General features: G+C 45.7%; 110 protein-coding genes, 1 other RNA gene, 1 riboswitch and 1 other annotated feature (2 of these 113 only partly in view). Of the genes, 17 read left to right on the top strand and 94 right to left on the bottom strand.

From position 1 onward, the window contains the following. On the top strand, positions 1 to 196 hold the end of the coding sequence (gene ftsW / locus AC6RGY_RS02385) for a putative lipid II flippase FtsW (RefSeq protein WP_499859473.1). Its footprint begins 962 nt before the window's first position; only the last 196 of its 1158 coding nucleotides appear in the window; its start codon lies off the left edge, out of view; its stop codon occupies positions 194 to 196. A gap of 71 nt (positions 197 to 267) precedes the next feature. On the opposite strand, the gene AC6RGY_RS02380 is transcribed toward ftsW, so the two are convergent. The 17 genes from AC6RGY_RS02380 to AC6RGY_RS02300 form a co-directional block, all read right to left on the bottom strand. After that, the gene (locus tag AC6RGY_RS02380; RefSeq protein ID WP_499859472.1) at positions 268 to 936 is read right to left on the bottom strand and encodes a methyltransferase family protein; all 669 of its coding nucleotides are present in this window, start codon (positions 934 to 936) and stop codon (positions 268 to 270) included. Between the two features lie 129 nt (positions 937 to 1065). Next, the gene (locus tag AC6RGY_RS02375; protein WP_499859471.1) at positions 1066 to 1857 is read right to left on the bottom strand and encodes a class I SAM-dependent methyltransferase; all 792 of its coding nucleotides are present in this window, start codon (positions 1855 to 1857) and stop codon (positions 1066 to 1068) included. 313 nt (positions 1858 to 2170) lie between these two features. Beyond that, positions 2171 to 2932: a thiazole synthase gene (locus AC6RGY_RS02370; RefSeq protein WP_499859469.1), complete on the bottom strand. Its 762-nt coding sequence runs from the start codon at positions 2930 to 2932 to the stop codon at positions 2171 to 2173. Between the two features lie 2 nt (positions 2933 to 2934). Next, positions 2935 to 3138, bottom strand: coding sequence for a sulfur carrier protein ThiS (thiS, locus tag AC6RGY_RS02365; RefSeq protein WP_499859464.1), 204 nt, complete (start codon positions 3136 to 3138; stop codon positions 2935 to 2937). A gap of 5 nt (positions 3139 to 3143) precedes the next feature. Continuing rightward, a complete protein-coding gene (gene thiO / locus AC6RGY_RS02360; protein ID WP_499859458.1) occupies positions 3144 to 4268 on the bottom strand; it encodes a glycine oxidase ThiO in 1125 nt (374 codons plus the stop codon). Next, entirely contained in the window at positions 4265 to 4900 is a 636-nt protein-coding gene (locus AC6RGY_RS02355; protein WP_499859455.1) for a thiamine phosphate synthase, read from the bottom strand. The genes thiO and AC6RGY_RS02355 overlap by 4 nt, the downstream gene beginning before the upstream one ends. A 65-nt stretch (positions 4901 to 4965) precedes the next feature. Beyond that, positions 4966 to 5064, bottom strand: a riboswitch (TPP riboswitch). Between the two features lie 51 nt (positions 5065 to 5115). Further along, on the bottom strand, positions 5116 to 5418 hold the full coding sequence (locus AC6RGY_RS02350) for a 2Fe-2S iron-sulfur cluster-binding protein (RefSeq protein ID WP_499859454.1): 303 nt from the start codon (positions 5416 to 5418) through the stop codon (positions 5116 to 5118). Between the two features lie 102 nt (positions 5419 to 5520). Further along, a complete protein-coding gene (locus AC6RGY_RS02345; RefSeq protein ID WP_499859452.1) occupies positions 5521 to 6141 on the bottom strand; it encodes a DedA family protein in 621 nt (206 codons plus the stop codon). A 93-nt stretch (positions 6142 to 6234) separates the two neighbouring features. Continuing rightward, positions 6235 to 6972, bottom strand: coding sequence for an aspartate/glutamate racemase family protein (locus AC6RGY_RS02340; RefSeq protein ID WP_499859449.1), 738 nt, complete (start codon positions 6970 to 6972; stop codon positions 6235 to 6237). 70 nt (positions 6973 to 7042) lie between these two features. Continuing rightward, positions 7043 to 7834, bottom strand: a complete 792-nt coding sequence (locus AC6RGY_RS02335; protein WP_499859446.1) for a YheC/YheD family protein — start codon at positions 7832 to 7834, stop codon at positions 7043 to 7045. Positions 7835 to 8011: 177 nt separating this feature from the next. Then, positions 8012 to 9094 carry a M42 family metallopeptidase gene (locus tag AC6RGY_RS02330; RefSeq protein WP_499859442.1) on the bottom strand — a complete coding sequence of 361 codons (1083 nt, stop codon included), beginning with the start codon at positions 9092 to 9094 and terminating at the stop codon, positions 8012 to 8014. Positions 9095 to 9213: 119 nt separating this feature from the next. After that, positions 9214 to 9486, bottom strand: coding sequence for a hypothetical protein (locus AC6RGY_RS02325; RefSeq protein ID WP_499859439.1), 273 nt, complete (start codon positions 9484 to 9486; stop codon positions 9214 to 9216). A gap of 85 nt (positions 9487 to 9571) precedes the next feature. Then, on the bottom strand, positions 9572 to 9736 hold the full coding sequence (locus tag AC6RGY_RS02320; protein ID WP_499859437.1) for a DUF6143 family protein: 165 nt from the start codon (positions 9734 to 9736) through the stop codon (positions 9572 to 9574). Between the two features lie 77 nt (positions 9737 to 9813). Then, complete coding sequence (locus AC6RGY_RS02315) at positions 9814 to 10650, bottom strand: GDSL-type esterase/lipase family protein (protein WP_499859433.1); 837 nt, start codon at positions 10648 to 10650, stop codon at positions 9814 to 9816. Between the two features lie 177 nt (positions 10651 to 10827). Further along, an RNA gene (gene rnpB, locus AC6RGY_RS02310) (RNase P RNA component class A) lies at positions 10828 to 11240 on the bottom strand. A 115-nt stretch (positions 11241 to 11355) separates the two neighbouring features. Then, on the bottom strand, positions 11356 to 12471 hold the full coding sequence (locus AC6RGY_RS02305; RefSeq protein WP_499859430.1) for a Nif3-like dinuclear metal center hexameric protein: 1116 nt from the start codon (positions 12469 to 12471) through the stop codon (positions 11356 to 11358). Further along, the gene (locus tag AC6RGY_RS02300) at positions 12447 to 13190 is read right to left on the bottom strand and encodes a tRNA (adenine(22)-N(1))-methyltransferase (RefSeq protein ID WP_499859426.1); all 744 of its coding nucleotides are present in this window, start codon (positions 13188 to 13190) and stop codon (positions 12447 to 12449) included. Before AC6RGY_RS02300 ends, AC6RGY_RS02305 begins: the two co-directional genes overlap by 25 nt. 148 nt (positions 13191 to 13338) lie before the next feature. Here AC6RGY_RS02300 and AC6RGY_RS02295 point away from each other — a divergent pair, with 148 nt between their 5' ends. Then, positions 13339 to 13560, top strand: a complete 222-nt coding sequence (locus tag AC6RGY_RS02295; protein WP_499859424.1) for a spore germination protein — start codon at positions 13339 to 13341, stop codon at positions 13558 to 13560. Between the two features lie 89 nt (positions 13561 to 13649). On the opposite strand, the gene AC6RGY_RS02290 is transcribed toward AC6RGY_RS02295, so the two are convergent. Beyond that, the gene (locus tag AC6RGY_RS02290; protein WP_499859422.1) at positions 13650 to 15071 is read right to left on the bottom strand and encodes a M1 family metallopeptidase; all 1422 of its coding nucleotides are present in this window, start codon (positions 15069 to 15071) and stop codon (positions 13650 to 13652) included. A gap of 480 nt (positions 15072 to 15551) precedes the next feature. Here AC6RGY_RS02290 and AC6RGY_RS02285 point away from each other — a divergent pair, with 480 nt between their 5' ends. Continuing rightward, the gene (locus AC6RGY_RS02285) at positions 15552 to 16211 is read left to right on the top strand and encodes a pyridoxine/pyridoxamine 5'-phosphate oxidase (RefSeq protein ID WP_499859419.1); all 660 of its coding nucleotides are present in this window, start codon (positions 15552 to 15554) and stop codon (positions 16209 to 16211) included. 136 nt (positions 16212 to 16347) lie between these two features. Here the strand turns inward: AC6RGY_RS02285 and hppD are convergent, their stop codons facing one another. The 7 genes from hppD to ccpN form a co-directional block, all read right to left on the bottom strand. Continuing rightward, positions 16348 to 17472, bottom strand: a complete 1125-nt coding sequence (gene hppD, locus AC6RGY_RS02280; RefSeq protein WP_499859416.1) for a 4-hydroxyphenylpyruvate dioxygenase — start codon at positions 17470 to 17472, stop codon at positions 16348 to 16350. A 122-nt stretch (positions 17473 to 17594) separates the two neighbouring features. Next, entirely contained in the window at positions 17595 to 18734 is a 1140-nt protein-coding gene (locus AC6RGY_RS02275) for an acyl-CoA dehydrogenase family protein (protein WP_499859414.1), read from the bottom strand. 208 nt (positions 18735 to 18942) lie between these two features. Continuing rightward, positions 18943 to 20055, bottom strand: a complete 1113-nt coding sequence (gene rpoD / locus AC6RGY_RS02270; RefSeq protein ID WP_499859412.1) for an RNA polymerase sigma factor RpoD — start codon at positions 20053 to 20055, stop codon at positions 18943 to 18945. Positions 20056 to 20086: 31 nt separating this feature from the next. After that, positions 20087 to 21910: a DNA primase gene (dnaG, locus tag AC6RGY_RS02265; RefSeq protein ID WP_499859410.1), complete on the bottom strand. Its 1824-nt coding sequence runs from the start codon at positions 21908 to 21910 to the stop codon at positions 20087 to 20089. Positions 21911 to 22573: 663 nt separating this feature from the next. Further along, a complete protein-coding gene (gene ppdK / locus AC6RGY_RS02260) occupies positions 22574 to 25216 on the bottom strand; it encodes a pyruvate, phosphate dikinase (RefSeq protein WP_499861427.1) in 2643 nt (880 codons plus the stop codon). Continuing rightward, positions 25216 to 26046 carry a pyruvate, water dikinase regulatory protein gene (locus AC6RGY_RS02255; RefSeq protein ID WP_499861425.1) on the bottom strand — a complete coding sequence of 277 codons (831 nt, stop codon included), beginning with the start codon at positions 26044 to 26046 and terminating at the stop codon, positions 25216 to 25218. The genes ppdK and AC6RGY_RS02255 overlap by 1 nt, the downstream gene beginning before the upstream one ends. Before the next feature lie 15 nt (positions 26047 to 26061). After that, positions 26062 to 26697, bottom strand: a complete 636-nt coding sequence (gene ccpN, locus AC6RGY_RS02250) for a transcriptional regulator CcpN (RefSeq protein ID WP_499861423.1) — start codon at positions 26695 to 26697, stop codon at positions 26062 to 26064. Between the two features lie 232 nt (positions 26698 to 26929). On the opposite strand from ccpN, the gene AC6RGY_RS02245 reads away from it, so the two are divergent. Next, entirely contained in the window at positions 26930 to 27847 is a 918-nt protein-coding gene (locus AC6RGY_RS02245) for a hypothetical protein (protein ID WP_499859408.1), read from the top strand. A 179-nt stretch (positions 27848 to 28026) separates the two neighbouring features. Here AC6RGY_RS02245 and AC6RGY_RS02240 read toward each other — a convergent pair whose 3' ends face one another. From AC6RGY_RS02240 to AC6RGY_RS02230, 3 genes are all read right to left on the bottom strand, one after another. Further along, positions 28027 to 28503: an NUDIX hydrolase gene (locus AC6RGY_RS02240; RefSeq protein WP_499859407.1), complete on the bottom strand. Its 477-nt coding sequence runs from the start codon at positions 28501 to 28503 to the stop codon at positions 28027 to 28029. A 455-nt stretch (positions 28504 to 28958) separates the two neighbouring features. Next, on the bottom strand, positions 28959 to 29276 hold the full coding sequence (locus AC6RGY_RS02235) for an ArsR/SmtB family transcription factor (RefSeq protein WP_499859406.1): 318 nt from the start codon (positions 29274 to 29276) through the stop codon (positions 28959 to 28961). Positions 29277 to 29479: 203 nt separating this feature from the next. Continuing rightward, the gene (locus AC6RGY_RS02230; RefSeq protein ID WP_499859403.1) at positions 29480 to 29938 is read right to left on the bottom strand and encodes an ArsI/CadI family heavy metal resistance metalloenzyme; all 459 of its coding nucleotides are present in this window, start codon (positions 29936 to 29938) and stop codon (positions 29480 to 29482) included. A gap of 577 nt (positions 29939 to 30515) precedes the next feature. Between AC6RGY_RS02230 and AC6RGY_RS02225 the strand changes: the two genes are divergently transcribed. After that, positions 30516 to 31640, top strand: coding sequence for a beta-propeller fold lactonase family protein (locus AC6RGY_RS02225; protein ID WP_499859401.1), 1125 nt, complete (start codon positions 30516 to 30518; stop codon positions 31638 to 31640). Between the two features lie 75 nt (positions 31641 to 31715). On the opposite strand, the gene AC6RGY_RS02220 is transcribed toward AC6RGY_RS02225, so the two are convergent. The 7 genes from AC6RGY_RS02220 to AC6RGY_RS02190 form a co-directional block, all read right to left on the bottom strand. Next, a complete protein-coding gene (locus AC6RGY_RS02220; protein ID WP_499859399.1) occupies positions 31716 to 32246 on the bottom strand; it encodes a hypothetical protein in 531 nt (176 codons plus the stop codon). A 710-nt stretch (positions 32247 to 32956) separates the two neighbouring features. Next, positions 32957 to 34303, bottom strand: coding sequence for a F390 synthetase-related protein (locus AC6RGY_RS02215; RefSeq protein WP_499861421.1), 1347 nt, complete (start codon positions 34301 to 34303; stop codon positions 32957 to 32959). Between the two features lie 14 nt (positions 34304 to 34317). Continuing rightward, complete coding sequence (locus AC6RGY_RS02210) at positions 34318 to 35196, bottom strand: MBL fold metallo-hydrolase (protein WP_499859397.1); 879 nt, start codon at positions 35194 to 35196, stop codon at positions 34318 to 34320. Then, complete coding sequence (locus AC6RGY_RS02205; RefSeq protein WP_499859394.1) at positions 35166 to 36167, bottom strand: NAD-dependent epimerase/dehydratase family protein; 1002 nt, start codon at positions 36165 to 36167, stop codon at positions 35166 to 35168. The genes AC6RGY_RS02210 and AC6RGY_RS02205 overlap by 31 nt, the downstream gene beginning before the upstream one ends. Before the next feature lies 1 nt (position 36168). Continuing rightward, positions 36169 to 37356 carry an ATP-grasp domain-containing protein gene (locus AC6RGY_RS02200; protein ID WP_499859393.1) on the bottom strand — a complete coding sequence of 396 codons (1188 nt, stop codon included), beginning with the start codon at positions 37354 to 37356 and terminating at the stop codon, positions 36169 to 36171. Continuing rightward, positions 37346 to 38350: a beta-ketoacyl-ACP synthase III gene (locus AC6RGY_RS02195; protein WP_499859392.1), complete on the bottom strand. Its 1005-nt coding sequence runs from the start codon at positions 38348 to 38350 to the stop codon at positions 37346 to 37348. The genes AC6RGY_RS02200 and AC6RGY_RS02195 overlap by 11 nt, the downstream gene beginning before the upstream one ends. A 408-nt stretch (positions 38351 to 38758) precedes the next feature. Further along, on the bottom strand, positions 38759 to 41224 hold the full coding sequence (locus AC6RGY_RS02190) for an ankyrin repeat domain-containing protein (protein ID WP_499859389.1): 2466 nt from the start codon (positions 41222 to 41224) through the stop codon (positions 38759 to 38761). Positions 41225 to 41481: 257 nt separating this feature from the next. Between AC6RGY_RS02190 and AC6RGY_RS02185 the strand changes: the two genes are divergently transcribed. Next, positions 41482 to 41925 (top strand): universal stress protein, encoded by a 444-nt coding sequence (locus AC6RGY_RS02185; RefSeq protein WP_499859384.1) that lies wholly within the window; start codon positions 41482 to 41484, stop codon positions 41923 to 41925. A gap of 161 nt (positions 41926 to 42086) precedes the next feature. Here AC6RGY_RS02185 and AC6RGY_RS02180 read toward each other — a convergent pair whose 3' ends face one another. Both AC6RGY_RS02180 and AC6RGY_RS02175 read right to left on the bottom strand, forming a co-directional pair. Then, a complete protein-coding gene (locus AC6RGY_RS02180) occupies positions 42087 to 42965 on the bottom strand; it encodes an RNA polymerase sigma-70 factor (protein WP_499859383.1) in 879 nt (292 codons plus the stop codon). Continuing rightward, positions 42940 to 44262 (bottom strand): protoporphyrinogen/coproporphyrinogen oxidase, encoded by a 1323-nt coding sequence (locus tag AC6RGY_RS02175; protein WP_499859381.1) that lies wholly within the window; start codon positions 44260 to 44262, stop codon positions 42940 to 42942. Before AC6RGY_RS02175 ends, AC6RGY_RS02180 begins: the two co-directional genes overlap by 26 nt. Positions 44263 to 44511: 249 nt before the next feature. Between AC6RGY_RS02175 and AC6RGY_RS02170 the strand changes: the two genes are divergently transcribed. From AC6RGY_RS02170 to AC6RGY_RS02160, 3 genes are all read left to right on the top strand, one after another. After that, positions 44512 to 45117 carry a TetR/AcrR family transcriptional regulator gene (locus tag AC6RGY_RS02170; protein ID WP_499859379.1) on the top strand — a complete coding sequence of 202 codons (606 nt, stop codon included), beginning with the start codon at positions 44512 to 44514 and terminating at the stop codon, positions 45115 to 45117. 76 nt (positions 45118 to 45193) lie between these two features. Next, complete coding sequence (locus tag AC6RGY_RS02165; protein ID WP_499859377.1) at positions 45194 to 45652, top strand: DUF2269 family protein; 459 nt, start codon at positions 45194 to 45196, stop codon at positions 45650 to 45652. 21 nt (positions 45653 to 45673) lie between these two features. Continuing rightward, positions 45674 to 46114 (top strand): DoxX-related protein, encoded by a 441-nt coding sequence (locus AC6RGY_RS02160; RefSeq protein WP_499859373.1) that lies wholly within the window; start codon positions 45674 to 45676, stop codon positions 46112 to 46114. Positions 46115 to 46327: 213 nt separating this feature from the next. On the opposite strand, the gene glyS is transcribed toward AC6RGY_RS02160, so the two are convergent. Both glyS and glyQ read right to left on the bottom strand, forming a co-directional pair. Further along, positions 46328 to 48415, bottom strand: a complete 2088-nt coding sequence (glyS, locus tag AC6RGY_RS02155; RefSeq protein ID WP_499859372.1) for a glycine--tRNA ligase subunit beta — start codon at positions 48413 to 48415, stop codon at positions 46328 to 46330. After that, a complete protein-coding gene (gene glyQ, locus AC6RGY_RS02150) occupies positions 48408 to 49292 on the bottom strand; it encodes a glycine--tRNA ligase subunit alpha (protein WP_499859370.1) in 885 nt (294 codons plus the stop codon). The genes glyS and glyQ overlap by 8 nt, the downstream gene beginning before the upstream one ends. Before the next feature lie 601 nt (positions 49293 to 49893). Here glyQ and AC6RGY_RS02145 point away from each other — a divergent pair. Continuing rightward, positions 49894 to 50103: a tautomerase family protein gene (locus AC6RGY_RS02145; protein WP_499859368.1), complete on the top strand. Its 210-nt coding sequence runs from the start codon at positions 49894 to 49896 to the stop codon at positions 50101 to 50103. Between the two features lie 57 nt (positions 50104 to 50160). On the opposite strand, the gene recO is transcribed toward AC6RGY_RS02145, so the two are convergent. From recO to AC6RGY_RS02055, 18 genes are all read right to left on the bottom strand, one after another. After that, positions 50161 to 50910 carry a DNA repair protein RecO gene (gene recO / locus AC6RGY_RS02140; RefSeq protein ID WP_499859366.1) on the bottom strand — a complete coding sequence of 250 codons (750 nt, stop codon included), beginning with the start codon at positions 50908 to 50910 and terminating at the stop codon, positions 50161 to 50163. 15 nt (positions 50911 to 50925) lie between these two features. Beyond that, positions 50926 to 51072 carry a YqzL family protein gene (locus AC6RGY_RS02135; protein ID WP_499859365.1) on the bottom strand — a complete coding sequence of 49 codons (147 nt, stop codon included), beginning with the start codon at positions 51070 to 51072 and terminating at the stop codon, positions 50926 to 50928. A 182-nt stretch (positions 51073 to 51254) separates the two neighbouring features. Next, complete coding sequence (gene era, locus AC6RGY_RS02130) at positions 51255 to 52163, bottom strand: GTPase Era (protein ID WP_499859363.1); 909 nt, start codon at positions 52161 to 52163, stop codon at positions 51255 to 51257. Beyond that, positions 52141 to 52551: a cytidine deaminase gene (locus AC6RGY_RS02125; RefSeq protein WP_499859362.1), complete on the bottom strand. Its 411-nt coding sequence runs from the start codon at positions 52549 to 52551 to the stop codon at positions 52141 to 52143. Before AC6RGY_RS02125 ends, era begins: the two co-directional genes overlap by 23 nt. 91 nt (positions 52552 to 52642) lie before the next feature. Further along, on the bottom strand, positions 52643 to 53335 hold the full coding sequence (locus tag AC6RGY_RS02120; protein ID WP_499859360.1) for a diacylglycerol kinase: 693 nt from the start codon (positions 53333 to 53335) through the stop codon (positions 52643 to 52645). A 12-nt stretch (positions 53336 to 53347) separates the two neighbouring features. Continuing rightward, entirely contained in the window at positions 53348 to 53818 is a 471-nt protein-coding gene (ybeY, locus tag AC6RGY_RS02115) for an rRNA maturation RNase YbeY (protein ID WP_499859358.1), read from the bottom strand. A gap of 14 nt (positions 53819 to 53832) precedes the next feature. After that, positions 53833 to 55944: an HD family phosphohydrolase gene (locus AC6RGY_RS02110; RefSeq protein ID WP_499859357.1), complete on the bottom strand. Its 2112-nt coding sequence runs from the start codon at positions 55942 to 55944 to the stop codon at positions 53833 to 53835. 34 nt (positions 55945 to 55978) lie between these two features. Next, the gene (locus AC6RGY_RS02105) at positions 55979 to 56938 is read right to left on the bottom strand and encodes a PhoH family protein (protein ID WP_499859356.1); all 960 of its coding nucleotides are present in this window, start codon (positions 56936 to 56938) and stop codon (positions 55979 to 55981) included. A gap of 5 nt (positions 56939 to 56943) precedes the next feature. Further along, positions 56944 to 58140, bottom strand: coding sequence for a sporulation protein YqfD (gene yqfD / locus AC6RGY_RS02100; protein WP_499859354.1), 1197 nt, complete (start codon positions 58138 to 58140; stop codon positions 56944 to 56946). Between the two features lie 13 nt (positions 58141 to 58153). Further along, positions 58154 to 58432, bottom strand: a complete 279-nt coding sequence (locus AC6RGY_RS02095; protein WP_499859353.1) for a YabP/YqfC family sporulation protein — start codon at positions 58430 to 58432, stop codon at positions 58154 to 58156. Positions 58433 to 58626: 194 nt separating this feature from the next. Beyond that, on the bottom strand, positions 58627 to 58821 hold the full coding sequence (locus AC6RGY_RS02090; protein ID WP_499859351.1) for an alpha/beta-type small acid-soluble spore protein: 195 nt from the start codon (positions 58819 to 58821) through the stop codon (positions 58627 to 58629). Between the two features lie 76 nt (positions 58822 to 58897). Further along, entirely contained in the window at positions 58898 to 59362 is a 465-nt protein-coding gene (locus AC6RGY_RS02085; protein WP_499859349.1) for a hypothetical protein, read from the bottom strand. Beyond that, positions 59359 to 60336: a flotillin-like protein FloA gene (gene floA / locus AC6RGY_RS02080; RefSeq protein ID WP_499859346.1), complete on the bottom strand. Its 978-nt coding sequence runs from the start codon at positions 60334 to 60336 to the stop codon at positions 59359 to 59361. Before floA ends, AC6RGY_RS02085 begins: the two co-directional genes overlap by 4 nt. Before the next feature lie 70 nt (positions 60337 to 60406). Then, positions 60407 to 61756 (bottom strand): NfeD family protein, encoded by a 1350-nt coding sequence (locus AC6RGY_RS02075; protein WP_499859345.1) that lies wholly within the window; start codon positions 61754 to 61756, stop codon positions 60407 to 60409. A gap of 119 nt (positions 61757 to 61875) precedes the next feature. Beyond that, positions 61876 to 62319, bottom strand: coding sequence for a GatB/YqeY domain-containing protein (locus AC6RGY_RS02070; protein WP_499859342.1), 444 nt, complete (start codon positions 62317 to 62319; stop codon positions 61876 to 61878). Between the two features lie 108 nt (positions 62320 to 62427). Next, positions 62428 to 62613 (bottom strand): 30S ribosomal protein S21, encoded by a 186-nt coding sequence (rpsU, locus tag AC6RGY_RS02065; RefSeq protein WP_499859339.1) that lies wholly within the window; start codon positions 62611 to 62613, stop codon positions 62428 to 62430. A 254-nt stretch (positions 62614 to 62867) separates the two neighbouring features. Further along, a complete protein-coding gene (locus AC6RGY_RS02060) occupies positions 62868 to 63212 on the bottom strand; it encodes a histidine triad nucleotide-binding protein (protein ID WP_499859337.1) in 345 nt (114 codons plus the stop codon). A 113-nt stretch (positions 63213 to 63325) separates the two neighbouring features. After that, positions 63326 to 64906 (bottom strand): catalase, encoded by a 1581-nt coding sequence (locus tag AC6RGY_RS02055; RefSeq protein ID WP_499861420.1) that lies wholly within the window; start codon positions 64904 to 64906, stop codon positions 63326 to 63328. Positions 64907 to 65419: 513 nt separating this feature from the next. Here AC6RGY_RS02055 and AC6RGY_RS02050 point away from each other — a divergent pair. Next, positions 65420 to 66874: a catalase gene (locus AC6RGY_RS02050; RefSeq protein WP_499859336.1), complete on the top strand. Its 1455-nt coding sequence runs from the start codon at positions 65420 to 65422 to the stop codon at positions 66872 to 66874. A gap of 118 nt (positions 66875 to 66992) precedes the next feature. Here AC6RGY_RS02050 and AC6RGY_RS02045 read toward each other — a convergent pair whose 3' ends face one another. Beyond that, a complete protein-coding gene (locus AC6RGY_RS02045; protein ID WP_499859335.1) occupies positions 66993 to 67727 on the bottom strand; it encodes a DUF4386 domain-containing protein in 735 nt (244 codons plus the stop codon). A gap of 280 nt (positions 67728 to 68007) precedes the next feature. On the opposite strand from AC6RGY_RS02045, the gene AC6RGY_RS02040 reads away from it, so the two are divergent. Then, positions 68008 to 68835 carry an SPL family radical SAM protein gene (locus tag AC6RGY_RS02040; RefSeq protein WP_499859333.1) on the top strand — a complete coding sequence of 276 codons (828 nt, stop codon included), beginning with the start codon at positions 68008 to 68010 and terminating at the stop codon, positions 68833 to 68835. A gap of 64 nt (positions 68836 to 68899) precedes the next feature. On the opposite strand, the gene AC6RGY_RS02035 is transcribed toward AC6RGY_RS02040, so the two are convergent. The 3 genes from AC6RGY_RS02035 to AC6RGY_RS02025 all read right to left on the bottom strand — a co-directional run bounded on the left by AC6RGY_RS02035 (position 68900) and on the right by AC6RGY_RS02025 (position 73054). Beyond that, on the bottom strand, positions 68900 to 69487 hold the full coding sequence (locus AC6RGY_RS02035) for an LOG family protein (protein ID WP_499859331.1): 588 nt from the start codon (positions 69485 to 69487) through the stop codon (positions 68900 to 68902). Positions 69488 to 69563: 76 nt separating this feature from the next. Then, positions 69564 to 70427, bottom strand: coding sequence for a metallophosphoesterase (locus AC6RGY_RS02030; protein WP_499859329.1), 864 nt, complete (start codon positions 70425 to 70427; stop codon positions 69564 to 69566). A 188-nt stretch (positions 70428 to 70615) separates the two neighbouring features. After that, complete coding sequence (locus tag AC6RGY_RS02025; protein ID WP_499859328.1) at positions 70616 to 73054, bottom strand: DUF2339 domain-containing protein; 2439 nt, start codon at positions 73052 to 73054, stop codon at positions 70616 to 70618. A 181-nt stretch (positions 73055 to 73235) separates the two neighbouring features. On the opposite strand from AC6RGY_RS02025, the gene AC6RGY_RS02020 reads away from it, so the two are divergent. From AC6RGY_RS02020 to AC6RGY_RS02010, 3 genes are all read left to right on the top strand, one after another. Further along, positions 73236 to 73664: a hypothetical protein gene (locus AC6RGY_RS02020; RefSeq protein WP_499859326.1), complete on the top strand. Its 429-nt coding sequence runs from the start codon at positions 73236 to 73238 to the stop codon at positions 73662 to 73664. 332 nt (positions 73665 to 73996) lie between these two features. After that, complete coding sequence (locus AC6RGY_RS02015; RefSeq protein WP_499859324.1) at positions 73997 to 74659, top strand: hypothetical protein; 663 nt, start codon at positions 73997 to 73999, stop codon at positions 74657 to 74659. A gap of 109 nt (positions 74660 to 74768) precedes the next feature. Next, positions 74769 to 75749, top strand: coding sequence for a Na/Pi cotransporter family protein (locus AC6RGY_RS02010; RefSeq protein WP_499859323.1), 981 nt, complete (start codon positions 74769 to 74771; stop codon positions 75747 to 75749). On the opposite strand, the gene deoC is transcribed toward AC6RGY_RS02010, so the two are convergent. From deoC to gpr, 28 genes are all read right to left on the bottom strand, one after another. Continuing rightward, positions 75746 to 76417 carry a deoxyribose-phosphate aldolase gene (gene deoC / locus AC6RGY_RS02005; protein ID WP_499859321.1) on the bottom strand — a complete coding sequence of 224 codons (672 nt, stop codon included), beginning with the start codon at positions 76415 to 76417 and terminating at the stop codon, positions 75746 to 75748. The two genes, AC6RGY_RS02010 and deoC, sit on opposite strands and share 4 nt — an antisense overlap. 16 nt (positions 76418 to 76433) lie before the next feature. Next, positions 76434 to 76976 (bottom strand): NUDIX hydrolase, encoded by a 543-nt coding sequence (locus tag AC6RGY_RS02000; protein ID WP_499859320.1) that lies wholly within the window; start codon positions 76974 to 76976, stop codon positions 76434 to 76436. 21 nt (positions 76977 to 76997) lie between these two features. Next, the gene (gene mtaB, locus AC6RGY_RS01995) at positions 76998 to 78344 is read right to left on the bottom strand and encodes a tRNA (N(6)-L-threonylcarbamoyladenosine(37)-C(2))-methylthiotransferase MtaB (RefSeq protein ID WP_499861418.1); all 1347 of its coding nucleotides are present in this window, start codon (positions 78342 to 78344) and stop codon (positions 76998 to 77000) included. Between the two features lie 2 nt (positions 78345 to 78346). After that, positions 78347 to 79087: a 16S rRNA (uracil(1498)-N(3))-methyltransferase gene (locus AC6RGY_RS01990; RefSeq protein ID WP_499859319.1), complete on the bottom strand. Its 741-nt coding sequence runs from the start codon at positions 79085 to 79087 to the stop codon at positions 78347 to 78349. Positions 79088 to 79093: 6 nt separating this feature from the next. Further along, the gene (gene prmA / locus AC6RGY_RS01985; protein WP_499861415.1) at positions 79094 to 80047 is read right to left on the bottom strand and encodes a 50S ribosomal protein L11 methyltransferase; all 954 of its coding nucleotides are present in this window, start codon (positions 80045 to 80047) and stop codon (positions 79094 to 79096) included. Between the two features lie 54 nt (positions 80048 to 80101). Continuing rightward, positions 80102 to 81229 carry a molecular chaperone DnaJ gene (gene dnaJ / locus AC6RGY_RS01980; protein WP_499859316.1) on the bottom strand — a complete coding sequence of 376 codons (1128 nt, stop codon included), beginning with the start codon at positions 81227 to 81229 and terminating at the stop codon, positions 80102 to 80104. 93 nt (positions 81230 to 81322) lie between these two features. After that, positions 81323 to 83170 (bottom strand): molecular chaperone DnaK, encoded by a 1848-nt coding sequence (gene dnaK, locus AC6RGY_RS01975; RefSeq protein ID WP_499859315.1) that lies wholly within the window; start codon positions 83168 to 83170, stop codon positions 81323 to 81325. A 49-nt stretch (positions 83171 to 83219) separates the two neighbouring features. Beyond that, on the bottom strand, positions 83220 to 83774 hold the full coding sequence (gene grpE / locus AC6RGY_RS01970) for a nucleotide exchange factor GrpE (protein WP_499859314.1): 555 nt from the start codon (positions 83772 to 83774) through the stop codon (positions 83220 to 83222). A gap of 141 nt (positions 83775 to 83915) precedes the next feature. Beyond that, a complete protein-coding gene (gene hrcA / locus AC6RGY_RS01965; protein ID WP_499859313.1) occupies positions 83916 to 84950 on the bottom strand; it encodes a heat-inducible transcriptional repressor HrcA in 1035 nt (344 codons plus the stop codon). 84 nt (positions 84951 to 85034) lie between these two features. Then, positions 85035 to 86201 (bottom strand): radical SAM family heme chaperone HemW, encoded by a 1167-nt coding sequence (gene hemW / locus AC6RGY_RS01960; protein ID WP_499859310.1) that lies wholly within the window; start codon positions 86199 to 86201, stop codon positions 85035 to 85037. Between the two features lie 409 nt (positions 86202 to 86610). Beyond that, positions 86611 to 88431 (bottom strand): translation elongation factor 4, encoded by a 1821-nt coding sequence (gene lepA, locus AC6RGY_RS01955; RefSeq protein ID WP_499859309.1) that lies wholly within the window; start codon positions 88429 to 88431, stop codon positions 86611 to 86613. A gap of 383 nt (positions 88432 to 88814) precedes the next feature. Beyond that, a complete protein-coding gene (locus AC6RGY_RS01950; RefSeq protein WP_499859307.1) occupies positions 88815 to 90101 on the bottom strand; it encodes a helix-turn-helix domain-containing protein in 1287 nt (428 codons plus the stop codon). 487 nt (positions 90102 to 90588) lie between these two features. Beyond that, positions 90589 to 90921, bottom strand: a complete 333-nt coding sequence (locus tag AC6RGY_RS01945; RefSeq protein WP_499859305.1) for a group II intron maturase-specific domain-containing protein — start codon at positions 90919 to 90921, stop codon at positions 90589 to 90591. A 238-nt stretch (positions 90922 to 91159) separates the two neighbouring features. Further along, positions 91160 to 92308: a tetratricopeptide repeat protein gene (locus AC6RGY_RS01940; RefSeq protein ID WP_499859303.1), complete on the bottom strand. Its 1149-nt coding sequence runs from the start codon at positions 92306 to 92308 to the stop codon at positions 91160 to 91162. 236 nt (positions 92309 to 92544) lie between these two features. Then, positions 92545 to 93831 carry a helix-turn-helix domain-containing protein gene (locus AC6RGY_RS01935; RefSeq protein WP_499859302.1) on the bottom strand — a complete coding sequence of 429 codons (1287 nt, stop codon included), beginning with the start codon at positions 93829 to 93831 and terminating at the stop codon, positions 92545 to 92547. Between the two features lie 299 nt (positions 93832 to 94130). Next, the gene (locus AC6RGY_RS01930; RefSeq protein WP_499859301.1) at positions 94131 to 95393 is read right to left on the bottom strand and encodes an ATP-grasp domain-containing protein; all 1263 of its coding nucleotides are present in this window, start codon (positions 95391 to 95393) and stop codon (positions 94131 to 94133) included. Between the two features lie 3 nt (positions 95394 to 95396). Continuing rightward, positions 95397 to 96635 carry an MFS transporter gene (locus AC6RGY_RS01925; protein ID WP_499859299.1) on the bottom strand — a complete coding sequence of 413 codons (1239 nt, stop codon included), beginning with the start codon at positions 96633 to 96635 and terminating at the stop codon, positions 95397 to 95399. Between the two features lies 1 nt (position 96636). After that, positions 96637 to 97548, bottom strand: a complete 912-nt coding sequence (locus AC6RGY_RS01920; RefSeq protein ID WP_499859298.1) for a transketolase family protein — start codon at positions 97546 to 97548, stop codon at positions 96637 to 96639. After that, positions 97545 to 98351, bottom strand: coding sequence for a thiamine pyrophosphate-binding protein (locus AC6RGY_RS01915; protein ID WP_499859297.1), 807 nt, complete (start codon positions 98349 to 98351; stop codon positions 97545 to 97547). The genes AC6RGY_RS01920 and AC6RGY_RS01915 overlap by 4 nt, the downstream gene beginning before the upstream one ends. Position 98352: 1 nt before the next feature. Next, entirely contained in the window at positions 98353 to 100194 is a 1842-nt protein-coding gene (locus AC6RGY_RS01910) for a M20/M25/M40 family metallo-hydrolase (protein ID WP_499859296.1), read from the bottom strand. Then, complete coding sequence (gene argC, locus AC6RGY_RS01905; protein ID WP_499859295.1) at positions 100194 to 101255, bottom strand: N-acetyl-gamma-glutamyl-phosphate reductase; 1062 nt, start codon at positions 101253 to 101255, stop codon at positions 100194 to 100196. Before argC ends, AC6RGY_RS01910 begins: the two co-directional genes overlap by 1 nt. Beyond that, positions 101252 to 102577, bottom strand: a complete 1326-nt coding sequence (locus tag AC6RGY_RS01900; RefSeq protein WP_499859294.1) for a DegT/DnrJ/EryC1/StrS aminotransferase family protein — start codon at positions 102575 to 102577, stop codon at positions 101252 to 101254. Before AC6RGY_RS01900 ends, argC begins: the two co-directional genes overlap by 4 nt. 1 nt (position 102578) lies before the next feature. Continuing rightward, the gene (locus AC6RGY_RS01895) at positions 102579 to 103214 is read right to left on the bottom strand and encodes a degT/DnrJ/EryC1/StrS aminotransferase (RefSeq protein WP_499859291.1); all 636 of its coding nucleotides are present in this window, start codon (positions 103212 to 103214) and stop codon (positions 102579 to 102581) included. 129 nt (positions 103215 to 103343) lie between these two features. After that, a complete protein-coding gene (locus tag AC6RGY_RS01890) occupies positions 103344 to 104267 on the bottom strand; it encodes an ATP-grasp domain-containing protein (RefSeq protein WP_499859289.1) in 924 nt (307 codons plus the stop codon). Between the two features lie 13 nt (positions 104268 to 104280). Next, entirely contained in the window at positions 104281 to 104454 is a 174-nt protein-coding gene (locus AC6RGY_RS01885) for a lysine biosynthesis protein LysW (RefSeq protein WP_499859288.1), read from the bottom strand. A 560-nt stretch (positions 104455 to 105014) separates the two neighbouring features. Beyond that, entirely contained in the window at positions 105015 to 105434 is a 420-nt protein-coding gene (locus tag AC6RGY_RS01880; protein ID WP_499859284.1) for a DUF3679 domain-containing protein, read from the bottom strand. Positions 105435 to 105444: 10 nt separating this feature from the next. Beyond that, entirely contained in the window at positions 105445 to 106605 is a 1161-nt protein-coding gene (gene spoIIP, locus AC6RGY_RS01875) for a stage II sporulation protein P (protein ID WP_499861413.1), read from the bottom strand. A gap of 218 nt (positions 106606 to 106823) precedes the next feature. Beyond that, entirely contained in the window at positions 106824 to 107921 is a 1098-nt protein-coding gene (gene gpr, locus AC6RGY_RS01870; protein ID WP_499861411.1) for a GPR endopeptidase, read from the bottom strand. Positions 107922 to 108100: 179 nt separating this feature from the next. On the opposite strand from gpr, the gene rpsT reads away from it, so the two are divergent. Further along, positions 108101 to 108361 carry a 30S ribosomal protein S20 gene (rpsT, locus tag AC6RGY_RS01865; protein ID WP_499859282.1) on the top strand — a complete coding sequence of 87 codons (261 nt, stop codon included), beginning with the start codon at positions 108101 to 108103 and terminating at the stop codon, positions 108359 to 108361. Between the two features lie 44 nt (positions 108362 to 108405). Here rpsT and trpS read toward each other — a convergent pair whose 3' ends face one another. Beyond that, the gene (gene trpS / locus AC6RGY_RS01860) at positions 108406 to 109395 is read right to left on the bottom strand and encodes a tryptophan--tRNA ligase (protein ID WP_499859279.1); all 990 of its coding nucleotides are present in this window, start codon (positions 109393 to 109395) and stop codon (positions 108406 to 108408) included. Positions 109396 to 109444: 49 nt separating this feature from the next. Further along, positions 109445 to 109660 (bottom strand) — a binding site (T-box leader). Between the two features lie 448 nt (positions 109661 to 110108). Between trpS and AC6RGY_RS01855 the strand changes: the two genes are divergently transcribed. After that, complete coding sequence (locus AC6RGY_RS01855; RefSeq protein WP_499859276.1) at positions 110109 to 110609, top strand: CcdC family protein; 501 nt, start codon at positions 110109 to 110111, stop codon at positions 110607 to 110609. A 17-nt stretch (positions 110610 to 110626) separates the two neighbouring features. On the opposite strand, the gene holA is transcribed toward AC6RGY_RS01855, so the two are convergent. The 4 genes from holA to AC6RGY_RS01835 form a co-directional block, all read right to left on the bottom strand. Beyond that, a complete protein-coding gene (holA, locus tag AC6RGY_RS01850) occupies positions 110627 to 111658 on the bottom strand; it encodes a DNA polymerase III subunit delta (protein WP_499859273.1) in 1032 nt (343 codons plus the stop codon). Between the two features lie 225 nt (positions 111659 to 111883). Further along, on the bottom strand, positions 111884 to 112660 hold the full coding sequence (locus AC6RGY_RS01845; RefSeq protein WP_499859271.1) for a zf-HC2 domain-containing protein: 777 nt from the start codon (positions 112658 to 112660) through the stop codon (positions 111884 to 111886). Next, the gene (locus tag AC6RGY_RS01840; protein ID WP_499859270.1) at positions 112647 to 113198 is read right to left on the bottom strand and encodes an RNA polymerase sigma factor; all 552 of its coding nucleotides are present in this window, start codon (positions 113196 to 113198) and stop codon (positions 112647 to 112649) included. Before AC6RGY_RS01840 ends, AC6RGY_RS01845 begins: the two co-directional genes overlap by 14 nt. A gap of 106 nt (positions 113199 to 113304) precedes the next feature. Next, a protein-coding gene (locus tag AC6RGY_RS01835) for a DNA internalization-related competence protein ComEC/Rec2 (protein ID WP_499859269.1) crosses the window boundary here: on the bottom strand, positions 113305 to 115343 show its 3' portion. 394 nt of this gene lie beyond the right edge of the window; the window shows 2039 of its 2433 coding nt (coding positions 395–2433); its start codon lies off the right edge, out of view — the gene reads right to left on this strand; the stop codon is at positions 113305 to 113307.

The following is a 115343-nucleotide window of genomic DNA, read 5'->3' as shown; positions in this document are numbered from 1 at the left end:
GGCGGTCGTGACAGCTATTTTCCCTGTAACCGGGGTCACACTACCATTCATCAGTTACGGAGGAACGTCCTTGATCATTTATTTGACCGCATCTGGTGTTCTTCTCAATATCTCTCGCTATAGCCAGGCACAATCAATTCAGAAGGGACAAGTGCGTAATAAGAGAACCTCCGTCAGCGGAGTGGGTCTCTCATAGAAAACACGATTGCAAACATGAAAAGAGGAGGATGGCGTCTGCTATGGACGCCATCCTCCTCTTTCTTGTGGCTAATAAATATAGGGGATCAATTTGCTTGTACGTGCTTGGTAGTCTTGAAACTGCTTACCATAACGCCCCGCTAGATAGCGATCCAATGTAGGGATATGATAAAAAATAAACCCGAGGAACATGATCACTGGAATGAGAAAAGCCACTAGATGTCCAGCAATCATGGCGAAACCGAGGGCCCAAACTACATCACCAAAGTAATTGATGTGCATGCTGTATTTAAACCAACCTTCTGTAAATAACTTGCCTTTATGAGCAGGGTCCTTTTTAAATTGAAGTCGTTGCCATTCGGAAGATGTATTGAGATACGATCCCCACAAAAAGAGGATCAGTCCCATCCATGCACTGCTACCGACGGCATCCAACTGCCACGTTCCAGAAATGGCAAAGGTGAAGTGAATGATCCACAACCACACCCCCACTTGAATCCCTTCACTCCAGCTAAAGGCACGTTTCATAAAGAGAAAACCAGTTAAACACATGCGAATAAACAGAACGATAGAGCAAAAAAATAGCATGCCCTCACGCCACTGATCTCCTCCCTCTTTTCCAAACAGTACTTCCATGCCTGAACCTAGTAAAACCCAACCAACTCCTACGACTGCAAGCGCATGAATGAATACCCATACCCACTTTTGTACCATAGATGATGCGTAATCTCCGTGCATAATACCCACCCTGTTCCATTCAATTAACTAACCGGTTAGTTAATTGAATCTTATCATAGGAAAGAAAAAAGGAAAAGCCCACTTAGAGAAGTCGACGGTCTAAACCTAATTAAAGAGATATCCATGATGTTACTTCTTGCGAGCGGTTAAAATAAAGCTAGCGGGTACTTGAATATCTTGTTCAGCCAAGTGGCCATATAAGCTAGAGATATCATGGGGGTACTCTTCAAACCTTTCGAGTAACAAGTTATTTTGCAATACAGCTGTAATCACTTGGGATAAAGTAGGATCAAAATTATAATGAGGCTTACTTTCATAGGTTTGGTGCGATACATAATCCAATCCATTATGAAAAACTCGTGGTTCCTCAATGAAATAAGAGTACTTCAGTTGGAGAGGGTTTTCCTTATCTTGTTCATCTAACATCAGGAGCAAAGGGTGAATGTCATAAATAAAGAGAAGACCCTCTTTGTCCAATAGTCTCTGAACCACTTGAAAGAACTTCTTGAGATCAGGAAACCAAATCAACACTCCAGCGGAAAGGTAAATCAAATCAAACTTCCCATCGTAATCGCTTGAAATATCATAAATATCTGTTTGTACAAAATCAACCGGAATATTGGTTTCCGTCGCTAGCGCACGTGCTTGTGCAATCGCTTGGTCGCTAATATCAAAACCGGTGCACATGGCTGCCCCCATATTTTTTAGCGAAAGCGTCTCCATTCCATCATTACAACAAAGTTGCGCGACTCGTTTGTTTTCTAATCCGATGGCCAGTAAAGAACGAGTCACCAACTCATCTAAGCATGAATAGTTCGATTGGTGAAAACGTTGTTTTTGTTCCTGCTTTGCCTCATGGTGGCGGGAAGCCACCTCATTCCAGCTTTCTCGATTTGCCTGCGTGAATTTTTTAAAATCCATTAATAACCAACTCCAATTTCCCATTTCGCCTACAGCATTCTATTTCTAAAATCTCTTTAATCGCAGGACTATCCTTTATCCTTTTCAAGTATAACGTAGATCCATTCTTTTCGTTAACAGAAATTGGGCGAGAAAACCCAACTTAATGACCTTTGCGAAGAACACGAACAACGCACAAGTATCATAAGAAGAGGCGTTCCCGCCCAGACCATACAAGATACATAGAGAAAGAAGAGCTTTCTACTCAGCGATAAGGTTTCATCCCTGACTAAAAGGTAACCTATTAGGCTATTCCATCACTATTTGAAAGTCCCTAGATCATTCCTTCAACCGGGCTGCTTGCTGTCGCATAAGACTTCTTAGGAATACGTCCCGCCTCGAAACCTAAGCGACCAGCTCTTACCGCCAATTTCATCGCCTCTGCCATTTTAATAGGGTCATCGGCACCTGATACTGCCGTGTTTAAGAGAACGCCATCCGCTCCCAGTTCCAGCGCCCAGAGCGCATCTTTCGGGGAACCAATCCCTGCATCCACAATGACCGGTACACTTACAGCATCCATGAGTAATCTCAGATAAAAAGGGTTTAATATCCCTTGGCCTGAACCAATGGGAGAGGCTCCCGGCATAATTGCATGCGCACCTGCTTCTTCTAAGTGACGGGCTAAGATGGGATCATCCGATGTATAAGGGAGAACGGTAAAACCGTCTTGCACCAACTGTTTCGTCGCCTCTAGCGTAGCCACTGGATCGGGAAGCAAAGTATCCGGATCAGCGATCACCTCTACTTTGATCATATCGCACAAACCAGAAGCACGAGCCAAATGGGCAATACGAATCGCTTCTTCCACCGTGGATGCCCCCGCTGTGTTAGGCAACAACGTGTACTTCTTTAAATCCAATTGATCCAATAAACTGGGCTGTTGCGGATTAGATAGGTCCATCCGTCTGATAGCAAAGGTGAGCACTTCCGTTTCTGACACAGCTACCGCCTCTGCTTGCTCGGAAAGGGAAGAAAATTTACCTGTCCCTAAAAATAAACGAGATTGAAAATGATGATCTCCAATGGTTAACATGTTTATCCTCCTCCTACAAAATGAACAATTTCAATTTGATCGCCTTCATGAATCGCTACAACTGAATGCTCTTCTTTGGATAAAACCTTCCGGTTTTGCTCAACAATCACCAAACGCTCGGATAATTGCAAGTGATCTAATAAGGATTCAACAGTAGAAACTTCTTCTGACAGCTCGTGTTGTTTGCCATTCAATGTTATATTCATCCATCTCACCGCCTCTCTAACTGGTTTTCCTGTACTCGACTAAGCTCAAATGAGGATAATAGTGGCGTCATTTCTCCTGACATGGACTCGGCGAGTAAGTAACCGGTGATCGGACTAAGTAAAATGCCATTGCGAAAGTGACCACAAGCAAAGTACAGATTCTCGTAATCTTCTGAGGGACCAAGATAGGGCATACGATCGATAGAGCCTGGCCGTACACTGGCCCACGCGCGGACAAAAGACCCTTCTTTAAGCGCTGGAACCAATTGTGTAGCCGCTTGCAACAGTTGCCTTACGGCATCTGCCGAAACATGCGAGGTATAATCATATGAACGCTCGGTTGCTCCAACAATCACTTGGCCATCTGCCTTTGGTACCAGGTAGCACTCCTCAGCAAAATAAGTCTTCGTAAACAGAGGTTGTGGCGCTTGAATCGCTACTGACTCTCCTTTGACTGGAAAAACAGGCAACTCTATACCGACCGTTCGAGCCAGATGGGAACTCCATGCTCCTGCTGCCAGCACCACTTGGTCCGCCTCGATCCTACCGTACATGGTTTCAATACCACGTACGCGCCCTTTCTCTGCCCAAAGCGAACGCACTTCTGTTCCAGTCAAAAATCTCACGCCCAAGCGCGTTGCTGCGCTCTCCATCGCCATGAGCCACCGCGGTGCCGATACTTGGATATCGGATGGTAGTGAAAGTGCTCCTTTCACTCGATGAGAAAGTTCCCTTTCCTGTTTCCATAGAGATTCTTCTTCGATCCACTCTGCTTCTTCCCCTTGAGCTCGCTGCCACTGACCACGTTCTTGGAGCATTCTCTTCTCTTCTTCGTCCCATGCAAGACGAAGCATCCCGTGGTGATTCAACTCCATATCGATCCCAGTCAATTCCTTTAGTTCAGGTTCCAGTTGCATAAACAGAGAGCGACTAGCCAAACAGAGCTCCACCATGGGTCCTGGAAAAGACATTTCCACTTGTGCACCGAGCATTCCTGCTGCAGCGCTGGAAGCATGAGCCCCAACGGTATCTCGTTCCACCACGGTTACTTTCGCTCCCTTTTTCGCTAAATAATAAGCGATAGAACATCCGATAATACCTCCGCCAATAATCACCACTTCTTCGTTCATGCGTGCCTTCCCTCCTCTCCGTCTCGTACCCCTTCACTTTGGTACAATCCTCTTAGTTGACGCGCGGCCGTAACAGGGTAAGGGTGCGCTGTTATCGCAGAGATGACAGCTACTCCATTTGCACCTGTTTTTTTCACACGTTGGATATTCTCAGGAGTGACTCCGCCAACCGCCATCACAGGAATGGAAACTGCTTGCACGATCTGTTGCAATGCACTCACTCCTTTAGGTGGTAAACCCGGTTTAGAAGAGCTGGAGAACACATGACCAAACAAAGCATAATCTGCCCCCATGGCCTCCGCCTGTTTGGCTCCTGCAAGTGAATGAACCGAGCAACCCACTTCCGGAAGCGAAGGAAACCTCTCTTTGACGATTTCAATCGGCAATCCTGCCTCTGGAAGATGAACTCCACACTGAAGGGCAAGCGCAACATCCACCCGCTCATTAATCATCAGCTGTTTACGATTCCAACCTCCCTTTTCAAGCAAATACTCCCCACACCGATAAAGCTCACACGCCGATGCCGTTTTAAAACGCAGATGTATGCGGTCTACCCATCTGGCTAACTCCGATAGTTGCAAAAAAAGATGGTCTTCCCTCGACAAATGATTGATAATCAAGTCGATGCGCACCTCTATTTTCCTCCCAAAAGAAAAAACGGTATCCGAAAAGATACCGTTGTCATTGAAATCAACTTGCTCATTTGACTCCACATCCTTACGCTGGTATCGTCCAGGTCAAGTTCGAAGGGTTGAGGACTTCCTCTCTCAGCTTTTCAGCACCCCTTGTGGTACCATCTGTATGCGATTTTCTCTTCCATTGTAGATCCGATCGATCGCTTCGTCAATTACAAACCAAATCGATTAGGCGGAACTTTAAGTTTGAGTGGGCCGTGTACTTGCAGTTGGCACGCCAGTCGAAATCCGTTCTCCACTGCCTCTTCTCCGAGACGAAGCTCCTCGTTTTCTCCCACTTCGTTCAAGTGATTGCCACCTTCTAACACCTGAACTTTGCATGTCCCACATCTGGCGGACGTGCAATTGTACGGTATGGGAACCGATTGCATCACGGCTTCCATCAATAAGGGAGCTCCTGTTTCAACTTCTAGTTCATATTCTTCACCCTTGCATTCGACTATTACTTGTGGCATGGACAGCTCCTCTCCTTTCACCATTCTATTCTCATTATTTTACGATACTCTCTCCTGCATGCAAAGGAGAGGAGGTTCGCAACGTTAATAGATGTGCGGCATTTATTTTCGTAAGATACGACGAATGCGGCTCATATTTTGCGTGGTCCGATACCAAAAGAAGAAAATAACCACGCCAACGATCCCTATAGCCGTAAACCAAATACCAAACTGGTGAAAGAGATCAAATACCAATTCCCATTTTTCTCCTAGTATATAGCCTAAGCCCACAAAAGTCGTACACCAGGTGAAAGCACCAACGTAGGCATAAAGACCAAACCGGCGAAAACGCATGTTGGAGATTCCGGCAACATAGGCCGTCAAATGGCGCACACCAGGGATAAAATAGCCAAAAAAAAGAACCCAGTTTCCATATTTTCGAAATAATAACTGTGTTACGCGAAGCCGTCTCCTTGTAATAAGAATCTTCTTCCCATAACGCTTAATAAAAGGGTAGCCCAATTTATTTCCTAAGAAATAACTAATGGTAATTCCAGACATGGACCCGCATAATGCGCTAAGATAAGTATAATAAATCGTAAGTTGACCTTCGGAAGATAAGTACCCGACAAACGTCATCATAATCTCATCGGGAAGGGGCAATCCGACAATTCCCAATACCAAAAATATAAAGATACCTATATATCCATATTGAAGGAGAAAATCAATGAGTGACTGATCCATAATCCAACCCCGTTTTCATTGCTATCAACATAGACAACCATACCATACTTTTAGAAATCAGAAAAGGTATAGAAAGAGGCGCTATCGCTATATCTATTCCCTTTTCCTGCATAGATCCACTCCTTCTTCCTCAAGTTTAATAAGAGAGGGTAGTGTCGTCCATTGTTTGACCATCTCCCAAATCGGATCAATGACATCTTCTAGTAAAGAGAGCTGTTTTTGTCTGAGAAAACGCGTCAGCAAATGAAGCTCCGTACATCCATGAATCCAGCTCGTCACACGATAAGATTGAATCATCTCATAAACGTCTTCCCACAATTGGGAGAGCGTTTTTTCATCTATTCTCCCGGCTTTCAGTTGTTGTATAACAAAATCAATTTGCTTTTGATCATGTACACTGGGTATGAGAATATGCTCGCTTCGCAATAGATGGCTCCGACAGGTGGGGGGCGTAGCCAACAATAGTGAGGGTCGCTTTTTTTCTTCTACTTTCTGTTTAATAATCTGGATCATATCAATCGTTTTCTTTTGTAGTGCCAGAGGCAAATAGGATAAATAATGATGGGCCGTTACACAGCAAATGATATAGTAATCCACCTGCGCTTCTACGCCTTGCATGATTCGAATCAGCTCTTGAACAAAGTAATCCCCATCTCCATAGGAAAGGGATGTCACACGATCTGGAAGTTGTGGGTCCGACAAGAGATAGAGACGAGGGGCTTCTTGTTCCTTGCAAAAGGGAGAGCTTGTTTCGTAAATCGATTGAACAAAAGCCATCGAAGCAAATGGTCCCATTCCACCTACTATACAAACCACTTTCTCCTCTTTCACCGTTCTTCCCCTCCTTTTGCAAAAATCCACCTTAAACCTTTCATCTTTTTGTCTTCCTCTCCGCTTCACCCTATTTACTTTTTTTGGATTTCTCCTCTTCTTTTTTCTGTTTTTTTAATTCAGGAACTTTATTCTCTATATTTTTAATTCGTCGATAAACCCTGGGGTCACTTTTTCTAAAGGCTTTCAGAGAGGGTGTACCCACATTCACTTCAAAAATCCAGATGTGATTCCTGGGATCTAATCCAATGTCAATGCCATGTCGATAGCGTTGAGAGTAGAATTTACTCATCACTCTGGATGATCTTAAAGCTACCTTTTTCAATTTTTTTACTACCTTCCGTGCTTCTTTTTTATTTAATTTCAAATGAATCCTTAGGAGTTTGTTGACCGTTACCGCTTCTCCGCCTGACGAAAGGTTGGTAATCAAACCTTGTGGTGGTGCTATTCTCCCTGCCATTCCCCCAATCACCCATTTTCCTTTGTAACGGATGGTATGAATACGCACATCAAAGAGACGCCTCTCTCTCGTTTTGCTCTCAATTCCCTGTTGGATCACATACTGTTGCTTTATTATTGGTCTAAAAAAATTCAGAAGATCCTTCTCATCTCCGTAGAAAGTGTCTTTTTCCTGGCTTGTCGATCGAACATAATAACCATTTTTATCGCGAGTAACAACGGTAATGTTCTTTCCTTTGAATCCATCCTTGGGCTTTATATAAATCTTGGGATATTTTCTTAACATCCACTTCAAATTTCTCTCATTTAATTTCTTCGTAACTGGGAAGTGATAACGTGTACCTGGATTAGTAGACAAATACTTCGCCTGAATATATTTGTTTCTTAAATGATGGCTCTTCATAGCGAACCCCCTCTTTTTTTACTTATAATCTATTATATTCTTTCTATTAAAAATTGTTACTTATTAAATATGGAATATATAAAAAAGATGATAACAGGCTGGATATAGCAGAGCCATATTACCATCTAATAACGGATCGATGAGAGGGTCAGAAAAAGGATTTCACGCCACTCTATCTTATAAAGATGATTCGTGGCTAAACTGCTGGATCTGATTTACCTTTTGCTCGTCCAACCCCTTCACCATTTCTACTACCAACCGCTTGGTTAATTCCAAGTCTCTTTTGCTAATCATAGAAACATGGCTATGAATGTAGCGCGCCGCTACACCCAACACAATGGAGGGAACCCCTTGCTTGTACAAGTGAAACTTCCCTGCATCTGTCCCTCCCCCGGTCATCGTTTCCACTTGGTAAGGAATATCATGTTGCTTTGCCACTTCTATGACATAGTTACGCAAGCGCGTATTAGGGATCATGGTTGCGTCCAAGAAAGTAACCAAAGGTCCCTCTCCCAATCGTAGTTTGTCACTTCCTTCATTGCCGGGACCATCCTCCGCTACACCCACATCCAGGATAATAGCAATATCAGGGTCCATAGCATAAGGCGCCGTCGTTGCCCCTCTCAATCCCACTTCTTCTTGCACGGTCGCTCCTGAAACAAGGATATTGGGGTGGGCTTGCTTGCTTAGCTCTTTTAATACTTCGAGCGCTAAATAACAACCTACCCGATTATCAAACGCTTTCCCTAACAAAGTATCTCCATCAGGAAGGACTTCAAAAGGGCAGATAGGCACAATTGGATCACCCACATGAATTCCCCACTCCTGTACTTGCTCTTTATCCTTTGCTCCAACATCGATGTACATCTCGCGCATCGGATACACTTTCTGGCGCTCTTCGGCTGTCAAAATATGAGGAGGCTTGGAGCCGATGACACCTGTAAAATTCCGTTTCTCCGTCATAATCGTTACGCGTTGCGAAAGGAGAACTTGGCTCCACCATCCCCCTAGTGGCAGAAAGCGTAAGTATCCCCCTTTGGTAATCTCTGAAACCATGAAACCCACCTCATCGAGATGACCGACAACCCCAATGGTGGGACCATTTTCTGCTCCTACTTTTTTGCCGAAGATACTTCCCATATGATCTAGAACCAGTTCAGCATCCACATTTTTTATTTCTCGATGCAAGATGTTACGTACTTCCTCTTCATAGCCGGGTACACCTTTCGCCTCCGTTAATTCTTTCATTAACATATCCATGATTTCATCTCCTTTCTTCGTTAGATTAACCATCATGTTTAAAACTCACTCACGTTGAAAGGGTTTTCTTCAAGGGCACACAAAAAAAGAGCCTACTATGGGCTAATAGTAAGCTCTTCTTAAGATTGATCTTCTAAGAAGTTGTCCATGCCATCTGCGATGGCCAACTGATTCTCTAGATAATGAATCACATTGCCATAATAATGAGCAGCTTCTTCGTGCTTGCCACTTTGAACCAAATCCTGATAAGCGTCATAACTTTCTCTGATCAACTGAAACGTTCGCTCAAACTCAGGTTGGGACATCATGCCGGGACGTCCATCACCCTCTTCGGACCAAAACATCTTATAGCGCTCGCAATACGCGTCGTACGACGAAAATATGGGATGCATCTATTCACCCTTCTCTCGCTTGATTCCCCTATTATCGTCTCACAGTGGACATCATTCTATACTATCCCTTCGACTGATTCTCCCTCTATCCTATTCGGGATGTGACGGGATTAAAAAGTTGCGTCCAAGCAAATTGATCTCCACCAAACATTAAAACACTGGATGTACCGAGGTAAAGATTCCCTTTCGCAGCCTCAGCAGCACTCTGAGTTACGGAAACAACCGTCTGTAACCCTTTTACCGTTTTCATTCCTACACTTGTCTCCCATTCATCCTAAAGTGCCTTTTATAATTTAACTATTCAATTAAAATGTGTTTATACCAACATTACTCTTCGGCATCGATACTTGCCGTCACAGGTGTCGCTCGATGAATCTCCCTCATCATCTCCTCCGCTATCAGAGCATATCCCGCTTGATTGGGATGTATCTCATCGGCCAACCAACTACGCTCCACATCGGGGGTCAGTACTGGTTCAATATCTACCACATAACCCATGGGATACTCATAGATAACTTTCTTCAGTTCATTATTCCAAATGGTTAGCATGCGTTCGCTCTGTTCATAATAAGCGACTTCTGGAGAGAGAGGGTTGTATAGTGTCGTAACAAGTACGGGGGCCTCTGGGTTGGCTGTCGTAATCCGATCCATTATTTCTGTTAGGTTCTCTTCATATGTTGACTGGATCTCTTGGAAAGTAGCCAGTGTTTCCAGGGGGCTTTCTTGCTCTAAGGCTTCTTTTAACAAGTCGTTTCCACCGATCGTTAGCGTAATGATCTCTGCCTCTTCCACCTTCTTCATGAGGCTTTGATCTTCGCGCAAGGTAGCCAGTAATTGGGTGGACGTCTGCCCAGATACCGCTTGATTATCTAATTTCACACCAATATTTTGGGTGGATAGCTCTTCCTCGACTAAACCCGTATACCCATACTCCTTTTCATTCCACCCTTGACCTAAAGCGACAGAATCTCCAATCCCCAGGTAGTTAACATCCTCTTTTCTTTCATCCGATTTCTTTAATATATTTATAATACTCTCTTCTGCCTGATAGATGCGTTCAGGCTCCTCTGAGAAGAACATTGTTACATAAGGGGTAGCATAATGAAACAAAGTTGAGATAAGGAGAGCAAATCCCCCTATTCCTCCAAGTAACCACTTTTTCATATTGTCTCATCCTCGTATCAATTGTTGTTCTTATACTTATCTTACCCCCTACCGATTACAAGAATTTTTCATGCATATAACAAAAGTATAGAAAGAAGGTAACAAAATAAATGCAAAAACCCAGCGCTCACAGAACCGTCCGGTCTGTAAACGCTGGGTATCTTTTCTTATATATACTCGGAAAGCAAACCATAAGCCGAGTTCTGTCCTCCCAGTGGTGCAAACGGCGAATTCGCCTCCCACTTGTGGAGTGGCAATCATCTGTCTAGGCGATACATTGCTATACCGCTCAAGCGACCAACCCAGGATCACTGCGGGCAACAGTTGCTTTTAAAGCAGATCCTCTCTTAGGTCTTGCTCCAAGTGGGGTTTACCTAGCCAGTATGTCTCCATACTGCTGGTGCGCTCTTACCGCACCGTTGCATCCTTACCTGTGGAATGATATCATTCCCATCGGCGGTCTACATTTCTGTGGCACTAGCCTTAGGGTTGCCCCCACCGGCCGTTAGCCGGCACCCTGCCCTATGGAGCTCGGACTTTCCTCCCGTGGGACCTTGCGGCACTCCACCGGCGATTGCCTAGCTTACTTTCCTTTGCAAAATCGCAACAGGAATTATTATATCAAACTTTATTCCGACCTTCAAGTGGTGTTTTCAACATTTATAACCTTATTTTAGAAAAATTTACTTTCTCGCTTCACCTATCTTATACAAATTGAAAAGGTTCGGTATGGGCACTGGAGGCCCTCACTTGAAGCGATTCATGCCGCCACATCTCACGCAAGCGCTCACACAAAGCAGGGACAATCCAATGTTCCACATGATGTCCCACATCCAACAAGCAGAGCCCCATTCGATCTGCTTCTTGTGCATCGTGAAAACCGATATCTCCAGTAATGTAAGCATCTGCACCTGCCGCTCGTGCTTGTGCATAAAAGCCACTACCGGAACCACCCAAGACTGCAACAGAGGAAATCAGCCGCCCTTCCTTTCCAACCATGCGCAGAGCGGGAATCTGATACATCTGTTTTGTATGCTCTGCCAATTGTCGGAGCGTCATCGGCTCAGCTAAGGTCCCTATTCTCCCAATCCCTTGTGCTTGTCCACGCAAATCAAGCGGATAGAGATCATATGCCACTTCTTCGTATGGGTGTGCCTTGAGCATCGCTTCCTGCACGCTCTTAAGCTTAGATTCCGGCACGATCGTCTCCAAGCGAATCTCATCCACCTTCTCCACTTCTCCTGGCTTTCCGATAAAAGGATTGGCATCCGCTTGTGGTAAAAACGTCCCTGTTCCTGTGAGATTAAAGGTGCAGTGACTGTAATTGCCGATCCAGCCTGCTCCTGCTGCACTAATGGCATCCCGAACTTGTTGATGATAGTCCTGTGGTACGAACACAACCAATTTTTTTAATGGCTCATACCGTTCCGGTAGAAGAACCTGGGTATTTTCCAAACCGAGTCGGGAGGCTAACACATCATTGACGCCCCCTTCCACAACGTCTAGGTTTGTGTGGGCAATATAAACCTGAATCTGATGTTGCAATAGCTTACGTAACATCTTTCCTACCGGTTGATCTGTCCGTATCGCTTTTAGGGGCTGGAAAATGATAGCGTGATGCGCAATAATCCAATTTGCCCCCTGCTCTATCGCTTCATCAATCACTTCATCCGTCACATCCAGAGTAACGAGAACGCCTGTTACCTCAGCCTGCGGATCTCCGATTTGCAAACCGATTCGGCTACGATCCCACTCTGCAGCCAGACTAGGGGGACACCATGCTTCAAATGCCTGGATCATTTCACTTCCCTGGATAGCCATTCTTTCACTCTCCTCCATGACTCCAATTCTCTCTGTACAATCTCTATCTTGCTACGTACATCCGAGGTTTTAGCCTTTTGTAACCCCTGCAAAATCCGTTCCTTTTCTCCACACAATGCTTCTAACCTGTGCAGCAAAAGCGGATGCTTATTTCGCCATAAACACGGACCAATCGTCAGTAATTGATCGGCGCTCAAACGATGATCCTGATACTGCTCTCTTCCTTCTCCCTGCTCCGCCACTATGACTTCGTAAAGAATAGCGGCATCCTCTACGATGGTTTCCTCTACTAACCTCCAGCCATTTTTCCATAACCACTCACGCACACGATGACTTGCGTTGTTTGGTTGGAGGATAAGACGCCTTACCTGCTTTAGTTTTGCTTGTCCACGCTCTAAGATCTCTGCGATGAGCGCCCCTCCCATACCCGCAATGGTGATAATCTCCACTTCATTAGGGGCAATGACATCCAGACCATCCCCTAATCGAACTTCAATCAGGTCTTCGCGGCAAAAAGCCTGTACGCGCTTAGCCGCATTCTCATACGGCCCGCGACTTACCTCTCCTACTATCCCCTTCGTCAACTTGCCCTCGTTCGCAGCGGCTAATAGCAGGAAAGCATGATCCCCTCCAATATCCGCCACCGAGGTTTCACTGGGAATGTATTCATTTAATGTATGTAGCCTCTTGGATAACCCCAACCCATCTGTGGATCGCATCCACTTCCGCCTCCTCTTTCAACCGTCCAGCTCTCGCTTCCCATTATAAACAAGACACCTTCTCCCTTCAAACCGCATAAGGTAGGTGTAGTTCGGTTCCACGATACTTATTAGCTTATTCGAAGCGAGCGTTAGGGGAGGTTATTGAATGGCTGGCTTTATCGTCATGAATCAAATCTTTAATACCAAGATCCAAGCGGTGTCCAATCCTGCAACAGTCAATTTAGGGGACGTAATCAATGTCGTTCCGAGAGAAAATTCGAAATCCTCGGGTGGTTCCTCTCCTGTTGGAGACTTTGCGATCAATATCGATGGTGAATCAAACATTGGAATTGATCCGGATTTGTTTGATCAAGTGGAATTCTTCTAATAGAAGAGATTAAAGGGAGCTAGTATCAGCTCCCTCAACCTCTATCCCTACACGACAATAATGTCCTCACCCGCTTAAACTTTCGTACCTTATTGGCGCGCTTCCTTCTTCCCTTCCTCAAAGTACAACCATTCATCAAAGAAGTTTTTCAAATCGACACCGGCTACTTCATTGGCCACGGCAATAAAGTCCTCTGTAGTCGCAGTACGGAATTGATAACGGTCATAGTAGGTCTGCATAATCTTCTTGACCTTCTCCATCCCAATCTGATCAGACAGGGACCACATCATGGCCGCAGGACGAATATACACCATTAGCCCATAGAGAGGATCGGGATACTTATTGACCGACTCCACGGATGTCAGACCAATTTTTTCATGAACGTCTTCTGATCGCTCCGAAGCACGCTTCAACAAATCCCGTTCGTCTTCTCCCATCTTTTCTTTCATAAAGAGAAATTCCGAGAAGGTTGTTAAGCCTTCATCCAACCAAGGTTCATGTACTTGATCGTTTCCCACCACGCCATACCACCACTGGTGAGCCAATTCATGTGCAACCACCGAATCCGCCGTTCGCTTTCCTTCCTTCGTCGGGATCTCTGGAACAGAAGTAACCAACCCCGGGTACTCCATCCCCGCAATACCGAGCCCTGTCTCTCCCAGGATGACATCCACTTCCTTGTAAGGGTAGGGACCAAAGGTTTTGCTGAAATAATCCATACTACATATTGCTGTATCATGTAGCTGTTGAGAAACATGTTCCATTCCCTTCACATACCACAGGTTAACCTCTGTCTCTCCTGCCTTGCCTTCGATCACTTCATAATCTTTACTAATCATCGCTGCAAAATCTCGCACCCGCTCTTGTTTTAATTTCACCTTCGAACTTGTGCGTTCTGAGGGGTTATCGTTAGCTGTCGTAATGAGCTGATACCCTTTAGGGAGGGAGAAGGTAACTTCAAAATCTGAGATCTCGCTAAAGAAGGGGTCTCCAGTCGTCGTATAAGGATCGGTATGCCATCCCTGCTCATCCTTGACTGCTAACATGGGGTACCATTGCGCGAGAAAAGCGGTTCGATCCACTGTATTCAGACGCGTCCCACCTTGTGGGATTTTCAATTTATAATCCATCTCCACTGTCGCTTTCTTCTTCGGCTTCGCGAAACCGTTTAACTTCAGCAACGTTTCTTTCTCCTCTGTTTTTACTGCTTTCCCGTTCACTTTGACGTGAGATACTTGCAAATAGCCTGCCTCTTTCGGCTCCGATTCTTTGGACCCTTTCCAGTCTTTAAAAGCATTCGGGTAAAGATGAAAATAAAGCTCTTCCCCTTCACGGTATTTTTGTGGCAATTGCACGCTCATATGACCCATTACCGTATCTTGCTCATCATCGTATGTCGCTTCAATTGTATACGCCGGACATTCATCCGCCGGACCGTTGTATGTAATGGGAGTGGCATCTACAGAATTCATCACTGTCAAAAAGAGGAGTACGCTTCCCCATATACTCATTATGCAACGTCTCACTATTTTCACCGCCTGCGTCATGATAGGACTGGACTTGTTCACATGGCTTCTATCGCCCGGCATAAAAACCCTCAGGGATTGTGCCACACGCCTCTAGAAGAAAGCACACAGCATGGGAGTGTCGAGTGCGCTCGTAGCAGTGTTTTGATGGGTGGTGGCATCTCCTATCGCTACCCGCTTCGAGCCTCTTAAGGAGAAACCTCTCGCCATCTTCCAACAACCCTTAAGGTGAGTTTTCACTCTTATCTTCAAAGGTGATTTCCCACCAGCGAAACCGAGCTCCACCAAGTGGAGGGGCTTTCATAGAAACTCACCGATAGAAGTTTCGTTATGATCTTGCACTCCTGTTTTTGTCCGTCTCCATTATCCTGACCCAAACAGGCGAAATCTATGCCGGAGAACTTCCAATAAGTACTAGCATCCGTTATACTTTAGATCATATTGGGCCCAATGAGGAGGATGAGCATGAGTAAGCTTTCGCAAATCTTAAAGATGAGAACAATCCCTACTTTAGAAGAAGAATATCCAGATTTTGATACAAACCATTTACCTGATGAACCAACCACCTTATTTTTGCAATGGCTTCAGCTCGCCGTCAGCGAAGGCATCTCCATGCCACACGCCATGACCTTATCCACTGTCGATGAAGAAGGGGCACCAGATGCACGTATCCTCATTTTAAAAGATGTGACCGAAAACAATTGGTATTTCGGCACGAATTCAGGTAGTAGAAAAGGAAAGCAATTACAGCATAACTCGAAAGTCGCTTTAACCTTTTTCTGGCCAGCACTCGGAAGACAAATACGTATTCGTGGACAGGCTATCTATACTGGCACGGAAGCAAGTGCCACAGATTTTCGCTCGAGATCAAGAGGTTCGCGAGCCAATTCGCTTCTGGGGAAACAAAGTAATGTTTTACCCGACTTTCAGCTTTTAGAAGAAACCCAACGCCAAAGCCTAGACTCCATTCAGCAAAACCCCGACTTGATCGCTCCCAATTGGGCATTGTATGCCGTCACAGCCGACGAGGTAGAGTTCTGGCAAGGGGACCCTGAGCGAAAACATAAGAGGGTTCTTTATCAAAGAAGCGAGGAAGGGTGGACAATCTCCTATCTGTGGCCTTGAACCGAGTCCATCTTATCCACCTCTGTAGAGAGCAAATTCACTCCATACAAAAAAGGCGAAGGAAACCCTTCGCCCTCATCTTCACACCGCGAGAAAGAAGTCTCTCTCTGGTGTTTCTCTTAAAAATGTGTCAATGCTATAAATTCCCCCGCCGTTCCTGCTCCCGCTCAATCGCCTCAAACAACGCTTTAAAGTTGCCTTCCCCAAAGCCACGTGATCCTTTGCGCTGGATGATTTCAAAGAATAGCGTCGGACGGTCGACGATCGGATTGGTAAAGATCTGCAACAGGTACCCTTCATCATCGCGATCCACCAAAATCTTTAATTTCCGCAACTCTTCGATCGACTCATCGATTTTACCCACACGCTTCGTTAATTCGTCGTAATAGGAGTCAGGCGTTTCCAGAAACTGCACGCCATTCTTCTTCATTGCCTCGATCGTTTGGACGATGTCCTTGGTATAAAAAGCAACATGCTGAACTCCCGCTCCGCGATAAAAGTCGAGGTATTCTTGAATTTGCGACTTTCGCTTACCATCCGCTGGCTCATTGATAGGGAATTTGATTCGTCCAGTCCCATTCTGCATCACCTTGGACATGAGCGCAGAGTATTCGGTGCTAATATCCTCATCGTCAAAATGGCGCAATTCCGTGAAACCAAAAACCTTTTCATAATAGGAAACCCATTCTTCCATGCTTTCCACATTGCCCACGACATGGTCGAAACCTTCTATGCCTGTCGAGGTTGAGGGGATTTCGAAGTCGGCTGCCTGAAACCCAGGAGCAAATGGTCCCTGATAGGCACTACGCTCCACAAAAGTATGCACCGTATCACCGTAAGTAGCAATGGTAGCCTTCTTGATTTTCCCATGCTCATCGGAGATCTCCTGAGGTTCCTTCACGACTACTCCCCCGCGAGCGATCGCTTCTTGGAACGCTTTCTCTACATCTGCCACTTGCAAAGCAATATCTTTGACGCCATCACCATGTTTGTTTACAAATTGAGCGATTTCATGTTCGGGTGAATAGGAACCGCTAATAACCAAACGAAGTGACCCCTGCTCCAATACATAAGAGGTAGTCTCACGATTACCTGTCTCTAGTCCACTATAGGCAACAGGACGGAAACCAAAGTTTTTACAATAGTAGACAGCTGCTTGTTTCGCATTGCCCGTATAAAACTCAAGGTAATCAACATCGAGTACAGGGAAGAAATCCCCTTCTGTCGCTGTCATTTGTGCTTGTTTTTGATCCATTTTCATATCCTCCTCCAATCTGAAGGTTTCTATGTTTCAGAGTAACCGGAAAACGCAAAATCGACAAGCACACGCATCAATGTAGTGGTGCTTTTATGCTATGAAGCCTTCCATCTTTCAGATGATCACTAGCATCCAATCTCACGCGCAATAATATTGCGTTGGATTTCAGACGTCCCTTCTCCAATCTCTGCTAATTTTACATCACGATAAAAACGTTCTACACGGAAATCGTGAATATAGCCCCACCCTCCATGAATTTGTACTGCCTGATCACAGATGCGGTTAGCCACTTCCGAAGCGAAGAGTTTACACATCGATGCTTCTTTCGTAAAAGGGCGTCCCTCATCCTTCAGCCAGGCTGCCTTATAGACTAACTGACGTGCGGCTTCTAACTGAAGAGCCATATCCGCTAGCTTATGTTGGATCACTTGAAACTTGGAGATGGATTGTCCGAACTGAACGCGCTCGTTAGCATAACGCAACGCCGCTTCGTATGCCCCTTGAGCGATCCCTACCGCCATCGCTCCAATTCCGATACGTCCACCATCTAAAGTAATTAAAAACTGCTTAAAGCCATAACCAATCCGTCCTAGGATGTTCTCATGCGGAACCCGTACCCCTTCCAAAACCAACTCCGTCGTATTGGAGCTGTGTAATCCCATTTTGTGATACGCATCCCGCACCGTAAATCCTTCCGCATCGGTGGGAACGATGAAAGCGGTAATTTCCTTCTGTCCTGCCTCCTCGCCACTAATGGCTGTTAATGCAAGAAATTTAGCATAGCTGGCGTTCGTAATAAAGGTTTTACTGCCATGAATCTCCCACTCTTTCCCCACTTTATTGGCACGCGTTTTGGTTCCTCCCGCATCGGAGCCTGCATCTGGCTCGGTCAATCCAAAGGCACCCAAGCTTTCTCCGCGACAAATGGGGATGAGGTACTGTTGCTTCTGTTCTTCCGTTCCGAAGAGATGAAGAGGGGCTCCTCCTAGTGAGATATGAGCAGAATAGGTTATGCCAGTGGAGGCACACACCCTGCTCAATTCTTCCACTGCTATGGCAAAACTGATGGTATCCGCTCCGCCTCCTTCATATTTTTCAGGAAACGGTAGGCCCATTAATTTGAGTTCAGACATTTTTTTGAATATATCACGCGGAAAGCTTTTGTTCCGATCCCGTTCATCTGCTCCGGGAGCAACTTCCCCCTCCGCAAAATCACGCATCAACTTTTTGATCATCCGTTGCTCTGTCGTTAAATCAAAGTTCACATACTCCACTCCTTTACTTTCTCTTTGTTAACGCTTACATTATATATTATAGGATTAGACAGGTACATCGATCAAGAATTTTCTGTTAAAGGGAGCTCTTTTGCTAAAATCGGTTTGCATTATGTTTGGAAAAGGGATAAAATTGAATCACAATAAGACAAACAAGGTGCCAAACAAAAAAGCACTCTAGTGAGTGCCTCTTAGGGAATTATTCAAGAAAATCTTTCAGTTGTTTGCTACGGCTGGGGTGACGAAGTTTACGTAATGCTTTGGCTTCGATTTGACGGATGCGTTCGCGAGTCACACCAAATACTTTCCCTACCTCTTCGAGGGTTCGCGTGCGTCCATCATCAAGACCGAAGCGAAGACGCAAGACATTCTCTTCACGGTCGGATAAAGTATCCAAAACACCCTTCAGCTGTTCTTTTAACAATTCATAAGCAGCTGCATCGGCTGGTGCTTGGGCATCATCATCAGGAATGAAGTCTCCCAAATGAGAATCATCCTCTTCACCAATCGGTGTTTCCAACGAGACAGGTTCCTGTGCAATCTTCATGATTTCGCGGACTTTCTCAGGGCTTAAATCCATCTCCTGAGCCACTTCTTCCGGCAACGGCTCTCGTCCGAGGTCTTGCAATAACTGACGGGAAACCCGAATCAACTTATTGATCGTCTCTACCATATGCACAGGGATACGAATGGTACGTGCTTGGTCCGCAATCGCACGCGTAATCGCTTGCCGAATCCACCAGGTGGCATACGTACTAAATTTATATCCTTTGCGGTGATCAAACTTTTCAACCGCTTTAATCAAACCCATGTTTCCCTCTTGAATCAAATCAAGGAACAACATTCCCCGTCCTACATAACGTTTGGCGATACTAACAACTAAGCGCAAGTTGGCCTCCGCGAGGCGACGCTTCGCTTCTTCGTCCCCATCTTCGATCCGCTTGGCCAGTTCAACTTCTTCTTTCGCCGATAACAAGGGAACACGGCCAATCTCTTTCAAGTACATACGTACCGGATCATTAATTTTCACGCCCGGTGGGACACTAAGATCGTCGTGTAACAATTCTTCACTTTCCTCATCAGCCACACGGTAAGGTTCATCGCCCTCTTCGTTGGTGACCTCAACCCCTTGCTCATTTAAGGAATCAAAGAATTCATCCACCTGCTGTGGATCTTGATCAAAAGGAGACATCTTCTCCATAATTTCTTTATAAGAGAGTTGCCCTCGCTTCTTACCTAATTCTGTCAGTTGCTCTTTCACCTGTTCTATCGTCAGATCTTGCTCCAAGTCCATGTTTTGTTCATTGGCCAATCTCTGTTCCCTCCTTCCCTGGTACTCACGCTTAAGCCCTTTTCCTGCTCTTTTCCCTTAATTGATGCAGTTGAATCGCCAATTCTTGTGCTTTTGCGATGTCACCAGCTTTGTCTACCCGTTTCAACTCTTCTTCTACTTGTTTCATCTTAAGATGTAGTGGATAAATGCGGATATGATGGATATAATCTGAAATCGCTTCCTCCGAAACATCCGTAGGGAGCTCCATCATCGCCAGTTCACTAATCGTTTTGAGCAAATGCTCTTCATTCACATAATGGATAAATTGCGCCGGATCAACTCCGTATCCTTCACCGTAAAACGCATACAGGTAAGCGGCTACCGCTGCATGCTCATCCGTATAAAAATCAGCCCCTAGTTCCTCTTCAACACGCACAGAAACTTCGCGGTCACGCATCATCCAAGCCAACAGTTGTTTTTCGGCTTGTTCATGCGCAGAGGGCAGACGAGTAGAACCGACCATGTGTTTGTTTGGTTGATGATACTCATTATTCCACATTCCCTTGCCTTTATCCCCCTGAGTCGCGCGCTTCTTCTTGCTACGGATACGACGAAGTTCCAACTTGAGTGCATCCAACGATAGATGAAACTCTTCACTAAGTTGACGAACATAGTGGTCTTGTTCAATCGCCAGAGGCAAGTCGGCAATCATCGTCAAAGCTTCTGTTAAGTACTTCATTCGTTGTCCTTCATCGCGGACATCAAAATCTTTCTTACGCTCTTGAAGTTTAAACGCTGTTAAAGGCATGGCCGCCACTAATACTTCCTGTCGAAAGGCCTCCACACCACGTTTACCAATATAGTCATCCGGATCAAGCCCTGGTGGAAGTTGACCCACTTTGGCGTGTAAGTCTTGCTCTTTTAACACATCCAGCCCTCGCGTCGCAGCCTGTTGCCCCGCCTCATCCGAGTCGTAGCAGATGATAAGACTCTCACAGTTTCGACGAATGACTTTGGCTTGCATAGAGGTTAGCGAAGTCCCTAGTGAAGCTACTCCTGTTTGGATGCCAGCTTGCCAGGCGGCTATCACATCCATATACCCTTCAAAGAGAATAGCTTCTTTTGCTTGCCGTATGGATTTTCTCGCTCTGTGCAGATTAAATAGGTGACGTCCTTTGTGAAAGAGAGTCGTCTCTGGGCTATTCAAGTATTTGGGACCTGACTGCTTGAGCGCACGGCCACCAAAAGCAATCACATTTCCCTGTCCATCATGAATAGGGAAGATCACCCGCTCGCGAAACCGATCATAGTAATGAGAGGAATTCTCTCTACGATTTACTAATCCTGCTTCCTCCAACAGCGAGGGATGAAACCCTCGTTTCGTTAAAAAACGAAGCAAGACATTATCTGGAGGGGCGTATCCAAGTTGAAACGTCTCGATCGTCTGCTCATTGACTCCACGACCGAGTAAATACCCTCTCGCTTCTTGTCCTAGCTCCATTTTTTGCAGAATATGATGGTAAAATCGGGAGGCAAGATCCATGATGTTACGCAATTTTTGGCGATGGGCCTCTTGGGGATCATCCGCCACTGATTGACTCTCCGGTAATGAAATCCCTGCTTCCGTTGCCATATGTCGTACGGCCTCAAGAAAGGAGTACTGCTCCATTTCCATGACAAATTTAATCACATCTCCGCCCTGACCGCAACCAAAACAATAAAAAATTTGCTTATCAGGAGCAACGGAAAAAGATGGAGTCTTCTCTGAATGAAAGGGACAAAGCCCGAAATAGTTTCGTCCACTCTTCTTTAGCTGGACATGTTGGCTCACCACATCGAGAATGTCATTATGCTCTCGCACCTGGCGAATCACATCATCTGGGATGGCAGCCATGCTCTCCCCCGCTTTCCATATTCCCGTCTCCTATAAGGTGTACTTATTCGCCAAGATTCGTCATCTTCCTTCTCGAATCTTATATTTTTTTGAGGAAAACAGCAAGAACTCTTCCTGTCCTCTCACTATTCTACATCAAAACTTCTTTTCCCTTCCTACTTAGGGAACGAAAAAACCATTGTTACGAAATTTGTCGAATATAGTCGATAAAAGAGCTTCGTTGCTCTCCTTCCTCCTGTAGTATTATACGCTGAAAAACGAAAAAAATCCTTCTTTGATCTTGACAAGAAGTTTTTTTTCTATCTCAGGTGCTTTCTCAGTGATTTTCTTTTTCACATGTGAGGAATCTTCCACTTTCATTGGGACGGCGGGAAAGCCCCTCTGCCTGACTTCTACCAATTCTCTTGTCAAAAGTCATTCAGGAGGGGCTTCTCTAAACCCTTTTCTATTATAAGATAAGGTTGACTCACCGTCACATCCAACAAAATACAGCCAATGAACAGCCTAACCCATTTTCACACTTTACTTCGTTAAACGGGAATTCTTGCCCATTTGGTTTCTGTAAATAAAAGGATACCTTATAAATGAAGGAAACACTTATCTATCCTTCGGTTTCAACATGCCTTCTGCTACTCACTTTTCAAAAGTCCTATCCGGTCACGCTTATTGTTCGTTCAAAGTAGCATGAGCTGCAGCTAAGCGAGCGAGAGGAACACGGAAGGGGGAACAACTTACATAGTCAAGCCCCACTTGGTGACAAAAAGCAATGGAGTCTTTTTCCCCTCCATGCTCACCACAAATCCCCGTTTTCAGTTCAGGTTTTACCTTACGGCCACTTTGAACACCCATCTCAACCAATTTACCGACGCCTTCCGTATCCAATGTGATGAACGGGTTTTCCGGAAGAATGTTTCGGTCTACATACTGATGCAGGAATTTCCCTTCTGCATCATCCCGGCTATAACCAAAGGTGGTTTGAGTAAGATCGTTGGTTCCAAAAGAGAAGAAATCAGCCACATGCGCTATTTCTTCTGCCGTGAGGGCAGCGCGTGGAACTTCAATCATCGTTCCCACGAGATAAGGAATCTCCTGCCCGCTCTGTTCACGAGTACGGCTAGCGATATCATCCACTAAAGCACGCATTTCTTTTAATTCATTTACATGTCCGACCAGTGGAATCATCACTTCTGGCTGAACATGATGCCCCTCTGCCATCACTTCCTGAGCTGCCTGGAAGATGGCTTCAATCTGCATCGCATAAATTTCGGGATAAATCAGTCCCAGACGGCACCCACGATGACCTAGCATGGGATTAAATTCGTGAAGCGCACGCACTTTGCGAAGCATAGCATCTTTTTCTGCTAACAACCTATGGTCCACCTCTTGCTGTAAGCTGAGTGTGGTTCGCTCCACAAGCAGGTCCTCCACATTGGGCAAAAATTCGTGAAGGGGTGGATCGAGTAAACGAATGGTGACAGGTAGTCCATTCATCGCTTTAAAGATGCCTTGGAAGTCGGACTGTTGCATCACCAACAGTTTATCCAGCGCAACTTGCCGCTCTTCTAGCGTTTCTGCCAGGATCATTTCTTGCACCACGGGCACTCTCTCCGGTTCCATAAACATGTGCTCCGTGCGGCATAATCCAACACCTTCCGCCCCAAACTCGCGTGCCTTTGCTACATCAGCAGGTGTATCCGCATTGGTCCGTACCTTCAACGTGCGGAAATGGTCCGCCCACTTGAGAAGATCTTGAAACTCATTGGATAGCTCAGGGTCAATCAAGGGTACCTCACCTTGGATAATCTGACCGGTTCCCCCGTCGATCGAAAGCTGATCCCCTTCTGTCAGAGTGGTATTCCCGACCGTGACCACCTTATTTTTTACATCCACTTTCATTTCGTCACAGCCACAAATACAAGCTTTCCCCATGCCACGAGCAACGACCGCCGCATGGCTCGTCATACCACCACGGCTGGTTACAATGCCGTTGGCTGCTACCATCCCATGGATATCCTCTGGCGTCGTCTCCATTCTCACCAGAATCACATCTTTCCCCTCATGAGCCCACTTTTCTGCGGTATCCGCATCAAAGACAATTTTGCCTGAAGCCGCTCCAGGAGAAGCTGGCAATCCTTTTGTCAATATGTGAAGCTTTGCGTCTGGATCTACCCGGCGATGCAGGATTTGATCTAGTTGGTTCGGGTCCACACGTAGCACGGCTGTCTCTTTATCGATAATGCCTTCACGTACCATATCGACGGCAATTTTTACGGCTGCGTGTGCTGTCCGTTTGCCGTTACGCGTTTGTAAAAAGTATAAATTTCCTCTTTCGATTGTAAATTCAATATCTTGCATATCTTGATAAGTATTTTCTAATGTCTGGCATGTGCGTTCAAATTCATCATATACCTCAGGCATCTTATCAATCAGGGTATGAATCGGTTCAGGTGTACGTATCCCTGCTACGACGTCTTCTCCTTGCGCGTTCAGCAAAAACTCGCCATACAAGTGGTGCTCTCCTGTCGAAGGATTACGCGTAAAAGCCACTCCTGTACCCGAGTCTTCTCCCATATTTCCAAACACCATCATCTGAACATTAACCGCCGTGCCAAGATCATGCGGGATCTTGTGTATTTTTCGATAGATACGTGCCCGATGATTATTCCACGAATCAAAGACAGCGATAATGGAACGCCGCAACTGCTCACGTGGTTCTTGCGGGAAGGGTTTCCCATCCTCTGTTTTCACCAATTTTTTAAAAGAAGCAATGATCTCTTGCCAATCTTCCGCCGTCAATGCTGGGTCATCTTGTACCCCGCGTTCCTCTTTCTTGTTATCGATAATCTCCTCAAAATGATAGTGATCAATACCAAGGACCACATTACTAAACATTTGTATAAAGCGGCGATAACAATCGTAAGCAAAGCGCGGATTATTTGTCAGACGGGCCAGGCCGATTACCGTATCATCGTTAAGCCCTAGGTTAAGAACCGTATCCATCATTCCTGGCATGGAAATAACCGCACCCGAGCGAACAGAAACCAAAAGCGGGTTCGATGTATCCCCCAGTCTTTTTCCTGTTTTTTCTTGAAGACGCTCCAGTGCGTGATCGATCTCTTCCAAGATGTCTCTACTTAACTGCTGATTTTTTTTATAATATTGGAGACATGCCTTGGTTGTAATCGTAAACCCGGGAGGAACAGGTAGACCACTCCGTGTCATTTCCGCGAGATTGGCCCCTTTTCCACCTAGTAAGGATTTCAACTCCCGATTTCCTTCTTCAAACAAGAGTACTGATTTTGAGATCATGATTCCATTCCTCCCCGCTTACGAAGAATATCAATAATCATATTGGCTGTTTCTTCCACTGCTTTATTGGTCACATTTAAAATCGGACAGCCCACTTTTTTAATAATGCCTTCTGCGTACTCCAGTTCATCTAAAATTCGTTCCATATTGGCGTAATTGGCCTTCGCCCCTAGCCCTAATGCTTTCAGTCGTTCTCGACGAATGTTATTCAAATGATCCGGGTGAATCGTTAGTCCAATACATTTTTTCGGTGACACCATAAATAATTCCTCTGGCGGTTCCACTTCTGGTACCAACGGCACATTGGCTACCTTCAAACGACGATGGGCCAAATACATGGAAAGAGGTGTTTTTGACGTACGCGAAACACCAATTAAGACCACATCTGCGCGTAAAATGCCTCGTGGATCGCGCCCGTCATCATATTTAACGGCAAACTCCACCGCTTCGATCTTACGAAAATAGTCCTCATCCATGCGGCGTACCAAACCAGGCTGTTCGCGTGGAGGCCGAGGATAAAGAGAAGCTAAGCCTTTCACCATCGGACCCATGATATCTACAAAGGGGACGTCTAATCTCTTGGCTTCTTCAATAATAAACGCTTGCAGTTCTGGAACCACTAACGTAAAAACGAGAAGGGCATTCGACTCTTTGGCTGCTTGAACAACGTCTGCAATCGTCTGCTTATCATCGACATAAGGAAAACGGCGCAGTTCCACTTCGCCACCATTAAACTGACTAGAAGCCGCCCGTACGACAAATTCTGCTGTTTCACCCACCGAATCCGATACGACAAAGACTAATGGGTGCTTCTTTTCACCTACGATGAGAAATCCCTCCTGCTAAACCGATTCTTCTTTCGCTAGTTCGACAAACGCTTTCGTAATCGTAGTCTTGGACATCCGACCCACCACTTCTACTTGCGAGCTTCCTTCAATGGAACGGATAACCGGTAACGAATCCACTTGATAATCCATCAGCTTCTTGGCTGCTTCAAAGAGGGTATCTTCCAATTCGCATGTCATCACATTGGGCATGCGCGTCATCACTACCCCGACAGGAATCGAGTGTAGGTCTTGTTTGCCCATCGTACTCTGTAACAAGTCTTTCCGTGATAACACGCCTACAAGGATCCCGACATCTTTGACTACGAAGAGTGTCCCAACATCTTCTAGGAATAACATGCAAATTGCGTCATAAACGGAAGTTTCTTCTCTCACCACGACGGGGAGTGACTTGTAATCCTTCACCTGCAGTTTGCGCAAGTGCTCACTTAGTAGCTGGTTAGCAGATTTGCCTGCATAAAAGTATCCCACCCGCGGACGTGCATCCAAAAAACCCGCCATGGTGAGAATAGATAAGTCCGGTCTGAGTGTTGCCCGAGTAAGGCTCAGTTGTTCTGCAATCTTTTCACCGGTTATAGGACCTTCATTCTTCACTATCTGTATAATTTTCTCCTGACGTGCTGATAATTCGATTTCCTTTCACCTCCTCGTACGTTTCTTTCGTGACGATTGGCTCTGCTGTATTATGTTATACTTATTTACCTCAACTTCATATAGTATATACTATATTGGACTAGCTTTTTTTCTGCAACCAGCAAATTGAGTCTATCCCCTCTTTCGGATCGGAAGAGTTTTTATTTGCGATTGCATTTCCTCTGTTTTTATACGAAAATGAAAGGATAGAGGTAAGAACGGAGGTTCATTTATGCTTTTTTCCAATCCCTTGGCTATCAGCATGCCACTTCAATTGCATTCCATCCATCTTCTCAAAAATCATGACGTCCAACAGACCGTCATCCAACTTCCAGAAGAACATTATGAGGCATCTGAATTGACGGAGCTCTTCCGTGCGACCGAAACCACTCCCATCGCTTTTCGTATGCCCTCTTCCTGGGGTCTAGGGACACGTAACTTCTCCCTTGAAGCATGGAAGAAATGGTTAAACGCACTAGCACCTTTCAGCCGCGAGGGAGGCCACGTGATCGTCCATGGAGCGACCGTTTCCTTAGGAGACATCTTCGCCTACCTGGACAACCGGCCACGTCATTTTCATGCCTTACACGATTATAAAACACAGTATGTAGAGCGTATGATCGAGCAACTGCTCTTGCTACAAGAAATCGCGCGACCACTTGAACTGGAGTTATTAGTAGAAAATGCACCAATGGGCGGGAACTACTACTTCGAACCGGGTAGCAATCACATTCATCCGGCGCTTCGTACTCCACGTCATCTCTTGCAAATAGTAGAAGCGACCGATGCCAAGCTCTGTTTTCACAGTGCTCATGCACGTGTCACCTCTCATGCCTTGTCCTATATGCATCGCTCGCGTAGCCTCTTTGGAGCAGCCACTGAGAAGGAAATCCTCAATGCGGCGCGAACATGGATCGACTTTTATGAGAAGGTTAAAGATAAAACTGCGTTGGTCCTCCTTTCGTATGCCACTAGTTGGGGAGATACCCCTTCAACTAACCTTATTCCCTTTCCAGAGAGCGCCTATCCGGAATTGCTGGAGTTTGCCGAAGCCATCAACGAGCGTATCCCTGTCGCATTAGATGTTCAAGGGAAGGAAGCCTATATGACAGAGATGATGGAAACAATGAAACAGCTGAAGAGACGGTGAAGAGAGGTTCCCCTTCCTACTTGGAAGGGCCCTTTTTATATTTAGGAGCGTAAGAATAAGCGAAGTCGTTCTTTGTAGGAGGTCATTTTTCGTTAGGGATGGGTCTATACCAACTCTTCAATTGAGAAGAAAGCTGACCCGCTCTAAAGAGGATCAGAAGAGGCTTTTTGGTATGCCTTTCACTCCCCGATCGCAATCGGTTCCAAAGGCAGTGATCCATTGATGATTGGATCTAGTAACTGACCCAGTTTTCGCGGGAAAATAATCTCATCTGTGTCTTGTAATTCCTCCAGACTCCACCAGTGGTGTCCACGATAAACCTCTTTCTCCAAAGAAGTCAAATGATCCAGTTGAACATCCTGGCCTCTTATGTAAGCAAGAAAGTATTGCTCCATCAGGTACGTTCGTTCTCCCTGAAATTCATGATCGATTTCTCGTGTCCAAATCAAAGGACCCCACTTCACTTCTTCAATTCCGGTTTCCTCCCACAGTTCTCTTTTGGCCGCTTCTTCGTATGACTCTTCTCCTTCCAATCCCCCACCCACTGTAAACCAGATCGATCCATTGGTCGGATTAAGCATATCCATCATATTAAATAAGAGAACACGACTGTCCTCATTCATTAGTACCACACGTGCAGAGGGACGTGTCTTCATTTATAAGCCCTCCTTTGGCTCTCTAAATGGAAAACTTACCATATCACATATTTTAGCATATATCCATTCCCTTACGCTGAGTGAAAGGAGCTCGATTCCAAAAGAGAGCCTTCTTGTGTTAAATATAGAGACTTCATAGAAAAACCGCAGTTTTGGTTTCCCACTCTGCGGTCACTACTCCGATTATTTTGTTCGCTATAGATCATTTGTGCAATTTACTTAAAGAAAAGCTTTAGAATACTGATCCATTCCCAGCGTTTCAATTGCCTTCACTCCTCTCTAGACCCGTCCGGTCCGGCAGGGTACCGCCGAATTCGATCAAGGAGTATATTAGCGTCATAGCACAAAGTTTAGCAAGTTTGAATACGCTCTTCTGCCTAAAATGCCCTAGTCCCAATGATACAGTGGGCTTTAAGTTCACGATATAATATTCTCTCTAGTTCGTCAATTGTTACTTACTCTTTTGTTAAATGAAACCGTTGGTTCAATTGATCACAAAATATCCGAAGCCGATCCTGATTAACGGTATAGTAGTTCCATTTCCCTTGTTTTCGTTCGTTTATTAATCCAGCAGCCTTCAATTCTTTCAGGTGGTAGGAGACTTTGGATTGCTTTAATTCAAGCTCTTCTTGAATATCGCAAACACACACGCCAATCGGACAACATTGATCTTCCAACTTTTCATCTCCATGGGCAATTATATCAAGGATTCGATAGCGAAGTGGATCTGACAGTGCCCGTGCAATTTGTGTTAACTCAGTATCTATTCCCATGGTTTTTCCTCCTCGTGGTCTCGTTTCATGCTGAAACGGGGGCATCAGGTGGAGATTTGACTCCACCTGATGGGAAACCTGGCTTATAGAAGTGGCGATTGAAAGCCATTCTTCCGATCTTCCGCATTAAGTAAAACTAGTGCAATCAAAATAGCCCTAGAAAAAACGAACCACTATCTTCAGGATAGTATCATGTTGTCTTCTTAGCTACAACTAGCATCATCACAACAAGGAGAGGTGGGCTTGGATGATGACTCTGACAAGGCTTTCCCTTGAGAGGATTCCCCAGATACATCACTATCTTGTTTGACAAAAAACACTTCCCAGCGATGCTCATCTGGACTCGTCACCCAGATTTTATCTTGCTTTGCATAGCAACAGGTCGTATCCATCTCATCAAAAGTGGCTAAACCCGCACTTTTCAATCGCTCTTTCGTTGCCAGCACTTCTTCGGTTGACCCAACTTGGATTCCTAAATGATTGATTCCGCCACTCGTTTCTCCTCCCACATTTAAAGTGAAGTTGAGTGCAGGCTCATCCAGATCAAATTTCACATAGTTCTCCCGAACTTTCACTGGCTCTTCTGCAAATAGATGACGATAAAAATTCATTGATTCTTCCAAGTCCCTCACATTAATCGCCACATGCGGTTTCAAAGTCATTTTACTCTCTCCTTTAGGTTGAATAGAATTATTCACATCAATAATTCTTGATATGATAATACATCAAAAAAAGTTGATCTGTCAACAGACAAGACAATTTTTTTGATGTGTATGACTTTTGGTTTTTTCGCTTGCAGTAAGGAGACCCTACTCTCCCGGTGTTTTCGGTGTCACCCTACCGAAAAAAGAAAATTGTACGCTAAGGCGATCAATGGTTAAAGAAACCCCGTTACCCTGTACGTTAAGGGTTAACGGGGTTTCTTATGGTCCTCTTAGGCTTTTCCTTTCGTCTTTTTCATTACTATGACCTTATTTCGAAGTGGCCGAGGATTGTTGATGTCTAACTGTTGTTTCAAGTTCCATACATAGTCACCACTGGTTGCTGGTTTTACCCCAACATACAGATATCTCTCACGTCATGTAACGAGAGTGGGAAATCATATCTCTTTGGCAGATTCACATGGCTAGATATTTTATACAGTATATTGAATGGAGGAAATGTAGCCTTCGGGTTCATGGTCCCGCCCTACCAGCCTCACCTTCCTTAACATACTTTAATTATAGATGGGGAGTAGAAGTGGCCTATTGGATCCTTCGCCCTCTCAATAAAAATTTTGATTCAATCGAGGTGCATTATATGGGTACTGCCTACGTGATTAATCAGCTTTCGAACACAGTGGATGTCATTGATACGAAGACCCAATCGGTTGAGGCTACCATAGGACTGGATAATATCCCAGTAGATATTGCTCTGACACCGGATGGAAAGCTGGTCTTTGTTCCTCTCGGAATCAATTCCCTTGTTGTCATCGATACAAAGACACACACCATAATCGCCAATATTCTGATGGGATTCAGTCCATCCAAAATTGCGATAACACCAGATGGAAAGCATGCTTATGTTCCTTTAGGTTCGAATGGGAGCAATCAGATAGAGGTCATCGATACATTAACTCAGTCTCTCATTGACACGGTAACAGTCGCATTCTCTCCATTTACAATTGCCATTTCTCCAAATGGAAAATGGGTTGCTATCCCCAATTTGGGTTCGCCCGTCATGGGTGGAAGGTCGGTTTCTATTTTGGACACAAAAAGCCATTCCATTATAGCAACAATTGGAGTAGGAGAACGCCCTTTCACTGTTAAATTCACGCCCGATGGAAAACTGCTTTACGTCGCCAACCTTACCTCATCCACTCTCTCTGTTATTGACACCCACACATTCAGAGTTATCGCAAGCCCCTCTGTCCAAAATAATCCGACCGATATCGCTATTACACCTAATGGAAAAATCGCTTATGTTCCTAACTTTGGCACTCCTACTTCAGCTGGGAATGCCATCTCCGCCATCGATACCAAGACACAGTCTGTTCTTGCTCTCATACAGACAGGGGTCGGTCCCATCACGACAGCGATTTCGCCCGATGGAACATTCCTCTATGTTGCAAACTTTGGTACTCCAGAACAAGAAGGAAATACCGTCACCGTCATCGATACCCGCACTCATTGTGTCGTGGCAACCGTACAAGTAGAAAACCTTCCGTGTGTGATTACATTCACCCCTGATGGCAAGTTAGCATACATCCTCAACCAGGAATCAAACACGATCTCTGTCATTAATACTCGAACGCACTCCATTCTTGCGACAGTAAAAGCAAGCGGAAGTCCAGTAGGAATGGTTATTTCACCCGAATGTTCTTAACCAAATATATCGATGTATACTTCCTTAAGAAGGCCATAGCAAAGATCTCGTTATGACCTTCTATTTATTATTCTCTTACTTTCTGAGGGCTTTAACTCTAGATTTACTAAAACTTTCACTTGTACTCTTGCTCGAGTTTACAATAAACAGATTACTTTTGTTGTTTTTCTGTTGAAAAGTGACTGTTCCATCATAACACCCTAGAATCTTATTAAACGCAACATTGGTAGAGCCGTCGGAGTTTGTTTGCGGAGGACAACCATTTGGAGAATCAGGCGCTCCAATTCTGAGCCGAAATGCATTTCTAACAACAATAGACTTCTTTTGCCCCGGTTTTACTGTTAGTCGACCGATTACCTTATCGCTATTATTGGAGATCTCAGCAAAAATATCGCAGTTTCCAGCCTCTCTTTCCGTAGGCGGTTGATCAGGGGAGAAATCGATTCGATTCCAATAATAATCATTTTTCACGTTTAAACAAAATATATTTTCCTCTGTTATGCGAGGGATATAAACAACAAGTTCTGTCGGATCGGTATTCCCATTCTCAAATGTAGGAACCAATACAATGTCGCCACTAATTTGACAAGAACAACAATCACTCAAATTCCTAACCTCCTTCTGATACAATACTATAATATATGTCGACAACTCTCCTTTTCGTTACGATCAAAGACCCAAGGCACTCATACAAATAGTAGATTACCTCTTGTTCATCCATTTATTTTTCAGCCTATTTGCAAGAGTTTCCTATGTCCGATTTCCACTTAGGGATCACCGCATTTGCGACACTTCCATTTAAAATTCGGTTCACGCCACTCAATCATGGAATAATTGCCTGAAAATTGATGCAAAAGTCCTTAGCGTACAATTCTCTCGTATTGGTACCGTGGTCCCTTTTCCGTTGGGTCCGGTTCGTATCTTAGGTGCTTCTTAAACTAGCCGGATGGGTTTCAAAAATCCTTATAGGTACTTCTCTGCTGCGTTCCATCCTAACGTTTCTAGCACTGTTTCAAATCCTTATAGGTACTTCCTAAACAATTAGCTACGTGGTGGGGAGAACAGGAAGGTTATCGGTTTCAAATCCTTATAGGTACTTCCTAAACCCCCAAAAACGCCTACAAATCAGTATTTTCACATAACACTGTATAACAATCTCACTACTCTGTCAAATCATAAATCCCCTCTATAACTGCCCTTCCCGCCCCCTTCACCGTAATCTAACATTACAAAAAATGTCGTCGATCTCCCAAGGCTATGACGCTACTGGAGGTCGACGACACTTTTAAACAACCCTCGGTTTCCCCACACCCCCCTCACAGCTCAAAATCTCTCCTCACCCGGCGCAATTTTCGATCCGAAGGCGGAGTAAGGGTGTAGTCAAATTGAAGCGTGGGCATCTGTACGTTTATCCGATCACAAAGTGATTGCAAAGAAGTGGACACCTTCTTCTCGATTTCCTCTCTCTCTTCTCCTACTATCCTTAAGGAAACTTCCACTAGACTGGGACTCTTTTGCCTCACTTGGTATTCGATAATCTGCTCGGAAGCCGCCATGATACTACGACGAATAAAGTCAGGAAATACAGGAGTAAGGTCCGCATTCATTGATGATGCGTTGCCTTGTATGCTGTTTCCTCGCTGTGGTGGAAAGTAGAAGAGATCATCACACCTACCTTCGATCTGCGCTAGCGGTGTCATCACGCTCCCACAAGGACAGGGCTCTTCTCGTTCGGTCAAAATATCGTTTAGGCGATAGCGAATAAACGGCTGGGTCATCCGCGTAAAATCGGTGATGATGGGCATAAATTTGCCCTGCTCTTTGTCCAAGTACTCCTTCTGAATCACCACCAAATCTTCATTCAGGTGCAAGGTCCCATGTGCACAAGTGGCCGCTAAAAAGCCTTCGGTACATTGGTACACCTGATGTACTTTTTGCCCAAACGCCACTGAGATGATCGCTTCATCCAAGGGATCGAGTACTTCCGCTACCGATATGACCCGCTGTGGATGAATGGACAACTCTCCTTTTTGTTGCTGTTCTGCTAAAAAACGCAACATTGATGGAGGGGCAATCAGAATGGACGGTTGAAAGTGTTGCAAGCGCTCCACATGAAGGGCGAGAGGTGCCAACAAATCAAAGAAAGAGAAGGTGATTCTTCCCCTCCCCACTGATTGATAGAGATTACTGTTTGCCCGCAAGAAAAAAGCGATCCGATGTGCCGACCATAAAGGACCAGGCATCAGCTTGGCTAGCATCGTAGCTGCCCACGCCGCTTGCTCCTGCGGACTTACTAGAAACAAGCCGCGATTTCCCGATGTACCAGAGGAGAGTCCCACTGTCACATTTCCAATCTGCGGGCGAAAGTCACGCGTCTCTTCCGCTTGAAGAGCCACTTCCATTGCTTCTTCTTTATGAATACCAAGTGTATTTAACACATCAAAGTGCTCCATCATTACCTGCTTATCCATCGGAGGAAGGTTACGCCATTCGTTTCTCTCTCTTCCCGAGAAGCGTTCACGGGAAAAAGGGGAAAGTGGCAGGATCTCTTGTAAGAAACGATCTACTCGCCTTGCTTGCCATTTTTCTAATTGCTCACGTGAGTGAAAGTTCGTGCGAAAACGAATGCGCCAATAGTATTGGAGGAAGGTTTTCGCTTGCAATGGTTTCATGAAGATCACTCCTCCCCTTCTTCCTGCGGAGTTTGCTGTGCCTCATGCCATCCTTTGAGGCAATGCGTGAGGACGATCTTGATCTCAGGATGGTATTGATGTAAGGCATGAATCCGATCAATCGTTTCTACTAATTCCAGGCGATTATCGACAAAGAGGCTGGTGAGCGAGTTTGGGTATCGCTTCTCCTTATACGAGCTTTGCAACCAACACCCATCTGCCGCCAAAAAGATTGTCTTTCCCTCTTCTTCTCGCAAGAACACACCCATCTGTCCTGCCGCATGTCCAGGCAGGTCAACAGCTATCAAGCTGCGATCCCCTAACAAATCGTAACCATGGGTGAAAGGTGCATACTCCTCTGATAACGTTACTTCTTCCCGCTCTTCAATCCAGTGCGTACGCTTAGTGAAGTCTGTGGGTAACAGTTCAGGTATAAACCCTTTCCGCAAGGCAGCTATTCCGCTTTTTCCTTCTATCGACTGATAGGCCCTCTTCGTGCAGTAAAAAGAAGCATCAGGAAAGTCCAATGCCCCCGCAATGTGATCCCCGTGCAGGTGGGAGAGGATAATGGACGAAACATCTTCTGCCCTATAACCACGCTTCTTCAACTGCTCAATCGCTCCATCTTCCTCTTGAAAGGAGACCGGCGTGGTCAAAGAATACAAGCGATACGGCCATTTTTGCGTCGCACGTAAAAAGTGTGTAGCGTAACCGGTATCAAAGAGGATCGGCCCTACTCGGGGATGTTCAATCAAGCAAAAAAGAGCCGGAAAGGTGATCTTTCTCCATTTCCCTCCCGTGATCGCAACAAATTCTAAGTGACTGCAAGAACCTCCCCAGAGTAAGTTCCATTTCACAGGGAGTTGCGCTCTTCTTTCCACCATTGAACAAAAGCCTCCAATCCATCCGCCAGTGAAATACGCGGTCTGTATCCTAATTTTTTTTGTGCAGCTGAGATATCCAATGTCTGGCTCTTCCCTAGGACAGACACCGTATAACGCGTCAGAGGTGGTTCTTTCCCGCGCAGTACCGTACGTGACACTCCTTCCATCACCCCTGCTAGAGCATAAGCGACAGCATAGGGAATCTCTCGATAGCGAAAAGGCTCCCCTACCATGGCAAAAACATCTGCTAATGTCGAACGGAGTTCCACCATTTCTCCATTGGTGATGTTGTATTTCTTCCCCAGCGCGCTGGTTGGAGCTTGCTCGCACAATAACAGCGCATCCACTACATTATCCACATACGTTAGATCCACCTGGATGCGCCCTCCCCCGATGAGAGGCACTCTTCCTTGCTCATTGGCTTCCAATAGACGGGGAAAGATCGCTTGGTCTCCCGGACCAAAGAGGGCGCGCGGACGGATGGTAATAACCTCCAAGTCTTCGGCAAATGCTCGATCCACCTCTTGTTCCGCCAGATATTTGGTGTGCGCATAATGGTTGGCGAAACGGGTCGGCAGAGGGTCCGTCTCTTGAATTCCCAGCTGATGCTGATTTCTTGTATACAAACTGGGGGTGGAAACGTGAATCACCCGTGCAATCCCATGCTGCTTGGCTCCAGAAAGGACATTGCGTGTTCCCACCACATTGGCCTGATAGAAAGCCTCATACTTCCCCCAGGGAGAGGATAAAGCACCGCAATGAAACACCACATCTTGTCCACGGCATAAGTCTTGAATCGCTTGTTCATCGGCTAACTCCGCTGCGACAAAGCGAATTCCACTCGCGGTAAGCTCTCGACCGATTCCCTGCTTCCGCCCTGTCCCTGTTACCTGGTATCCCAACGACTGCAGGCGCAAAGCCAATCGCTTTCCCAAAAACCCCGTTGCTCCCGTTACCAGTGCATGTTTCATGCTACAATTCCCCATTCCACTCAATATCTCGTGTCGATGCCTCCGTCAAACCCTGCTGATAACGTCGCCCAAGCCGCCACAACTCAAACCCTGCTGCTCCTTGATAAAAAAAGGGAAGCGGATCTCGCCAGGAAAAGAGAACATCCTGGGAATGCCATATCGCTTTCAGCCAATCCCATCCCTTCTTCTGTTGATACGAAGACCACAGCCCATAGGAAAGCATCGCGGTCATCATCATTTGTGGACGAGAAGTTCTCTTGCGCTTCACAGTCATCCCCTGGGTAAAAACACGATCCAATTGGTCATTAACCGTAAAGAGATGAACGCCACTGGTGGCACGTGGATTGCATTCAATGGGATAGAGTGCACCATACGAAGTCTCGACCAGATCAAATGAGATCTGACCGGTAAAAGATTCCGCTGCCACCACCTGCTTCACCCATTGTTCCGTCTGAACAGATGAATAAGGCTGATACTGGATTCCTGCACCCAAACCTGCCGTATACTGCGGGATATAGGCTGACTGCGCCAATACTTTTCCTTCCTGTGCCACCGCATACGTGCAGATCGGACGGCCTTCCACGAAGGTTTGTAGTACCCATGGATTGGCTTCGCTAATGGAAAGGGAAGAAAGCGTAGCAGACCCTTCCACTTCTTCTCCATGAAGAAACACGACCTGTGATCCAAAGCGGGAGAATACAGGCTTCAACACCATTTTGTGCTGGGGGTGCTGTCGTAATCGTTCCCATAACGCCTTCTGCGATGTTACACGCCACGTCGCTGGCACCTCCAAGCCCATGGAAGCCACACGCTGAATAAACTGTCCTTTATCGTGAAGGGATTGTAGTTTCTCCCTGTCATCTACCCACACTTCACAAAGGCCTGCGAAACGTTCTTTGCCCCAAGCCACATAAAGCGTCTCCTCACAGGTTGGAATCAGCAAGTCGATGCGTTCCTCTTCCACCTTTTGCACCAGTGTATTTAAAAACCCTTCCGGATCCTGTTTAGGTGGAGGCACGATAAAGAACTTATCTACCGCCCGTGACGCCCGGCATATTGGATGAGAAAGCGATTCTGCCACCATCACCTGATGACCCACTTGATGAAAAAGGCGCGCCAACTCCAACGTGACGGGGGCACGCCCTCCGGTAAACAGCACCCGCTTGCCTACTTGTCTTTTAGTAGACAAGCACCATTCCCCCTAACGAAAGGCCTGCTGACGTTCCCAGGAGGAAGAGACGATCCCCGCGCTGAATTCGCTTTTGCTTTATCGCCTCATACAGCCCAATGGGAAGGGAAGCGGCGATAATATTCCCATGATTGGACGCTGTCTCCCACCATTGATCTTCAGCGATACGCAGGCGCCTACGCATGATCCGCATGGCCATCATGCTCGCTTGGTGGGGAATTACTAAATCGATATCTGACAGTGACAGTGAGGCGGTATCCAGTATTTTCTCAACTAAGGAAGGTAACTTACGTGCTGACATTTTAAAGATGGCTTCGCCATCCATATCAAACAAGTAATCCTCTTCATGTAGCTCTCCGTGATACGAAATTGGATGATAACGAGATCCACCTACGCGAATCTCCGATAGGTGCGCTCCCTCACTATAGGTTTCCATAGCGGAACTTAAAATAGCAGAAGATTCCTTTTCTCCCGTAGGTCCAATAACCGCCGCTGCCGCACCATCACCAAAAAGGGCACTGCTCTCCTTGTGCTCCCAATTGAGACCGACAGACGCCACCTCGGAGGCTACAAGTACCACATGGCGGTACCTGCCCGCTTCAACCATATAGGAAACAGTATCCATTCCTGTCAGAAAACTTAAACATGTCGCGTTTATATCAAAGGAGGGAATACCGTATGCTTGCTCACCCAATTCTTTTTGGATCAGGGCAGCCGTACAAGGGATTGCTTGCTCCGACGTCCCACTGGTACAGATGATACAATCCACTTCTTCGATTGTCAGTCCTGCCTCAACCAGCGCCTCATCGATCGCCCGCGCCGCCATGAAGGAAGCCGTCTCTTTTTCATTGGCAAAATGACGGACCTGCACACCCGACTTTTTTGCCACCCATCCAGGTTCTACTCCTAACCTTGCTTCCACTTCTTCTGCGTGCACAACACTCTCCGGTAGATACTTCCCCATGCCCATGATGCGAATCTTTCTCGGTTGCATAAAGGCCCTCCTCGTTTATCCCCTCATAGTTATTGTCATTATACACCCAATCAGTTTGATCTCTCTATAAAATAAGAATCTTATTTAATATTTGTATTTATATGTGAAAGGGAAGTATCTCATTTATTTAATCTTTTAAAGAAGGGAATTCAGTATGTAGGAAACGAAAAAATAAAGGGAGGATACGGGCCATTATGAAATGAAGCAGCCCACACTTATCAGGAAGCTTATCACTTGAAGATGTCCATTCTATTGTCCTGAAACAGATTGCGGTAATGTCAGAAGAAAGTCCTTCGCGTATATCTTATAATCCAATTAACTCAGGGAAAGTCCCAATAAAACCAAGAAAGAGCCGATAGACAGGACATTTGAACCTCGACTCTTTCCTCTCTCATAGTAGTGGGCGAACTACAAAAGTTCTCTTCCTATATCAATCTCTTTCACCCCGGTATTGGTAGCCACTCGGATAACAGTTGCCTTCTTATGCTGGAGAGCATAAAGAACAGTCGCCTCCAGTTGAATTCTTTGTAGTAACTCACCATTCTCTTTAGCAAAAACAAGAATCCTGCCACCAGGAGCGGTACAGACAACTCTATCCTGCAAAAAAAGAACTTTTCCTGCATAGCCGTTCTTTAATGTCTCTTCGTACTGCTGAAAGCCTTCTGGTAATAACTCCTCATTTAGGTGAACCTTCCATAACAGATTATCATCATCTTTTGTAATATCAGCCACAGCAATGGTTCCCAACCCTAAGGACCTTGTTTCCGCCTCGCTATCCCACACAGTACTAAAAACAGCTATCAAATACTCACTCTCATGAAAGTCCATACTGGTGACCACATTGCGGAAGCGTAGCCCCATTTCATACGAATCAACATACCCTAGAACATTTTCATTCTCTTCTACGGACTGAATCACAAGCTTGGCTTGCTCGTCCATAAAGTAAATAGGTCCGGATCCGCCCCCATCACCGCCGTCATTCATCACACATATGCGTTTATTATCTGGAGAGATTTTGACGTAGACCAACTCTTGATATACATCTTGCGGACAGAGGTGATCCAAGTCGACTCTCCTCTTCGTCGGCAAGTGATAAAGGAAGAACCCCCGAATCGATACACCTAATAACCACTGTCCATCCTGTGAAAAGGTTATGGAGACGGGTGTCACGTAATAAGTATTATCTGAGCTCTGTCTTACCCGATAGGTAAGTATATCGATAAACTCCAAGGTACTTGCATCACGAAGTTCAATTCCATGTACTTGTGGTGAAACAAGTGCGAGAAGCTTACCATCGGTTGAAAGTGCCCAATCATGGTGATACGCTGCACGTGTTTGCACAACCTTCTCTACAACAGGTTGCCCTGCTAGACGAACCTTAGCCATTCTGCCACCGTGAAGAGATACATAGAGGAGATTCTCCTGAGGGTGTAGAACAGGGCGGATCACCTTACATGGCGAGGGACACTCGAAGTAATAGAATTGTTCATAGTTTTGGGGTTCCACTGCCTCAGATTGGAGTCGAAGAAGATCTTGCTCAGTCAGCTGATCCCAATTTTTTAATCCCTTCTGCTCGTGTGCCCATATCTTCTCAAAAAGTGCTTGAGTACACGCAATCTGAGCTGGAGTACATCCATCCTTATCCTTGGCATGTGGCGATGCCCCCTGCAACAATAAATAATCGACCAATTCTTCATTCCCTTGGAGAGCCGCTAGATGTAACGGCGTATAATGAAAGATACTACGAACCTCCAGATCCGCTCCGTTTTCTACAAGAAAAGACACATAGGAAAGGGGCTTGTTCTCATAACAAGCAAAGTGAAGGGGAGCGAACCCTTTGTCTCCACGCAAATGTGAGAGGGATGCCCCCAATTGTATAAGCGTACGAGCTACCTCCATGCGATCGAGAAATAGGGCAGTCTCTACCGGTGTGAACTTGGCTCGGTTCTCCTCATTCAATGGCCATCCCCATTCCACAAGCAGGCGGGCAATATCAGTCGTTCCAGCGCAATGCAGGAGATCAGGAGCAGATTCTATCCAACTAGCGATCCCGATTTCTGATGACTCCATCCATCTATGTAATGCATCCACCTCTCCACGCGCACAGATTGTATAGAGATTCTCTTGTTCATAGGACTCATATTCTGACGATACGGGGCGTTCTCCTTTTGCATTGTATATCGAACAAGAGGCACCATGATCCAGTAAAACCTTAATCTGTTCTGATTCTTTTGCTTTATGGAGAGGGGTATCACCTTTATGATCTTGTTCGTTCGGATCGGCTCCAGCTTCCAACAACCAACGCGTCAATGTCGCTGATCCCGAATAATGTAGCGCTTTCCTCTTCCGATAAGGCTTCCCAAATCGATTGTAGGCAATAAAGGTGGTATGTACCCCAATCTCTTGGTCAATGAGATACTTCACAGTAGGAAAACGATACTCTTCAGATAATTCCCAATCACCTGATAGAGCGCGGGTTAGCATCCCTCCTCTGGTTTTAATTCCGGATTCAATCAAGAACCGGATCATTTCCAAGTTGTACGTTTTTATCGCTACAAAAAGAACATTCTCTGCTTCCTTATCTTCCTTGTTCAGATCAGCTCCCTGTGCCAGTAAAGCTTGAATAACTTCTAAATTCTCCTCTCTTGCCGCATACATGAGAGGGGTTTTTCCTTGATCATCCGGTAAATCTACCTCCATACCAGCTTCCACTAATAGATTGACCATTTCCACTGACTGAGCAAAGTGAAGCAGGGTAGCATTATCTGTAAAGCGGGCTTGAAGAAGTGCCGATCGATCCACTTTAATAGATTCTTTCATGTCCATAATCCGATCTTCTTTGCAACTAGCAAGAAATAAATCAGTTGTTTCCAAATAGGTTAGCCTCCTTAGATATCCCTTGCAAAAGAACATATAATCATATAAGTATACTGTATTACTAGGCTGTTAGGGAGAAATATCCTATCGATTATTTCCATTATTGAGTCCCATTACAGACCCCACAACTGATAAAAGGTGTAGAGTATTAATTCCGATCTGATAATCGAGAAAGATTGTTCACCGTTCCTGTCGAACTCCACCCCTTTCTTGTATTACAATAGACCAAGAGAACACCTTAGGAGTGATAACATATGCGCAAACATATTCTCGTCCCAACAGACGGATCACAAGATGCGAACCTCGCCTTACAAGAAGCCATTTCTTTTGGCAAATCACTCAACGAAAAAATTATCCTCCTTCACGTCCAAGTAAGCATGAGTACTTTTCACACCCGTCGCTTCTTTAATGAAGCAGAGATTCATGAATATGAGAAGCAACTAAGTGATGAAGCAATCGCCCCCGCCTTAGCAATATTAAAAGATGCTGAAGTGGAATATGAGGTAAAGGTGCGTAACGGGGACCCCAAACAACAGATCATGGCCGAAGCAGAGGAGCAACAAGTGCGTACCATCGTGATTGGTGCAAAAGGTCAAGGTGCGGTTTTAGGGTCGTTACTGGGAAGCGTTAGTCATGGTTTGGTTCAACACTCTCCCTGCCCGGTCATGGTCGTATCCCATCGCCATGCAAAAAAATAATTCTTTCCACGAAAGAATATGAAGTGTTTACTATTCTATACAAGAGAAAAAAGAAGCAGGATGCTAGAGAACCGCTGTTAGTTCTTAGCATCCTGCTTCTCGTTTGTAGAAGATGATCCATCATACGCGAACCATGCACAGACAAATCGAAACGCCACTCTTTATTGCAGATGCTTCAGTTTATCCGGATTGAGAACAAAGTAGAGCTGACTAATTTGCTTGCCTGCCATGGTTAGCGTACAGACGCAGTATGGCTTTTCGTCTGCATAAAAGAGGAGTCCTGGATCTCCATTCACGGTGGTTACCTGATACGTGTACTTCCCCGTAACCTTGCCCTCAATACCAAATAGATACGCCAGTACACGCTCAAATGTTCGAATCGGGCGTGTAGCCGCTGTTACTTTGCCACCACCATCTGCATAGACGACAATCTCTTTCGACAAGAGTTCAGCCAAAGAGTCCCGATCCCCCCTTTGTACTGCTTGAATAAACCGACTTACCACCTTCCGGTTATCTTCTTGCATGCTCGCACGACGGTCCTCTTCTTTCTGTTCTCTGTTCATTTTTTTCTTTGCACGGCTATAGAGCTGCCGGCAATTACTTTCCGTTTTCTCCACCATTTCGCTAATTTCATCATAGCGATATTGAAACACCTCACGAAAAACAAATACCAACCGCTCGGCGGGTGTCAATTGTTCCAGCAAACGTAGATACGCGATCCCCAGATACTCGGAAGAAATCGCCCGGTTTTCAGGTGAATCTAAGGGTTCGTTGGAAATAAGAGGCTCAGGTAACCACTCTCCTACATAGGTTTCTCGCTGTTTTTGTGCAGACTTTAAATAATCGAGACAGCGATTGGCGACCAGTTTACATAGATAAGCTTTCTCATTTTTAATTTGCTGCCAATCCACTTTATTTAATGAGGCAACGAGTACATCCTGCACCATATCCTCTGCGTCCATCACACTTCCCGTCATTCGATAGGCAATGGAATACAAAAGTGGATGATAATGATCATACAAGGAGTGAATCCTTTCCATGGCGACTCCCTTCTTTACAATCATGATTAACAACCTCGGCCGCTGCCTTTTTCCCGCTGCTTATCGCGGCATCCGATAGTAATCCTTCCTCAAACAGCCAATCCCCTGCAAAAAATAGTCCGGAAATTTCGTTCAGCCTCCTCTTCTCCTCTTCCACTTGCTGTGCACGTTCAACCGTGGCCAAGCCTTCTGAAACAAGGATGTGTGGAAGATAGCGTTGTGTAACGACCTCTTCTTTCCATCCTGGCTGGAGTAAGTCTAAAAAGGCCGTCATCTCTTTGTCGTGACCTTGGCGCGGTTCATCGCCACGAAGATATTTAAACACATGAATCACCACATGGTTAGGGTCCTCTGTTAATTTTGCTACCTTCGAGTGATTGGAATAATAAAGGGGCTGATCCATGCCCATGGCGAAGGAAATATTCTTTGGCAAGCGTTTGAGTACAATATCCATACTAGCTCCGTAAATCGGGGTTAACTGCTGTGCCACATGAGCAATCTGATCCACTTGCGGATGATCCCCTAGTAATATCGCGGTTTGCCGCGGACCAATCGTAGACAGGATATATTTTGCTTGAAGCATGTGATCGCTGTCCGTAGTAAGTTGAAAAGACGGATACTCCCCACTGATACCAACAACCTTCGTGCCCGTTAACACCTGGACCCCTAATTTTTCTGCTTCCTTAAGCAAGGATTGAACAACGGTCCCCCACCCTCCATCTACATAAAGAACACCTGCCGTTGAGCGCTGAAGTTGTTTCAGCATGATCCCTGCACTCATCCGCTCTGGTTGGTTACTGTAACTGGATAATCGACAGAGGGCGTAAAACAATCGTTCCACGTTTTTACTGGAGATGTTGGCTTCTACCCATTCTGCAACGGCAGACGCTCGCAGCGCTTCGGTATCTGCATGTGAAATACTGCTCATCAACTTCGTAAACGCTACCTTTTCCCTCACGCTAAATAGCTTTGTCTTCAATAAAGAACGAGCGGAAGCAGGAAACGAGTACATTTCTTTTTGTAATACGGCTTTTCCTTCAATACTGGGAGCTCCTCCCTGTAGAGAAATATTTAGCTCACGTAATATTTTCAAACCTGCTCCTTGATTAAAGAAGGCATGGGGACCCATGTTAAGAAAAGCCCCGTTACGCTCTTGTGTCTGTGCTCTGCCTCCCATGTGCTCTGACTTCTCACACAGAAGAACGTTCAAGCCGGCTTTAGCCAGATAAATGGAGGCTGTCAAACCAGCCAAACCTCCACCCATAATCACAACATCTTTCGCCTGTACTTTGTTCATATCGAATCTTCCTCTCGTATCACTAGTAAAGTTTGAGCCTGCTCCAAAAGGTTATCCATTGAAAAATGAAAAATGAAAAATCCTTCCGTGCACCTCCTTTACAAATATGACGAGGAAGGGAGTCTCCTTGTGACAATCGTAGCTCAAAAAGTGAATTTCCTCTTCCAAACCCTATCCCCCTTTACAAACCGACGGTCGGTTTATATAATGAAAGAAATTTTCCCCATTCTTTTTGAGAGGAGACTCACTATGAATAAGCAGACCAAGAGCACACCTACCAAGCAACTCTTAATAAGTGCTACAAAAGAGCTGGTGCAACAAGTAGGCTGTAGCACTCTCACCACGCGTAACATTATGGAGAAAACCGGCCTTTCCAAAGGGGCGATCTATCACTATGTAAAAAGCAAAGATGAGCTTCTATCTCTTGTTTTAATGGAAAAGATGGCAGAAGTAAATGAGCGCTTCCAATCAGAGGTGGCAAGTGGCAAGAAAGAATTCGCCGCACCTTTAGAGCAAATTATGAAAAACGCCACTTACTTGCAAGATCCCAGAGATGTGACCAACCAAATCTTACTTTACTTGCTGAGTAAAAAAGATCAACCTGAAGTGAATGCTGTCATTCAACAATATCACAAGCAAGCGGTTCACTTATCTCACCAATGGATTGCTGCGGGACAAGAACACGGAGTAATTCCCTCTACCATCGACGCCAAAAAGATTGCCGATCTATTTCAACTCATCTCTTATGGATTGCGTGTACGTAGTACCATTCAAGGCATCGAACCTTCATTTGATGCGCAGGATTTCACCCAGCTCATTGCTAGATTGCTACAAGGGGAAGAGAGTCCTTCATAAAAAAACCTTCCCTAAGCCATTGGAAGACGCTACCCCAGTTGATTCTAAATAATAATGGTAAAGGAGTGCTCTTCATATGAGTGGACTCTTGTTTCTCCATATCCTTGGCATCACTCTTTTTCTCGGCAACATTCTTACTGCTGTCTTTTGGAAAGTAAGCGCAGACCTTGTAGGAAATCCGCCAATCATGCATCACACCATGAAAAAGATCATGCTGGCTGATTGGATCTTCACCTTACCGGGTGCCCTCCTTCTTTTTGCTTCGGGTCTGGCGATGGCAGAAGAAGCTGGCTGGTCCCTTTCCCATTGGAATTGGCTTACCCTATCCTTACTCTTATTCGCTTTGACCACTCTTATTTGGCTTGTTCTATTGCTACCCATCCAACGAAAGCTCATTCGTCATAGTGCTCTGAGCAAAAATCCATCTCATTTACAGTCGTACAAGAAAGCTTCTCGTTACTGGATGATCTTTGGGTTCATCGCTATTCTTCTGCCGCTCGCTATTTTGTACTTCATGATCGCAAAAGGTTTTTAATATAGAATAGGAGGAAAGTTTATGGCACCATTTATTCTGCTTGTTGGCTCCTTTCTTCTCTTTCTCCTGACCGGATACACACTTGGGTGGCCACTTGCCGAATGGCAGTATTCGCTTCGTTTGGCTGTTGCCCTCATGTTCCTCTTTACAGCTGGTGCCCACTGGGGCAAGCGAAGACCTGATCTAATCCGTATGGTTCCTGCTAAACTTCCTTCCCCGGCCTTTTGGGTAACCCTCACGGGAATCTTGGAAATCATCGGAGCGATTGGACTGCTCATCCCGCCCGTCTCCAACGTTGCTGGCATCGCACTCATCTTGCTTCTGATTGCCATGTATCCCGCCAATGTACGCGCCGCTCGTGAGCCTATCACGTTGGCAGGAAAACCAGCCACTCCTTTGTTTCCACGCACCCTATTGCAATTGATCTTTCTTGCCGCAGTAGGGCTCTCTCTTTGGGGTTAGGTGAGGAGGTGGCTGGGTAGGATTTAGCCTCACCAGCTCTTCTTCCCCCGGCAAGCCAGCAGAAAAAGAACTCCTGTAATCTCTTCTGCATGAAAACGTCGAAGAGATTCTGGCTAACTGATCATCATTCGCCAAACAAAACAGCCGGCAGTTTATCGCCGGCTGTTTTGCTCGTACCATTTCCTCTGTTATTTCATCATATATTGAAGCTCCTCAACCTGTCACCACTTGATCAAAGCGGGCAAATTGTGTCACCAGTTGGCTAATCGCCGCCAACAGAGCCAAGCGATTCACCCGTATAGCTTCCTCTTCTGCCATGACCAAGACATCGTCGAAGAAGCGGTGGATAGCCGGTACCATCTGCTCCAATGCCCCATACATGCCCGCGGCATCACGTGTACTTGCTCTCTTCTCAAAATCTTCCTTCGCCTTCGTATACACATCAAACAGCTCTTTTTCACTTTCCTCCACCAAGGTTTCTACTTGTACAGCTGTATTCTTTCTTCCTTTGGATGCTAGATTGGCCGCACGGGTGAAGCCTTCGATCACGTCTTTAAAGGAAGGTTTTTGTACGGCATTCATTAAGATGTGTGCTTTCGTAAGAACCAAACCTGGATCACAGATATCGCTCTGTAGTACGGCATCGATTACATCGTAACGAATTCCTTCTTCTTGCAAGACTGTTTTTTGTCGTGTCAAGAAGAACTCATGGATCTCTTGTTTCAGTTCTGAGACTGGACGCTTAAGGAGCCCGCAATCAGAGAGTGCCTTGATCGTAGCCCCGTTCAGTTGCTTTAGCGTCAACTTCGGCGAATCAAGATGAAGCAATAACTGCACGATTCCTGCCGCCCGACGACGCAAGCCATATGGATCTTGCGATCCGGTAGGCCGCAAACCAATGCCAAAACAAGCGATGATGGTATCCATCCGATCCGCTAATCCCAGCAGGGCACCCAAAGTAGTGGTAGGCAAATCATCTCCTGCAGAACGAGGGTAATAATGTTCCCGAATGGCTATCGCCACATTTTCCTCTTCTCCTGCCTTACGCGCATAATCTTCTCCCATCATCCCCTCCAACTCAGGGAATTCATCCACCATCAAAGTAGACAGATCAAACTTCGAAATCGTCGCTGCACGTGCCAACTGGGCTTTTGCTTGTTCATCTAGCCCCAAAGCATCCGCTAAGCGCCCGGCAATTTGTCCAATGCGCTGCACTTTCTCTCCAATCGTACCCAGTTCTTCATGGAAAACCACCTGATTCAATCGATCTACGGCCTCTGTGATGGGTAATTTTTGATCTTCTTCATAGAAGAAGCGTGCATCCGCCAGACGTGCGCGTAGTACTTTCTCATTTCCCTTGGCAACCACATCGAGTGAAGTGTCATCCCCATTGCGAACCGTCACAAAGAAAGGTTTGAGCTCTCCATCTGGCGATTCTACAGGAAAGTAACGTTGATGCTCCCGCATGGTAGTGGTCAGCACCCGCTTTGGTAAGGAGAGATACGCTTCATCATAGCGACCAGACAGCGCAGTCGGGTATTCTACCAGGTGGGTCACTTCTTCCAGCAATCCCTCCTCGATCGGGATCTGCCATCCATGTTGCTCTTCCAAGGTGGCTAGCTGTTTGCGAATCAGAGCTTGGCGCTCATCCACATCGGCAAGTACCCACTGACTGCGTAGTTTTTCAACATATTCATGCGGACGAGCCAATTGCACTGACTCTCCCAGAAAGCGGTGCCCTTCTGTAGTGTTTCCTGCCGTATGTCCAGCCCACTGCGCTGGAATCACTTCTTCTCCTAATAAGCAGACCAACCATTTGACTGGACGGATAAAGCGCATCCGTCCCGTTCCCCAACGCATCGTCTTGGGAAAATGAAGGCTACTGCTAATCTCACCCACGCCGGCTTTTAGAAGATCATGCGTCTTTTCCCCTCGTTGGTGAATATGAGCAAAGACATAGGTTTCCCCTTTGTATTCTTTAAAGGTAAGTTCTTCAGGCGTGAGTCCTTGTTTGCGGGCAAAACCTTGCGCCGCCTTGCTCCACTCTCCGTCTTCGCTCAAGGCGATGCGTTTCGCCGGTCCTCGTACTTCTTCTTCACGATCTGGCTGCTCAGTAGCTACTTGCTCCACATAGACCGCCAACCGGCGGGGGGTGGCATAGGTGATAATGGAGCCGTGCTCCAGTCGATGATTGCCGAGCCACTCCTTCACCTTATGGGATAACTGCGTACGCGCTCCTTCCACAAAGCGTGCCGGAATTTCTTCGCACCCAATCTCCAACAATAGATCCGCCTTACTCATCACGATCACCCTCCTTCAACAACGGGTAGCCTAATTTCTCTCGTCCTTCCACGTACGTTTTCGCACAGTTACGGGCCAAGGCACGCACGCGTCCTAAGTAGCCTGTACGCTCGGTCACACTGATCGCTCCACGAGCATCCAACAAGTTAAAGGCATGCGAACATTTCAGAACGTAGTCATAAGCAGGCAGAACCAACTCAGCTTCCAATGCGCGTTTCGCCTCAATCTCATATTCATCAAACCAACGGAACAAACGAGCGGAATCCGATAATTCAAAGGTATACTTGGAATGCTCATATTCCGCTTGCTTAAAGATATCGCCATACGTATAACCCTCTACCCATTCCAGGTCAAATACATTTTCTTTGTCCTGCAGATAGGAAGCGAGTCTTTCCAAACCGTATGTGAGCTCCACGGATACTGGATCCGCTTCCAATCCACCCACCTGCTGAAAATAGGTGAACTGCGTCACTTCCATGCCATCTAGCCAAACCTCCCAGCCAAGTCCGGCCGCACCCAGAGCTGGATTTTCCCAGTTATCCTCAACAAAACGAATATCATGATGACGTGGATTAATCCCGAGCGTGCGCAAGCTTTCTAAGTAGATTTCTTGAATGTTATCTGGTGAAGGTTTGATAATCACCTGAAACTGATGGTGCTGATACAGGCGATTTGGATTATCCCCATACCGTCCATCTGCTGGACGACGAGAAGGCTCCACATAAGCTACCTTCCACGGTTCTGGACCCAATGACCGCAAAAAAGTCATCGGATTCATGGTTCCCGCACCCTTTTCAACATCGTAGGGATTGGTGAGAATGCATCCTTGTTTCGCCCAAAAGGATTGTAGGTTCAATATCATCTGTTGCATGTTCACACGATCCACCTCCAATAAATACGTAAAAACCTCCCGTTCCTATAGAAAGATGCCTTTCCATAGGGACGAGAGGTTTCCCGCGGTTCCACCCTAATTGACTATGTAGATGGTTGGTGAAGGTTGAAATCCCTCTCACCACTTGCCACACACAGCCCTCTTAAGTGCCAGACGCTTCGGACTGCCATTCATCGGTTCTGCTTGCTAGGCTTTCACCTTCCCTAACTCGCTATAAAGCAGATGACCCACTACTCCTGTCCATCAACACGTCGCTATGCTTTTCTCCATGCATTTATATATATCAAATGAACGGGCTATCTGTCAATATTAGCACTTAACTCTTCTCTTTCACGAGTACCTCAGGATTATCAAACCTTCGTTACAGATGAATAGGTATAGACTGAGTCAGAACCCTGCAATTCTCCCACTACTTCAACCCCATAATGCGCATAAAAAGGGGATAAACAGTAACCCTCATTATATTAACATAAGTAATACTTTTAAGAGTTTTTCACTCGATTTATCTTGAACGCTACAAGTCCAAAAAGTACCATGAAACGAGTACTTGTATACTTCCCATACAGCTTATAGAGGAGGATCTCACATGCCCTATAACAATCTTAAAATCACCAAAGGGGCTTCCCGTGCACAGAAAAAACAAATTGTAGAGGAATTTTCAAACACTCCCACACAAGTGTTAGGGAAAAAACCAGAACATACCCACATCGCCATTGAAGAGATTGACGAAGAAAACTGGGAGTTTGCCGGTATGTTAACCGATGATTTCCGCAGACTAACAGACGAAAATCAATAGCAAAAGCAAAGCCCCGTGACGGGGCTTATACAAAACAAACGAACGATGCTAATGATTTTACAACAACCCATCCCGGCGCATTGAATCCAAAAAACTACGCGATTTTATGTATACTTGGGAATACTCGTCGAAAAAGGCACGCATCACAGTCCGCAACTGTTCATTCGTCTCCGATTTGACGGTGACTTTACCCAGTCTTCCCGGCGGTACCTGCTGCAGCATCTGCAAGATACTACCTGCTCGTTCGGAGATCGGCAGGGCATGATGGTCGAAACGATGACACCGTATACACTGCATACCACCATGACGAATGCTAAAGCGATCCAAATCTTGCTCTCGTCCACAATGAACACAGCGACGCAGAATAGGACGGTAGCCCGCATGATCCAATAAAGCCAATTCCAACATGCGCGATAAGATTTCCGGGTCCGTCCCCTGCTCCAACTGAGATAACGTAATAACAAAACGGTGATACAATAGTGACTGAGGATCCTTCTCTGTCGTCAATCGATCCAGTAACTCCGCAAAATAAGCACCATACGCGGTCAGGTTTAAATCGGTTCGTATCTTCACATGGGCATCTTGCACATCCGCTTGCGACAACGTTGCCATTCCCGTTCCAGCATAATAAATGTATTCACCTTGCACAAATGGAAGACAAGCCGCTCCTAAGCGGCTCCCCATTTTCTTTGCCCCACGTGCCAGAGCAGAGATCTTGCCTTGCTGACGTGTGAAAATCGTCACGATTCGATTGCTTTCTCCATAATCTTGTGCGCGGAGCACAACCCCATCCGCTTTGGCCAACATGCACAAAAGCCCTTCCTACTCTTGAATTCCTCCCTCTTCCCTTTCCACGATCGGAAGCTCTTCTTGATCTACATCCTCATCAAGAGCTTCTGTATCTTTGTATAGTAAGTAGGCGTCGACACTGCCAGTCACTGCAAAAACATTCCACGAAAAGTTGCGCAACCAGCATCATCCTTTCGCATAATCGACTTCCTTCTTAGCATGACCCGGAAGGTAGGGAGTATGTTAGCGAAATTTTGTCAGGTATACCGTAAGGATTTTCCTAAAAGAAATCCTCTTACTTCACCCTCATTCAAACAGAAGAAACAATCCGTCGTTCTTCTATCTGCTTTTCCCGACGACTTCTATTCTTCGCGATAACCAAACTGCCGCAATAGATGTTGCTCGTTTCGCCAATCCTTTTTCGCCTTTACCCATAAATCCAAATAGACACGCGAACCAAGTAAGCGTTCGATCTCTTCCCGCGCTTTCCGTCCTACTTCTTTTAATAAAGCGCCGTGCTTACCGATGAGAATCCCCTTCTGGGTCTTACGCTCGGTAAAAATGGTACAGCGAATAAAGACGAGGTCTTTGCCTTCTTCCCGTCTCGTCATTTCGTCCACAACCACTGCCACCGAATGGGGAATCTCCTCATGCGTCAATTGCAACACTTTCTCTCTTACCAATTCACTCACAATAAATTGTTCGGGATGATCGGTCACTTGATCGGGTGGATAAAATTGAGGTCCTGTCGGCAACCGATCAAAGATCAAATTCATCAGGGAAGGGGTATTGTTCCCTTCTAGGGCGGAAATGGGAATTATCTCATCAAAGTCCATCAACTTACGGTAATGGTCAATAAGAGGAAGCAATTGATCTGGATGAACCCGATCAATCTTGTTCACCACCAAAAAGGTCGGTGTTTTTACTTGCTTCAAGTGCTCCATTATGTACCGATCCCCTGGACCCATTCCCTCTTCTGCATCCACCAGAAACAAGATGAGGTCGACTTCGCTAAAAGTGGCTTGTGCCATTTTCACCATAAAGTCACCCAGACGAGATTTTGGCTTATGAATGCCCGGAGTATCCAGAAAGATCACTTGGCCCTCGTCGGTGGTCAAAACCCCACGGATCTGGTTACGTGTGGTTTGCGGTTTATCTGACATAATAGAGATTTTCTCATCGAGAAAGTGATTCATCAATGTGGACTTTCCCACATTGGGTCGCCCGATCAAGGCGACAAATCCTGATTTATAATTTTCTTTTTCCTGCATTTAAATCTTCCTTTCCAAAGGCCCCTGGAAGCAACTCTGCTACGGTGGTCGTATGAGATTCTCCTTGTAGGTTACCCAAAATCACTTCCATATCAGGAGCACATAATTCTGTCATGACTTGCCGGCAAGCTCCACAAGGCGAGACCGGTCCATGGGTATCTGCTATGATCGCCATCTGCCGAAAGATTGTTTTCCCTTCGGAAACCGCTTTAAAGAGTGCTGTTCGTTCCGCGCAGTTGCAAAGGCCATAGGCCGCATTCTCAATGTTACATCCATGGATCACTTCCCCCTCCGATGTTAAGAGGGCTGCTCCCACAGCAAAACCTGAATAGGGAACATACGCACGCTTCCGTGCTTCTTTTGCCTCTTGCAATAAACGTTCTTCCATCCTACTTCCTCCTTCTAATGAAAAGTGCTTAACGAAAACTCCTAACATCTATCTCTGCGATTTATCCGTAAACAAAGCGTGTCTCCACTCCTCAGATTAACTGCAAGCCCATCATCGCCACAATAATCCCCAAGCCTGCACCTATCACAACCGGCCGTGTGCGACGGATGTTAAGGCGAAAGCGGGTATAGGCAATTAAAACCGCTAGGGTATATACCAAGAGGGCCACATAGAGCCTCGGAATCAATCCCACCAACAAGGTGGCAATACAAAAGGAGAGGGAGGTCGTCATGCTCGGCTCCCAAGCACTTTGTTTTTGACGAAGCAAGAGTCCTTTTAATAATAAAGTAAGAAAGAAGTCAAACACAAGAATAGCCGTAATTCGCATATCCAATGGCGTGCTAGAGTAGCGCCAAGCCGTAACGGTCAATGATTCTAAGTAAGGATAAAAAACGGAGATGCCGACCACCACAGCCAATCCCGCACAAAGCAACACCGCCCCCGCCGCTACATCTTTCGCTACTTTTGCGAGGGGATGGTACTCTTTGGTGACCATGTCTACCACAGCTTCTACAACGGTATTAAACAACTCCGCAACCAATACCAAAACGATAGTCAAAAACAATAACAGCACTTCTACTTTGTCGACAGGCAGACTGAGGCTTAAAAACAAGACAACAAGCGCAACCACAATATGGATGCGCATGTTCCGTTGGGTGACAAGTGTATACTTGAGCCCTTCAAGGGCAAATCGAAAGCTTTGGATTAATTTTGCAATCCACATCGAGTGACCACCCTATCTTTGCAGATTCACTTGTTCCAAAATGGCTTCTTGCCGTGTAAACATCTCCCGTTCCTCTTCTTCTGTCAAGTGATCATATCCCAATAAATGAAGAAAGCCATGCACGGCCAAAAAGCCGAGCTCTCGTTCAAAAGAGTGTCCATACTCTTCAGCTTGTGTACGTGCACGAGCTACCGAAATGACGATGTCTCCCAATAGGAGTGGTTCATCTGATGGGGACATCGCCTCGATTTCCCCCCGTTCCCATTGGGGAAAAGAGAGAACATCTGTCGGTCGATCCACTTCCCGATACTCCCGATTCAATTGGTGAATCGCTTCATCGTCCACCAGAGTAATCGCTACTTCCACTGCCGGTTTCTTCTCAATGGTGGCTGCTGCCGTCAAACAAGTTTCAATCCAACTTAGCACTTCTTTCTCGTCCTTCGTTAAGTGGGTCTCCACTTGTATATCTATGATGAGAGTCATGCTGATCTGCTCCTTTAACTAGCCGGGTACTCGATGCGCGAGTGAAAGATCCCATTTAAGGTTTCACATATGGATCGAGAGATCTGATCCAACTCTTTTAGTGTCAGATCACATTCATCAAACTGTCCATCCTGCAAACGATCTTGAATGATTTTACGCACCATTCCCTCAATCTTTGCTGGTGTGGGTCGTGCGAGCGAACGAACAGCGGCTTCCACACAATCCGCAATCCCTACGATCGCCGCTTCTTTAAATTGTGCTTTAGGACCTGGGTAACGATAATCCCCTTCTAAAACTTGGGCCCCATCCGCTTGTTTTTTGGCTTTATAGTAAAAGAATTTAAGTAAGGTTGTTCCATGGTGCTGTGCTGCAATATCGCGAATCGGCTTTGGAATGCGGTATTTAGCTAACATCTCTACTCCATCGCGCGGATGAGCCAAAATAATGCTTTTACTCAGGTTTGGTGATAGTTTATCATGTGGATTCTCCATATGCATTTGATTCTCAATAAAAAATTGTGGACGTTTGGTTTTGCCCATATCATGATAATAGGCTCCCACCCTCGCCAACAAACCATCCGCTCCGATGGCCTCAGCCGCCGCCTCAGCCAGATTGCCCACGATGATGGAATGATGATAGGTTCCCGGGGTCTGTACCAGTAGCTTCCGTAGTAGTGGGTGGTTTGGACTAGCCAACTCCAACAGTTTTAGCGGAGACAAAATATCGAACATCGCCTCAAACAGTGGCAACAATCCGATGGCCAATACCCCTGCAAACAGTCCTCCCGCCATTCCAAAACCAATGGATTGCAGGAGAAGGAGGGGATTTCCTTCTCCAGATATGAAGAAATAGTTGACCATGATCGGGAAAATACTCACAAGGGAGGCGACAAAACTCGCCTTTAACACTGATGTCCGATTGCGCGCTCCCGATAAGGCAAAAGCCGCTGCTGCTGAGCTGGTTAGGGCGACAAAACCATAGCGATAATCAAATAAGAGATGGTTCCCTTCATTGAAAAACACACTCGCCAACACGGAGATCATGAGCGCACTCCACAGAGCGAGCCGAATATCCAAAAGCAACGTAATCAGCATCGTCCCTAAAGCGACCGGAGCAACATAGCCAATCGCACTATATTCTAGATTTTGACCCAGTGCAACCACTTTCATGGACACACTCGTAAGGAGAAGAACAATTAAGAGCAAGGTGAGCTGTCCGTTGTCTTGATCAATTTCTGTATGAAAGCGCAAGGTATAGAAATAAAGTAGCAAGACCAATACGATGACAAGAAGCGCCAACCCAATATAAAGTTGTGGGTTATTTTCATCGCTTAAGAGGCCCAGTTCCTTTAGTTGGAGATATTGCGTAGCGGTAATCACATCTCCTTCTGAAACCAGGACCTCTCCCTTCTTGATCATGATGGGCTCCACACTTTCTCGCGCTGCCTCACGCATTGCTTCTGTGCGTTCTTCATCAAATATTTCATTGGGCACCAAATAATGATGGGTTAATTCACGGACAATGGAGCGAGCATTACTCTCCAGCGAAGAAGTTACGAGTAGTTCATCAACCCGCGACCGTTTTACCTGGATGTCTTCTTCGCTCCGTATACCATCTTGCATGGTTTGTTCCAACAATTGCAGGGCAACGACTTGAACCTCTGATAGTTGTCCTGCTTTCATCTCCGCCATTCTTTTATAGAAGGCTTCAGAAAAATTGGGGTACTTCTCTTCGATTTGCTGTTCTTTCTCTTCACTGCTCATTTCTTTATCCGAAAGGATGTTCTTTAAGTCAGCAAACAAGCTCTCCATCTTATCCAACTGGACTCCGGTGATCTCTTCCTCCAAGCGAAACTGCTTTTCCACCGATTGTGATGCTTGTTCTTGTGCTTCTTCTGTCGCTTTCTCGTTCACCTTCGTAAGCGGAGCGACGACAACCTCTTTACTTACTGATCCTTTTGATAAGTCATATTGCTCAGGAAAAATATGCCCCATCAACAGGGTAAAAAGAACGATCCCAAAAGTAGCATAGAGTAAAAAGCGCAGGCGACGACTTTGTCGCCAGCCTGCTGAGAAAGTAGGTTTTTTCTGGTTTCGTTGTGCTTTTTTCTCTGTCTGCTTTTTCAATTTAACCGACTCCTTAAGAGACTCGTCTTTCCCTTTATGTTTCACGCGCATATGCGTCAATTACACGTTGCACCAATGTATGACGTACCACGTCTTCCTGCGCGAGGTAGATAAAGGGAATTTCCTCGACCGCGTTTAACACACGCTCCGCCTCTTTCAGTCCAGATTGTTTCCCTTTAGGTAAATCCACTTGGGTAACATCACCGGTTACCACCATTTTCGAGCCAAACCCTAAACGGGTCAAAAACATCTTCATCTGTTCAGGCGTTGTATTTTGCGCTTCATCCAAGATCACAAATGAATCCTCTAGGGTACGCCCGCGCATATACGCCAAGGGAGCAATTTCGATCGCACCACGCTCCATTAATTTGGTCACCTGCTCCGTTCCAAACATGTGATACAAACTATCATAGAGCGGACGGAGATACGGATCTACCTTCTCCTGAAGGTCACCGGGTAAAAACCCTAAGCTTTCTCCAGCTTCTACAGCGGGTCGGGTGAGAACAATACGTTTCACTCGATTCTCTTTTAGTGCAGAGACCGCCATGACAACTGCCAAAAAGGTTTTCCCTGTCCCGGCAGGGCCAATACCAAAGATGATATCTGATTGCTTGATGGCACTCACATACCTTCTTTGACCCAAGGTTTTGACGCGTACAGATTTCCCTTTGTGGCTTGTTCCAATGACTTCTCCTAACAGTTCCAAAAGCTCATCCGCTAACCCTTCGCTAGCTAAACGGTAAGCATATACCATGTCTCGTTCGGTTAACGTAATCCCTTTGCGAATCAACGTCAGTAAAACACGAAAGAGGTTTTCCAATACCTCTACTTCTGCCGTCGATCCTGTCAATCTTAATTCGGCTCCACGAGTCACAATCTTCGCCTCTGTAAGTTGCTCAATTTGTTTCAAATATTGATCGTGTGGTCCGAACAGAGTCAAGGCTTCTTCTGCATTTTCCAATTGTATGGTTTTCTTCTGTGTGTTTGCTTGCAAATGGCTCAATCCCCTTGCAAGATAGGTTCTGGAGTCGCAATATTTTCTACGACATCAAAGTGTATCTTCATATAAACTTTACCACTGTCGACGCGATGGTGCAAAACTTTTTGTTCCAAAATCCGCCCTTCTTGTCCAATTTTTTCGTTTACATCTGCTTGTGCCTGTTCCATGCCCAGCTGTAGCGCTTCTTTCTCCGATAGTTCATGGGCTACCCAGTTCATTTCCAACCGTTCTTCTTTTACCCAGCCTAGCGGGATCCGTATGTTCCCAAATGTTAGTGTATGTAGATTGTGGATCGTTTCGTATTGCTCGTAGGGAACTTCTCCAAGAAAGGGTAGCTGGATCATGGAGTGACCAATATAGGGAAGATATGCTGTATCCCGCTTACCCGTATACACTTTTCGCTTTTGTGTCAGAGGAATGGTCACTTCGGAATCATACCAAACCTCCCCCCACACCTTTCCCTTGGCACCCACAATCGTCTGTGGCAAGCCATCATCTTCCGTGTTGCCATAAATGCCCGACACAAGGCGATCGCCTTTCTTTACCATGTCACGCACTTCTACTTCTGGACGCCCTCTCTCTACCTTCATCTGATAAATATAAGCATCCCGGGTCGCGATTAAATGGACGGGTCCCAGATCCTCTTCTCCTTCTTCTTTCCGAACGCTCTGTTTTTCTACCACAGTAATGATGGCTCGTGTTCCTTCCATCCGAAAGCCGACCCACGTGACTTGAGGCAACTCCCTGGTAAGCTCAAATTGAATATCATCATTTTCGGGCAAACGAAATTGGACTTGTCCCGGATAAATGCCCTGCTCACGTGCTACCTGTAATATTTCCTTCTGTGGAATTTGTTCATTCCCTTCCACTTCTACTTTCCATACAAAGGAACTCAGCAAATAGAGTAAGATAAAAAAAGCAGCCAATCCAATAAGAAACCCTTTCCTTCTACGCAATCGGTACATCAAAAAGGGCAGTCCTATCTTTTTCTTAATACGGATCTTGGTTTTTGTTTCTCTCAGTAAGGGACGCAATTGATAAAAATCTGAAATAGATACAACCAATTGCAGATGTTCGTCTCCCAACCAACGAATATTTTCTAGTTGCAGGCGAGACTTGCGGGCGCGATTAATGAGATAGGTGAGATGAGGGCCTCGACAATGGAGCACCACTCGTCCATGTAATTTGGATGCCACCTTCATCTCCCCCTTAGTCCTGAAACTGGATCTCTGTGATTTCCCCTTCAATGACGACTTCTTCTGGATAGATGCTGCGAATCATCAACTGACGACCTTGAATATGCAGCTGACCTTTTCCCAGCTTGAGGATCAAACTGGTACTACAAAAGCTTTCCACTTCCACATAATTCTCCACCCGCAGCTGCTGGGAACCCAGCATAAGAATACGCGGAATATTGGTCACCACATCTGACGGGACATCTAACCAATCTGCTGCCATCTTTTTGATTTTCCCACTCATACCACGCATAGTCCGAGCCCTCCATCTCCCTACCACCATATGCAGGGTAAAGAGGCTTTATGAGCAAAATCACAACAGCTTGATCTTGATGAATCGTTCGAGCAGGTATTGTTCTTCACGTTCTCTTCACGAAAAAGAACCCAAGCTTTCATCGACACACCGTGTCCGTAAGCTCGGGTTCCTAAGATTTCATTGATTGCTTGCTATTGTTGTTGTTCAGCTTGCTGAACCAGGCGTTTGGTGATCTCTCCACCAATCGATCCATTGGCACGTGCGGTTTCATCTGGACCTGGCTGAACACCAAATTCAGCAGCGATTTCTTCTTTGTATTGCTGTAAAGCAAATGCCGCACCGGGCACCAAGAGCTGATTGCTCCGTCTGCTACGCGTCTCTCCCATCGCCTCTCACCTCCTCTTGGCACATAGTATGACCCCAAGAGGAAGGCTCACTCCTACGAACTATTACCAGTCCAATTTAGCGTGAATGCGGGCGCCAGGGTCTTTTGGAACGTGGCTGATCCAGTACTTCCTTAAAAACCACTGCGCGCGCCCACTCTTTTTGGCGCGCTCTTCGCAGTGCGGAACCTTGTTGTTGATTGGGTTCTCTTTGCACTTTAAGAGGCTCCCTCACAAGCTTCTGCGGACTTTCCTCTTCCGTAAGCATCTCTAGCCGAGAAGGAATCGAGGAGAGAGGAGTTTCTTCAAGCATCTCCATGCGATTCTCCACTTCTTCCTCCAATTGCGCCCATGGCCCAGTAGAAGGTTGCTGGGATTTTGGTTGCCTGGAAGGAGGAAGCGGTCTTTCTCTTTGCTCTTTCTCTTCCTTTAGAGCAGCAGTAACCTTTGTTAGAAACCAAACGATGCCAGCTAGCAATAATGGACCTGCAGGTGTTTGAAACAAAACATCAAAAATCATCCCCAAATCCACTAGCAAAATCACGACTCTTCACCCATATCGGTTTCCGGGTTCCCAATTGATTTTCTCATGTCTGTGTCCGCCATAATGTTTTGCAAGTTGTAGTAGTCCATCACACCCAGTTTCCCATTGGTTAAGGCTTCCGCCAACGCTTCTGGAACACGTGCTTCTGCTTCTACCACTTTGGCGCGCATCTCTTCCACCCGAGCCCTCATCTCTTGCTCATTCGCAACAGCCATGGCACGCCGCTCTTCTGCCTTGGCTTGCGCAATATTCTTGTCCGCTTCCGCTTGATCCGTTTGCAACTTCGCACCAATGTTCTTCCCTACATCCACATCCGCAATATCGATGGAGAGGATTTCAAAAGCAGTGCCTGCATCCAATCCTTTTTCTAACACGGTGCTGGAAATCAAATCAGGATTTTCTAGTACTTCTTTATGACTATCGGCGGAGCCATTGGTGGTAACAATCCCCTCACCCACACGGGCAATAATCGTTTCTTCGCCCGCTCCTCCGACTAAACGTTCGATATTGGCACGAACGGTCACACGAGCAATGGCCTTCACTTCGATTCCATCTTTGGCTACAGCCGATACAACCGGTGTTTCAATCACTTTTGGATTTACACTCATTTGTACGGCTTCCAATACATCTCGACCGGCTAGATCGATGGCCGCCGCTCGTTCAAAGACGAGATCAATTTCGGCTCGTTGGGCAGCAATTAAAGCATCGACCACACGGTCCACATTTCCGCCCGCTAGATAGTGCGTCTCTAGTTGATCAATTTGCACATCCAACCCCGCTTTTCGTGCCTTAATTAAGGGATTCACAATTCGGGACGGGACAATTCGACGAAGACGCATCCCGATGAGCGTACTCAAGCCAACATAAACCCCCGAAGCCCAAGCTGAAATCCAGAGCATAATTGGTACGAAGGTAAACAAAATGGAGAGGGCAATAATAGCCAACACCACTAAAATTAGAATAGGGATTTCCATCGACACTTTCTCTCCTTTCAAAGTAGGAAAACTTGTTTCCGCCTATCTATACTCTACTTCCATTCACCACTTACTTCTCTTCAGTTGATGATTCTTCCTTTATCTCACGTACCACGACACTCGCCCCAGAAACTTGCACCACTTTAACGCGTGCATGATTCGGAACGAATCCCCCTTCGCTGATCACGTCATAACGTTTTTCCCCGATCATCGCCCAGCCAGAGGGACGCAATTGAGTCATCGTCGTTCCTTCTTGCCCTAACAGGCTATTCTTTCCTAGATTGCTAATGTAACCTGCATCATTTTTTTGCTCTTCTCTTAGGATGATCCCTTTCCAACCACCCCGTTTACCAAAGAATCTCATCGCTATCACCATCCCTGCAATCACCACTGCAAATGCAATAAGAAAGGCAACCATACCATATGTCGCATCGTAGGCAGCCAAGGCGACGGAGCCAATTAGAGAGATAATCCCCAGTACACCAAATACGGCAAAGCCGGGAACAAACAACTCAATAGCCATTAAGATAACCCCTGCGACAAAGAGTACAATGGACTCCCATCCTGCAAATCCAGCGATATAATGCCCAAAAAAATAAAGACCAAACGCTGAAATTCCCAGAGCACCTGGCCAGCCAAATCCAGGAGAAAAGAGCTCGATCGCAATCCCTGCCATCCCAATCAGAAAAAGGATGGGAAAGACAAAAGGACTGGTAACAAAGCGTGCCAGTTGTTCACTGGGACTCAAGGAGAGAGAGACCTGCTTCGCATCACCCAATCCTAGGGCACGCAAGACCTCTTCGTCACTTTCTACCACACGATCCGCCATATTCATTTCGACCGCTTGTTGAGCAGTCAAGGTGAGCAACTCACCTTGCTTTTTTACGCCCTCTATCTCCAGATCCCGTTCCACCATCCCGCGGGCAATCTCAGGATCTTTGCCGGTAGATTCCGCGGCAGATCGCATATTGGAGGACCAGAATGAAACCGTCTTCGCGTCTGCTTCTTCTCCGGTTAACGTTTTCGGTTCGGCCGCCCCAATGGAACTTCCCGGCGTCATCATAATTTTCTCTGCATTAAGGGCAATATAGGCACCTGCTGAAATCGCCTCTCCTTGTATGTAGACAGTAACCGGTGCTTTTGATTCACGGATCGTACGACCAATATTTAATGCAGCATCCACACTGCCACCAAGCGTATTCATCTTTAGCAAAATGGCGTCTGCTCCCGCCTCGTTCGCTTCTGTCAAGGAACGATCCAAAAACTGGGCCAATCCTTGTTCGATCGTCTCCTCAATCGGAATCATGTAAACGACTTTTTCTTCTGGTTTGGCCAAGACACTCACTTCGTCCATAAAGAACGGCAACAGGAAAGATAGGAAAAGGATGCCGACATAGCCCAAAAGACGTAAACGCTTCATGTTCTCTCCCTTTCCGACCAGCTATCTTTTCTAAGTAACCATCATTTTCACTCTTTTATGCCATTGAGACAGCAATGCATGAAGTCAATTTCAAAAAAACAGCGTGAAACCACGCTGTTTTAACTTAATTTCTGTTGCACCATTTGACTGACCAATTTCGCATCAGCACGCCCTTTTACGCGTGGAAGCAAAGCCCCCATCACTTTTCCCATGTCTGCTTTTGAGGAAGCACCTACTTCTTGAATAACAGCATCCACCTGTTGTTCCAGTTCTTCCTCCGTTAATGCTTCTGGGAGATAGTTCGTGAGGATGGTTACCTCTGCACGCATGTTTGCCACAAGATCATCCCGACCCGCCTTTTCAAATTCATTCAGCGAATCTTTCACTTGCTTCAACTCACGTACAACAACGTCCATTTCCTCATCTGCTGACAACGTCTTTTTTTGGTCAATCTCTTGGTTTTTCATCGTCGAACGCAAACGACGAATCACATTTAATTTTGCTTTGTCTTTTTCTTTGAGAGCGATTTTCATATCATCTTGCAATCGCTTAATCATGCTCACCTAAGATATGCCTCCTTGAAGGCCCCATCGCTCGTTTATCTGAGCGTGCTTAAGCGCCACTTGTTGTACCCTATCTATTTATGAAATGGTACATACAAGATCGTAAGCTTAGCGAGCACGTCGTTTATTATTCTTACGTGCGGCTTCCGATTTCTTTTTACGCTTCACACTGGGCTTCTCATAGTGTTTACGCTTTTTCACTTCGGACATTACACCCGATTTGGCACAAGAGCGCTTAAAACGGCGTAACGCACTGTCCAACGATTCGTTTTTACGTACTTGAATCTCCGGCATGCTTCTCCCTCCCTCCACGGGCCAACTGAAACCACTCTTTATAAGTGGCCACACCCTTGGGGAGCCTATCAGCGGGTCAAATGACCCAGACAAGACTGCTTGGATATCTTTTGCAACCCATCCCAAGACGTGCTCACACCAACCTCACTGCATCATATGCAGGAGCCTGGGTACCATGACATTCATTTATGGATGAAGCCATATCAAGTTTATTATACATGCCGTCTTTAAAAGTGTCAAAGAGTCTCTTGCGATCAACCGGGTGGCCACCCTAGTGAACGACCGCCTAACAGGTGAAAGTGAAGATGGTCGACGGTTTGACCTCCTTCTTCTCCACAGTTGTTCACCACACGAAAACCCTTCTCATCTATCTCTAATTCTTGAGCAAGTTGCTGTATCACGCCCACCATCCGGCCGATGAGTGCTTGATCCGCCGCTTCCACCTTTTGCAAGGAGGGAATGTGTTTCTTAGGGATAATGAGGATGTGGACTGGAGCAGCCGGATAAAGGTCATGAAAAGCAAGCAGTTCTTCATCTTCATACACCTTCTTGGAAGGAATCGTTCCTTCCACGATGCCGCAAAAAATACAGTCTGCCATAATTGGATGCACCTCCTGTATGTAGTTCTTTCATCATATCAAAAGATTCTCAAATAAGTAAAGAAAGAGAGAGAAAATGATTTCTCTCTCTTGTAGCATTGAAGACTTCCTTCCTAATACCCATCAGTGGAATGCCCCATGTTCTCAGCATCTTTCACTGCTGCATCAGAGCGCGGAGATCCCATGAAAGCACCGGAATCACTTGAAGTTCCTATCATATCCGCTTCTTTTAATCCTTCTTCCAATCTACTGCCATACTCCTGATCACTCTGTTTCAACATATCAATCATACGTGAGCGTATATCTTGCCGACATTCGCTCAGCGCATCGACGAGGTTTCCGATCAGTTCGTCTTGTTCCCATTGGTCAAACTCACGGTACGTTTCTCCTACTTGTTTGAAGTCATTGGTTCGTTCAATCGATTCACGAACCAAGTTACCTGATATGGATGGTGTATACTCCGGTCCGGACTCAGGAGCTTCCTTCAAATGATTGAGTGACGACGGTTCATAATTGACATGTGGATTTTGCTCTCTTCCTTGATCAACATAGTACGTCATCGAACCATCGCGTAAGTTTGTGGAAACATGTTTTTGCGGACGATTAATCGGTAATTGCGTGTAATTGGCCCCTACCCGATACCGCTGCGTGTCCGAGTAAGAGAAAGTACGCCCCTGTAGCATCTTATCATCGGAAAACTCCAATCCATCGACGAGTACGCCGGTTCCAAAGGCGGCTTGCTCCACCTCAGCGAAATAATTCTCCGGATTTTTGTTGAGCGTCATCTTCCCTACAGGTAGAAAGGGAAATTGATCTCGTGGCCATAGTTTTGTATCATCGAGCGGATCAAAATCCAACTCAGGATGCTCGTCATCACTCATGATCTGAACGCACAGTTCCCATTCTGGATACTTTCCCTCTTCGATGGCATCATACAAATCCTGTGTGGCGTGATTAAAATTCATCCCTTGAATCGTTTCCGCTTCTTTCTGTGAGAGATTTTTAATGCCCTGTAGCGGTTCCCAGTGATACTTGACAAGAACCGCTTCTCCCTCTTTGTTCACCCATTTATACGTATTCACACCAGACCCCTGCATCATGCGGTAATTGGCAGGAATCCCCCAGGGAGAGAAGAGAAAAGTCGTCATGTGCATCGATTCGGGAGTGTTACTGAGAAAGTCAAATATCCGTTCATTATCTTGACGATTGGTTACGGGATCGGGTTTAAAAGAATGGACAAGATCGGGAAACTTCATCGCATCACGAATAAAGAAAACCTTCAAGTTATTCCCCACAAGGTCCCAATTGCCGTCCTCCGTGTAAAACTTCGTAGCAAATCCGCGAGGATCGCGTAAGGTTTCCGGTGAATGTCCGCCATGTACCACTGAAGAGAAGCGGACAAAGACCGGAGTACGCTTTCCTTTTTCTTGAAACAACTTGGCCCGTGTATACTTCGCGATCGGCTCCCCGTCCACCGTTCCATACGCCTCAAAGTACCCATGTGCACCTGCTCCGCGAGCGTGTACCACCCGCTCTGGCACCCGCTCACGGTCAAAGTGAGAGATCTTCTCTATAAAATGATAATTTTCTAAGGTTGCCGGCCCGCGGTTCCCTACAGTCCGGAGATTTTGATTGTAGGAAACCGGATGCCCTTGACGATTGGTAAGTGTTTCCTTCGATTCATTCACGCCCATCCGCTGATCCAGTGGTCCCCCCTCACCATCATCTGGTTTACTCTTCAGGGGATGCGATACACCCTTTTTCATATCCTTCTCCATGCGAATTCAACCTCCATTTTCATGAAATTGTAAACAGATGATTTTCACCCTTAAGTTGGATTATTTTTGCTCGATTTATACTCAAAAAAATCCATTTGTCTTCCTTAAAACGCACAACAGCTTTCGTAGAATCGAATCTCCTTTTTCACAAAAGAGAAGTTTTATAAGTAGGAGAAAAAGGTAGTTAAATAACAGAAGATCCCTCCTGATGTCTCGTTACCAAGATAAACGTCTTGATTTTCTCCATCTAGTAAAGCAATGTTTCATCAATTGGGACCATCATTTTTCTTAACTGTTCAAAGAGGCCCCAGTAAACTAGAAACTTTTTTCGTACATCATGACAGGATAGTGGTTGACACAGTTGATATTATGTATTACTTTATAATTATTATAAATAAATATTGACTATCAGGAGAGAGGATGAACAATATGGATCAACATAAAAATCGACTAACGACAAATCAAGGGAGACCAGTAGGTGACAACCAAAACTCCCGCACGGCGGGACGACGTGGCCCAACCCTATTGGAGGATGCCCATTTAATAGAGAAAATTGCCCATTTCGACCGTGAACGTATTCCTGAACGTGTCGTTCATGCTCGTGGTGCGGGTGCCCACGGTGTATTTAAAACATTTAACAGCATGAAAGAGCATACCAAAGCGTCTTTCTTGCACGAAGAAGGCAAAGAGACACCCGTCTTTGTTCGTTTCTCCACTGTGATCCATTCCAAAGGATCCCCTGAGACAGCACGTGACCCACGTGGATTCTCTACGAAGTTCTACACGGATGAAGGCAATTATGATATTGTGGGAAACCACCTTCCTATCTTTTTCATCCGTGATGCGATCAAGTTTCCCGACATGGTTCATTCGCTCAAACCAGCACCCGATACCAACATCCAAGATCCAAATCGCTATTGGGACTTTATGACACGGACTCCTGAATCGACTCACATGATGACATGGCTTCTTTCCGATTACGGTACCCCTGCTAACTATCGCCAGATGGAAGGGTACAGCGTCCATTCCTTTAAATGGGTGAACGCTGCGGGAGAAGTTTCTTACATCAAATATTTCTGGAAACCACTATCCGGAGTGAAAAACCTTAGCGCAGAAGAGTTGCCACAGGTACAAGGGGAAGATTTCAACCACGCTACTCGTGATCTATACGATCGCATTGAAGAAGGAAATTATCCTGAGTGGGATCTGTATGTTCAAATCATGAAGCCAGAAGAGATGGATAACTTCGAGTTTGATCCATTGGACCCCACCAAGATGTGGCCAGAGGCAGCATTCCCATGGCAGTTGGTCGGACGGATGACGCTCAATCGCAATCCTAAGAACTTCTTCGCAGAAGTAGAACAATCGGCTTTCTCACCGAATGCTACGGTACCAGGAATTGAACCTTCCGAAGATAAGTTATTACAAGGACGTCTGTTCTCCTATCCTGATACACAACGGCATCGCTTGGGACCCAACTATTTGAATCTACCTGTTAACTGCCCTTATGCAAAAATAAACAATTATCAGGTGGATGGTTTGATGCAGACAAACACCGATATCTCTCCGGTCAATTATGAACCGAACCGCGACGAGAATCGTCCGGTTGAGCACCCAGAATACTTGGAGCCAGAAACACCCCTTGAAGGAAATGCGGGTCGTCAGAAAATCTACAAAACGCTCGACTTCCAACAAGCAGGTGAACGGTACCAGTCCTTTAGCGAACAGGAAAAAGAAAACCTCATTAAAAACTTGGTAGGCGACCTCTCTCAAGTCCAAGAAGAAACCAAATTAATGGCCGTCTGCAATTTCTACCGTGCAGATAAAGAGTACGGTGAGCGCTTAGCAGAAGCACTAGGCGTTGACCTAGGGCAGTTTGTATAAGTAATTGCCATATCCGAACTCTTGCGAGCGTGAACAGCCCCCTTGCCTATGTAGGCAAGGGGGCTGTTATTTGCTGCTTAACATGCCTTGCTTAGAGGAAAACTCCCCTTCTCTTCCCTTACTCGTTGGAAAAAGAAGGAGTCGTTCCTCTTTTCAACGGACTCTTCTTTGATTGATTCTTGGCACCCATAATCAATAGCCAAAAAACAAAGGCAAATTCTGCGAGATTAGCCGGAATGGTAACATAGGTTGAGATGGACTGATATAAGCTTGGAGAAAGGAAAAAGATAAAGAAATCAATGAGATGACTAAAGCAACCAACGATCAGCAACACGCCTAATAGTCGGGGGAAGATACCTGACCGAAGCACTAGATAACCAAGTGGCAGTAACCACAGTCCAAAAAAGATTTGTGCAACAAAGTATCCATGGGTGTGCATATCCAGAAAGAATAACATGAGCCCCTGTACTTGATCCTCCGTGAGTAAACTTGTATAACTGGAATCACTAAGGAGGAGCAATGGGGCCAATTGATTTAACATGTTGATGCAAAGGATCGCCACACTAGCCAAGACCGATAACAGCATAAACAAAGCGTGATTTTGATTCACGGACTTGAGTAACGCATACAAAACAAGTGCCAGCAAGAAATACACCGTCATCATCACCAGGTCGCTTACAATCCCGAGACGAAATAAGGACTCAGAAGCCATGATGTTACTGGCTGTCGCCGCTGCATCGCTAGAGTCAATCAGTTTAGAACGAACAAAAAATTCTGCAAAAATACCGCAAATAATGACCATAAGATAAAGAAACCCAGCTATTCGAGCCATCTTGTTGTTTGTTGATTTCATTAAATCATTCCTTTCTGCGTGATGCACCCTCGTTTCTCCGTCATTTTATTCTCTCTACTCTATATTGATCACTTATAGCAGCATTCAATATCCATTTCATCCTATCCTTCCAACACAAGATGTCATTCCTATCGTTCTTGCGATGCAATCTTACCTCCGACTCGAGAAGGAACAGCTGGTAAAATAGCTCATACTCTGCCTTCTCATTCAAACCAAGTCAAGTCTAGGCTTTTCCTCTAAGAGAGTAACAATCCATTATGAAAAAGGTGGGCTACCCATCATGGCTAAAAAACCAACAATTCTCTACAAGCATCCCAAAACAGTGCTAAATAAAGGGACAGGTTATCTGGCGGGTTATAGTCACTCCCTCAATCCGTATACCGGATGTTCGTTTGGCTGTTCTTACTGCTACGTTCGTCAAATGCCCGTCTCCCTTTTTCGTAAAGAGGAGTGGGGATCATGGGTTGATGTAAAAAAAGGAGCGGCGGATCTCCTACATAAAGAACTGCGACGTGCCAAAACGAAGGGGAGCGTTACGATTTTTCTATCCTCCAGTACCGATCCTTATCAACCTATTGAGGCTCAAGAAGAGATAACGAGAAAATTACTAGAAGTGATGGTCGAAGAACCCCCCGATTTTTTATTTGTACAGACACGGAGCCCACTCGTGCAAAGGGATACCGACTACTTTGTCCAGCTAAAAGATAAGATACGCGTCAGCATAACTATCGAAACAGACTCTGATGAGATACGTCAACATTTCACACCAGGAACTCCCCCGATACAAGCAAGACTACATGCGCTCCGCGCTTTAGCAGAGAAGGGTGTTCCCACACAAGCTACTATTGCCCCCCTCTTACCTAGTAGTGATCATTTCCCGAATAAGTTGAAGTCGGTCGTGCAGCGTGTCTGTATCGATGATTACTTTATGGGAGATGGGAGTGGCGGTAAGCGAACCAAGCGGTTAGGGGTATCTTCCTTGTATGAGGAGTGTGGCTTACAAGAATGGTACGACCCAGCTGCCTTCCGGATCGTCTATAACCGATTTCGAGAGGTATTTCCTCCTGGTCAGCTTTACGTAAGCCAAAAAGGTTTCGCTCCCTTCTAGCTAACCTGTTCATCCACTCCATTACTACGAAGAAAGCAGGCGACTAATCAGCCGCCTGCTTCTCCTATTCGTTCGAGCGAAGTTCGCTCCATTTATTCGTTTCTTGCGGTGGTTGATAAGATAATAGTTTCTCAACGAGAGTAGCCGGATCGCTCTCGCAGATGACCAGCTCTTTATGCTCTTTAGGAATGAAGCCATCATCAATCGCCCGCTCAATGAGTTGGACGATGGGATCATAAAAGCCATCAATATTAAACAAACCGAGCGGTTTTTGATGAATTCCTAGCTGGCCCCAACTAATCACCTCAAAAACCTCTTCCCAAGTGCCAAACCCGCCAGGTAATGCGATAAAGGCGTCAGATAGCTCCCCCATCTTCGCCTTGCGCTCATGCATGTTCTTCACTTGAAACAATTGGGTTAAATGGGTGTGCACCATCTCTCCGCGAAACAAGTTTTTAGGGATCACTCCCATCACCTTGCCTCCCTCTGAAAGTACGGTATTGGCCATGACCCCCATTAAGCCAATACTGGAACCACCAAAGACAACATCCTTTTCATAGCGAACCAGCTCTTTACTCAACTGAATTGCCGCCTCTTGATAGGTTTCACGCAAACCTACATTAGAACCGGCAAAGATACAAATTCGTTTCATCCTCTTCCCCCTATTTTTTCTTTCTATCCTGATCGACCTTGCTCTTCTTAGATGTCTTCCACTATGACGACTCCCATTACTGAGTCAATGTGAGTATCGTTACTTCGGGTCGACATAGAAAGCGGAAAGGTAAAATCGTCGTTCCTAATCCACGGCTCGTATAAATAGATACACCAGAATCTGCCTTGTTCAGACCTTCAGGGTATTTCCCTCCTTGCGGAGGTGTTAATAACGGCCCAATCCATGGCGCCTGAATTTGGCCCGCATGGCTGTGCCCAGACAATTGCAAATCGATCTGTGCTGGATCCACCAGATCTGCAAAGTCTGGCTCGTGCATTAACAGAAGGGTACAAGCTTCGTTTGGAACCTCTTTTGTTGCCTCTAATAGATCTGGCCGACCATGGAGAAGATCATCTAAGCCAACAACATAGAGAGAATCGCTTCCCTTTTTCACCTCGACCTGCCCATTTCGCAACACATGAAAGCCCGCTTTTGTTAATACTTCAATCGCAGGGAGTCCTGGACCAAAATCATGGTTTCCCAGTACGGCTAATTTTCCATAAGAAGACTGGATCTTAGACAGTGCGGTTATCACTGGCCCTGCAGTATTCAGATCAAAATGTTTATCGTATAAATCCCCAGTAAAGCACACAAGATCCGGCGCAACGTGATTCATTTTCTCAACCAACTTATCCAGTTCCTGTTGCCCAATCGTCATGCCGAAGTGCAAATCACTGAAGTGTAGTACCTTCATCCCTACAAAAGATTGAGGCAAGCGCGGAAGGGAGACAGAGAGCTTTGTCCATTCAATCCATTTGGCCTCATAAAAGGCACTATAGCTCCCCCATACCCCTGCACTTAGCAATGCTCCTAAGCCCCACTTCCAGGTTTTCTTTAGGAACCCGCGCCGGTTAATATTCTGTGAAGTCTTTTGCTCCATAGGTCCTCCTCTAACCTCTCCATTCCCATCTATTATAACAAGAGAATTTAGGCGTGCGGAAAGAGAAGGGCATCTATTTTTCGCCAATAATGCGTCTACCTTCGCTTAAAAACCAGTTTTATCTTCTAAAGCAACTTGCTTCTTGATTATTCTATTCATTACATCAAGATGTTTTGCCTCTATACTGGTTATACCAGATGATCTTTGTACCTTTGATAGAAATACGAGACCAATAACAGTACCGCACCCAGCCCAATAAAGGAAAATATCCGATAAAGAAGCATTAAAAACCCTAGATCAAAAAGAAAGATTTTCGCTATGGAAAGTGCAAATATCCCCATTGCCATGAAACGAAGGGATCTCATGCGTCGCCAAATACCAATAGTAAGGAGAGTGAATGAAAAGAAAAGCCACAGGAGGGATAGTGTAAGATGCATGGCATGAACAAGTGAGTTTTCCCCCTCCACCATTGAGAGCGCATAGCGAAAGCTATCATAGGTTTCGACCGTTAGTAGTTCCAATAGGGTTCCTGCTAGCACCAATTGGATTACAATCACTGCTTTCTTCATAAAAGGATAGTCTTCCTGATAACGGTGAAAGAGCCTAGCCAAGTAGAAGAAGCCACCAATCCAACAAAGGAAAGCCAGGAAGCGCACATTCAAAATCAGCGTAAATTGTGATAGGGGTTCATACTGCATACCCACAGTTACCATCGATATCCATGAGAGAATCGCCATCGCTCCACCACTGATGGCAACTGGAAGTGTCTTCTTTCTCAAACTGACCAGTATGAGAAGGAGAGCATATATAAACCAAGAAATACAGAGTGTGAAGATAGTCCTATACCGGAGGGTTTCCGTTAGCCATTCACCGGTTGTTCCTGAGCTCCATGAGGTGAAGAGAAGAATAACTTCAATCGACATCCACAAAAAGATGACCCAGGTGGAAATCGTCAGCAACACACTGGCCCAGGTGATATTTTGTCTTTTCTTAAGCCCAAGACCAGCAATAATGAAGGTAAGGACAAGCAGAAAAATCGTCAATGTCCTCATATTCAATAGGAACATATAGGTATCCGGATCGTAGACCCAGACATCCTCAACCCCTAACAAGCGGAAGAGCGCGAGAGAAAAAGCAATGATGGACGGGATCCACGGGTTTTCTCGCTTCCAGACCGTCAATGTTCCCCCGATGAACAACAGCCCCAGTAATGACCAAGCCATAACGAGACCATAACCTGAAAACAAAATAGGAGCAGCAACCAATAACCCTCCCATCCCTATGTAAAGGAAGAGAGAAGAAAATGGTTTCTTCTTGCGCGTCAGTATGGTGTAGAAAGCCAGATAACACCCCGCTATGAGAACATGAAGCATACCTACGACATTCTCAAAGTGAGGATGCAACAGCCAATAGAGAATTCCAAAATACAACGTAGCATTTATGCAAGCAACCATGGCATGCAATCGGGCAAAACTTACTTTTTCTTGTAAACGCCGATAACCATCGTACGCAAGGAACAAGAACCAGAAGAGCGAGCCAAAAAATACTCCTACTCCTACTTGCTCCGTTGGGTATTGACTAGCGATCCAGACAAGAAACACCACATAGGTTGCACCTACCGTCAAGGGATATAGATAGACCCACGTTGGCTTCTTTAAGAGAACGGCTAGAAATCCGAGTACCAGTAAGGTAATGTAAGAAAACAGCCCAACAGCAGTTGCATCACCTGTACTTAAAATGAAGGGAGTGAGAAAGCCTCCCGTCCACCCTAATATGGATATGGCAAGCGCATGATAGCGAATGGCCTGCTGAAAAGCGAGCACCGTCACCATCGACATTAAGAAGAGCGCGAAACTCTGTGGAACGAGTTGGTAGAATTGAAAACTGGCATAGACACATAAGTCAAGAATGGCAATCCCCGCTCCCACTATGCCTTGTGTGAAAATAGCATACCCTTTGCGATCCGTACGAGCACCTAAAAAGAGGAGCCCTCCACCGAGTAAACTACCCATCAGTACACGCACCGTCTCAGGTATCCAGTTATGGTCGACTGCATATTTTAAGAAAAAGCCGATCCCAATAATGAGCGCGAGTGCCCCAATTCGATTTAACCAACGTCCACCAATGATCAGTTCCCAATCAGGAGAAGCTTTTTTCTCTCGACTTTCATCGCCGCTCTGCTCCGATTGTGGCAACGGATAGTGGGAGTACGTTTCCCTTCTTTTCTCTTCCTGCTCATCATACAAATTGTAAGAGAAAACCTTCTCCTCTTTCTTCTCCCCCTCGGAAGACTCCATCACCGTAGCATCTTTTTCTATTGGTCCTGTCCTAGCCGAGTGGTTATCCGTTACTGTGACGTTTTCGTTAGGAGAAGGATTGGCAGACGGCTCCTGAGAAGGGTAAGAAAAGGTCGGTGGTTTCGCCACTGAAGTAGCAGAATGAGCTTCATCTTTCGAACTTTCTTCGCGGGCAGTCTCTTTCAGTTGGAGGTCAGTAAGATGCTTCCTTTGTATTTCCAATAGCATCTGTTCTAGCTTCAACATCTCCTGCTTTAAATCTCCCTGTTTCTTATACAATACAATCAGAGCAACACCCATCGGTAGAATAAAGAAGATAAATAGAAACAATAACCTTTCACTCCTTTCCATATGATACCTGCTATTCTACCACATCTGGAACTATTGGGAAGAAGGCTGATGAGAAAATATTTCTATCTATTACATTGTGAATGTTCTATTATTCTTTCTATTGAATCAAATGGAAAAGATTGATAAAGTGATAATGATCAATAAAAAAAGGGTGATTTGTATGAAGAAGAGATTGCTATCATTGGTTGCTGTATTTGTTGCCTTATTCAGCTTAGGAATTCCTGCTCATGCAGACACTTCCTACGAAAGCACTTGGTATTCAACCGAAGATGGTCAATGGGACAAAGCGGGAATTACCACGACCTATGGTGAGAACGATATCCGCATTACGCTTGATTTCTCTAAAGACATGTGGAAAATAAACAATAGGACAGGTGAAAAAATTCTATATGCTAGCGATTTTCTCACTCTAGATGGTCGCTTATGTAACGCATCTACTGGAAACTGTACTCCTTATAAATCATTCGATGGCCCCACCTTTGGCTCCATCACTTTTACTAACATGAAAACGGGTACTTTTTACCTGGACATCAGAGACCTAGAATCCAACTACCGTTATGAAGGATATGTCGAAGCAGAAGTGTACTAAAAACACCAACATACCTCTTCTCGGCACATTTACATTCCTAATTTTCTCTCCATACGCCTTTTCTAAGGGCCCAAAAAAGAATCACACTCAGGTACAAATGAGTGTGATTTTTTTGGTCCTTTTATTTAATTCTTTTCTCAAGACTAAGGGGCTACTACAGTGTTCACCAGAAGAGAAAATCAAATGATTTGACGCCCCATTGTCATCCTCTCATCAGAAAATCCACTCTAATCCAACTACCTACTGAACACCCCCACCATTTCACTTCCTTCATCTACCCTGCATATAATGCATTGTGACTTACCACCCCGAGAAAAAGGAGGTTTGTTACCTTGCCTAACCCAAATGCAAAGAAACTGGAAGCTCAGATGCGTAAATTGATCCGCCGTATCGTTCAAGAAGAAATGACACGGGCTGCACAAGCTGAGGAGGAAGTTCCAGAGAGGCATAACTCACCCCATCCAGATTTCTTCCCGCGGGATGATTTTGCCCCTCATCACAGAGAAGAGCCTCCACACGATCGTTCAAGGAGAGAAGAACTACATCAACCGGATGTTCCTCCTCATCGACGCCCCCCTTTACCAGAAGAACACTTCCACCCTGAGATGCCTCCCTTTCCACATGCTCATCGAGAAGGACCCTTTCATCCGGATCATGAATTGCACCATCCGTCGAATCGTGAAGAAGAACCCTCTCCGCCTAGACGTGAACGTTCTGCACGCCCCCCTCGCAGACGGCCTCGTCCCTTAGACGAACATCCATCCAGAGCACACAATCCACAAGAGCCGGAAAGAGAAGAAGATATCCCTCCATGGGTATTTTTCGGTTCACCGGAACCTGACAGAAGAAGAGGTCCGGGGCCTCGTCAAGAGCGTCCACCCATGGAAGAACAACTCCCTTGGGATAGCGGTCCTGTCACGCAACCCTTTCATCCAAATGATGAATCTGACTTCGATGCCCCTCCCTATGTACCGAAGCGGAAAAAGAAAGAGTAACGCCACATGGCCCCTTTATCTCCATTAGGGGCTTTTTATTTTCCTGAGCTCGTCATGCCTGTCCTTTCTCCCCCATATATATAAGAGGACAAGTGGGGGGGCTTTATTTATGAAAGAAATCCTCATTCCTTTAGCAACGGGATTAACGATCTTTTTATTTGGAATGCAATTGATTCGTATTGGCTTACAAGTACTAGCAGGAGATCACATGAGAAAGATCTTACGCACTTTCACTCGTACACCCGTCCACGGTTTGATTACGGGGGCACTTTCTACTGCAGTCTTACAAAGTAGTAGCATGGTTACTGTCTTAACCATCGGCTTTGTTCATACGGGTCTACTTCGCTTTCCACAATCGATCGGAATCATCTTGGGAACCAATATTGGCACCACGGTCACAACAGAAATTCTCTCGCTTAAAATTGAGGATTTCGCTATACCCATGCTCCTACTTGGTGCTTGCATGCGCATCTTTCCATACAGAACGTTCGCTCATATCGGGTTGGTGATTGCCGGTTTTGCCTGTATTTTTCTCGGGATGGATGCCATGAAGTGGATTTCTGTTCCGCTCAAAGAATACGGCTTCATCGAATGGTTTTTAGCACAGAGTGATGCCCCTATTTGGATGGGTATCCTCGTCGGCACCTTAATAACTGCCCTAATCCAAAGTAGTAGTGCCGCGGTAGCCATGACGATGGGCTTTTTCGCCACGGGTCTGATTCCGCTTCCCTTTGCACTGGCCATCATTCTCGGTAGCAATATTGGTACCTGCGTCACAGGACTCATCGCTTCCATCGGTACCATCCGTCCTGCACAACAGGTAGCGGTAGCTCATCTTATTCTCAACTTGGGTGGCGCACTCTTATTCGCCCCCCTCATCGGCTGGTTTGCCGATTATACTTCCAGTTTAAGTATCCATCCTGCAGCACAAGTGGCCCATTTTCAAACCATCTATAATGTACTCTGCTCGCTGATCGTGCTCCCCTTTATTCATCCCTTTTCCCGTCTGGTTACGTCACTGGTTCCCGAGAAGCAAGAAAACTGGGAACGACTCGCCTGGAAGGGCAAAAAAATAGACAAGCGAACTTAATAGTCGCTTGTCCCTTTCTCCCCAGTCACAATGGCAATTCCTGAGCTGGCTCCAATGCGCGTCGCTCCTGCGTCAATCATTTTTTCCACCGTCTGGCGATCGCGTACGCCACCAGAAGCTTTTACACCCATTTCCTCACCCACGGTCTGGCGCATGATGCGAATGTGCGCTTCCGTCGCGCCTCCTGGGCCAAAGCCAGTCGACGTTTTGACGAACTGTGCTCCCGCTTCTTTTGCTTTCGTGGACGCCACCTCAACTTCTTCATCCGATAAAAAGCCGGTTTCCAAGATCACTTTGACCGCATGTCCATCCGCCGCTTCGACCACTGCTTTAATATCTGTTTTGACCAGATCCAAATCTCCCGATTTGAAGGCACCGATATTCATCACCATATCAATCTCAGTGGCTCCTTGTTGGATCGCTTGCTTGGTTTCATATGCTTTCACCTCAGGAGTAGTCGCTCCCAAAGGAAAACCGATGACCGTACATACTTTCACTCCACTTCCTTTCAGACGCTCCGCACAACGTTGCACCCAGGAAGGATTGACACAGACAGAAGCAAATCCATATTGTTTTGCTTCTTCACACAGTGTATCAATTTGATCCGATGTGGTTTCTGGTTTAAGTAAAGTGTGATCGATATATGTCGCTAACTCTTGTTGGTTCATGTTGCATCGTTCCCTTCTACTCGGTGGTTAGTTGGTGAATGGCTTTTTGCAGAAGTGCGTGGTTGTTATCGTAACCCTTTTCCCGGTGAATCTGTTCTGCTTCCTCCACTGAAAACCATCTGGCTTCGTTAATTTCCTCTTCTTGCGGTGTAATATCTGTCGTCAGGGCTTCAACCAAATAGTAATAGACCGTCTTGTTTACCTCACCCCGCTCGTGATGGTGGTAAACATAATGTACTTTCTCCAATAGATGAAGAATTCGCCCCCTCACACCCGTTTCCTCTTCAATTTCACGAAGTGCGGTCTCAGGCTCTGTCTCGCCACGCTCTTGTTTCCCCTTGGGCAATGTCCAGTGTCCATACTGATCATTTATCAGAAGAATACTTCGCTTCTGTCCTTGGTGGCGGAAAACGACACCACCTGCTGCAACCTCATTCATAAAAGTAAGCTCCGCCCCCTTCACCATTTTCCCTTTCGTCATCGTAGCATTATCACTATTTGAAAACAAGCAAATCCACCGCAACAGAAAGAAAAAAGCCTTCTGCCATCCACTTGGCAAAAGGCAATGGTCTCCATTGATTTAACCAGCCACTGCTGGACGTGGGACATCGTCTACCACACGCACAAATGTACCTGTACATGTTTTTCCTTGTACACTATCAATCCGCACACAGCAGATCTTGCCTACCATTTCTTCTGTTCCTGGAAACTCGACATGCAAATAGTTATCCGAATACCCAACATATACGCCTTCCTCAGGGGTATCTTTGGCTGGGCGTTCCGGGATGACCTCCACAACCTCACCGATAAATTGTTCCGCATATTCTTGCGAGAGGCGTGTCGATAAATCAATTAGCTGTTGTACTCGCTCCTGCTTCACTTCCGCAGGAACTTGGTCCGGCATCCGTGCAGCCGGCGTCCCTGTCCGCATGGAATAGGGGAACACATGAAGCTCGGCAAACTTCAATTCTTCAATCAGACGATACGTATTTGCAAACTGCTCATCTGTCTCTCCAGGAAAGCCGACGATCACATCAGAGGTTAGAGCAAACTGCGGCATCGCTTGACGCACGTACTCGATCTTCTGCTTGTATTCCTCCACCGTATACTTGCGACGCATCCGCTTCAGAACTGTATCATCACCTGCTTGCAGTGGAATGTGCAAGTGACGACACATTTTTTCCGAACGATTGAGGACGTCAATCACTTCGTCGGTAATTTGACTCGCTTCAATCGAGCTGATACGAATCCGGTTCAGCCCCTCTACTTTATCCAGTTCCCACAGCAAGTCAGCAAATGAGTAATCTTCCATGTCTTCCCCATAGCCTGCCGTATGAATGCCTGTCAAAACCACTTCTTTATATCCCGCATCCACCAATTGACGCGCTTGTGTTAGAACACTCTCCACCTTGCGGCTGCGCAACAGTCCACGAGACCATGGAATGATACAAAATGTACAGAAGTTGTTGCATCCCTCTTGAATTTTCAAGTAGGCTCGTGTGCGTTCGGAGAAGGACGGAACATCGAGATCTTCAAACTCACGCGCTTTCATGATGTTCCCAACCGCATTGATCGGGCGACGCTCTTCTTGAAACTGCTCGACATACTCCACTAACTTCTCGCGACCTTGCGTACCGACAACAATATCGACACCAGGAATTTGCGCGACTTCGTTGGAAGAAGTTTGCGCATAGCAACCCGTAACCGCAATCACCGCATCGGGATTTTTGCGCACTGCACGGCGAATCACTTGACGGCTTTTTTTATCTCCGGTATTGGTTACAGTACAGGTATTAATCACATACACATCTGCTTCCGTTTCAAAATCTACTTTTTCATAACCGGCTCGTTGAAACAGTTGCCAGATCGCCTCTGTTTCATATGAATTCACTTTACAACCTAAGGTATGAAAACCTACTTTCATCAAATTCACCCCATTTCGCCATTCAAAACCATAAAAAACGTAAGGACGGCTAGACCAGCCGTCTCCGTGCGTAAAATACGCGGTCCGAGGGAGACGCGGGTCATTCCCGCCTCTACTGCATCGTTTGCTTCATTTTCAGTAAACCCGCCTTCGGGACCAATCACCACGAGGTGGCGCGCTGGCTTGTTTTCCCACTGCTGGCCCACCGCACGAAGCGATTCGCCACCCTGCTCAAAAGCAAACCATACTTGATCAAAATCGGCGACATAGGCACATAATTGCCTCCACGATGCTACGGAATGCACTTCTGGAACCTTTCCGCGATGAGCTTGTTCCGCTGCTTCCTTCGCAATTCGCTGCCACCGGGAGCGACGTTTCTCCGCCTTCTTCTCATTTAGCTTCACGACGGCGCGCTGTGAAGAAAAAGGGAGGAAGGAGCTTGCCCCCAATTCCGTTCCTTTCTGTACCACCCAGTCCATCTTATCTCCCTTGGGAAGGGCTTGTGCAATGGTAATGTTAGCAAGTGCTTCCCCGCGAGAAGGAGAAGTTTCTTCGATCACGCCTGCAATCGATTCTTCCCCGATTTGCTCCAGACGTACCGTATAATCCATTCCTTCCCCATCACAACAAACCACATGCTCACCAGGTGTGCTACGTAAAACATTGCGTATATGGTGCACATCATCCCCGCGGATGACGATGCTCTCTCCTTCAATCTGCTCGCGCTCAATAAAGTAGCGTTGCATGATCCTCTACTCCTCGTATCTTACCATTTTTTTTGCGGCAATGGCTACCCAATCACCTTGATGAATCGTTTCCAATACGGTCAAACCGGCTTGATGAATCGCCTCCACCACCAGCGCTTCCTTCTCTTTAATAATACCGGAGCTAATCCACACCCCATCAGGAGTGAGTGCGGCAGGAATATCTGGTGCCAACAACGTAACCACTTCCGCTAAGATATTGGAAACAACGATTTGTCCCTGACGGGTAACACCCGTAAGCAAATCCCCTTGCCGTACGGTCACCTGCTCCACTACGCTATTTTCTTTCACATTGGCTTCCGTATGATCTACCGCCACCTGATCCAAATCGAGCGCAAGAACATGAGCCGCACCTAGTTTAGCAGCTGCAATACTTAAGATACCACTTCCACAACCCACATCGATGACTTCATCCCCGCTTTGTTGGTATTTTTCCAATAGGAGAAGGCACATCGCCGTTGTCGGATGACTTCCCGTACCAAACGACATCCCCGGGTCAAGAGAAATGACAATCTCGTCGGCGGAAGTAGGTTCATACTCTTCCCATGAGGGGCGAATAGTGATGTTCTCACTCACACGAAAAGGATGGAAGTACTTTTTCCAAGCATCTGCCCATTCTTCTTCTGCTACTATTTTCTTATTTACCGCCGCTGTTCCTACATCCAGTTCGGCCTCTTGAATCCGTTTCATCCCCTGACGAAGTTGCCCTTCAATCTCTTCCGCTGAAAGAGAAATGGAAGCCTGAGGGAAATACCCTTTCACCCACACACCTTCTGCTGGAAAGTCTTCAGCAGACAAATCATATATCTCGCCGAAGGGTCCCACTCCTTCTCGCTCTAATACGGCAGGATCGACCACTTCCACGCCACCTGCACCCACTTCAATCAAGAGCGCACTGACGGCTTCTAATGCTTCTGCGCTCGTCTCAATCGTAAACTCCATCCACTTCACCGAATTTCCCCCTATCATAAGGAAAAACGGGCGCGATCGCCCGTTTTAGTCTCCACGAAATGCTTTCTTCATTTTATCAAAAAAGTTATCTTGTTGCTCGTGAATATAATCCCCGCTGACGCGCCCAAATTCTCGCAAGACTTCTTTTTGCTCATCGTTCAGCTTCGTTGGGGTAATCACTCGGATACGAACACGCTGATCGCCTTCCCCGTTACCATGCAAATGAGGAACGCCCTTGCCACGTAAGCGGAACTCCGTTCCCGTCTGGGTTCCAGCTGGCACCTTCAGGTTGGCCCGGCCGTTCAATGTGGGAACCACCACTTCATCTCCCAATGCCGCTTGCACAAAAGTAATCGGCATTTCACAGGTGATGTCATCCCCTTCACGTGAGAAGTATTCGTGTGCCTTCACACGCAAGGTGATATACAAATCTCCCGGAGGGCCTCCATTCTTGCCTGGTTGACCTTCGCCGGTCACACGCAATTGTGCACCATCTTGAACACCTGCAGGGATCTTGATCTGAATCTTCTTCTGCCGTTTTTGTTCGCCACTACCATGGCATTCCGAACATTTCTTGCTAATAAATTTCCCGGTTCCACCACAGTCGTGACAGATGCGCCGATTCACAATCCGGCCAAAAGGCGTATTCTGAATGGTCTCCGCTTCTCCTGTACCTTTACAAGTAGAGCAAGTTTCTGGACTTGTGCCCGGCTCTGCACCACTACCATGACACTCATTACAGGTTTCGGTTCGTTCCAGAGGAACATCTACTTTTTTCCCAAAAACCGAATCCTTAAATTCGACGGCCATTCGATATTCCAAATCGGCTCCTCGACGGGGTGCATTGGGATTACCACGGCGACCACCGCCACCACCACCGAAAAACATGTCGAAGATATCACCAAAGCCAAAGTCCTGCGCACCGCCTCCGAAGCCACCAGCGCCAGGTCCACCTGGATCGGCTGTACCAAAACGGTCATAATTGGAACGCTTTTGCTCATCGGATAATACTTCGTACGCCTTCGTTAATTCTTTAAATTTATCTTCTGCACCCGGTTCTGAGTTCACATCTGGGTGATATTTTCGTGCTAACTTGCGATACGCCTTCCGAATTTCATCTTTCGAAGCATCTTGACTGACGCCTAATACATTATAAAGGTCTTTTTGACTCACCAGCGACTCACCTCCTCTTTCCTTCTGCTCAGCGTGGAAATGAGCAAGTCAAAGAAAGGCGATGTGCCTTTCTTTGACCTTAACCGAAGGAGATTATCCTTCTTTTTTCTCTTCCTCATCCATCATTTCATAATCCGCATCAACCACGTTATCTTTCTTTTCCCCACCTGCTTCACCGTCTTGCCCTTGTTGGGCTTCGGCTGCTTGCGCGGCTTGTTCATACAACTTCACTGATAGTTGTTGTACAACTTCTTGTAGCTCTTCCGACGCCTTTTTGATCGCTTCCAGGTCGTCTCCTTCTAATGTGGACTTCAACTGCTCTTTCTTTTCGTTGGCTTGATCCACTTCAGATTGCTCCACTTTATCTTCTAAGTCTTTCAATGTTTTTTCGGTGGTGAAGATTAATTGATCCGCCGAGTTACGGATTTCTACTTCTTCCTTCTTCTTCTTATCTTCTTCTGCATGCTCTTCCGCTTCTTGCACCATGCGATCGATTTCATCGTCACTTAGGCCACTGGAGGACTGAATGGTGATGTCCTTGCTCTTACCTGTTGCTTTATCTTGTGCCGATACGTTAACGATCCCGTTGCTATCAATTTTAAAGGTAACTTCAATCTGTGGAATGCCTCGTGGTGCTGGTGGAATATCTTGCAATTGGAAACGACCCAAGGTTTTGTTGCCCGCTGCCATTTCACGTTCCCCTTGCAGAACATGGATATCTACTACCGTCTGGTTATCCGCAGCAGTGGAGAAGACTTGCGATTCTTCTGTCGGAATGGTCGTGTTGCGCTCGATCAGCTTGGTAAAGACGCCACCGAGCGTTTCAATACCGAGGGAGAGCGGAGTAACGTCTGCCAAGACGACATCATTTACTTCACCGGCAAGGACGCCCCCTTGAATCGCTGCACCCATAGCAACCACTTCATCGGGGTTTACACCTTTGGATGGTTCTTTACCCGTCAATTTTTTAATTTCTTCTTGTACTGCTGGAATCCGCGTAGAACCACCTACAAGTACCACTTTATCGATACCGCTTGGTTCGATTCCTGCATCTTTCAATGCCTGTCTGGTTGGACCCATTGTACGATCTACCAACTTAGCGGACAGCTCTTCAAATTTGGCACGGGTCAGGCTCACTTCCAAGTGCTTTGGACCTGTTTCATCTGCCGTCAAGAAGGGGAGAGAAATCGTGGTGGTTAGAACGCCGGACAAGTCTTTTTTCGCTTTTTCTGCAGCGTCTTTCAGGCGTTGCGTCGCCATTTTATCTTTGCTAAGGTCAATCCCATTCTCTCTTTTAAACTCTTGAATGAGGTAGTCAATAACAACTTGGTCAAAGTCATCTCCACCCAATTTGTTATCGCCACTGGTCGATTTTACTTCGAAGAAACCATCACCTAGATCCATAACGGACACGTCGAAGGTACCGCCACCCAGGTCAAATACAAGAATGGTTTGATCCTCTTCTTTATCTAGACCATAAGCAAGTGCAGCCGCGGTCGGCTCGTTGATGATCCGCTTCACATCAAGACCTGCGATGCGACCAGCATCTTTGGTTGCTTGACGCTGACTGTCGTTAAAGTAAGCAGGTACGGTAATAACTGCTTCGCTTACACTTTCACCAAGGTAAGCCTCTGCGTCAGCTTTTAGTTTTTGTAGAATCATGGCTGAGATTTCTTGTGGTGTGTAATCCTTGCCGTCAACCGTCTCTTTATGGGAGGTACCCATATGACGTTTAATGGAGCTAACCGTTTTATCCGGATTGGTGATCGCTTGCCTTTTCGCTGCTTCCCCGATTAGACGCTCATCCGTTTTGGAAAAACCGACAACCGAAGGGGTTGTGCGACCTCCTTCTGCGTTAGGGATAACAACCGCTTCTCCACCCTCCATAAATGCGACGCAGGAGTTCGTGGTACCTAAGTCAATTCCAATTACTTTACCCATGACGAAACCCTCCTAAAAAAGTTTTGTAGTTTTTATCTGTTAGTAAAGTTTATTCACTTACTTTAACCATTGCCGGTCGGAGAACACGATCCTTGAGACGGTATCCACGCTGCAACTCCTCTAACACGTGACCCGACTCCATTTCATCGCTCTCCACCTTCATCACCGCATTGTGTTCGTGTGGATCAAACGGTTTGCCTACCGCTTCAATTTGTTCGACACCAGACTCTTGTAAAGCCTGCATCAATTGGCGATACACCATATCCACACCCTGATAAAACGAATCGGTTTCAGAAGGGCCGGATAGCAATGCCCGCTCCAGGTTATCCACAACTGGTAACAATGCTTCCGCTAAAGGAGAAACCGCATATTTAGCCGATTCAGCTTGTTCTTTGCGTATGCGCCGACGGAAGTTCTCTAGATCGGCTCGTGCACGCAGATACTGCTCATGATTCTCTTCTGCCTGCTGTTTTGCTTCAGCTAGCTGTTGTTGAAAGCCACCTTCTTCGATGACCTCTGCTTCCGTACCTTCTTCTGTATTATGTACGGACTCTTCTGTTTGCGCATCTTCTTCCCTTGCGAACGGTTGCTTGCTCTCTTCCACAAGGTCACCTCCTATTCTACGTCAGATTCTGCATGAAGCAGAACTTGAAAAAGAGTCGATTTCCACTTGCAACACGTACAGTAAGCACAGGAAAAAGGGGCGAGTCTATTCACCGAGCATCTGCTCGCCCGCATCTCTTCCCTATTTATATAAATGTCGCATGTGGTCGGAAAAACTTTTAGATAAAATGTCGATATACCCAACCACTCTCTGATAATCCATTCGGGTTGGACCAAGCACGCTAATGGTTCCCAAGACACGCCCGTGAAGTTGGTAGGAGGCAGAAATCAAACTACAATGATCCAATTCAGCAATCACATTTTCCTGCCCGATCTTCACTTGTATCCCTTGATCAGATGCTGTATTAAGACCCATAACCAACGATTGACGCTCTTGTTGTTCAAATAGATTTAAGAGGCTCTTCACCTTGTTCAAATCCTGGAATTCAGGCTGGTTCAACATATTGGTTGTACCGCTATAAAACACGCGATCATTTGTATCCGTTGCAAGCACATGGTCCATCAGGGAAAGGATCGTTTGATACTCTTCGATGTGACGAGACAACTCCGCCATCAATTTTTTATCCACCGTCTCTTTCAAACGGTGGAGGGGAACTCCAATCAAGTGTTGGTTTAAAAAGTTCACCATCTGTTCGAGTAAGGAGATCGATATCCCTGCCGGAATCGAAATATTCCGTTTGTCTACATGTCCGGTATTGGTCACCATGATGAGAACCGCCGTCTTCGCTGAAAGCGGAATGAGTTGTAAGTGTTTCAGTCGGTGCTCCACAATCTGCGGGCCTAAGATGATGGTCACATAATTGGTAATCCGCGACAAAATCTGTGCCGTTTCCTGAATCACTTGCTCCACTTCACCCATTTCAATGGCAAACAACTGCCGGAGGAAGACAATTTCGTCCCGTGACGGACGCTGGGGCCGCATCAAATGATCAACGTAATAGCGATACCCCTCATGTGTAGGAATGCGGCCGGCAGATGTGTGCGGCTGTTCTAAATAGCCCAAGCTTTCTAGATCGGCCATCTCATTGCGAATGGTCGCTGCACTAAAACGTATATTTCCCACCTTGGAAATCGTGCGTGAACCGACCGGTTCTGCTGTCGATATATAGTGATCCACAATCGCTTGGAGAATAATATTTTGCCGCTCCGTCAGCATCTGCCCCACCTCCTTCTCTTGTTAGCACTCAGTGTCGTCGAGTGCTAATCCTTTATTTTAAGGTATCAAACCCCATGCTAATTGTCAATTCTTGATTCGCGCTTCTCCTATAAAATCGGCAAAAATATCATTCCCGAAGAGAAGACCTTTTTCTGTTGTTACGATACGATCCTCATGTAACTGGAGATGACCCGATTGAAACCACTTCTCCAACACGGGACCGAAAACAGAGTCGAGTGAGTGCCCAAATTTCTCCGCAAACACAGATGGGCTTACTCCTTCTGACAGTCTCAATCCTAGGATAAGCTCATTCTCCATCGCTTCCTCCAGCGTGACCGGATGATGTTCTTCGACAGGTCGCTCCGCGCCATCACTTTTTTCAATATAGGGTTGGATACCACGTACATTGCTATGCCGTTCATCTTGCATGTACCCATGTGCTCCTGCACCTAAACCATAAAAAGGCTGGTTACGCCAATAAACGAGGTTGTGTTGACTTTCTTTTCCCGGTTGAGCGAAGTTACTTACTTCATATTGCGCAAAACCTTGCTCCTGCAAAAACTTACGCGCCAGCTGATACATAGAAAGCTCTTCTTCTTCTGGTGGTAGCGGTAATCTCCCGGCCCGGCGCCATTGATCAAAAGGAGTTCCCGCTTCCACCTTTAGACTATAGACAGAAAAATGTTCCGGTGCTAAGGAGACCGCTTCCCGAAGCGTATGTTCCATATCTGCTGTCGTTTGCTTAGGGAGACCAAACATCAAATCAAGTGACAGGTTGTCAAAGCCAGCCTGACGTGCTTGTTCCATACTGCGATAAACATCTTCTACTGAGTGAATCCGGCCAATGTAGCGAAGCAAATCGGGGCGAAAGGTTTGTACACCGATGCTCAGACGGTTCACCCCTCCCTCACGCATCGCCGCTAGTAGTTCCGGACCGGTCGTTCCAGGGTTGGCTTCTACCGTACATTCGATGTTTTCCGACCACCGCGGAAAGTAGTGACGAAGATTAGCCAGCAAGCGCTCCATCTGCTGTGGACTGAGAATGGTGGGTGTTCCTCCACCGATAAAGATCGTTTCGATCTCTTCAGGAGGCACAAGACTAGCGGTTACACGCATCTCTCGTTCCAACGCATCGAGATAAGCATCCACAGGCTGTCCTTTCACGACGTACGCTGTGAAGTCACAGTAATGACATTTATTAGTACAAAAAGGGATGTGTACGTAAATCGCTTTTGGTATGGGTGTGATCATGATTTTCCTCCTTTCGATTTGGTGTAGATTTTATCCGGGTTTGTCATGGCCTGTGTCAACACGTCCGCTGACAAGGTATACTGCGTGGGAGTGTTAGGTTTTCTCGAAGTTTGGCTGATGCCTACATGCCCCGCATGAAAGCAACCAGTTTGGGAGCCTCGGGTTCTCTCAAAGCATGGTTGATGGGCAGCGCGGCATCTCCCATCTCTGCCTGATCCACGGCTCCGATTCTCTCAGTGAGAAACCGCTCGCCCATCTTCCAGCCACTCTTAGGGTGAGCTTTCACCCTTATCTTCAACGGCAGTTTTTCCACCTAGTGAATTCAAGTTTCACAAGGTGAGGACTCTCATAGAAAAAACCGCAAGCGGGCTTTCGTGCTTGCGGAAATAAATGCTGTCATGACGGCAGATTAGTTGGCGTTATCATCCATCCGTAGGACAGCCATGAAGGCTTCTTGTGGAACTTCCACACTGCCGACGTTCTTCATGCGGCGTTTTCCTTCTTTCTGTTTCTCTAAGAGCTTTCTCTTCCGTGAAATATCGCCACCGTAGCACTTTGCCAAAACGTTTTTGCGCATCGCGCGGATTGTTTCCCGAGCGACTACCTTTTGTCCAATGGCAGCTTGTACAGGCACTTCAAACTGCTGACGTGGAATCAATTCCTTCAGACGCTCCACCAACTGACGTCCGCGATAATACGCTTTGTCGCGATGAACGATGAAGGAAAGGGCATCAACAACCTCGCTATTTAGCAGGATATCCATTTTCACCAGGTTCGACTGCTTGTAACCCACCAGTTCATAATCGAACGAAGCATAGCCCTTGGTGCCTGACTTTAATTGGTCAAAAAAGTCAAAGACGATTTCAGATAGTGGCAGTTCATAAACGATGTTTACGCGGTTCTCGTCCATGTACTTCATATCCTTATAGTCCCCGCGTCGACTTTGACAAAGCTCCATCACGGTTCCAACAAAGTCGTTGGGCGTCATGATGCTAGCTTGGACGTAGGGTTCTTCTACATAATCAATCCGCTGTTGGGGTGGCATCAAACTAGGGTTTTCAATCTCTAATTTTTCCCCATCAGTCTTATGAACTCTGTAAACCACACTTGGTGCGGTCGTAATCAGCGGAATGTCATATTCTCTTTCAATCCGCTCTTGAATAATTTCCATATGAAGAAGACCTAAGAAACCACACCGAAAACCAAAGCCCAATGCACCAGAAGTCTCCGGTTCATAGCGTAAGGAAGCATCATTTAGTTCGAGACGTTCCAAGGCTTCACGCAAATCCTCGTAGTCGGAGCTATCCACTGGATACAATCCACAAAAAACCATGGGATTGGTCCGCCGGTATCCAGGGAGCGGTTCGGTGGCGGGAGCAGCCGCATTGGTAATGGTATCCCCCACACGCGTATCTTTCACATTTTTAATGGCAGCGACGACAAAGCCCACATCTCCTACTGACAGCTCATCGGTTTTTACCGGAAGTGGAGTTAGTACACCCAGTTCGGTTACTTCAAAGGATTTGCCTGTTGCCATCATCTTAATGGTCATACCCTTACGAATCTTGCCTTCTACCACACGGATATAAGTAATCACCCCGCGGTAAGCATCATAAATAGAATCAAAAATCAGGGCCTTAAGAGGTCCGTTCGGATCACCTGCTGGTGGGGGAACGCGTTCTACGACTTGCTCCAGAATCTCCTCAATCCCGATCCCTGACTTTGCCGAAGCGAGTACCGCATCGGAAGCATCCAACCCGATCAGGTCCTCCACTTCTGCTTTTACTCGTTCTGGTTCTGCACTTGGTAGATCAATCTTATTAATTACCGGTAAGATCTCCAAATCGTTCTCTAAAGCTAAGTAAACATTGGCCATTGTCTGCGCTTCTACCCCTTGGGCAGCATCGACAATTAATAAGGCCCCTTCACAAGCGGCCAAACTGCGGGACACTTCATATGCGAAGTCTACATGTCCCGGCGTATCAATTAGGTTTAAGATATATTCTTCTCCATCTTTGGCCTTATACTTCAGGCGCACCGACTGCAACTTAATCGTGATTCCGCGTTCCTTCTCCAAATCCATCGTATCTAGATACTGATCGGTTAGTTCGCGGTCCGAAAGAGCGCCGGTAAATTGCAATATACGGTCAGCTAAAGTCGATTTTCCGTGATCAATATGAGCGATGATCGAAAAATTCCGGATGTTCGACTGCCGTTCCTCATGACTCATGTGCTTTTCCCTCCTGCACAAACGACGAAAGAGACTCCGTTCCATTATAGCAGTCCAACGGGATGGCTTCAATTTTTCTGTTGTAGGAAGTGATAAGAGAAGAATCATTCATGATTATAGATTTTTTAAGTTACCAGATTGTCTGATTGAAATCTACCACCGTTTGGATTTGATCTGACCCAGTATAATAGGGAAGAAGATGGTTGGAAGCAGGCTGTCCCAGCTACATACATCATTGGACATTGGAGTAATCGTGATCTCGCAGGGGGCTAAAGAAAGCATTGGAACCGGTGGTAAGGTGGAATCATAGGAGAGGATTGAGGCTGCCACGATAGACGTTCTTGGCAGCCTCTTTTTCGTAGAACTCCGCTCGGAAGGACTGTTCAAATCTCTACTTCTGTCTCTTGGAGTTTCTTTAGGTATTGACTAAACTTTTCATGGTCACCTTCATGGCATTCGGCTAGCCGAACAAGGGATTGAAATTCTTTCTTTTTCAATCCAACTTTCTGTTCAAAAGCCAATCCATCTTGATAAAAGGGAATAGCTTCAGCTTTTTTGCCCTGTCGTCTATACGCATCCCCTTTAATGTGAAATGCATCCACTAGCCGAAGACGATCATTATGTTTTTTTCCGTTATCAATTGCAGACTCTAGCACTATGTGAGCTTCTTCGTAACGTTCCTGTAGAATATACAAGTACCCCAATCTTGCATAGGTATCCGTAGCGATTCTCTTGTTCTCTAACTTATCTTCTATACTGAGGGCCGCCTTAAAATTCTTTTCCGCTTCTTCATACTCCTTTAGAGAGGTATAGATAATGCCTAGAAAAGACCATAACCCAAAAGCATCCTGATATAATCGATTCAATCGAGCTAATTCTAAACCTTTCTTCGCATATTTCAAAGCATCGGAAAAGTACTTTGTTTCAAAACAAATCTCTGCCTTTGTATGATACAGATGAATAACATCCGTTATTCTTTTCACCTCTGGTATAAAGGAAAATGCCTTATTTACTACATCTAGTGATTCACCAATCCTACCTAGTCTTAGTAGGAATAAAGACATATTCCGATGGAGTAAATAATAAAGTTCCTTTCTATCACCTTTCATAACAAAAGCTGATATTCCTTCTTGTGTAAGTTCCACTGCTTTACTCAGTTCATTTTGATTAAATGCACAATGACCTAGATTAGTATAGCTAGCAGAAATGATATTGTTGCTCGATATACTATTGACTTGAATCGCTTCATTAAATTCCCTTTCCGCTTTCCGCCACGCTCTCTGATTCATAAATATCTTCCCTAAAATAAAATGCTTCGTCGAATTGTTCGGATCATTCACTCCATCGATTTGGATTTTCTCCAGTTCTTCGAGCGGTTGATCTGACCCGCCCATATTTACTAAACATTCCACCATGTACAACTCTCTTTTTATTTTTTCCTGTGTTTCCTTCTCGCCAGCTAACAGATAGGGCAAGTCTTCATCAGCAATCTCCAGCTTGCCAAGGAGATACTGCACCTTGCCTTTTAACACATGTGGAACCCCACGTTCAATATTGGAAATGGTCGCGGGAGAAATATTTTCATCGGCAAGGTTTTCTAGCTTCAGGTTTTTTTCTTTCCGGGCTTTGCGAATGAGATTACCAAGCGCTTCGCGCTGGGATTGTTCCATAATCCTCACTCCATTACAATTTTATCCTTGTCTTCTCTGATTATATAATATAATCTATTCGCCGGAAACCGTTGTTAGATTTTTATATTTTATTATAACAATTCTCTCAAGCACATTCACCACACTTCTCCTCCCAACTGGTATACTGGTACTTTGCTGAAAATAAAAAATATATCAGTATTGCTAGATATCATAACTAGTGCAATCGAGTAGGAGGAGGTGACTAACTCCCGACCTCTCCCACCACGTACGTACCTTTCGGTATACGGCGGTTCATTAAAAGTCTGATGAATTCGGACATATCGATCTCCCAAACTTTTGAGACCTTGGCTTCACCAAAAGGAGGTACCGAGGGTTCGATGGAGTATGGGACTATAAGCTATAAGTCAATATTTCTTACGGTTGTTTCCCCATTCATAGGATTTTCTCCTCGTTATCCCTGGGAGATGAACCTTTTTGTTTTGGTCTTTGGCTACTTTCATTGCTTTCAAAGACATATCCGGCGCCTTCTTCTCACCCATTCGTCCAGTCGGCTAAATGGGGTCGGCGTCTCCGCTAGGTCGAAGTAGTTACACCAGCCAACGGGGAAGGCATTCAGTTGCTCTATCCTCTTCTCCATTGGGATCGGTTTCGAGCGCGAGGACATCCCCCATATTCTTTTCTTTGCCCGTTGGATACTCTCTTTCGCTAGGCGAATCTTTAGCTGGCGAAGGTGGGTAAAGTTGAACCCTAGAAACGTTCGTCTCCATGATCTATCAACCACACTCTCCTCTTCATTTACCTGAAATTTCAATTTCTGTTCGATGTTTGGTAGACTCATCCAAGCAGGACTCGCCTTCTATGAGATTCCTGTTTGTCATGTCGGAGGTTTGCCACCGACTTCCTTCAGATTCCACCTCGCGATGGACACCCTTGTCTTAAGCTAACGACTAATGCTACCTTCGTCGTTCGGGACTTTCACCATATAGAACTCGTTCATGACGGGCGCACTAGAAAAAGCTGTCACAAGGGTACTTGTAGCAGCCTCCTTTTCGTAGAACTCCGCTCGGCAGGACTGTTCAAATCTCTATTTCTGTCTCTTGAAGCTTCCTTAGATACTGGCTAAACTTTTCATGGTCACCTTCATGGCATTCGGCTAGCCGAACAAGGGATTGAAATTCCTTCTTTTTTAATCCAACTTTCTGTTCAAAAGCCAATCCATCTTGATAAAAGGGAATAGCATCAGCTTTTTTCCCCTGTCGTCTATACGCATCCCCTTTTATGTGGAATGCATCCACTAGCCGAAGACGATCATTGTGTTTTTTTCCGTTTTCTATGGCAGACTCTAGCACTATGTGAGCTTCTTCGTAACGTTCCTGTAGAATATACAAGTACCCCAATCTCGCATAGGTATCCGTAGCGATTCTCTTGTTCTCTAACCTATTTTCTATACTGAGGGCCGCCTTAAAATTCTTTTCCGCTTCATCATATTCCTTTAGAGAGGTATAGATAATCCCCAGAAAAGACAATAATCCAAAAGCATTCTCATGTAGCCGATTTATCCGAGCTAGCTCTAACCCTTTATTTACAAATTTCACTGCATCAGAATAATGCTTCATTTGGAAACAAATCTCTGCCTTGGTGAGATATAAATAAACAACGTCAGAAATTCTCTTTATTTTTGGTATTAATAAAAGTGCTTTATCCACTACATCTAGAGATTCACCAATGCTCCCCATTCTCAAAAGTAACAAAGCTTCGTTTCGACATAGTAGATAAAAAGCATATTCTCGCTCCCCTCCTTCAACAAAAGAAGATATCCCTTCTCTTGTTCTCTCCAGAGCAATATCTAATGAATTTTGAAAAAATGCATAAAGACCTAAATCACAGTAGCTTGCCGAAATTATATTGTTACTTGGAATACTGTTCAATTGTATAGCTTTAAAATATTCTCGTTCAGCTTTTTTCCATTCTCCTTTCGCTCTATGAATCCTACCCATAATGTAGTGCTTCATTGAATTATTTGGGTCATTTATTCCACTAATATGAACCTTCTCTAGTTCTTCAAGTGCTTTATCTGGCTGACCAAAGCTGACTAAACATTCCACCATGTACAACTCTCTTTTTATTCTTTCCTGTGTTTCCTTCTCGCCAGCTAACAGATAGGGCAAATCTTCATCAGCAATCTCCAGCTTGCCAAGGAGATACTGTACCTTGCCTTTTAGCACATGTGGAACTCCACGCTCAACATTGGAGATGGTCGCGGGAGAAATATTTTCATCAGCTAGATCTTCTAGCTTTAGGTTTCTTTCTTTCCGGACTTTGCGAATGAGATTACCAAGCGCTTCGCGCTGGGATTGTTCCATAATCCTCACTCCATTACAATTTTATCATTTTATTTTCTGATAATATAATATAGTAATTTAGCTATAAAGGTAGTAATTTAGCTATAAAGGAAAAACATTCAGATCTCTATATCTGTCTCTTGAAGCTTCTTTAAGTATTGACTAAACTTTTCATGGTTGCCTTCGTGGCATTCGGCTAGCCGAACAAGGGATTGAAATTCCTTCTTTTTTAATCCAACTTTCTGTTCAAAAGCCAATCCATCTTGATAAAAGGGAATAGCATCAGCTTTTTTCCCCTGTCGTCTATACGCATCCCCTTTTATGTGGAATGCATCCACTAGCCGAAGACGATCATTATGTTTTTTTCCGTTTTCTATGGCAGACTCTAGCACTATGTGAGCTTCTTCGTAACGTTCCTGTAGAATATACAAGTACCCCAATCTCGCATAGGTATCCGTAGCGATTCTTTTATTCTCTAACTTATTTTCTATACTGAGGGCCGCCTTAAAATGTTTTTCCGCTTCATCATATTCCTTTAGAGAGGTATAGATAATCCCCAGAAAAGACCATAATCCAAAAGCATTTTCATAAAGCAAATTTAATTGAGCTAGTTCTAGCCCTTCCTTTGCATATTTTAATGCTTCAGCATAGTGCTTAGTTTCTAAATAGATCTCTGCTTTAGTATGATAAAGATGAACAACATCTGACATCTTTTTCATCTCAGGTATCATTTCGAAAGCTTTATTCAATACATCCAGTGACTCACCAACCCTGCTCAATCTTAATAAGAACAAGGCCTGATTCCTATAAAGTAAGTGAAGTACTTCTTCTCTTTCTCCTTCCGAAAAGAACGAGGAAATTCCTTCTTGTGTTCTTTCTAATGCTACTTCTAATGAACCTTCATGATAGGCACAGTAACCCAAATTACAATAGCTAGTCGCTACTACATTATTACTTGGTGTGTTATTCATCTGAATAGCAGCATTATATTCTCTTTCTGCTTTCTTCCACTCTCTTTTCTCTACATATATTGTTCCCAAAATAAAATGTTTCGTCGCATTGTTCGGATCATTCACCCCATTTAACTGGATTTTCTCCAGTTCCTCAAGTGCTTTATCTGGCTGACCTAAATTCACCAAGCACTCAGCCAAGTATAAATCCTTTTTTACTTTCTCTTGTGATTCTTTCTCACCAGCTAACAGATAGGGCAAGTCTTCGTCAGCAATCTCTAGCTTACTGAGGAGATACTGTACCTTGCCTTTAAGCACATGTGGAACTCCACGCTCAACATTGGAGATGGTCGCGGGAGAAATATTTTCATCAGCTAGATCTTCTAGCTTTAGGTTTCTTTCTTTCCGAACTTTGCGAATGAGATTACCAAGCGCTTCGCGCTGGGATTGTTCCATTACCCTCACTCCATTACAATTTTATCCCTATCTTCTCTGATTATATAATATAATGTATTGGTTGAAAACCATATTGTTAGATTTTTATCATTTGTTCTAATAATACTTCCATACCCCCCTTCATATTCAAGACCATTTAAGGAAGGCTTCGAGAAGTCACTGTAAATGAACAAAGCGAGTAAAAAAAGCCCCACTCCACACTGAAACGTCTTGTTCCGTCTCGATGTAGAGGGGGTGTTGTGAGCTCCAAAACCAAAAGGGGAGCGTAAAAAGAAAAATCAATGAAAATTTCTTTCTACCTACTTCACCTTTGCACCTTCCTTATAGCGAAGTTCTATCTTCTCAATTAAGTCCAGAGCCAGTTTCTTCGATTCTGCTGGAGTGTCTCCAACGGTAATCACATACCCTAACCGTTGATCCGAACCCTTCGGAATGGTCACTTGATCACCTGGTTTTACTGTGATTTCATGGCGAATAAGATTTTTTTGTCCTTCTAAGCACTCCAGTCCATGCACTTCATGAATCACTCCATCATCATCGGCTGTTAAATAGGCAATGGACGCCGCTCTTGCTCGCGTGGTTTTCGTTTCAACCGGTTGGTCGAGGTAATAATTCACAGTTGCTTCAAAGATATCAAAGCCTAGCGCTTGATACAACAAATCCGAAGCAATGTTATCACCTGCAGGGCGCCCATTCACTTCGATGATGCGAACGCCATCATGGGAGATCTTTACTTCTACATGACTCGGACCATTTAGAATACCGATAGCTCGTAAAGCACGCATGGCTGTATCCCTTATTTCCGCTTCTCGCTCATGCTCAACCGGAAGCGTATGCAAAGTCTCCACAAAATAGGGAAGAGGGGAAGTTTCTTTCTCTGTCAAAACAGAGAAGATGGCCTCTCCTTCCTGGGAGAATACTTCCACACTATATTCTGGGCCATCAATAAACTCCTCTAGCAAAAACTCTTCGCGAACCGGAAATTCCATATAGGTTTGCTTAAACTGAGATAGTATAGCCATGGCTTCTCTCATCTCTTGCTCGTTACTGATAAAAAAGACATTTTGACTGCTAGAAGCATTCATCGGCTTGATCACAAGTGGATATCCCAGCTCAGTAGCAGCGGTAAGCGCCTCTTCCACATTCTTTACCTTCTTAAATTTCGCTCCCGGTACTCCGTGCTGGTGGTAAGCTTCCCTCGCCAGATCCTTATTCCTCGCCTTTAATGCTGCATCATACGGTATTCCCTTCAAACCAAGACGCTCTCCTACCTTGGCTGTAATGTGCGAAGCATAATCGGTAGCCGGAATTAAGGCATCCAGCTTACCGTTATAAGGTGAAGATTGAATCGCTTGATAGACGGACTCTTCCTCGCGAACGTCCGCTACGATCAGATCATGATACATGCCCTCATATCCATATTTCTGCGGATTCTCTCTGGAAGAAACGATCGAAACCACGTGATGACCCTGTTCATAGACCGCTTGAGCAAATTTCACTCCATAGAAACTAGGCTCTACTAAAGCAACTACTTTTTTCTCTCTCACCATTTCCACTCCCATCGATTATCCTCCTATACTACTCATCTTTTCATTTTTCATCTCTTGTTCATTTTCGGCTGGACGAATGGTAATCCTTTGCATAATAAAACCAGCAAACATCAATATTCCGATGCAAACAAAGCCCCATCCCGCAGAGTACGCATCGATCAAATAGCCTAGAGCGAGTGCTCCACCTACTTGCAACAGATTGGAGATCGCGATCCAAACGGACATGGACCTCCCCATAAACGACTTGGACACTGTTTGCATCAACATGGTATTCATCACAATACGTAATGAAGAGTTACAGAGGCCAAAGACCAGGCTACCTAGATACAAGGCCAAGGTAAAGCTATTAAAGTAAAAGGCGACTAGAATACCAATCGCGATAAGAAAAAAGAGCGCGATCGCTTTATTATTAGATAGTTTCTTTGCTAAAGGCGCCGCCATAAAACCAGATAAAAGCCCTCCGATGCCATAACACATGTCGGTAAATCCAAACACGATTGAATCCCCCTGGATGGCATCACTTACATAACCGGGCAATACTACATTAAATAACATTGTAGCCACCAAAGGAACGATGGCCGCTACACCCAAAAAGAAAATGGAGGGACGATCCTGTAGATATTGAATACCGTTTTTAAAGTTGACGAAGAACGACTCGTCCGAACTATCATCCACAATGGATCGATATTTGACAAAAGAAATAAAAAAGCTACTAATGAGAAACACCGTTGCATTGGTAATTAAAATACTCTCAAAACCAAAATACTTATAGAGGAAACCTGACGCACCTGCTGCCATCAGCATTCCTACTTGCAAACTGATTTCGATCAGGGAGTTCCCATTAATTAAAACTTCTTCTGGTAAAATCTCTTGTATTAAACTGCGTGAAGCAGAATAATAGACCGTCCACCCAATCCCATTGACGATGGCAAAGAGATAAAGGAGTTCAAGCTGAAAGCCGTAAAGAAAAAAGAAACCGGTAATCAGTATCAAAGCAACGGCTCGCAGGAGAAAGCTCCACAGGACAACACTTTTACGGTTAAAGCGATCGGTAATAGAGCCGACAAAAGGGAAGATGATAAAGCCGGCTAATACATTCAGCGCCAACATGAAGCCAACGAACTTCATCGACCCCGTTTCATCCATCAGAAACCAGTTGGCGCCAATCGTGCTCATTCCTACTCCAAATCCAGAGATAATATCAGCTAGAAAAAAGTTGCGAAAGTTTCTGGTTTTAAGTAATTGATAAATCATGTTATCCTCCAATGGACATGAGTTGTTTCCTCGCTTCTTCTACCCCAAATCCTAAGTATTTTAGAACATCCGCATGACTCCCTCCATATACCGGCCACTTTTCTCCACAATTATGCGAGTACACTCTACACTCAGGCATAAGAAGAGACAAGTAGGAAGCCACGCTTCCGGTTGCACGATGCTCTTCGATGACAAGGAACGTATCAGAGATTTCTCGCAATTCCTGCACACTCCGCTGTAAGCTATGAATGTCGATATAGCACAAATGTACGTGCGTGATAGAGGGGTTTTCTTCGTGAATGGATTTTCCTATTTCCGTTGCTTGTTCACCGACTGAAATCACACAATGGGTCGACCCACTTCCCTCTTGCACAAGTAAATCATGGCAACTGCTTCCCGTTTTTCGTTCCATACTATCAAAACAATCATTGCGAGATAGGCGAATATAGTAGGGCTCAGGGGAAGCAGCCGCCTCCCGAATCACTCTTCTGGTCTCATCTTCACCATGTGGGCAGGCAATACGAATATCCTGAAAGGATTGAACTATCGCAATATCCTCCAGACAATGGTGAGTGGTACCAAACCATCCTCCAGAAACGCCCCCATATGCGGCCACCACTTTGACATTTTTCTTCATATAGCCCATCGCTAATTTCAATGATTCGGAACCTCTTAAAGAAGCAAACGCAGCAAACGAAGAGAAAAATGGGATAAAGCCCACTTCTGCCAACCCGGCTGCCATGTCGATTCCTGCTAATTCAGCAATTCCCAGATTGAAGAATCTGTCGGGATGTTTCTCTTCGAAAGGGTGCTTTTTCCCCCCTAAATCCGCTTCTAGACAAAGAATTCGTTCATCCTCCGAGGCAAGTTGGGTCAACTCTTCTTTGTAACTAGCTCTTCCAGAAAGACTCATCGTAATCCTCCTTTCCAACGATTGGCGAGCTTTTCAGATATCTTCGCATAATGCGCATCAGGGTTTCCCTCAATGGCTTTAACCCCTTTGCCCTTCACTGTTTGAGCCAGCACCGCTAGGGGCTTGTCCTCCTCTTTCTCACGGAAAACAGACAAAATATCCCCCATGCCGTGCCCATCTATTTCCATTACTTGAAATCCAAAAGAAGCAAAGCGCTCGCGCAAATGAGGAAGGGGAGAGATCGCATCGACAAAGCCATCATTTTGCGCCCCGTTGCAGTCGACGAAATAGATAAAGTTGCTGATGGATTTTGCTTGCACGATTTGTGCAGTTTCCCAGCAGAGTCCCTCCTGTAATTCTCCATCTCCTCCGATGACAATCCCTACTCCCTGCGTTTTCTTAAGCTTTTGTCCCAAAGCCCAGCCAGCCGCATAGGAAACACCGTGACCCAAACTTCCTGTCGCAAAGGGAATGGGGCCAATTTTATGATTGGGGTGTCCCGTAAAGAAGGAATCTTTTTCACCATATGAGTGAGCCGGATTTTCCTCGATCAATCCATACACATACAAGGTAGCGTAAAGAGCAGCGGCAGCGTGGCCCTTGCTCAAAATGACCACGCTCTCCTCCTCTTCAGCATAAAGAGAATAAATCCCCACCAAGAGATCAAGCACCGACAAACTTCCGCCAAGGTGACAACCTGTTGGCATGGCCGCCATATCGATAATACATCTTCTCGCTTCTTTGGCCCGATCAACCAGTGTCTCTATGTTCGTGTCATCCTTGTATAACACATGGTTGCCCATATTAGGACTCCTCCCTTAATCGAAACCACTCCGTAATCGCTTCTTTTAATATTCTCCTGGTAGCCAACACCTCTTCTTTATGAAGAACCTCTTCCGTCGTATGATCCAGGCTAGAATCTCCTGGTCCATAAGCCACCATCGGAACTTCTTCCCATGTGGTAGCAAGCGTATTCATATCGCTTGTTCCGCGTTTCTGGATATAGTGGATTTTCTTCTCTTCCTTGGCGAAGCTACGAACAAATGATTTGACCAACATTCCACTACGGCGATTGGCAAAGCCAGGCGTCGCTCTCAACACTTCCACGCTACTTTCCTCACCTAAGTCAAGATCAATCCATTCTACATAATCTTTTCTGATCTTGGGGGAAATCCGGAAGTTTAAGATGCCCGTCACTGTCATTATTCCTCTTTCTTCCGTGTGATTGATATCAATCAGATAGGAAAGGCAACTGGGATCTAGCTCTTTCACCCGTGAGCGCATCTGCTCCACTGCTCCATAAAATTGATCGATTACACTAATCGCATCTTTCGCAGCCGTGTGTTCCTGACGTTTCTGGATGGTGATTCTACATTTGAATAATCCATAGTAGCCCAAGGTAAGGTTATCTTCGCCACTTGGCTCTCCGATAATCACCGCGTCCGCCTGATAGTGATCCCGAACATGGTACGCCCCTTTCGAAGAGGATACTTCTTCTTCTACTGCCCCGATCACTAAGAGCGAACCATGTGATGGTACTTCGACCGCCTGCAACATCTCCACAAAGTTCACCAAGCATCCTTTCGCATCGACAACCCCTCTACCCGTAAGTGCATCTCCATCATTGCGGACGGGCCAATTATAGGGCACCGTATCCATATGACCGAGTAGCATTAAGGTATGCTCTCCCGTTCCTTTTCGCAATACGATATTTCCCGCTTCATCGATGTTCCCTTCGATCGAAGCATCAGGAATATTTTCTGCCAGATAGGTCGCTAACTCATACTCTCCTCCCGATACAGAGGGGATTCGTACCACCTTATTCAACAAATCCATCTCTTCATCTCGGTTCATGTTCCAATACCATGTCTTACCTGACCCATCTAGTGTATGTGGACCGGTGATACACACATCACAAATGCCGTTTTGACTTGCCCATTTGGCCGCTCGATCCTTTTGTTTCATTCTTCCACTGATCGATTCTACTGCATCCTCTAAATACACATCTGAAATGGTTGAACCTAGATCGTCAATATCTTGTAAGATACCGGGCGTGCCAGTAACAAAACGCACGTGCTGCGCTTCTAGTTCTGTTGCCAAGTGGGCTGCCAGCATATCTGCATCAATGTTAAGGTAAGACTCACTCGCCTCATCTTTGATCGGAGGACTTACGCATACAACATCAAATTGATCCAGGGTAGCGTTTAGGAAGTGGGTATCGCATCCGCTAAACTGCCCATAGAGCGAGTCTCGTACGATAACGGACTTTTCTCCCTTTATGGTCTTTAGAGGCTTTCCGCGCTTTCCGTAAGCAATGTTGTTCTCTCCCCCACATTGTGCAAATACCTTTAATCCCAATGCTTCTAGCTCTGTTCTCACTTTCGCTAGAATCACTTCATGATAGGCACTCTGAATAATGGGCATCTCTTCGGGAGAACAGTACCGAACCTCTCCGCCACTTGCTAGGGTAAGAAAAGGCATCTCTCTTTCGATCTGCTCATATTTTTGCTTGATACCCTCTGCCCCGCCAGCTACCAGAAGAATGTTCGCTCCTTTTCGGACAAGCTGCGAAATTTCCTGAAAGATTGTATCTGCATGGTGAAGAATCGTACTGCTTCCCAACTTAATCACATACGTATTTTCCATTACGGCCAAACTCCTTCTAATTCAAATTGTAGCCCCGCATCCTCAGGAATACCCATATACAGATTAGCGGCTTGAATCGCTTGGCCGGCGGCTCCTTTGATGAGGTTGTCGATACTTACGACGGAGACACAGTTTTCTCCCTCCACATAAACACCGACTTCTGCATCGTTACTTCCCACTATGCTTTTGATCATCGGATAGGAATAAGGTCCTTTGCCCGACTTAAAGTAGCGAATAAAAGGCTTCGAAGCATAGCTGGCATAGAAGGCTTTCTTCACATCTGCTGCCGTCACAGCAGGACGTAAGACCGAATACGTGGTCACCATAATACCCCTTGGTAAATCGAGGCTATGAGCAGAAAATTGCAGATTGATACAACGGTTAAAGTAATGCTGAAAGGCATGTTCCACTTCTGGTTGATGCCGGTGTCCGTGTAGTTTGTGGGGACGAAAATTTTGTGCCCGTTCCGCATGATGTTCACTGGTTTTTTTCCCTCCGCCGCTCGAGCCGGTCTTGGCATCGGTTACGACACGTTTCTCAATAAGATCCTCCGCCACCAAGGGGTAGAGTGAATAAATCGTGGCAACTGCCATACACCCTGGTAAGTTGACCACTTTAACGTTGGGTTGAATGGCGCTAAATTCAGGGATAAAGTAGTGACTGCTTCCCTTAACCGGAAAGCGTAAGGTTTCTGGATAATACTTCTGCAGTTGTGCTGGATCAGAAAGGCGGTAGTCACCACTTACATTGAAGATGTAAGTGGCATGCTGGGACAGTTGATCAATAAAGAGTGGTAATACCCCTGTAGGCAAGCAGGTGAAGATAATATCGTATTCCCCGTCTAATTCGGATAGTTTTTGAAACTTGAGCGGACTTTTTCTCTTACTATGAATAAACGCACGATGGACCTTCTCTACCGGATAACCTGCTTTGGATTCGGATGAGACAAATTCCACATGAAAATACGGATGCTTGCGTAGCAGTCGGTATAATTCTTGTCCTGTAAACCCATTTCCCCCGATAATCGCAACTTTTATCTCTGGAGTATTTAACCTACTCATCCCAATCGAGCATCCTTTAGATAAGGCAATTTCATCTCTGCTTTTTTCTTGACAGCCACCTCACGAATGGCTTGGGGATTGGCATCAATCTTTTTAAACGCGAGAGCATAAGCTTGGATTTTCTCTAACTCTACCGGGGAACGTAATTCTCTACACAGGGTGAGGGTCGTGCGCAACATCTTCAATGTTTCAGGATAGTTTTGTACATCATACCCAAAATCCGTTCGATCGGATAAGGAAAATGGGAATTGATTTCCAAATCCTTTTCGATTTTGAAAAGGTAGATGGCCAGGAATCGGGCGGTTTTGCCATTCCCGTGCGTAAACCCCTTCGCTCATCAACAACTCTTGTATCGCTTCTTTCACCATATAATCTTCCAAATCTTCTAGTCCAGCTTGTTGGGGATCAATCTTCATTCTATACATGTTATAACTGTGCTTATATCCATCTGGTACAAAGGGACCTCGAAACAGCTTTGTTTCTCCTAATGCACGTGTCAAATAATCTGCATTACGTGCCCGTATGGCGTCGTAGTAAGGAAGACGATCCAACTGACTGATACCGAAGGCCGCAGCGATCCAAGACATGCGGTAATCAATCCCCGAATCAGCTATAAAGGAGCGCGCGCGTTCATAATCTTCTTTGTGCTTGAAGAAAGCCATTCCCCCTTCTCCACCAACAGGGAAATTCTTATCCGCCATTAAGCTTTGTCCTGCACTATCCCCAATCGAGCCGCACATTTTACCATTAATGGATGCGGAGTGCGCATGAGAGGCATCTTCAACCAACCGCACGCCATAGTGATCAGCAATTTCTCTTAAACGAGGTAAATTAGCAGGTAAACCGTGTACATGAACCGGCATGATCGCCTTCGTCTTCTCCGTAATCGCTTTTTCTACTGCGGAAGGGTCCGCACAAAAGGTATCCGGATCAATATCGACAAAGATCGGTATCGCCTTGGCTGCCACGACGGCTTGTGCCGTTGCGATGAAAGTAAAATTAGGAATAATCACTTCATCACCAGGTTCAACCCCCACACCGACCAGTGCCAGATGCAAACTGGCCGTTCCACTGGCTGTCGCCAATGCATAATTTGCTCCAACATATTTTCGATATTTCTCTGTAAACTCCGCAATCACGTCCTCTCCATTCTCTTGGAGAGAAATCATCATCTGTAGAACATCTTCTTTTGTAATAATAGGGAAGTTGGTTTTCCGCCCGTCTTCCGGTAGGATCGGCGTTCCGCCTCCATAAGCAAGTTGTTTCTCAATCCAGTCATCCTGCGGGATATCGAGTAACTTGTAAATAAAATCTGTTTTCATATCAAGCATCCCTCCGTAGAAGTGAGAGTTTGATACAGGCGGCTACCAACGGACTTAACCGATAATTAAATTGTATCCCTGGTTGCACATCCACTTCTTTCTCCGTTTGCGTCCACATCGTACGCAAATCAGATGATCCAAAGATAATTAGTCGTTCTGCTTTTCTCCAGATCTCTTCCTCTGAGACTGCAAGGGCTGCACAGGGACCAAATCCGAGATCCGTAAAATCAATCACCAACGGGGTAGCCGAATCCACCCCTTTGCAGTGTTCATCGATTTGGTTAAGGTTGTCCCAATTCACAACAACCTTCTCAAACCCTATGTTTGTCTCTCTATCAGAGGTTAACTCAATCCCTAGCCAATGCAGAAATTTCTTCTCCTGTTCACTGGCGTATGCTAACCTCGTTTTGGAACCATGGTCTATGTCTTGCCCCCAAAGAGATCCATGTACAGCTCCTGTATAGCTGTTAAACAGGGTAACAAAGGGACGCTTCGCGATCTTGCTAATTTGTTTCCGAAACCCTTTTAATTCATTCTCATTTTTCTCAATACTCATGATAACACCAGAATTGAGCACGCGTGTCAAAGCAAACGAAAGCGGAAATAGCTTCTCTTTCTCAAGCACTGTGTTTTTCATATTTACCTCCTTATGTCTAAGAAGAGCCATCTTCCCCTTACGCGGGCGCATCAGAAAATCCCCTGCGCCCAGCGATTAAGGGTAGAGAAGCACCCCACAGTCAGCATCGTTCTTTTCCAGTCTTCGTCATTACCGGATACCGTGGCTAACTTCCTCTCTCATCTCTTTACTCTCTGTCTCTTTCCGACCGTTCTCTACTCGATCAAATAGATATTGAGCAATATGCATCGCAACATCCACTCCATGCACTTGCCATGATTTCGAGAATTCTGGGTTTTGGTTTACCTCACATACTAAGTAGCATTGCCTTCTATAATCATAAAAGAGATCTAGTCCGTAGATCCCTTCTCCCAGCACACCCACCACTTGCCGACAAATGGATTCAATCTTCTCATTCATCTCAATGATTTCTATATCGGCTCCAAGGTGCGTGTTGGTTTTCCAATTATCCATGGAAACTCTTCGGAAAGAAACGATTGGCTTATCGCCCACAATCACCACGCGAATATCAAAGTCGCCTTTCTCGATATACTCTTGAACCAATACTGGAAAAGAGTTCTTTCGCGGGTCAAGTGACTCTCTGGCTGCGAGCCAACTATCCAAACTTTCCTTTCCGGCAATCCGTGCAATCCCTCTTCCCCAGGAGGAGCTTTCTGGTTTAATCACGAATTCCGTTCCCAATTCATCTTGTGCTTCGTATATATTCTCCTCATTAAAAGCAATCTTAAATCGAGGATGAGGAATATGATATTTCTGAAAGAGAATCGCTTGATGAATCTTGTTCGTACAGATGGTAATGGCTTTAACTGAATTAATCGTTTCCACTCCGGATAACTCGAGTAGGAGAGACCGACTCAAAGCTTTTTTTTGCGACAAACACCGCACAAGAGCGAGTGTATGCCGCTTCTCCTCTTTTCTGTACAAGGGCAATTCCATTGAATCCAAATTGATTTCTACCTTCACACCCATATTCTCTAGAAGGCGGTGGATTCGCTTTTCTTCCTCACGCAATTTGGTTACACAAAGTAAGATTGCTTTATTATGAACACTCATTTTCCAACCTTCTTTACTCTCCCCAAGTCTCTTCAATTTCGGGAGCTAGTTCTACTTTTAAACCACTATCAGTAGATTGAACCTCGTGTTCCTGTCCACAAGATAAGCACTCAACAATCTCACCCGTCATCGCATTCTCTTCAATCTCCACTTCCGATTTACAAACCAAACAATTCGCTGCTGCCATCTGTCACCCTTCTCTCTTTTTTTATTTTCCTTTCGACCTAGGGTAGGTCAGATAACAACCTCTGTGTGCGATCGTTACTAGGATGATGCACTCTAATCAGATGCAACGAATATAGGTTAATATTAATATTTTATGAAAATAGAGGTTATATATCTATTTCTTAGGCTATATTAGTCATAGTCTATTGTCAATTATTTTTTTTCGGAATAATAGTATTTGTATGTATATGAGCCCCTGCCATCAAGGTTTTTATTCCTCAAAGGACTACAGTTTAATCCCTTTTAACGATTATATAATAGAAATTTTACATTGAAAACAGAATGATCTATTTTTTATTATTTTTATAAATAATGTTTTTATACAAGGGAATTTAGATATAAAAGCCAATATTAAACAAAATTTTAATTATATAAATCCCCCAAAAAATATACCGCTAGTTTAGCGGTACATTTTCGGGGGATGAATGAGCCATTGTTTAGCAATCGATTCTTCCTTCATAAATAAATGGCAGGCTTTGCAAAGGTGCCTCTCCCCGCGCTCGCCAAGGAAGGTCGTCCCTCTCAGTCACGCTCCCCCGGTTCAAATGGGGAGACTCCGCGATACTCTTGCTCTTGTTCCTGCTCGTTAAACAACGCGAGGATCTTCGCGAGGGTGGAACGCGCCCCCTCTTCCAGTCCACTTCCAACCTGATTCCCCCATGTCGCCAAGCGATTGGAGGAGTTCATAACGGCCTCATCGGTTTGATCCTTGATCGTATCTACCGCTCGGATATTAATTTTATCCACTGGAGATTCCGCCTCAAACTCCTCTCCTAGCACCTCGATCTCCACCCAACCATCCTCCGAGCGAATCTCTAGCGCTTGTGATGCTCCTTCTTGACCTTGCATCTCTTGCATACTATCCTCTGCTGTATCGATTCCTAGAAAAATCCCAAAGAGGAGTACGACCAGCAGAAGCGTAACCTGACCTGAATATCGCAACGTTATCCCCTCACTCGTCCGTGATGTTTGCATCAACCGGTGTTGCTTGAAAATGAATCTCCGCCAAGGCATGGGCCATGGCTTCCGTCGCTCGATAAGCCTCCTCCATCTTGTTGTCCACTCCACCTATCTCCACTAAGATTGCTTTGGAAGACAATGACTGATTGTACTCTCCATTTCCCATCGATCGACTTTTACGAAAGATCCCTTTGGATAAACCAGGATAAAGCTCTTCTAACTTCTCATGCAACTGCAGAGCAAACGCTTCATTCGTCTCCCAATTCTCATGGGCCGTCCCAATCACGAAGGCCACGCGTGCATAGGTTTGCCCGTTAATCTCCTTGGTCGTCTTATCGCGCCTTTGCGAATCGCGATGAATATCAATAAAGTATTGCAAGTCATCATCTTTTTCCATGGCCTGCACCACGGTTTTACGAGAGGCTCCATAAAGCCTTGCCCACTCTTCTTTGTACTGCTGATCCGATACTTGCGCTCCAATTCCCAGTTGTTCTAACTCCTTTTCTAGTTGCTTCCCTACCATCGTGATATTGGTCTTGTTGTCATACGCTTTATTTGCTTCTTTCTTCCCTTTTAAGTGGGGTAAATAGGATTCGTTATAGTGGGTGTGGTAGATAAATACCCGATTGGCCCCGGTCGCATTAGCGACCGGCTTTTCCTCACTTTCTTGATTGGCTTCTACTATTTCTGCTGCCTCGTCCGGAATCAATGCCTTCTCCAGTTCTGCAGGCGGAGCCGATTCCATAGGGACAGAGGTATAATCAACCCCTTCACCTGCAACCACAATTTCTGTATCAAAAAGGGCAAACCCCGGTAGTTCGCCCCCCAAGAACGTGCGCGGGTCTGTGGGGTTTACACTTGTCACCATTTCAAAGAAAAACCGCGAGAACATCCCTTCGTCTTGCTGAATGCCCTCCGTCGAGTGAAGATAAGGAATCTCCCTCCCCATCCCTTGTACCAAGGTCTCTACGGATAAATGAGCCGTAATCTTCCCTAAGCTCGTCCCAGATACACTTCTCTCTGCTTCTGCCATAGCAAAGAGTCCACTTACCACTAAAATGCTCGCCATTCCTAATATAATCATGACCACCATCTGACGCGCCCGCGGCCTAGATAAGTTCACCTCTGTAAACCCGGCTCCTCGATTCCCCATTCCCACATCTCAACCCTTCTTTCTCTGCCTGTCTCTTAAAAAGAGCGTATGTAAATGAAAGATAGAGTAGAACCGAAAAAAGAAGACGAGATGTTTATGAGAAGACAAGGAGCAAGAGCTGAAATGGAAAATCAGGAGAGTTGCTTCTCCCCTTTTTCACTTCCTCCAACTCTTACTTCCACCAATATCCACTCATAGAAGATTGCGCATCCAACCCGTTAATGGGTGTGGGCTGCCACATTATCCATCGTAACCGCTTCATGCAGGGCACAGTTGAGTCCATTTGCGATCAGCTTAGCCATATCGCCAATAAACGCATCCACTTCTTTGGGAGTTACGATCAAGTTTTGCCCTAAAGGGCTGAGCACTTCGCGGATCAACCCGCGCTTCTCATTCTCATCCAAACTCCCTAACAGACCCAACAAATCACTTCTCGTCTGTTCTCCCACATCAATGCCCTGCAGTTCCCGTACACTTGCACGGTTGAGTGGGTCCAAAGGGTTGGTTGGCTGCTCGTTGGACATCTGCCTCTGCAAATGGGCTAAGATAAAGTCGATCGTATCATGTGTAATCGTGACTGCATCCACCACAGTAGGAATCCCGATCGCAATCACCGGCCGTCCAAGTGTTTCTTTCGTTAGTCCCTTGCGATTATTGCCCACTCCAGAGCCAGGATTAATGCCTGTATCGGCAATCTGGATGGTCGTATACACACGACTCAATGCCCGTGAAGCAAGCGAATCGATCGCCACGACGACGTCAGGCTGTGACTTCTCTACCAATCCATGAATAATTTCACTCGTCTCCACCCCTGTCGTACCCAAGACACCGGGTGAGATCGCACTTACGGAGCGATAGCCACGCTCCACTTGCTCTGGCATCAATTGAAACAAGTGACGGGTCACCATTAAGTGCTTAACGACAAAGGGGCCAAGCGCATCAGCGGTCACATTCCAGTTCCCTAAGCCCACCACCAAGACGGAGGCGTTGGGTGAGATGTTGGATTCCTCTAAAAAACGAGCGAAAGCGGCAGCAAATTGAGCCGTTACACGTGATTGAAGGTTGGAATCTTTACTGCGCAAACCAGGTATCTCCAAGGTAAGATAAAGTCCTGGCATCTTACCCATCTTATTAGCAGCATCCTCTTCACGAATGCGAATCCAGCTCGTTGTAATGCCGTCTTGCTCATGCTCCTCCGTTTCAACCCCGGGAATACCTGCGTCACCGGGTTGTTCTTGCGTGGCTATATCATGTGCTTCTCTTGCTAGATCGGTACGAATGCCATAACTACTAATGTCACTTAACGCACCATCCATCATTTCTTCTTTTGCCATGAATGAACCCCCTCATTGCTTGTGTCACCACGTTCCTCCCCATTTTTTCCAAACACCCGCCTCTTTTATTCCCCATCTTGCGTTTTCGTCGTACCCATGGTAGAATGCAGGGTGTTGTTCGACTAGGGATAGCGTATATCGCTTCTTAGGAGGTGAACCAGATGCCAAACATTAAATCTGCTGTGAAACGGACGAAAACCAATGAAAAGCGCCGTGAACACCGTGCTATGCAAAAATCTGCACTACGTACATCGGTAAAAAAATTCTTGGTTGCTGTTGAAAAGCAAAATAAAGAGGCTGCACAACCATTGCTCCAAGATGCACTCCGCAAATTGGACAAAGGCGTGACCAAAGGCTTGTTGCACAAAAATGCAGCTGCCCGTCAAAAATCCCGCCTCACGCAAAAATACAACAGCCTCTAGAACTAAAAAACGACCCGATTGGGTCGCTTTTTTAGTTCTGTATATTATTTAAACGGTGCTATCAATCCTACAGCTTGGCGCATTCTCTCCAGTACCTCACCTGCCACTTCATTGGCACGTGCTGCACCTGTAGCCAGAATCTCTTTGATCTCCCCCGATTGCTCCAACTGTCTATAACGCTCTTGTAGAGGAGTCAGATGATCAATCACGACCTCTGCCGTCTCTATTTTCAACTTGCCATAACCAGCCTCTCCAAAACGCTCTTCCAAAGTAGAGATCGGCTCGTTCGACAAAAGACTATGAATCTCCAACAGATTGCTTACGCCAGGCTTATGCTCCGGATCATAGCGAACCAGATTTTCCGAATCCGTTACCGCTCGTTTCATTTTTTTCATGATCGTTTTCGGTTCTTCCATTAAATTAATATAGTTCCCCGCACTTTCTGCACTCTTACTCATTTTCTTAACCGGATTATCCAAACCCATAATCCGTGCACCTTGCTCACGAATCAATGGTTCGGGTAACTTCAATACGTCACCAAAGCGATGATTAAAACGTTCAGCTAAATCACGCGTCAATTCAATATGTTGTTTCTGGTCTTCGCCCACGGGTACCACATCCGCATCGTAGAGCAGAATGTCTGCTGCTTGCAATACGGGATACGTGAACAGACCGACGCCTGCCGTCTCAGATTCTTTACCTTTCTCCTTAAATTGCACCATCCGATTCAATTCACCCATACGTGCAATACATTGCAATAACCACGCGGCCTCCGTGTGAGCTGGTACGTGCGACTGTACAAACAGGGTCGCTTGATTAGGGTCCAAACCCGCGGCTACATACAACGTAGCTAATTCCATCGTTTTTTGCCGCAGTGCCTCCGGATCTTGCGGTAGCGTTAATGCATGTAAATCAACAACACAATAAAACCCTTCCCCTTCTGATTGAAGATTGATATATTGTTGCAATGCTCCCAAGTAATTTCCTAAATGAAGGTTGCCTGTTGGTTGACTCCCCGATAAAATCCGTTTCATCGTAATTACGCTCCTCACTTTTTTGGAAAATAAAAAAATCCCGTTCCCCAAAAGGGACGAGATTACCCGCGGTACCACCCTGCTTCACCAACATTTGGTGCGCTTACTGGATAACGACCAGTACCGATCTTCCACTAAAAAGCCGAATCCTTTAGCGGAAAATAGCTCGGAAGCCCATTCACAAGGAAGACTGATTGGCTTGCACCGTCCGCCAACTCTCTGCGACAGTCCCACCCTTGCTACTCTTCTTCTTCAACGCTTCGTATGAATGACCCTTAACCGAGTCAAAATGGTAACACTATCATACAATGGACATCTTCCCGATGCAAGCTCCAATCGCTTCACACCTCGTTTGTGATAGAATGAGTCCAGTAGCTCTATTTGCGCTTAGAAAACCTGTTTGATTCAGTAGCACATGCCCTGGATGAAAGTAGGCACAGCAGGGGAGTGTCGTACTCCCCTAACCTGATGGAAGGTCCGGGAACCGCCTGCTCAGGCGGTTGCACAGGAACGTTGTCAAGACCTCCTCAGAGATTCCCTGCGCTCTCTTCCATGAAGAAGAGGAGTAATTATCTTTCTTCCATCAAAAGGATTATAATTTCACTGAGTCAAAAATTCAGTTTCATCAGGTGGAGATCTTCATCGATAACCCTGATTAAGCGATACATACCATTTGCTATTCTATGCATTATGATGAAAGGAGTTTGACAATCATGCCAACCCTTCCCTCTTATTTTCCGTATGTGGCTACCGCTTTTGCCATCATGATGGGCAGTATAGCCGCCATTGTTCGTCTAAAATCAGCTAACAAACCCATTACAGCAAAGAAAATTCTCCTGCCTCCAATGGGAATGAGTACGGGCTTCTTTATGTTTTTCTTTCCTTTTACCCGCATTCCTCTTTCCTGGGCACTCCTCGCCTTTGCTTGTGGGGCGATCTTCTTTGCTTATCCCTTAATTCGCACCTCTGCTATGGAGATCCGAGAATCAGACGTGTACCTCTCCCGTTCCAAAGCCTTTGTGGCCATTCTCTTAAGCTTATTGGTGGTACGGCTGGTCTTACATCAATACGTAGAAGCCCATATTACTATCGCACAAACAGGCGCTGTCTTCTTTTTGCTCGCATTTGGAATGCTTCTTCCTTGGCGACTGGCCATGTACTTTCAATATACAAAAATAAGGAAGGTGCTAGTAGAAGAAAAGCCGCTTAACTGAGGTAAGCGACTTTTCTCTTACTCACGTGCCGACGAAGTAACATCCTGTAAGATGAGACGTTGCAAGGCAAATGTCTTCTCTATCCGCCCCGATTTGATCGCCTGATCGGTCTCTATTGCCATCGCTAAAAATGACCGTAGACCTTCCATCGAGAAGGATTCACCCTGCCCCCTGGCCAACTTCACAGGATAGGGATGAACATTCAGTTGCTGCGCAATCTGCTTGTCTGGTAGACCTTGTGCACCCAACACCTTCACTTGAAGAATCAAGCGAATTTGCCGCGTCAAGAGAACCAAAATACGTAGGGGCTCTTCCCGATTAAGAAAGAGGTCATCCAAAATGGCAAGCGCCTCTCTCCCTTTGCGACCCGCTACACAGTTTACCAACTTAAAGACATCCTGTTCCAACGTCCGCGGAACAGATGCCTTCACCATCTCCATCGTAATCTCCTGCTCCTCGCCAGCATAAGTAACCAGCTTCTTGCACTCATTGTCCAACAGGTATAGATTGGTCCCTACTCTTTGGATAAAGCGCTTCACGGTATCAGAGCTTGCGGTTTTCCCTTCTTTTTTCAACCGCTCTTCCACCCATTTCATTAATTCTTTTCCTTCCAATGGAGCAAACTGGACGGCTGTACTTTCCTTCAACAGCGCTTTCACCATTTTTTTTCGTTGATCCAGTTTTTCCGCCACCACACAAAGAACAAGAATGTTTTCCAAATAGGGGTCCTGGATATATTGATGTAACGCCTCCACATCATGTTCCACCTTCGCTTTTTTCGTCGCAGAAGTAAGGAATGAGGCATTTTTCCCCAATATGACTCGCCGTCCTCCAAAAAAAGAGGGTGTCTCGGCTTCTTGGATGAGTGCTTGAATCGGTTCTTCTTCCAGATCACGTTCCACTAGATGAAAATCAGGTTCCTCTTCCGGTAGTGCTTTTACCTTTAATAAATGACACGCCTCTTCCATCAGAAACGATTCACTACCATAAAAGAGATAGACAGGTGAAAACTTCCCTTGTCGAATCGATCGAAATAATGATGATGGCATGAATGACTTCCCTCCTCCAGCAACCCTTTACAAGAAAAAGCGGAAGTAGGCTTCTCTCACCGTCCACTTCCGTCTCTTATCATCCATTATACAGCTGCGTACGTTTCTTCTCCATCAAAGTGACCCTTTCCACAAGAATCCATACGGGATATTATTGGTGGCTCAGGATGCACTGGTGCACTTTCTCGTATTCCACCAGAACCGAAAACGAGTTGTCGTTCCTTCTTATTCCACCGTTTCCGTCTTTTCTTTCACATTAATGACGCGCGTCTCACTTGGCTTCATGCCTGAGATATCATCTACGCGAGGGTAAATGTGTACAGAAAGATGTTCTTCTGTTTCCCACTCCACTTTCGCTTGTTGATCAATTCCCCACTCTTCGGAACGAAACCATTCTTCTCCCTCAGCCGTGAAAATGATGAGCTGACGGGTTTGTACGATTGCCCGGTACTGGCGATCGGGGGAATAAACCACTTGTACTTCTTGTGGACTCGCCGTCCCTTGCTCTGTTCCCTCTCCTTGCTGATCAGGTTCCTCATCAGAGAAGCTACTTACACCAGGACCTTCCTCTGACTGATCGCCCTCTTCTTGCGAAGGGATGGTCTCCATCTGTTGTGTGTACTCGGAGCCGGTGTCCGCTGGACCCAAAACATCTCCCTGCCATGAGAGAAAGGTAAGCAAAATGGCTGCAGCGATGCCACCACCCAACCACCATCTTCGCTTCGCATGAAAGAAGGAAGGTTTATTTTTCTTTTTCTCTACTCCCTTGTCCAAAGTGGTACTCTCTTCTTCCAATTGGGGGATTAGCTGCTCTACAATGCTTACTGGAGGCTGGACGGAGGGGAGTTGAGACAGCATTTCTTCCAAATGCATCAGCTTGCTTTCTTCTTCCTGACAAGCTGGACACTTCGCCAAATGAGCCGTTAACTCTCGCTCTTCTTCAGGAGACAAAGCACCATCTAGCCGGTACTGAAGAGATTCACGTGCATTATCGCACTTCATGCCTTCCACCTCCTTCATCGTAGTTGGCTAGCCAATCTTTGAGTTGATTCCTGGCACGAAATAAATGAGATTTAACCGTGTTTAGTGGTAAGCCCAGAGCCTCAGAGATCTCCTGATAACTATAATCTTGCATATGACGCATCACCACGACGGCACGTTGGTGATCCGGTAAGCGGCTGATGGCCTCCTGCAAATCTTGGGTAACATCTCGCTTTTCCATTTCCATTTGTGCGTGGGCATCCACGGGCTCAACTTCTTCTAACAAGGGAACTGTTTTCTTGCGGCGCCTAAAGGCATCCATGCAAATATTGGTCACAATCCGTTGCGCCCAAGTTTCTAATTTGGACTGTCCTTGGAATGTATGGATTTTTCTATAAATACGCAAGAGTGCTTCTTGTGTCGCATCCATGGCATCGTGTTCATTTCCCATGAGATAGTAGGCGGTTTGGTATAATGGGGTCTCTAAATCTCGGAGTAGCTGGATCATCGCCTCTCGATCTCCATTGATCGCCCGTTTCGCCCGATTCACCTCCTCCATCTGTCATCCCTCCTATCTTTGTAGACGTTCATTTTTTACAAGAAGTTGCTGGAAAACATTGTTTTAAAGCATTTTTTTTAGAAGAAAGGTTTTCTTCCGGATCTCCTTATTCTATCATAGGCCCCTCACCTTCATCTCTTCTCATAGTCTGCACTCTCATCTTTTTTTCAGAGACTAAAAACGTAATAGCTCCTTGTATATCCGTCCGAAATAGAGAGGCTCCACTCGTTTTAAGACGCGCGATCACTTCAGGAGCTGGATGACCGTAGCGGTTCTTTTCTCCCACCGAAATAACGGCATATTGCGGACTCACTTGATCTAACCAAGCATGGCTGGTTGATGTCTTACTACCATGATGCGCTACTTTTAACACGTCAACCTGCGAAACACTCCAACGGGAAAGAATCTCTTCTTCTGCCTCTCTTTCAATATCTCCTGTGAGAAGAAAGGTTTTTTCATATGCAGAAAGCCACACAACCACCGAGTCATTATTGCTTCCTTCCTGATATTGGACAGAGGGAACTTCCTGCAACGAGGGATGCAAAATCATTAGTGATACATGAGGTTCTAATTGTTCTTTAATGCCTGCTCCTCCTCTATAAATATCACTCTCCTGCTTCTGCAGTATAGACATTAAAGATTTCTCGTGATCACTCTCTGCTGGACGACCATTGCGAATAACTCGCTTCACAGGGAGCTCATCGACCACAGCAGACAAACCCCCGATGTGATCTTGGTCTCCGTGCGAGAGGATCAGAAGGTCAATCGTTTGAATGCCACGGTAGGCCAAGTAAGGGAGAACGACATCCTTGCCTACTTCGTACGGATCATCTCGCTCTTGCCATTGCGCTCGTGGGAAGGGAAGCATCCCTCCACCATCAATGAGAATGGTTTGCTCCTCTGGTGTTTCGATCACAATACAATCGCCTTGTCCCACATCCAAGAAGGTGATACGCAGATGATCACGCTCCCACGGTTGATAAGCATAGAAGCAGAGTCCAACCATGAGCAGACAAGAAAGAAGCCGTATCCCTTTCCTGTAGTACCAATCGCCTGTCCAGGCAAAAAACAGGGCAACACAACCTGCACTATATAAAGCGAGCCACTCTAGCGGGGGCGGACGCCAATTCAGATGGAAAGTTCGCCATCCGGCCATGGTTTCCGATAGAGTAAGCAAAAGTGAAAGAACAGAAGAAGAAAGAAAAGCAGCCACCGTTGCTATACCAAGCGGGAGAAAACTAAAAAGAAGGGAGAGGAAAGCCAACGGGATCACGAACAAACTGACCAATGGAACAAGCAATAGATTGGCTATCCAAGAAAGAAGAGAATATTGATGAAAGTGGGTAATTGCCAACGGAAAAGAAGCTATCTGTGCCACCAACGTAACGGCTACAAGTGAAGTAAACCACTTCGCCCCGGGAAGGAGGCGTTGGAGTGGGCCCACTCCTATCACGAGCGCCAACGTCAACGTAAAAGATAACTGAAAGCCTGCTTGAAAAAGCGTATAGGGGTCCCACAATAGGAGAACGAGCGCCGCCAATCCCAAGAAGGACAGAGGGTCTTTATAGCGACGGAACATGACAGAAACCAGTACCATTCCAGCCATCACCGCAGCACGCACAACAGGGACACCCGCCCCTGTTAGTGTCACATACAAAGGGAGAAACAACAGAGCACAGAGAGCCGACTTCTCTCGCGTCACGCCAATCCACTTTAATCCTTGGAACAGACAAGCCACCAGTACTCCCACATGCAAACCCGAGATGGCGAGGATATGGACCAACCCCAGCCGTTTCAAATCTTCCTCTACCTCGCTTGGAACCTCTTCACGTTCCCCTAATAGCATCCCTGCAATAATTCCTGCTGTGTCGGATGGGTAGAGAGTAGAAACCTTTTCTTGAAGGATCGATCGCAATGAATCCGTTAGGCGCATCCATCCTCCCTCAGTAGATTCAACCTGAATCTGACCCAGTCCCTCCCCAAATGCTGTCCAATGAATGTGCTGTTGGTAGAGATAAGAACGATAGTCAAACGCACCTGGATTCCTTCTTTCTGCCGGCAGGCGTAATTCTGCTGGAACCTCCACTTTCATATCGCGCACCCACCGCCTGGCGACTTCTTTCTCTTCCTGCGTATGTAAGCGAA

Source organism: Mechercharimyces mesophilus, assembly GCF_059818345.1.
This window is presented reverse-complemented; position numbering and strand designations above follow the sequence as displayed.

Bases quoted from the DNA above. Each gene is read 5' to 3' on its own strand.
- AC6RGY_RS01930 (WP_499859301.1), bottom strand. From the start codon at position 95,393: ATGGGAGTGGAAATGGTGAGAGAGAAAAAAGTAGTTGCTTTAGTAGAG.
- recO (WP_499859366.1), bottom strand. From the start codon at position 50,910: ATGTTGGCCAAAGCGGATGGGGTTGTGCTCCGCGCACAAGATTATGGA.
- AC6RGY_RS02010 (WP_499859323.1), top strand. From the start codon at position 74,769: ATGAAAGAAATCCTCATTCCTTTAGCAACGGGATTAACGATCTTTTTA.
- AC6RGY_RS02290 (WP_499859422.1), bottom strand. From the start codon at position 15,071: ATGAGTATATGGGGAAGCGTACTCCTCTTTTTGACAGTGATGAATTCT.
- AC6RGY_RS01915 (WP_499859297.1), bottom strand. From the start codon at position 98,351: ATGGGCAACCATGTGTTATACAAGGATGACACGAACATAGAGACACTG.
- dnaG (WP_499859410.1), bottom strand. From the start codon at position 21,910: ATGGCTGCCATCCCAGATGATGTGATTCGCCAGGTGCGAGAGCATAAT.
- AC6RGY_RS02305 (WP_499859430.1), bottom strand. From the start codon at position 12,471: ATGGCTATCCAGGGAAGTGAAATGATCCAGGCATTTGAAGCATGGTGT.
- AC6RGY_RS01885 (WP_499859288.1), bottom strand. From the start codon at position 104,454: ATGGCAGCAGCGAATTGTTTGGTTTGTAAATCGGAAGTGGAGATTGAA.
- AC6RGY_RS02245 (WP_499859408.1), top strand. From the start codon at position 26,930: ATGCTTTTTTCCAATCCCTTGGCTATCAGCATGCCACTTCAATTGCAT.
- era (WP_499859363.1), bottom strand. From the start codon at position 52,163: ATGCAGGAAAAAGAAAATTATAAATCAGGATTTGTCGCCTTGATCGGG.
- AC6RGY_RS02330 (WP_499859442.1), bottom strand. From the start codon at position 9,094: ATGGATATGTTAATGAAAGAATTAACGGAGGCGAAAGGTGTACCCGGC.
- AC6RGY_RS02300 (WP_499859426.1), bottom strand. From the start codon at position 13,190: ATGCGATCCACAGATGGGTTGGGGTTATCCAAGAGGCTACATACATTA.
- AC6RGY_RS02335 (WP_499859446.1), bottom strand. From the start codon at position 7,834: ATGAAGAGCCATCATTTAAGAAACAAATATATTCAGGCGAAGTATTTG.
- AC6RGY_RS02050 (WP_499859336.1), top strand. From the start codon at position 65,420: ATGGATCAACATAAAAATCGACTAACGACAAATCAAGGGAGACCAGTA.
- AC6RGY_RS01845 (WP_499859271.1), bottom strand. From the start codon at position 112,660: ATGAAGTGCGATAATGCACGTGAATCTCTTCAGTACCGGCTAGATGGT.
- rpsT (WP_499859282.1), top strand. From the start codon at position 108,101: ATGCCAAACATTAAATCTGCTGTGAAACGGACGAAAACCAATGAAAAG.
- prmA (WP_499861415.1), bottom strand. From the start codon at position 80,047: ATGGAGTTTACGATTGAGACGAGCGCAGAAGCATTAGAAGCCGTCAGT.
- AC6RGY_RS01855 (WP_499859276.1), top strand. From the start codon at position 110,109: ATGCCAACCCTTCCCTCTTATTTTCCGTATGTGGCTACCGCTTTTGCC.
- AC6RGY_RS02375 (WP_499859471.1), bottom strand. From the start codon at position 1,857: ATGGATTTTAAAAAATTCACGCAGGCAAATCGAGAAAGCTGGAATGAG.
- AC6RGY_RS02210 (WP_499859397.1), bottom strand. From the start codon at position 35,196: ATGGTGGAAAGAAGAGCGCAACTCCCTGTGAAATGGAACTTACTCTGG.
- AC6RGY_RS02020 (WP_499859326.1), top strand. From the start codon at position 73,236: ATGAAGAAGAGATTGCTATCATTGGTTGCTGTATTTGTTGCCTTATTC.
- AC6RGY_RS01990 (WP_499859319.1), bottom strand. From the start codon at position 79,087: ATGCAACGCTACTTTATTGAGCGCGAGCAGATTGAAGGAGAGAGCATC.
- thiO (WP_499859458.1), bottom strand. From the start codon at position 4,268: ATGAACGAAGAAGTGGTGATTATTGGCGGAGGTATTATCGGATGTTCT.
- AC6RGY_RS02045 (WP_499859335.1), bottom strand. From the start codon at position 67,727: ATGAAATCAACAAACAACAAGATGGCTCGAATAGCTGGGTTTCTTTAT.
- AC6RGY_RS01910 (WP_499859296.1), bottom strand. From the start codon at position 100,194: ATGGAAAATACGTATGTGATTAAGTTGGGAAGCAGTACGATTCTTCAC.
- AC6RGY_RS01840 (WP_499859270.1), bottom strand. From the start codon at position 113,198: ATGGAGGAGGTGAATCGGGCGAAACGGGCGATCAATGGAGATCGAGAG.
- holA (WP_499859273.1), bottom strand. From the start codon at position 111,658: ATGCCATCATCATTATTTCGATCGATTCGACAAGGGAAGTTTTCACCT.
- AC6RGY_RS02095 (WP_499859353.1), bottom strand. From the start codon at position 58,432: ATGCGTGGTATGAGTGGGAAAATCAAAAAGATGGCAGCAGATTGGTTA.
- hemW (WP_499859310.1), bottom strand. From the start codon at position 86,201: ATGATCACACCCATACCAAAAGCGATTTACGTACACATCCCTTTTTGT.
- AC6RGY_RS02320 (WP_499859437.1), bottom strand. From the start codon at position 9,736: ATGAAAACGGTAAAAGGGTTACAGACGGTTGTTTCCGTAACTCAGAGT.
- hrcA (WP_499859313.1), bottom strand. From the start codon at position 84,950: ATGCTGACGGAGCGGCAAAATATTATTCTCCAAGCGATTGTGGATCAC.
- AC6RGY_RS02125 (WP_499859362.1), bottom strand. From the start codon at position 52,551: ATGGAAGAACGTTTATTGCAAGAGGCAAAAGAAGCACGGAAGCGTGCG.
- AC6RGY_RS02325 (WP_499859439.1), bottom strand. From the start codon at position 9,486: ATGCATCCCATATTTTCGTCGTACGACGCGTATTGCGAGCGCTATAAG.
- AC6RGY_RS02145 (WP_499859368.1), top strand. From the start codon at position 49,894: ATGCCCTATAACAATCTTAAAATCACCAAAGGGGCTTCCCGTGCACAG.
- AC6RGY_RS01935 (WP_499859302.1), bottom strand. From the start codon at position 93,831: ATGGAACAATCCCAGCGCGAAGCGCTTGGTAATCTCATTCGCAAAGTT.
- AC6RGY_RS02060 (WP_499859337.1), bottom strand. From the start codon at position 63,212: ATGGCAGACTGTATTTTTTGCGGCATCGTGGAAGGAACGATTCCTTCC.
- AC6RGY_RS01890 (WP_499859289.1), bottom strand. From the start codon at position 104,267: ATGAGTGTTCATAATAAAGCAATCTTACTTTGTGTAACCAAATTGCGT.
- deoC (WP_499859321.1), bottom strand. From the start codon at position 76,417: ATGAACCAACAAGAGTTAGCGACATATATCGATCACACTTTACTTAAA.
- AC6RGY_RS02030 (WP_499859329.1), bottom strand. From the start codon at position 70,427: ATGGAGCAAAAGACTTCACAGAATATTAACCGGCGCGGGTTCCTAAAG.
- AC6RGY_RS01945 (WP_499859305.1), bottom strand. From the start codon at position 90,921: ATGAGTCTACCAAACATCGAACAGAAATTGAAATTTCAGGTAAATGAA.
- AC6RGY_RS02350 (WP_499859454.1), bottom strand. From the start codon at position 5,418: ATGCCACAAGTAATAGTCGAATGCAAGGGTGAAGAATATGAACTAGAA.
- dnaK (WP_499859315.1), bottom strand. From the start codon at position 83,170: ATGGGTAAAGTAATTGGAATTGACTTAGGTACCACGAACTCCTGCGTC.
- AC6RGY_RS02315 (WP_499859433.1), bottom strand. From the start codon at position 10,650: ATGAAAAAGTGGTTACTTGGAGGAATAGGGGGATTTGCTCTCCTTATC.
- AC6RGY_RS02235 (WP_499859406.1), bottom strand. From the start codon at position 29,276: ATGGGAATAGATACTGAGTTAACACAAATTGCACGGGCACTGTCAGAT.
- AC6RGY_RS02075 (WP_499859345.1), bottom strand. From the start codon at position 61,756: ATGAAGCGTTTACGTCTTTTGGGCTATGTCGGCATCCTTTTCCTATCT.
- AC6RGY_RS01900 (WP_499859294.1), bottom strand. From the start codon at position 102,577: ATGAAAACAGATTTTATTTACAAGTTACTCGATATCCCGCAGGATGAC.
- hppD (WP_499859416.1), bottom strand. From the start codon at position 17,472: ATGAAAATGGATCAAAAACAAGCACAAATGACAGCGACAGAAGGGGAT.
- AC6RGY_RS02230 (WP_499859403.1), bottom strand. From the start codon at position 29,938: ATGACTTTGAAACCGCATGTGGCGATTAATGTGAGGGACTTGGAAGAA.
- AC6RGY_RS02165 (WP_499859377.1), top strand. From the start codon at position 45,194: ATGAGTGGACTCTTGTTTCTCCATATCCTTGGCATCACTCTTTTTCTC.
- AC6RGY_RS01920 (WP_499859298.1), bottom strand. From the start codon at position 97,548: ATGAGTCTTTCTGGAAGAGCTAGTTACAAAGAAGAGTTGACCCAACTT.
- AC6RGY_RS02370 (WP_499859469.1), bottom strand. From the start codon at position 2,932: ATGTTAACCATTGGAGATCATCATTTTCAATCTCGTTTATTTTTAGGG.
- AC6RGY_RS02380 (WP_499859472.1), bottom strand. From the start codon at position 936: ATGCACGGAGATTACGCATCATCTATGGTACAAAAGTGGGTATGGGTA.
- AC6RGY_RS01895 (WP_499859291.1), bottom strand. From the start codon at position 103,214: ATGAAAAACACAGTGCTTGAGAAAGAGAAGCTATTTCCGCTTTCGTTT.
- AC6RGY_RS02175 (WP_499859381.1), bottom strand. From the start codon at position 44,262: ATGAACAAAGTACAGGCGAAAGATGTTGTGATTATGGGTGGAGGTTTG.
- AC6RGY_RS02195 (WP_499859392.1), bottom strand. From the start codon at position 38,350: ATGCAACCGAGAAAGATTCGCATCATGGGCATGGGGAAGTATCTACCG.
- AC6RGY_RS02295 (WP_499859424.1), top strand. From the start codon at position 13,339: ATGGCTGGCTTTATCGTCATGAATCAAATCTTTAATACCAAGATCCAA.
- AC6RGY_RS01925 (WP_499859299.1), bottom strand. From the start codon at position 96,635: ATGATTTATCAATTACTTAAAACCAGAAACTTTCGCAACTTTTTTCTA.
- AC6RGY_RS02090 (WP_499859351.1), bottom strand. From the start codon at position 58,821: ATGGGAGAGACGCGTAGCAGACGGAGCAATCAGCTCTTGGTGCCCGGT.
- spoIIP (WP_499861413.1), bottom strand. From the start codon at position 106,605: ATGGGGAATCGAGGAGCCGGGTTTACAGAGGTGAACTTATCTAGGCCG.
- AC6RGY_RS02040 (WP_499859333.1), top strand. From the start codon at position 68,008: ATGGCTAAAAAACCAACAATTCTCTACAAGCATCCCAAAACAGTGCTA.
- argC (WP_499859295.1), bottom strand. From the start codon at position 101,255: ATGAGTAGGTTAAATACTCCAGAGATAAAAGTTGCGATTATCGGGGGA.
- ybeY (WP_499859358.1), bottom strand. From the start codon at position 53,818: ATGACTCTCATCATAGATATACAAGTGGAGACCCACTTAACGAAGGAC.
- AC6RGY_RS02285 (WP_499859419.1), top strand. From the start codon at position 15,552: ATGAGTAAGCTTTCGCAAATCTTAAAGATGAGAACAATCCCTACTTTA.
- AC6RGY_RS02055 (WP_499861420.1), bottom strand. From the start codon at position 64,906: ATGGGCGTGAATGAATCGAAGGAAACACTTACCAATCGTCAAGGGCAT.
- AC6RGY_RS02240 (WP_499859407.1), bottom strand. From the start codon at position 28,503: ATGAAGACACGTCCCTCTGCACGTGTGGTACTAATGAATGAGGACAGT.
- AC6RGY_RS02205 (WP_499859394.1), bottom strand. From the start codon at position 36,167: ATGAAACATGCACTGGTAACGGGAGCAACGGGGTTTTTGGGAAAGCGA.
- glyS (WP_499859372.1), bottom strand. From the start codon at position 48,415: ATGAGTAAGGCGGATCTATTGTTGGAGATTGGGTGCGAAGAAATTCCG.
- AC6RGY_RS02345 (WP_499859452.1), bottom strand. From the start codon at position 6,141: ATGGATCAGTCACTCATTGATTTTCTCCTTCAATATGGATATATAGGT.
- AC6RGY_RS02180 (WP_499859383.1), bottom strand. From the start codon at position 42,965: ATGGAAAGGATTCACTCCTTGTATGATCATTATCATCCACTTTTGTAT.
- AC6RGY_RS02120 (WP_499859360.1), bottom strand. From the start codon at position 53,335: ATGTGGATTGCAAAATTAATCCAAAGCTTTCGATTTGCCCTTGAAGGG.
- AC6RGY_RS01950 (WP_499859307.1), bottom strand. From the start codon at position 90,101: ATGGAACAATCCCAGCGCGAAGCGCTTGGTAATCTCATTCGCAAAGCC.
- floA (WP_499859346.1), bottom strand. From the start codon at position 60,336: ATGGAAATCCCTATTCTAATTTTAGTGGTGTTGGCTATTATTGCCCTC.
- rpsU (WP_499859339.1), bottom strand. From the start codon at position 62,613: ATGCCGGAGATTCAAGTACGTAAAAACGAATCGTTGGACAGTGCGTTA.
- gpr (WP_499861411.1), bottom strand. From the start codon at position 107,921: ATGGATGGTGCGTTAAGTGACATTAGTAGTTATGGCATTCGTACCGAT.
- lepA (WP_499859309.1), bottom strand. From the start codon at position 88,431: ATGAGTCATGAGGAACGGCAGTCGAACATCCGGAATTTTTCGATCATC.
- thiS (WP_499859464.1), bottom strand. From the start codon at position 3,138: ATGAATATAACATTGAATGGCAAACAACACGAGCTGTCAGAAGAAGTT.
- AC6RGY_RS02160 (WP_499859373.1), top strand. From the start codon at position 45,674: ATGGCACCATTTATTCTGCTTGTTGGCTCCTTTCTTCTCTTTCTCCTG.
- AC6RGY_RS02185 (WP_499859384.1), top strand. From the start codon at position 41,482: ATGCGCAAACATATTCTCGTCCCAACAGACGGATCACAAGATGCGAAC.
- AC6RGY_RS02035 (WP_499859331.1), bottom strand. From the start codon at position 69,487: ATGAAACGAATTTGTATCTTTGCCGGTTCTAATGTAGGTTTGCGTGAA.
- AC6RGY_RS02170 (WP_499859379.1), top strand. From the start codon at position 44,512: ATGAATAAGCAGACCAAGAGCACACCTACCAAGCAACTCTTAATAAGT.
- trpS (WP_499859279.1), bottom strand. From the start codon at position 109,395: ATGAAACGGATTTTATCGGGGAGTCAACCAACAGGCAACCTTCATTTA.